The organism is Paraburkholderia caffeinilytica, from assembly GCF_051027425.1.
Classification (GTDB): Bacteria; Pseudomonadota; Gammaproteobacteria; order Burkholderiales; family Burkholderiaceae; genus Paraburkholderia; species Paraburkholderia caffeinilytica_A.
In genome coordinates, this window is record NZ_CP186552.1 from 684,830 (window position 1) to 800,172 (window position 115,343).

Annotated in this window: 99 protein-coding genes and 2 pseudogenes (2 of these 101 running past the window's edge); 61 read left to right on the plus strand and 40 right to left on the minus strand. The window is 61.4% G+C overall.

Translation table 11 applies throughout. The annotated features are described in order from the left end of the window. From aspT to ACOSV0_RS03010, 3 genes are all read left to right on the plus strand, one after another. Positions 1–1,337 carry the 3' portion of an aspartate-alanine antiporter gene (gene aspT / locus ACOSV0_RS03000; RefSeq protein WP_434108642.1) on the plus strand. It extends 346 nt beyond the left edge of the window, so the window shows 1,337 of its 1,683 coding nt (coding positions 347–1,683); its start codon lies beyond the left edge, outside the window; its stop codon occupies positions 1,335–1,337. Between the two features lie 102 nt (positions 1,338–1,439). Next, on the plus strand, positions 1,440–3,104 hold the full coding sequence (locus ACOSV0_RS03005) for a bifunctional aspartate transaminase/aspartate 4-decarboxylase (RefSeq protein WP_434108643.1): 1,665 nt from the start codon (positions 1,440–1,442) through the stop codon (positions 3,102–3,104). 316 nt (positions 3,105–3,420) lie between these two features. Continuing rightward, the gene (locus ACOSV0_RS03010) at positions 3,421–4,647 is read left to right on the plus strand and encodes a pyridoxal-phosphate-dependent aminotransferase family protein (RefSeq protein ID WP_434110149.1); all 1,227 of its coding nucleotides are present in this window, start codon (positions 3,421–3,423) and stop codon (positions 4,645–4,647) included. A 170-nt stretch (positions 4,648–4,817) separates the two neighbouring features. Here the strand turns inward: ACOSV0_RS03010 and ACOSV0_RS03015 are convergent, their stop codons facing one another. Then, positions 4,818–6,029, minus strand: a complete 1,212-nt coding sequence (locus ACOSV0_RS03015; protein WP_434108644.1) for an MFS transporter — start codon at positions 6,027–6,029, stop codon at positions 4,818–4,820. A gap of 389 nt (positions 6,030–6,418) precedes the next feature. Here ACOSV0_RS03015 and xdhA point away from each other — a divergent pair, with 389 nt between their 5' ends. The 3 genes from xdhA to xdhC all read left to right on the plus strand — a co-directional run bounded on the left by xdhA (position 6,419) and on the right by xdhC (position 11,095). Next, positions 6,419–7,948, plus strand: coding sequence for a xanthine dehydrogenase small subunit (gene xdhA / locus ACOSV0_RS03020; protein WP_434108645.1), 1,530 nt, complete (start codon positions 6,419–6,421; stop codon positions 7,946–7,948). A 29-nt stretch (positions 7,949–7,977) separates the two neighbouring features. Next, positions 7,978–10,344, plus strand: coding sequence for a xanthine dehydrogenase molybdopterin binding subunit (gene xdhB, locus ACOSV0_RS03025; RefSeq protein ID WP_434108646.1), 2,367 nt, complete (start codon positions 7,978–7,980; stop codon positions 10,342–10,344). A gap of 184 nt (positions 10,345–10,528) precedes the next feature. Next, on the plus strand, positions 10,529–11,095 hold the full coding sequence (gene xdhC, locus ACOSV0_RS03030; protein WP_434108647.1) for a xanthine dehydrogenase accessory protein XdhC: 567 nt from the start codon (positions 10,529–10,531) through the stop codon (positions 11,093–11,095). 116 nt (positions 11,096–11,211) lie between these two features. On the opposite strand, the gene ACOSV0_RS03035 is transcribed toward xdhC, so the two are convergent. The 3 genes from ACOSV0_RS03035 to ACOSV0_RS03045 all read right to left on the minus strand — a co-directional run bounded on the left by ACOSV0_RS03035 (position 11,212) and on the right by ACOSV0_RS03045 (position 14,698). Beyond that, positions 11,212–12,192, minus strand: coding sequence for a LysR substrate-binding domain-containing protein (locus ACOSV0_RS03035; RefSeq protein ID WP_434108648.1), 981 nt, complete (start codon positions 12,190–12,192; stop codon positions 11,212–11,214). A 245-nt stretch (positions 12,193–12,437) separates the two neighbouring features. After that, positions 12,438–13,082: a 2-hydroxychromene-2-carboxylate isomerase gene (locus tag ACOSV0_RS03040; RefSeq protein WP_434108649.1), complete on the minus strand. Its 645-nt coding sequence runs from the start codon at positions 13,080–13,082 to the stop codon at positions 12,438–12,440. A gap of 128 nt (positions 13,083–13,210) precedes the next feature. Next, positions 13,211–14,698: a TAXI family TRAP transporter solute-binding subunit gene (locus ACOSV0_RS03045; protein ID WP_434108650.1), complete on the minus strand. Its 1,488-nt coding sequence runs from the start codon at positions 14,696–14,698 to the stop codon at positions 13,211–13,213. A gap of 675 nt (positions 14,699–15,373) precedes the next feature. On the opposite strand from ACOSV0_RS03045, the gene ACOSV0_RS03050 reads away from it, so the two are divergent. Together ACOSV0_RS03050 and ACOSV0_RS03055 are read left to right on the plus strand one after the other, a co-directional pair. Next, the gene (locus ACOSV0_RS03050) at positions 15,374–15,727 is read left to right on the plus strand and encodes a BON domain-containing protein (protein WP_434108651.1); all 354 of its coding nucleotides are present in this window, start codon (positions 15,374–15,376) and stop codon (positions 15,725–15,727) included. 343 nt (positions 15,728–16,070) lie between these two features. After that, complete coding sequence (locus ACOSV0_RS03055) at positions 16,071–16,319, plus strand: hypothetical protein (RefSeq protein ID WP_434108652.1); 249 nt, start codon at positions 16,071–16,073, stop codon at positions 16,317–16,319. Between the two features lie 127 nt (positions 16,320–16,446). On the opposite strand, the gene ACOSV0_RS03060 is transcribed toward ACOSV0_RS03055, so the two are convergent. Both ACOSV0_RS03060 and ACOSV0_RS03065 read right to left on the minus strand, forming a co-directional pair. Beyond that, positions 16,447–17,235 (minus strand): sulfite exporter TauE/SafE family protein, encoded by a 789-nt coding sequence (locus ACOSV0_RS03060; RefSeq protein ID WP_434108653.1) that lies wholly within the window; start codon positions 17,233–17,235, stop codon positions 16,447–16,449. A gap of 168 nt (positions 17,236–17,403) precedes the next feature. Next, positions 17,404–18,051 (minus strand): LysE family translocator, encoded by a 648-nt coding sequence (locus tag ACOSV0_RS03065; RefSeq protein ID WP_434108654.1) that lies wholly within the window; start codon positions 18,049–18,051, stop codon positions 17,404–17,406. 321 nt (positions 18,052–18,372) lie between these two features. On the opposite strand from ACOSV0_RS03065, the gene ACOSV0_RS03070 reads away from it, so the two are divergent. The 4 genes from ACOSV0_RS03070 to ACOSV0_RS03085 all read left to right on the plus strand — a co-directional run bounded on the left by ACOSV0_RS03070 (position 18,373) and on the right by ACOSV0_RS03085 (position 23,456). Then, positions 18,373–19,266 carry a LysR substrate-binding domain-containing protein gene (locus tag ACOSV0_RS03070; RefSeq protein ID WP_434108655.1) on the plus strand — a complete coding sequence of 298 codons (894 nt, stop codon included), beginning with the start codon at positions 18,373–18,375 and terminating at the stop codon, positions 19,264–19,266. 286 nt (positions 19,267–19,552) lie between these two features. Further along, positions 19,553–20,530 (plus strand): hydroxymethylglutaryl-CoA lyase, encoded by a 978-nt coding sequence (locus ACOSV0_RS03075; protein ID WP_434108656.1) that lies wholly within the window; start codon positions 19,553–19,555, stop codon positions 20,528–20,530. Continuing rightward, a complete protein-coding gene (locus tag ACOSV0_RS03080; protein ID WP_434108657.1) occupies positions 20,527–21,783 on the plus strand; it encodes a CaiB/BaiF CoA transferase family protein in 1,257 nt (418 codons plus the stop codon). Before ACOSV0_RS03075 ends, ACOSV0_RS03080 begins: the two co-directional genes overlap by 4 nt. Before the next feature lie 188 nt (positions 21,784–21,971). Then, positions 21,972–23,456, plus strand: a complete 1,485-nt coding sequence (locus ACOSV0_RS03085) for an MFS transporter (protein WP_434108658.1) — start codon at positions 21,972–21,974, stop codon at positions 23,454–23,456. A 57-nt stretch (positions 23,457–23,513) separates the two neighbouring features. On the opposite strand, the gene ACOSV0_RS03090 is transcribed toward ACOSV0_RS03085, so the two are convergent. Beyond that, the gene (locus ACOSV0_RS03090; RefSeq protein ID WP_434108659.1) at positions 23,514–23,654 is read right to left on the minus strand and encodes a hypothetical protein; all 141 of its coding nucleotides are present in this window, start codon (positions 23,652–23,654) and stop codon (positions 23,514–23,516) included. A 1,023-nt stretch (positions 23,655–24,677) separates the two neighbouring features. Continuing rightward, the gene (locus tag ACOSV0_RS03095) at positions 24,678–25,661 is read right to left on the minus strand and encodes a helix-turn-helix domain-containing protein (RefSeq protein ID WP_434108660.1); all 984 of its coding nucleotides are present in this window, start codon (positions 25,659–25,661) and stop codon (positions 24,678–24,680) included. A gap of 264 nt (positions 25,662–25,925) precedes the next feature. Here ACOSV0_RS03095 and ACOSV0_RS03100 point away from each other — a divergent pair, with 264 nt between their 5' ends. Then, positions 25,926–26,702: an SDR family NAD(P)-dependent oxidoreductase gene (locus ACOSV0_RS03100; RefSeq protein WP_434108661.1), complete on the plus strand. Its 777-nt coding sequence runs from the start codon at positions 25,926–25,928 to the stop codon at positions 26,700–26,702. Positions 26,703–26,778: 76 nt separating this feature from the next. Then, a complete protein-coding gene (locus ACOSV0_RS03105) occupies positions 26,779–28,317 on the plus strand; it encodes an amino acid permease (protein WP_434108662.1) in 1,539 nt (512 codons plus the stop codon). Between the two features lie 124 nt (positions 28,318–28,441). Here ACOSV0_RS03105 and ACOSV0_RS03110 read toward each other — a convergent pair whose 3' ends face one another. Beyond that, complete coding sequence (locus tag ACOSV0_RS03110) at positions 28,442–29,983, minus strand: hypothetical protein (RefSeq protein ID WP_434108663.1); 1,542 nt, start codon at positions 29,981–29,983, stop codon at positions 28,442–28,444. Between ACOSV0_RS03110 and ACOSV0_RS03115 the strand changes: the two genes are divergently transcribed. Next, positions 29,961–30,395: a hypothetical protein gene (locus ACOSV0_RS03115; protein WP_434108664.1), complete on the plus strand. Its 435-nt coding sequence runs from the start codon at positions 29,961–29,963 to the stop codon at positions 30,393–30,395. The genes ACOSV0_RS03110 and ACOSV0_RS03115 overlap by 23 nt on opposite strands. 550 nt (positions 30,396–30,945) lie before the next feature. Here ACOSV0_RS03115 and ACOSV0_RS03120 read toward each other — a convergent pair. After that, on the minus strand, positions 30,946–31,263 hold the full coding sequence (locus ACOSV0_RS03120; protein WP_434110381.1) for a hypothetical protein: 318 nt from the start codon (positions 31,261–31,263) through the stop codon (positions 30,946–30,948). On the opposite strand from ACOSV0_RS03120, the gene ACOSV0_RS03125 reads away from it, so the two are divergent. Next, the gene (locus ACOSV0_RS03125; RefSeq protein ID WP_434108665.1) at positions 31,236–32,321 is read left to right on the plus strand and encodes a glycosyltransferase family 4 protein; all 1,086 of its coding nucleotides are present in this window, start codon (positions 31,236–31,238) and stop codon (positions 32,319–32,321) included. The two genes, ACOSV0_RS03120 and ACOSV0_RS03125, sit on opposite strands and share 28 nt — an antisense overlap. 25 nt (positions 32,322–32,346) lie before the next feature. Here the strand turns inward: ACOSV0_RS03125 and ACOSV0_RS03130 are convergent, their stop codons facing one another. The 4 genes from ACOSV0_RS03130 to ACOSV0_RS03145 all read right to left on the minus strand — a co-directional run bounded on the left by ACOSV0_RS03130 (position 32,347) and on the right by ACOSV0_RS03145 (position 37,788). Beyond that, on the minus strand, positions 32,347–34,743 hold the full coding sequence (locus ACOSV0_RS03130; protein ID WP_434108666.1) for a hypothetical protein: 2,397 nt from the start codon (positions 34,741–34,743) through the stop codon (positions 32,347–32,349). Positions 34,744–34,913: 170 nt separating this feature from the next. Beyond that, the gene (locus ACOSV0_RS03135; protein WP_434108667.1) at positions 34,914–35,366 is read right to left on the minus strand and encodes a GDP-mannose mannosyl hydrolase; all 453 of its coding nucleotides are present in this window, start codon (positions 35,364–35,366) and stop codon (positions 34,914–34,916) included. A gap of 62 nt (positions 35,367–35,428) precedes the next feature. Next, positions 35,429–35,578, minus strand: coding sequence for a hypothetical protein (locus tag ACOSV0_RS03140; RefSeq protein ID WP_434108668.1), 150 nt, complete (start codon positions 35,576–35,578; stop codon positions 35,429–35,431). Between the two features lie 176 nt (positions 35,579–35,754). Next, entirely contained in the window at positions 35,755–37,788 is a 2,034-nt protein-coding gene (locus ACOSV0_RS03145) for a hypothetical protein (RefSeq protein WP_434108669.1), read from the minus strand. Between the two features lie 802 nt (positions 37,789–38,590). Here ACOSV0_RS03145 and ACOSV0_RS03150 point away from each other — a divergent pair. The 9 genes from ACOSV0_RS03150 to ACOSV0_RS03190 all read left to right on the plus strand — a co-directional run bounded on the left by ACOSV0_RS03150 (position 38,591) and on the right by ACOSV0_RS03190 (position 51,018). Then, complete coding sequence (locus ACOSV0_RS03150; protein WP_434110150.1) at positions 38,591–39,577, plus strand: GlxA family transcriptional regulator; 987 nt, start codon at positions 38,591–38,593, stop codon at positions 39,575–39,577. Between the two features lie 103 nt (positions 39,578–39,680). Next, complete coding sequence (locus ACOSV0_RS03155) at positions 39,681–41,270, plus strand: sugar phosphate nucleotidyltransferase (RefSeq protein WP_434108670.1); 1,590 nt, start codon at positions 39,681–39,683, stop codon at positions 41,268–41,270. Positions 41,271–41,325: 55 nt separating this feature from the next. After that, positions 41,326–42,711 (plus strand): undecaprenyl-phosphate glucose phosphotransferase, encoded by a 1,386-nt coding sequence (locus tag ACOSV0_RS03160; protein ID WP_434108671.1) that lies wholly within the window; start codon positions 41,326–41,328, stop codon positions 42,709–42,711. A 75-nt stretch (positions 42,712–42,786) separates the two neighbouring features. Then, a complete protein-coding gene (locus tag ACOSV0_RS03165) occupies positions 42,787–43,926 on the plus strand; it encodes a polysaccharide biosynthesis/export family protein (protein WP_434108672.1) in 1,140 nt (379 codons plus the stop codon). Between the two features lie 49 nt (positions 43,927–43,975). Then, positions 43,976–46,210: a polysaccharide biosynthesis tyrosine autokinase gene (locus ACOSV0_RS03170; protein ID WP_434108673.1), complete on the plus strand. Its 2,235-nt coding sequence runs from the start codon at positions 43,976–43,978 to the stop codon at positions 46,208–46,210. Between the two features lie 79 nt (positions 46,211–46,289). Further along, positions 46,290–47,408, plus strand: coding sequence for a GDP-mannose 4,6-dehydratase (gmd, locus tag ACOSV0_RS03175; RefSeq protein ID WP_434108674.1), 1,119 nt, complete (start codon positions 46,290–46,292; stop codon positions 47,406–47,408). Positions 47,409–47,413: 5 nt separating this feature from the next. Next, positions 47,414–48,373: a GDP-L-fucose synthase family protein gene (locus ACOSV0_RS03180; RefSeq protein ID WP_434108675.1), complete on the plus strand. Its 960-nt coding sequence runs from the start codon at positions 47,414–47,416 to the stop codon at positions 48,371–48,373. Positions 48,374–48,485: 112 nt separating this feature from the next. Further along, on the plus strand, positions 48,486–49,628 hold the full coding sequence (locus tag ACOSV0_RS03185) for a glycosyltransferase family 4 protein (RefSeq protein WP_434108676.1): 1,143 nt from the start codon (positions 48,486–48,488) through the stop codon (positions 49,626–49,628). 55 nt (positions 49,629–49,683) lie between these two features. After that, complete coding sequence (locus tag ACOSV0_RS03190; protein WP_434108677.1) at positions 49,684–51,018, plus strand: glycosyltransferase WbuB; 1,335 nt, start codon at positions 49,684–49,686, stop codon at positions 51,016–51,018. Between the two features lie 31 nt (positions 51,019–51,049). Here the strand turns inward: ACOSV0_RS03190 and ACOSV0_RS03195 are convergent, their stop codons facing one another. Next, positions 51,050–51,559 carry a hypothetical protein gene (locus tag ACOSV0_RS03195; protein ID WP_434108678.1) on the minus strand — a complete coding sequence of 170 codons (510 nt, stop codon included), beginning with the start codon at positions 51,557–51,559 and terminating at the stop codon, positions 51,050–51,052. 176 nt (positions 51,560–51,735) lie between these two features. Between ACOSV0_RS03195 and ACOSV0_RS03200 the strand changes: the two genes are divergently transcribed. Then, on the plus strand, positions 51,736–52,356 hold the full coding sequence (locus tag ACOSV0_RS03200) for a putative colanic acid biosynthesis acetyltransferase (RefSeq protein ID WP_434108679.1): 621 nt from the start codon (positions 51,736–51,738) through the stop codon (positions 52,354–52,356). Positions 52,357–52,585: 229 nt separating this feature from the next. Further along, the gene (locus tag ACOSV0_RS03205; RefSeq protein WP_434108680.1) at positions 52,586–54,328 is read left to right on the plus strand and encodes an FAD-dependent oxidoreductase; all 1,743 of its coding nucleotides are present in this window, start codon (positions 52,586–52,588) and stop codon (positions 54,326–54,328) included. Between the two features lie 38 nt (positions 54,329–54,366). Here ACOSV0_RS03205 and ACOSV0_RS03210 read toward each other — a convergent pair whose 3' ends face one another. Both ACOSV0_RS03210 and ACOSV0_RS03215 read right to left on the minus strand, forming a co-directional pair. Beyond that, a complete protein-coding gene (locus ACOSV0_RS03210) occupies positions 54,367–55,581 on the minus strand; it encodes a glycosyltransferase (RefSeq protein WP_434108681.1) in 1,215 nt (404 codons plus the stop codon). Then, positions 55,578–57,074: a hypothetical protein gene (locus ACOSV0_RS03215; RefSeq protein WP_434108683.1), complete on the minus strand. Its 1,497-nt coding sequence runs from the start codon at positions 57,072–57,074 to the stop codon at positions 55,578–55,580. Before ACOSV0_RS03215 ends, ACOSV0_RS03210 begins: the two co-directional genes overlap by 4 nt. A gap of 282 nt (positions 57,075–57,356) precedes the next feature. Here ACOSV0_RS03215 and ACOSV0_RS03220 point away from each other — a divergent pair, with 282 nt between their 5' ends. Then, positions 57,357–58,559 (plus strand): acyltransferase family protein, encoded by a 1,203-nt coding sequence (locus ACOSV0_RS03220; RefSeq protein WP_434108684.1) that lies wholly within the window; start codon positions 57,357–57,359, stop codon positions 58,557–58,559. A gap of 20 nt (positions 58,560–58,579) precedes the next feature. Here the strand turns inward: ACOSV0_RS03220 and ACOSV0_RS03225 are convergent, their stop codons facing one another. Next, the gene (locus tag ACOSV0_RS03225) at positions 58,580–59,770 is read right to left on the minus strand and encodes a glycosyltransferase (protein WP_434108686.1); all 1,191 of its coding nucleotides are present in this window, start codon (positions 59,768–59,770) and stop codon (positions 58,580–58,582) included. A gap of 351 nt (positions 59,771–60,121) precedes the next feature. On the opposite strand from ACOSV0_RS03225, the gene ACOSV0_RS03230 reads away from it, so the two are divergent. Further along, positions 60,122–61,375: an oligosaccharide flippase family protein gene (locus ACOSV0_RS03230; protein WP_434108687.1), complete on the plus strand. Its 1,254-nt coding sequence runs from the start codon at positions 60,122–60,124 to the stop codon at positions 61,373–61,375. Continuing rightward, positions 61,372–62,457, plus strand: coding sequence for a glycosyltransferase family 4 protein (locus ACOSV0_RS03235; RefSeq protein WP_434108689.1), 1,086 nt, complete (start codon positions 61,372–61,374; stop codon positions 62,455–62,457). Before ACOSV0_RS03230 ends, ACOSV0_RS03235 begins: the two co-directional genes overlap by 4 nt. A 38-nt stretch (positions 62,458–62,495) precedes the next feature. On the opposite strand, the gene ACOSV0_RS03240 is transcribed toward ACOSV0_RS03235, so the two are convergent. Together ACOSV0_RS03240 and ACOSV0_RS03245 are read right to left on the minus strand one after the other, a co-directional pair. Further along, positions 62,496–63,500, minus strand: coding sequence for a hypothetical protein (locus ACOSV0_RS03240; protein ID WP_434108690.1), 1,005 nt, complete (start codon positions 63,498–63,500; stop codon positions 62,496–62,498). Positions 63,501–63,580: 80 nt separating this feature from the next. Then, the gene (locus ACOSV0_RS03245; RefSeq protein WP_434108692.1) at positions 63,581–64,192 is read right to left on the minus strand and encodes a hypothetical protein; all 612 of its coding nucleotides are present in this window, start codon (positions 64,190–64,192) and stop codon (positions 63,581–63,583) included. A gap of 410 nt (positions 64,193–64,602) precedes the next feature. Here ACOSV0_RS03245 and ACOSV0_RS03250 point away from each other — a divergent pair, with 410 nt between their 5' ends. The 12 genes from ACOSV0_RS03250 to ACOSV0_RS03305 all read left to right on the plus strand — a co-directional run bounded on the left by ACOSV0_RS03250 (position 64,603) and on the right by ACOSV0_RS03305 (position 76,950). Continuing rightward, positions 64,603–65,334 carry a hypothetical protein gene (locus tag ACOSV0_RS03250; RefSeq protein ID WP_434108694.1) on the plus strand — a complete coding sequence of 244 codons (732 nt, stop codon included), beginning with the start codon at positions 64,603–64,605 and terminating at the stop codon, positions 65,332–65,334. 167 nt (positions 65,335–65,501) lie between these two features. Beyond that, on the plus strand, positions 65,502–66,044 hold the full coding sequence (locus tag ACOSV0_RS03255; protein ID WP_434108695.1) for a helix-turn-helix domain-containing protein: 543 nt from the start codon (positions 65,502–65,504) through the stop codon (positions 66,042–66,044). Continuing rightward, complete coding sequence (locus ACOSV0_RS03260; RefSeq protein ID WP_434108696.1) at positions 66,041–66,457, plus strand: VOC family protein; 417 nt, start codon at positions 66,041–66,043, stop codon at positions 66,455–66,457. Before ACOSV0_RS03255 ends, ACOSV0_RS03260 begins: the two co-directional genes overlap by 4 nt. Continuing rightward, complete coding sequence (locus ACOSV0_RS03265) at positions 66,454–66,711, plus strand: hypothetical protein (protein ID WP_434108697.1); 258 nt, start codon at positions 66,454–66,456, stop codon at positions 66,709–66,711. The genes ACOSV0_RS03260 and ACOSV0_RS03265 overlap by 4 nt, the downstream gene beginning before the upstream one ends. 140 nt (positions 66,712–66,851) lie before the next feature. Next, entirely contained in the window at positions 66,852–67,580 is a 729-nt protein-coding gene (locus ACOSV0_RS03270; RefSeq protein ID WP_434108699.1) for a hypothetical protein, read from the plus strand. 481 nt (positions 67,581–68,061) lie between these two features. Beyond that, on the plus strand, positions 68,062–68,733 hold the full coding sequence (locus ACOSV0_RS03275; protein ID WP_434108700.1) for a TetR/AcrR family transcriptional regulator: 672 nt from the start codon (positions 68,062–68,064) through the stop codon (positions 68,731–68,733). Between the two features lie 92 nt (positions 68,734–68,825). Then, the gene (locus tag ACOSV0_RS03280; protein WP_434108701.1) at positions 68,826–70,055 is read left to right on the plus strand and encodes an ABC transporter ATP-binding protein; all 1,230 of its coding nucleotides are present in this window, start codon (positions 68,826–68,828) and stop codon (positions 70,053–70,055) included. Then, the gene (locus ACOSV0_RS03285) at positions 70,055–70,951 is read left to right on the plus strand and encodes an ABC transporter permease (RefSeq protein ID WP_434108702.1); all 897 of its coding nucleotides are present in this window, start codon (positions 70,055–70,057) and stop codon (positions 70,949–70,951) included. The genes ACOSV0_RS03280 and ACOSV0_RS03285 overlap by 1 nt, the downstream gene beginning before the upstream one ends. Continuing rightward, the gene (locus ACOSV0_RS03290; protein ID WP_434108703.1) at positions 70,948–71,769 is read left to right on the plus strand and encodes an ABC transporter permease; all 822 of its coding nucleotides are present in this window, start codon (positions 70,948–70,950) and stop codon (positions 71,767–71,769) included. The genes ACOSV0_RS03285 and ACOSV0_RS03290 overlap by 4 nt, the downstream gene beginning before the upstream one ends. A gap of 35 nt (positions 71,770–71,804) precedes the next feature. After that, positions 71,805–72,848, plus strand: a complete 1,044-nt coding sequence (locus ACOSV0_RS03295) for an extracellular solute-binding protein (RefSeq protein WP_434108704.1) — start codon at positions 71,805–71,807, stop codon at positions 72,846–72,848. 22 nt (positions 72,849–72,870) lie between these two features. Continuing rightward, entirely contained in the window at positions 72,871–74,922 is a 2,052-nt protein-coding gene (locus ACOSV0_RS03300; protein ID WP_434108706.1) for a hydantoinase/oxoprolinase family protein, read from the plus strand. A 9-nt stretch (positions 74,923–74,931) separates the two neighbouring features. Further along, the gene (locus ACOSV0_RS03305; RefSeq protein ID WP_434108708.1) at positions 74,932–76,950 is read left to right on the plus strand and encodes a hydantoinase B/oxoprolinase family protein; all 2,019 of its coding nucleotides are present in this window, start codon (positions 74,932–74,934) and stop codon (positions 76,948–76,950) included. Between the two features lie 60 nt (positions 76,951–77,010). Here the strand turns inward: ACOSV0_RS03305 and ACOSV0_RS03310 are convergent, their stop codons facing one another. The 14 genes and pseudogenes from ACOSV0_RS03310 to ACOSV0_RS03375 form a co-directional block, all read right to left on the minus strand. Beyond that, on the minus strand, positions 77,011–78,246 hold the full coding sequence (locus ACOSV0_RS03310) for a porin (RefSeq protein WP_434108709.1): 1,236 nt from the start codon (positions 78,244–78,246) through the stop codon (positions 77,011–77,013). Positions 78,247–78,519: 273 nt separating this feature from the next. Further along, positions 78,520–79,422, minus strand: coding sequence for a 4-hydroxy-tetrahydrodipicolinate synthase (gene dapA, locus ACOSV0_RS03315; RefSeq protein WP_434108711.1), 903 nt, complete (start codon positions 79,420–79,422; stop codon positions 78,520–78,522). A 55-nt stretch (positions 79,423–79,477) separates the two neighbouring features. Beyond that, the gene (locus tag ACOSV0_RS03320; RefSeq protein WP_434108712.1) at positions 79,478–80,890 is read right to left on the minus strand and encodes an FAD-binding oxidoreductase; all 1,413 of its coding nucleotides are present in this window, start codon (positions 80,888–80,890) and stop codon (positions 79,478–79,480) included. Further along, positions 80,887–82,104: an alpha-hydroxy acid oxidase gene (locus tag ACOSV0_RS03325; protein WP_434108713.1), complete on the minus strand. Its 1,218-nt coding sequence runs from the start codon at positions 82,102–82,104 to the stop codon at positions 80,887–80,889. The genes ACOSV0_RS03320 and ACOSV0_RS03325 overlap by 4 nt, the downstream gene beginning before the upstream one ends. 46 nt (positions 82,105–82,150) lie before the next feature. Continuing rightward, entirely contained in the window at positions 82,151–82,363 is a 213-nt protein-coding gene (locus ACOSV0_RS03330) for an ATP-binding cassette domain-containing protein (protein ID WP_434110383.1), read from the minus strand. Between the two features lie 17 nt (positions 82,364–82,380). Beyond that, entirely contained in the window at positions 82,381–83,472 is a 1,092-nt protein-coding gene (locus tag ACOSV0_RS03335) for an ABC transporter substrate-binding protein (RefSeq protein WP_434108714.1), read from the minus strand. A 256-nt stretch (positions 83,473–83,728) separates the two neighbouring features. Further along, the gene (locus ACOSV0_RS03340) at positions 83,729–84,634 is read right to left on the minus strand and encodes a LysR family transcriptional regulator (protein WP_434108716.1); all 906 of its coding nucleotides are present in this window, start codon (positions 84,632–84,634) and stop codon (positions 83,729–83,731) included. A gap of 277 nt (positions 84,635–84,911) precedes the next feature. Further along, entirely contained in the window at positions 84,912–85,208 is a 297-nt protein-coding gene (locus ACOSV0_RS03345) for a 4Fe-4S dicluster domain-containing protein (RefSeq protein WP_434108717.1), read from the minus strand. Between the two features lie 2 nt (positions 85,209–85,210). Next, positions 85,211–85,519 carry a hypothetical protein gene (locus ACOSV0_RS03350; protein WP_434108718.1) on the minus strand — a complete coding sequence of 103 codons (309 nt, stop codon included), beginning with the start codon at positions 85,517–85,519 and terminating at the stop codon, positions 85,211–85,213. 48 nt (positions 85,520–85,567) lie between these two features. After that, positions 85,568–85,642: pseudogene (locus tag ACOSV0_RS03355) on the minus strand (RNA polymerase subunit sigma-24); the annotation flags it as partial. A gap of 253 nt (positions 85,643–85,895) precedes the next feature. Continuing rightward, complete coding sequence (locus ACOSV0_RS03360; protein ID WP_434108720.1) at positions 85,896–86,300, minus strand: DUF2471 domain-containing protein; 405 nt, start codon at positions 86,298–86,300, stop codon at positions 85,896–85,898. 38 nt (positions 86,301–86,338) lie between these two features. After that, positions 86,339–86,620: a hypothetical protein gene (locus ACOSV0_RS03365; protein WP_434108722.1), complete on the minus strand. Its 282-nt coding sequence runs from the start codon at positions 86,618–86,620 to the stop codon at positions 86,339–86,341. Between the two features lie 82 nt (positions 86,621–86,702). Continuing rightward, on the minus strand, positions 86,703–88,001 hold the full coding sequence (locus tag ACOSV0_RS03370; RefSeq protein ID WP_434108723.1) for an MFS transporter: 1,299 nt from the start codon (positions 87,999–88,001) through the stop codon (positions 86,703–86,705). Positions 88,002–88,076: 75 nt separating this feature from the next. Continuing rightward, positions 88,077–89,477: a M20 family metallopeptidase gene (locus ACOSV0_RS03375; protein WP_434108725.1), complete on the minus strand. Its 1,401-nt coding sequence runs from the start codon at positions 89,475–89,477 to the stop codon at positions 88,077–88,079. 143 nt (positions 89,478–89,620) lie between these two features. On the opposite strand from ACOSV0_RS03375, the gene ACOSV0_RS03380 reads away from it, so the two are divergent. Next, entirely contained in the window at positions 89,621–90,526 is a 906-nt protein-coding gene (locus ACOSV0_RS03380) for a LysR family transcriptional regulator (protein WP_434108726.1), read from the plus strand. Between the two features lie 26 nt (positions 90,527–90,552). Here the strand turns inward: ACOSV0_RS03380 and ACOSV0_RS03385 are convergent, their stop codons facing one another. Both ACOSV0_RS03385 and ACOSV0_RS03390 read right to left on the minus strand, forming a co-directional pair. Further along, positions 90,553–91,026 (minus strand): hypothetical protein, encoded by a 474-nt coding sequence (locus ACOSV0_RS03385; RefSeq protein WP_434108728.1) that lies wholly within the window; start codon positions 91,024–91,026, stop codon positions 90,553–90,555. Between the two features lie 130 nt (positions 91,027–91,156). Continuing rightward, positions 91,157–92,173, minus strand: coding sequence for a 1-aminocyclopropane-1-carboxylate deaminase (locus tag ACOSV0_RS03390; protein WP_434108729.1), 1,017 nt, complete (start codon positions 92,171–92,173; stop codon positions 91,157–91,159). A gap of 200 nt (positions 92,174–92,373) precedes the next feature. Between ACOSV0_RS03390 and ACOSV0_RS03395 the strand changes: the two are divergent. Beyond that, positions 92,374–92,508: pseudogene (locus ACOSV0_RS03395) on the plus strand (winged helix-turn-helix transcriptional regulator); the annotation flags it as partial. Positions 92,509–92,529: 21 nt separating this feature from the next. Here ACOSV0_RS03395 and ACOSV0_RS03400 read toward each other — a convergent pair. Beyond that, positions 92,530–94,110 (minus strand): methyl-accepting chemotaxis protein, encoded by a 1,581-nt coding sequence (locus ACOSV0_RS03400; RefSeq protein WP_434108731.1) that lies wholly within the window; start codon positions 94,108–94,110, stop codon positions 92,530–92,532. Between the two features lie 830 nt (positions 94,111–94,940). On the opposite strand from ACOSV0_RS03400, the gene groES reads away from it, so the two are divergent. Further along, complete coding sequence (gene groES / locus ACOSV0_RS03405) at positions 94,941–95,231, plus strand: co-chaperone GroES (RefSeq protein WP_025496518.1); 291 nt, start codon at positions 94,941–94,943, stop codon at positions 95,229–95,231. A 52-nt stretch (positions 95,232–95,283) separates the two neighbouring features. Beyond that, positions 95,284–96,924, plus strand: a complete 1,641-nt coding sequence (gene groL / locus ACOSV0_RS03410; RefSeq protein WP_434108732.1) for a chaperonin GroEL — start codon at positions 95,284–95,286, stop codon at positions 96,922–96,924. 148 nt (positions 96,925–97,072) lie between these two features. On the opposite strand, the gene ACOSV0_RS03415 is transcribed toward groL, so the two are convergent. Both ACOSV0_RS03415 and ACOSV0_RS03420 read right to left on the minus strand, forming a co-directional pair. Continuing rightward, complete coding sequence (locus tag ACOSV0_RS03415; RefSeq protein WP_434108734.1) at positions 97,073–98,287, minus strand: chondroitin 4-O-sulfotransferase; 1,215 nt, start codon at positions 98,285–98,287, stop codon at positions 97,073–97,075. A 337-nt stretch (positions 98,288–98,624) separates the two neighbouring features. Beyond that, a complete protein-coding gene (locus tag ACOSV0_RS03420) occupies positions 98,625–99,485 on the minus strand; it encodes a hydroxymethylpyrimidine/phosphomethylpyrimidine kinase (RefSeq protein WP_434108735.1) in 861 nt (286 codons plus the stop codon). A 299-nt stretch (positions 99,486–99,784) separates the two neighbouring features. On the opposite strand from ACOSV0_RS03420, the gene ACOSV0_RS03425 reads away from it, so the two are divergent. From ACOSV0_RS03425 to ACOSV0_RS03460, 8 genes are all read left to right on the plus strand, one after another. Next, positions 99,785–99,955 carry a rubredoxin gene (locus ACOSV0_RS03425; protein ID WP_006047743.1) on the plus strand — a complete coding sequence of 57 codons (171 nt, stop codon included), beginning with the start codon at positions 99,785–99,787 and terminating at the stop codon, positions 99,953–99,955. Between the two features lie 258 nt (positions 99,956–100,213). Further along, complete coding sequence (locus ACOSV0_RS03430; RefSeq protein ID WP_434108736.1) at positions 100,214–101,629, plus strand: hypothetical protein; 1,416 nt, start codon at positions 100,214–100,216, stop codon at positions 101,627–101,629. Between the two features lie 260 nt (positions 101,630–101,889). Continuing rightward, on the plus strand, positions 101,890–102,468 hold the full coding sequence (locus ACOSV0_RS03435) for a YqgE/AlgH family protein (protein ID WP_434108738.1): 579 nt from the start codon (positions 101,890–101,892) through the stop codon (positions 102,466–102,468). Continuing rightward, positions 102,465–102,905 (plus strand): Holliday junction resolvase RuvX, encoded by a 441-nt coding sequence (gene ruvX, locus ACOSV0_RS03440; RefSeq protein ID WP_115782008.1) that lies wholly within the window; start codon positions 102,465–102,467, stop codon positions 102,903–102,905. The genes ACOSV0_RS03435 and ruvX overlap by 4 nt, the downstream gene beginning before the upstream one ends. Continuing rightward, positions 102,892–103,422, plus strand: a complete 531-nt coding sequence (gene pyrR, locus ACOSV0_RS03445; protein ID WP_434108740.1) for a bifunctional pyr operon transcriptional regulator/uracil phosphoribosyltransferase PyrR — start codon at positions 102,892–102,894, stop codon at positions 103,420–103,422. The genes ruvX and pyrR overlap by 14 nt, the downstream gene beginning before the upstream one ends. 134 nt (positions 103,423–103,556) lie before the next feature. Continuing rightward, a complete protein-coding gene (locus tag ACOSV0_RS03450) occupies positions 103,557–104,591 on the plus strand; it encodes an aspartate carbamoyltransferase catalytic subunit (RefSeq protein WP_434108741.1) in 1,035 nt (344 codons plus the stop codon). Positions 104,592–104,752: 161 nt separating this feature from the next. Continuing rightward, positions 104,753–106,033: a dihydroorotase gene (locus tag ACOSV0_RS03455; RefSeq protein ID WP_434108743.1), complete on the plus strand. Its 1,281-nt coding sequence runs from the start codon at positions 104,753–104,755 to the stop codon at positions 106,031–106,033. A 37-nt stretch (positions 106,034–106,070) separates the two neighbouring features. Continuing rightward, entirely contained in the window at positions 106,071–106,940 is an 870-nt protein-coding gene (locus tag ACOSV0_RS03460; protein WP_434108744.1) for a lysophospholipid acyltransferase family protein, read from the plus strand. Positions 106,941–106,965: 25 nt separating this feature from the next. On the opposite strand, the gene ACOSV0_RS03465 is transcribed toward ACOSV0_RS03460, so the two are convergent. After that, on the minus strand, positions 106,966–107,844 hold the full coding sequence (locus ACOSV0_RS03465; protein ID WP_434108745.1) for a symmetrical bis(5'-nucleosyl)-tetraphosphatase: 879 nt from the start codon (positions 107,842–107,844) through the stop codon (positions 106,966–106,968). Positions 107,845–108,047: 203 nt separating this feature from the next. On the opposite strand from ACOSV0_RS03465, the gene ACOSV0_RS03470 reads away from it, so the two are divergent. From ACOSV0_RS03470 to ACOSV0_RS03500, 7 genes are all read left to right on the plus strand, one after another. Continuing rightward, positions 108,048–108,959 (plus strand): GDP-mannose 4,6-dehydratase, encoded by a 912-nt coding sequence (locus ACOSV0_RS03470; RefSeq protein WP_434108747.1) that lies wholly within the window; start codon positions 108,048–108,050, stop codon positions 108,957–108,959. Positions 108,960–109,428: 469 nt separating this feature from the next. Beyond that, entirely contained in the window at positions 109,429–110,490 is a 1,062-nt protein-coding gene (rfbB, locus tag ACOSV0_RS03475) for a dTDP-glucose 4,6-dehydratase (protein ID WP_434108748.1), read from the plus strand. A gap of 9 nt (positions 110,491–110,499) precedes the next feature. Beyond that, positions 110,500–111,393: a glucose-1-phosphate thymidylyltransferase RfbA gene (gene rfbA / locus ACOSV0_RS03480; RefSeq protein ID WP_434108750.1), complete on the plus strand. Its 894-nt coding sequence runs from the start codon at positions 110,500–110,502 to the stop codon at positions 111,391–111,393. Next, positions 111,378–111,929 carry a dTDP-4-dehydrorhamnose 3,5-epimerase gene (rfbC, locus tag ACOSV0_RS03485; protein WP_434108751.1) on the plus strand — a complete coding sequence of 184 codons (552 nt, stop codon included), beginning with the start codon at positions 111,378–111,380 and terminating at the stop codon, positions 111,927–111,929. Before rfbA ends, rfbC begins: the two co-directional genes overlap by 16 nt. Before the next feature lie 11 nt (positions 111,930–111,940). Then, the gene (gene rfbD / locus ACOSV0_RS03490) at positions 111,941–112,867 is read left to right on the plus strand and encodes a dTDP-4-dehydrorhamnose reductase (protein ID WP_434108752.1); all 927 of its coding nucleotides are present in this window, start codon (positions 111,941–111,943) and stop codon (positions 112,865–112,867) included. Between the two features lie 247 nt (positions 112,868–113,114). After that, on the plus strand, positions 113,115–114,530 hold the full coding sequence (locus tag ACOSV0_RS03495) for a mannose-1-phosphate guanylyltransferase/mannose-6-phosphate isomerase (protein WP_434108754.1): 1,416 nt from the start codon (positions 113,115–113,117) through the stop codon (positions 114,528–114,530). 1 nt (position 114,531) lies between these two features. Continuing rightward, on the plus strand, positions 114,532–115,343 hold the 5' portion of the coding sequence (locus ACOSV0_RS03500; protein WP_434108755.1) for an ABC transporter permease. The gene runs 7 nt beyond the window's last position; the window shows 812 of its 819 coding nt (coding positions 1–812); its start codon is at positions 114,532–114,534; the stop codon falls past the right edge of the window.

Genomic DNA, 115,343 nt, shown 5'->3' on the forward strand with positions numbered 1-115,343 from the left:
ATAAAGGTCTCGCGGCCGGGCTCGCCGGCGGTGCGCTGACGCAGTCGGCGATTATCGGCACGGCCGGCGACGCTATCGCGCGTCTTGGTTTGCCCGCCGATCAGGTCAAGTCGCTGCAATCCGACGTGGCGATCGCGTACGCGGTGACCTACGTGTTCGGTTCGCTCGGCGCGATCATCGTCTGCGTGAACATCTTGCCGAAGTTCATGGGGCAAGGTTTGCGAGAGGCATCGATCGAAGCGGAAAAGGAACTGTCTTCAGGTTCGGCGTCACTCGGTACGGGGCAAATTCGTGCTTTGCCCGAACTGGTGGGGCGTGCGTACAAGATCGATGTCAGCGCCGGGAAAACGGTCAAGGCGGTCGAGACCCAGCATCAGGACCTGCTGACGATCGAGCGGATCAAGCGTGACGGTAAGAACCTCGAGCCGACGCCCGATCTGACGTTGCAGCTCAACGACGAAGTGCTGGTAGTGGGCCGCCGTGAAGCGGTGGTCGCATTCGGCGCGAACGGCAACGAGATCGCCAACGTCGACGACATTGGCGTCGTGATGCAGACCCGCGAAGGCGTGTTCACCCGCAAAGGCATGAACCACACGACGATCGCCGCCGCACGCGAAGTCGTGGATCGCGACATGCGCCACGGCGTTTATATCCAGAGCGCCTCGCGCGCCGGCCAGCCGCTGCCGATTCTGCCCGAAACCAAGCTCGAGCATGGCGACGTCATCACCTTCTACGGTTCGCCTGAAGACACCAAGCGCGCCGTCGATGCAGCCGGCTACGAGCTGCCGTATAGCAACAAGACCGACTTCATCTATATGGGTGTCGGCCTCGTGCTCGGTCTGCTGATCGGGTTGATCGTCATCAACGTGGCCGGCATTCCGCTCACGCTCGGTTCAGGTGGTGGCTGTCTGCTGGCCGGTTTGCTGTTCGGCTGGATGCGCGGCAAGCATCCGATGTACGGCGTGATGCCGACGGCGGCTTCGCAGTTGCTGAAGGACTTCGGTCTCGCGGCGTTCGTGGCGGTGGTCGGTTTGAATTCCGGTTTGCAGGCGGTCGTGACGGTCAAGGCGAGCGGTATGACGATCTTCCTGCTCGGCGTGTTCGTCACGTTGTTCCCGCTGCTGCTGACCATGCTGTTCGGTCGTTACGTGCTGGGCTACAAGAATGCGGCCATTCTGGCCGGCGCGCTGTCCGGATCGCGCAGTGCCAACCCGGCGTTCGGCGGCGTGCTCGACAAGGCGGAAAGCGCCGTGCCGACCGTACCGTTCGCCATCACCTATGCCATTGCAAACGTCGCGTTGACGTTGCTTGGGCCGCTTGTGGTCGGACTGGTTTAGCCTGGTTTAGCGCACGTCTTTATCGATCTCTCTCGCGCCGGCGGCAACTGAACGATCACTCACGACGCCGGCGTCATTCACTTGCACATTGGAGAACGCATCATGGCAAAAGAGAAAAGCGGCAAGAAACAAGGTGATATGGCTCAAGCCGGCCTGGCGGCGCTCAGCCCGTTCGAGCTCAAGGACGAACTGATCAAGGCCGCCGGCGGCGGTGCGGTGGAGCGCCCCGCGAATGCGTCGATGCTCAACGCCGGCCGCGGCAACCCGAACTTCCTCGCGACGATTCCGCGTCACGGCTTCTGGCAACTCGGCCTGTTCGCGATGCGCGAGTCGGAGCGTTCGTTTGCCTTCATGCCCGAGGGTGTCGGCGGTTTCCCGCGCCGCGAAGGGCTCACGGAACGCTTCGATCTGTTCCTGCGTGAAAACAGGGGCGTGCCCGGCATCGACTTCTTGCGCGGTGCTGTGTCGTATGTGCGCGATCAGCTTGGATTGTCGGCGGGCGACTTCCTCTATGAAATGTGCGAAGGCATTCTCGCGTCGAACTATCCGGTGCCGGACCGCATGCTTAAGTTATCCGAACTGATCGTCGGCCAGTATCTCCGCAAGGAGATGATCGGCAACCATCCGTTCGTCGGCGAGTTCGACATTTTCGCGGTGGAGGGCGGCACGGCGGCGATGACGTACATCTTCAACACGATGCGGGAGAATCACCTGATCAAGGCGGGCGACACGATCGCGCTCGGCATGCCGATCTTCACGCCGTACATCGAAATTCCGCGCCTCAACGACTATCAGTTGAACGTCGTGAATCTCGAAGCCACGGTGGAAAGCGGCTGGCAGTATTCGAAGAAGGAACTCGACAAGCTGCGCGATCCGAAGGTGAAGGCGTTCTTCCTGGTGAATCCGAGCAATCCGCCTTCGGTGAAGATCAGCGACGAAAGCCTTCAGTACATCGCCGACATCGTCAAGGAACGCCCCGAGCTGATTCTGTTGACCGACGACGTGTACGGCACCTTCGCCGACGACTTCGTCTCGCTGTTCGCACTCGCGCCGAAGAACACGATCCTCGTGTACTCGTACTCGAAGTATTTCGGCGCGACCGGTTGGCGTCTCGGCACGATCGCAACGCATCGCGACAACGTGCTCGACAAGCTGATCGCCGAGCTGCCGAAAGACACGAAAAAGCAACTTCACGAGCGCTATGAGTCGATCACGACCGAGCCTGAAAATCTCAAGTTCATCGATCGCCTCGTGGCGGATAGCCGCACGGTCGCGCTGAATCACACGGCGGGTTTGTCGACGCCGCAGCAGGTGCAGATGGTGCTGTTCTCGCTGTTTTCGCTGATGGACACGCCCGACGCGTACAAGAACGCGTTGAAGCGTTTGATCCGCAAGCGCAAGCAGGCGCTGTACGAAGAGGTCGGCATTTCGTTCGATGACGACGATCCGAATCAGGTCGACTACTACACGATTCTCGACATCGAGTTTCTTGGCGAGCGGATGTTCGGGCGTGAGTTCGTCGAGTGGCTGCTGAAAAACATCGAGCCGTCCGAATTGCTGTTCCGCCTCGCGCGTGAAGCGCGGGTGGTGCTGCTGCCGGGACGCGGCTTCGGTACGCAGCATCCGTCGGGACGGGTGTCGCTAGCCAATCTGAACGAGTCGGACTACCGGCAGATTGGACGTGCGATGCGCAAGTTGATCGAAGAGTATGTCGAACGTTTCAACGCGGCGACTGGCAAGAAGCTCGATAAATCCAAGGTGAAGTAAAAGGCGACACGTGACGGGTGAGCTGCGAAGCTCACCCCGCTCTTTTCGTTGGCTTTGGCAGTTCGCTGTGCATGGCACTACTACCTGTGAGCATTGAGACGCTGCCGGTGACAACGCGATCTCATATCGGATGAAGCGTTATCTCGCTGTCATTTCTGTGGATAAATACGCGGCATGAATACGTTGCACGAAACGACTCGCGTCTGTGCTGCTAAAAAACTTGCGTAATTCTCCTGATCGGTGAATGATCGAAAACCCGGCCTTGCCAGCGTCATTGTTGGCGAGGCCGTTGCAACTTGAATTCCTTCTATCGATCATGGCGACCATTACTTCTCTCGCAGTGCCCTGTCCGGTTGTCGAATCACTCGACGCCATCCTTCCCGAAGAACCGTTGCTGATGATGGGCGCCGGCCCCGTGCCGATTCCCGCCGCCGTCGCGAAGGCCAACACCGTGGTGATCAATCACCTGGGCGCCACGATGGTGAAGGTCATCGGCCAGGTGAAGACCATGGCGCGCTACGTATTCCAGACTAATTCGAAGTGGGTGCTCGGCGTAGCGGGACCGGGTTCTGCCGCGATGGAAATGGCGATCTCCAACCTCGCATGGGAAGGCACGAGAGTGCTGAGTATCAGGAACGGCTTTTTCAGCGAGCGGATGGCGGAGATGGGACGGCGTGTCGGCGCGCACGTGAGTATGCTCGACGTCGACGACCGGTCGGTCGCCAGCCTCGAGCAGATCGCCGAGGCGATCCGCCGCGAGCGTCCCGAGATCGTGACGGTCGTGCAGGGCGAGACGTCGAACACGGTATGGAATTACCACCTGAAGGAGATTGCCTCGCTGGCAAAAGCCGCGGGCGCGCTGGTGATCGTCGACGCAGTGTGTACGTTGAGCACGATGCCGCTGGAGATGGACGCGTGGGGTATCGATGCTGTGATTACCGGCGGGCAGAAGGGCTTGTCGTCGATTCCAGGCGTGTCGCTGATCGCGTTTTCGGATGCCGCGTGGGAAAGAGTGAAGGGACGTACGGCGCCGAACGCGCATTGGTGTCTGGATGCGTCCCTCGCGGAGAATTTCTGGCACAACGCGGGATATCACTACACCGCGCCTGTATCCGGCGTGCTGGCGTTGCATGAAGCATTACGGCTGGTCTGCGCCGAGACGCTGGAGAAACGCTTTGCGCGGCATTTGAAGTGTTCAGTCGCGTTGCAGGCAGGGGTGACGGCTTTGGGTTTGCAACTGTACACGCCGCAGGCATGTCGCCTGAATTCAGTGGTCGGCATCGAGGTGCCGGACGGTCTGAGCCCGGGCGATATTTGCGGGCATATTTCGCGGCAGCATCAGGTGGAGATTTCGGGGTCGTTCGGTTTGCCGATCGTGCGGATCGGGCAGATGGGTGAGCAGTGCCGCGAGCACAATCTGTTTCGCACGTTGCACGCGTTAGGTCGCACGATGCTGGATTTAGGTACGTCGGTCGATTTGCCGGCTGGCGTTGCGGCGCTGGAGAAATCGCTATCGAACGGCGCGAGCGGCGCGGCGCGCTAGCATCCCGTTTCCGTGTTTCCTGCCGGGCGGGCGGCGAGTCGGATTGACTACGGCATGCCGCCCGGCGCCCTCATTACTTCAGATAAAGCACTGGCACCCACGAGCCTTCGCGTGAAGAAAATTGCACGGTGCGGCCGGTCGTATTGCGAATGCAGATGCCGATCTGCGGTTCAGGTCGCAGCAGGCGCCGTGGGCGCTCGCGAATTGCGCAGATACATCATCGTCGACAGCACGACTGCCAGTGCGGAAGCCACCGCTGCAAACAGAAACACCTGTGCATAGCCGAACTCCCCAGCGATATACCCGGCCAGCGGCCCGGTAATCCCCAGCGAGAGATCGAGAAACACGGAATAGGCCGACAAGGCTGCGCCACGGCTGGCGGGCGGCACGAGCCCCACGGCTTCAACGCCCAAGGCGGGGAACACCAGCGCAAACCCAAACCCGGTCAATGCGGCGCCGGCAAGGGCGATATGCGGTTCGGGCGCCAGCCACAACATCAACAGCCCGGCGCATTCAAACGAAAACGAAGCAATGGCGACCCGGAATCCGCCGTAAGCCTTGATCGTGTTGGCGAACAACAGGCGCGCGCCGATGAACAGCGTGCCGAAAACAGTCAACGACAAAGCCGCGTTGGGCCAATGCCGTGCGGCATAAAACAGCGTGATGAAGGTTGCAATCGACCCAAAGCCCGCGGAACCTAACGCCAACCCGATGCCATGCGGCAGCACCCGCGTGAAGACGCTTCGGTACGACATCCGCTCGCCATGCACGATCGGCACCGGGGCGATTGGCCGCGCCAGATAAAAACCGAGTGCCGCCAGCAGAATCACCAGAATGCCCAACGCGGCGAACCCGATCGAGTGCGCAATCGCTACACCGAGCGGCGCGCCAACCGCGAGCGCGCCGTAAGTCGCAATGCCGTTCCACGAAATCACCCGGGCGTTGTTGCTCGTGCCCACCCGGCCGATGCCCCACAAAATCGCGCCGGTGCCGCACAGGCTTTCACCGAAGCCGAGCACGAGACGGCTGCACACCAGCAATCCCAGGCTCAACACCGGCCAGCGCCCGCATAACACGGCCAGCAGCAACAGAATCCCGCTCGCGCCGCAACCCAGCAAGCCGATCGACACCGTCCGCTTCGGTCCCAACGTGTCGGCCGAGCGGCCGGCCAGCGGGCGCGAAGCCAGCGTCGCCAGGTACTGCACGCTGATCGCCGCGCCGGCCAGTACCGCGCTGTAACCCAGGTCGTCGTGGACATAGCCAGGCAGCACGGCGAGCGGAATTCCGATCGTCAGGTAGCAAAGAAACGTGAAAAAGACGACCGGAATGATCTGCATGGTCGTCGAAAATTCGCTGCGAGGTGACGCTGAGTCGGTGGACATGGGGAAAACGAGACTTGAAAACGGCGGAAAGGCGTGATTTTCCCATGGAACCGATTCTCTTGCAGGAGTTGCTTAATAACTCGGGTGCCTGAATAACGGTGTCGGATCCATATAGTGGTCAGTTTTTACCCTTCACGACAGGCACTCTTACATGCACTGGATGGAATGGACCTGATCGATGGTGGCAATAAATCTTCTATTTGTATAAAAATATGGCAAAACGGGCATATCAACATAAGCCAACCGCCCCTCAAAACTATCTCTATATCGTTTCGCGGATATGTCCCGCATGCGATCCCTGCTATGGGTTGTATTTATTGACGATGATAGTTTTCGAACCGTCATCGCAGCACGTCCCCACGGACACAGAACATTGAGAGTAACGAGACATGACTGAGCCGATTCGCTTCTACCATCGCAACGCAATCCGTGAGATCAAGGATGCGCCCGTCACCCGCACCGTCCTGCAGTATCTGCGCGAGGACGCGCACTGCACCGGCACCAAGGAAGGCTGTGCCGAAGGCGACTGCGGCGCGTGCACGGTCGTGATCGGCGAGCGCAACGCGGCGGGCGGCGTCGACTTCAAGGCGGTCAACGCCTGCATTCAGTTCGTGCCGACGCTGGACGGCAAAGCGCTCTACACCGTCGAAGACCTGCGTCAGCCGGATGGTTCGCTGCATCCGGTGCAGGAAGCGATGGTGGAGTGCCACGGCTCGCAGTGCGGCTTCTGCACGCCGGGTTTCGTGATGTCGATGTGGTCGCTGTACGAAAAGCATGGCCACGAACATAGCTGCGCAAACAAAACCGTGCCGTCGCGCGACACGATCAGCAACGCGCTGACCGGCAATCTGTGCCGTTGCACCGGCTATCGTCCGATTGTCGACGCAGCCGTGCGCATGTTCGAAGCTCCCGCGCCGAAAGCGCCGGTCAACGTCGAAGCACTGTCGAACACGCTCGCCACGCTCGAACGCAAAGACACGTTCCATTACCAGCACGCCGGCCAGCAGTTCGCCGCGCCGCGCACCGTCGAGGCGCTCGCGAAGATCAAGGAAGCCGCACCGGCCACCCGTATTCTCGCCGGCAGCACGGATATTGGCCTGTGGGTCACCAAGCTGATGCGCGAGTTGGGCAACATCGTCTATGTCGGCCAGATCGCCGAGCTGCAAAAGCTCGAAATCAATGGCGACTGGATCGAGATCGGCGCGGGCGTCAGCGTGGAAAAGGCGTACGCGGAAATCGCGAAGCAATATCCGGAACTCAACGAAATGTGGCAACGCTTTGCGTCGCTGCCGATCCGCAATGCCGGCACGCTCGGCGGCAACATTGCGAACGGCTCGCCGATCGGCGATTCGATGCCCGGTCTGATCGCGCTTGGCGCGCATGTGATCGTGCGCGGCGGCGAGATCGAACGCGAAATGCCGCTCGAGGATCTGTACCTCGCGTATCAGAAGAAGGACATGGCGGAGCATGAGTTCGTCGTCGGACTCAAAGTGCCGACCCGCACCGGCACGCGTAAGAACCTGCAGTTCCGCACCTACAAGCTGTCGAAGCGCTTCGACTCGGACATCTCGGCCGTATGCGCGGCGTTCTCCTTTATCGCCGACGGCAACGTGATCCGCGAGCCGCGCATCGCGTTCGGCGGCATGGCCGCCACGTCGAAGCGCGCGACGCACGCTGAAGCCGTGCTGCGCGACGCCGAATGGCACGAAGCCACCGCGCAGGCCGCGATGCTCGCGCTCGGCAACGACTACGCACCGCTCAGCGACATGCGCGCGACCAGCAACTACCGCCTCGAAGCGGCGAAGAACACCTTGTACCGCTTCTGGCTCGAAACGCGTCCGAACAATCCGCTGCCCAAGAGCGCACTGGATGTTCGTGCAGTTGCTGCTGCCTGCGCCCCGGTTGGCGCGAGCGCCTGAGACGCCACAAGGACACGGAGAACACCAGAATGAATCAGCATGCCGAACCGTTCCTGAAAGACCTTCAGGATCTCGACGACTTCACCCAGGTCCACGTCTCGCGTCCGCACGAGTCGGCGCATTTGCACGTGAGCGGCCGCGCCACTTACACCGACGACATCCCGGCGCTCGCCGGCACGTTGCACGCCGCGCTCGGCCTGTCGCCGAAAGCGCACGCGAAGATCGTGTCGATGTCGCTCGCCAAAGTGCGCGCCACGCCGGGCGTGGTCGCGATCTTCACCGCCGAGGATTTCCCCGGCGTCAACGACGTCGGCCCGATCATCCACGGCGACGATCCGATTCTCGCGGACGGCCTCGTGCAATACGTCGGCCAGCCGATGTTCATCGTGGTCGCGACCTCGCATGAAATCGCGCGTCTCGCTGCGCGCCGCGCCGAAGTCGTCTACGAGGAATTGCCCGCAATTCTCACCGCGCAACAGGCCCGCGCCGCGAATCAGCACGTCTTGCCGCCGATGAAACTCGCGCGCGGCGAAGCCGGTACGAAGATCGCCCGGGCGGCGCATCGCGAAGCCGGCGAGATGCTGCTCGGCGGCCAGGAGCAGTTCTATCTGGAAGGCCAGATCTCGTACGCGGTGCCGAAGGACGACGACGGCATGCACGTCTACTGTTCGACGCAGCATCCGACCGAAATGCAGCACATGGTCGCGCACGCGCTGGGCGTCGCATCGCACAACGTGCTGATCGAATGCCGCCGGATGGGCGGCGGCTTCGGCGGCAAGGAATCGCAATCGGGTCTGTTCGCGTGCTGCGCGGCGCTCGCTGCGTGGAAGCTGCTGTGCCCGGTGAAACTGCGTCCGGACCGCGACGACGACATGATGGTCACCGGCAAGCGTCACGACTTCCACTACACGTATGAAGTGGGTTACGACGACAAGGGTGTGATCGACGGCGTGACGGTCGACATGACCTCGCGTTGCGGTTTTTCCGCCGACCTGTCCGGTCCGGTGATGACGCGCGCGCTGTGCCACTTCGATAACGCGTACTGGTTGTCCGACGTGACGATCGACGGCTTTTGCGGCAAGACCAACACGCAGTCGAATACCGCGTTCCGCGGATTTGGCGGTCCGCAAGGCGCGTTCGCGATCGAGTACATCATGGACAACGTCGCGCGTTCGGTCGGTGAGGATTCGCTCGACGTGCGCCGCCGCAATCTGTACGGCAAGACTGAGCGCAACCAGACGCCGTATGGTCAGGTGGTCGAAGACAACGTGATTCACGAACTGATCGACGAACTCGAGGCGACCAGCGAATACCGCGCGCGCCGTGCGGCGATCAACGAATTCAACGCGAACAACGAGGTGCTGAAGAAGGGCCTGGCGCTGACGCCGGTCAAGTTCGGCATCGCGTTCAACGTGACCCACTTCAACCAGGCCGGCGCGCTGGTGCACATCTACACCGACGGTTCGGTGCTGGTGAACCACGGCGGCACCGAAATGGGCCAGGGTTTGAACACGAAGGTGGCGCAGGTCGTCGCGCATGAGCTGGGTATCGGCTTCAACCGCATCCGCGTCACGGCAACGGACACGAGCAAGATTGCCAATACGTCGGCGACGGCTGCATCGACCGGTTCGGACCTGAACGGCAAGGCCGCGCAAGACGCCGCGCGTCAGTTGCGCGAACGTCTGTCGGCTTTCGCCGCCGAGCGTTTCGGCGCGGGGCAGGTGGCTGCCTCGGAGGTGCGTTTCGTGCACGACCGCGTGGTGGTCGGCGAGGTGATCGTGCCGTTCGAAGAAGTGATCGCGAAGGCCTACGTCGCGCGTATCCAGCTCTGGTCGGACGGCTTCTACGCGACGCCGAAGCTCTACTGGGATCAATCGAAGCTGCAAGGCCGGCCGTTCTACTACTACTCGTACGGCGCGGCCGTGTCGGAAGTGGTGATCGATACGCTGACCGGCGAGATGCGCGTGTTGCGCGCGGACGCGTTGCATGACGTGGGCGCGTCGTTGAATCCGGCGCTCGACGTCGGCCAGGTGGAAGGCGCGTTCATTCAGGGCATGGGTTGGCTCACGACCGAAGAACTGTGGTGGAACACCGGCGGCAAGCTGATGACGCACGCGCCGTCCACCTACAAGATTCCGACCGTCAACGATACGCCGCCCGATTTCCGTGTGCGCCTGTTCAAGAACCGCAATGCGGAGGACAGCATCCATCGTTCGAAGGCGACCGGCGAGCCGCCGCTGCTGCTGCCGTTCTCGGTGTTCTTTGCCGTGCGCGATGCGGTGTCGGCCGTGGGTAACCACAAGGTCAATCCGCCGCTGAATGCGCCCGCCACCAGCGAGGAAATTCTCAAGGCGGTCGGCGCCGTGCGGGCAGCCACTGCGGCGGCGCGGCAGTAAGCATTGCGATGAGCGCGTGACGCTTGCGTGACCGCCCGTTCCGCGCCATGCCGGAAATTGCGAGGAACGGGCGGTCGCTGCGAGAACCTTCGGTGCAGCCGGCGGCGCAACTGCCGCGAGCCGTTGTTAGCAACCTTCGGGCAGAGTAATCGTGCCATTATCGAAACCAACTGGATTGATCGCCATGAACGACTTTTCTTCCGTTCAGATCGGCCGGCGCAGCGCCGTGCAAACGCCGCGCCCGGCGCCGATGCACATCGTGTTGTTCGGCGCAGGACATGTCGGCCACGCGCTCGTCACGCTGCTTGGCCGCTTGCCGTGCGTGGTGCAGTGGGTCGATGAGCGCGACGAACTGTTCCCCGACGAAACGCCTGCCAACGTGCAGATCGAAGCGACCGATACACCTGATGCAATCGTCGACACGGCGCCGCCCGGCGCCTATTTTCTCGTGATGACGCATAACCACGCGCTCGATTTTTCGCTCGCCGCGCGCATCATGCGGCGGCGCGACTTCACCTACTTCGGCATGATCGGCTCGAAGACCAAGCGTGTGAAATTCGAGCGTCGTTTGCTGGATCGAGGCGTGGAGCTGGATCGGCTGGTGGAGATGACCTGCCCGATCGGCGTGACCGGTATTGTCGATAAAGCGCCCGCGGCGATCGCGGTTGCGGTGTGCGCCGAGTTGCTGCAGATCCGTTCACGCGAGGCCGCGGCGCAAGCGATGACGCAGAAGCTTTACGCGAGCGTGTGAGTAGAGAGTGCGAGGCGCCTGGCGTAAGGGGTTCAACGTCAGGCTCGTAGCTTGAATTGCTCAGAATAAAGGCGCGCTGCATCAAGCGCTCACCCGCCAGGCTTCAATCCAGCACGTCAGCCCTCCGCGGCTGACGTTTCCTTTTTCGCCGGCCGCTTCGTGCGCCGCACCTTCTGCGCGACCAGGCCGTCCGACACTTGCGACATCAACGTGCGCAGCCAGCCGACATCGCTCGGCCGGTCCGGCTGCGGATGCCATAGCTGATAGCACTTGATGCGTGGAAACGGAATCGGCACGTCGACCACCGCGAGCGGCAGGATGCTCGCATAGTGCATCGCGAAACGGCGTGTGGTCGTGAAGATCAGATCCGACTGCAACAGCGTTTGCGGTACGAGGCCGAAGTAGGGCAGCGTCGCGACGATGCGCCGCTCGGCGCGGGCGCGCGCGAAGCCGGTGTCGACGGCACCGCCGCTCGCGCCGCTATAAGGTGTCGGCGCGAGATGCGGCGCGGCGAGATACGCTTCACGCGTCATCGGCGTGCGTGCGAGCGGATGGTCGGCGCGCATCAGGCACACCACCGTGTCGGAGAACAGGTCGCTGCGCTCGAAACGCGGGTCCGGCTTCGGCCAGTTGCCGATCACCAGATCGAGTTCGCCCGCATCGAGCGCGGCCGAATGGTCGAGCATTGGGCTCAGCGAATCGATCTCCAGACGCGCATGCGGCGCCGCTTCGCGGAACTGCGCGATCACGGTGGGCATGAAGAAGTCGTTCAGATAATCCGGCGCGGCCACGCGGAAGGTGCGGCGCGAGCGGCCGGGATCGAAGTCGCCGTGCGGCGTTGCAACGAAATCGACTTCGCGCAGTACACGTTGCGCCGAAGCCAGCAACGATTCGCCGTATTCGGTCGGCACCATGCCCGATTTGCCGCGCACGAGAATAGGGTCGTTCAGCGTCTCGCGCAGTTTGCGCAGCGCGGTGCTGATGGCCGGCTGGGTCTGATTCAGACGCAGTGCGGTTTGCGTGACGCTGCGCTCGACGATCAGCGTGCGCAGCACGCGCACGAGCCAGATATCGAGGGAAGCGGCGGAATCGTCCATGGTTTAGGCGAAGCGATGCAAGCAGGTCGGGTCCGGATGAAGCGTCGGTCGGAGCCGCCCGCGAGTCAGATCGCGAGAGCGGAGCGCAAAGGTTATAACCTTAGGCCCGTTTGCAGTGTGGCGGCATAGCGGGCACGGTATGGCCGGCATCAGGACGCCCTTTTTGACGCAATCACGTCTGAAAAGACATATACAGACGCAAGCGCGGCGTGCCTGTTTGCACGAATCTTACGTTTTGCCTTCGCTCAGTTGTCCGCAAGACCCGACGGCAGCGAACTGATCCGCTTCACTTCCTTCGAATCGAGCCAGTTCGGCGTGCGTGCGCAATACAGCACCATCGGCAACGCGTCTTCGCCCCAGAACAACTGGTCGTTCAGGTAGAAGGTCGGCACGCCGTAGACGCCCAGAGCGATGGCATTCGCGGTGTTGTGCTGCAACTGCGCTTTCACTTCTTCGTTCTTGATGAGCTCCGGGCCGTCCGGCATACCGACGCGCTCGCATAGTTCGGCGAACGCTGCATCGCTCGACGGATCGCGGCCTTCGCGCCAGATGAAACGAAAAATCTCGCGCACGAAGCTGATGTCGCCGTTTGCCGCGGTGGCGAGCAGGAGCGGCTTCATCGATTCGAACGGATGGGCCGGTGGCATCTTGAACGGAATGCCGAGTTGCTCCGCGCGAAACAGCGCGTGGCGATACAGAAAGGTGCGTTTGGCGGGCACGCTGTAAGCGGGCCGCTGGCCCCAGTGGCTATAGAGCTCGTTCAGCACGACCGGCGTGAACGCGAAGTCGAAGCCGGGCCATTTGTCGTGTTGCTCGAGCAACAGGTAGGTGAACGGCGAGACAAAGTCGTAAAACCACAGCGGTTGCCTGGCGTCGATGCCAATGGTCATAAATGTCTCCCGAATTGCCTGTTCCGCACGGTGTCGTCTGCTGGACCGTCGGAATTGTAATGATCTTACGCGGTGCGGCCGCCACTTGCACCGGTCAATATGCTTTTGCACCGGCGATACGAGTGTCGCTAGGCGGTGCGGCCGGCCGGAGGCTCGTCTGCCTCGGCGGCTCCCCGTGCCTCAGGTGATTCGGCGGCGTCGTTGTCTTCTGCTGCGCGTCCTGCCTCGGGCGGCTGCGGCCCGTCGCCGGGTTCGGTCTCCGCGTCACGCTGCGACTCGCGGTTATGCGTGAGCCGCTCGCGCACGAAACCGATATGTTCGCGCAGCACGTAAAACTGATCCGCATAAGCGAGCGGCATTTTCAGACCGTTCACCGACTCTTCAATCGCATCGAGCCGCTCGATCAACGAAGCGCGTTCGGCGGCCGAGTACTCGCTGAGCGCGCTTCGTTCGATCGCGATCAGCGCGCCGTACCAGCGGTAGATGCGCGATTTCACCCGCCATGCATAGAGCGCCGGCACGAGACGCAGCGCCGGAATCAGCAGCACGATCAACGGCACCACGACCACCAGCAGCCGGTCCGCGAGACTCGCCAGCCAGAACGGCAGGATCCGGTAGAGGAAGCTCTTGCCTGACTTGTAGTAGCGGGCAGCGTCGTCGCTGATCGGGAAATCGTGCGCGAGCGGCGCGGGGAATTCGCCGGCGCGCTGCATGACGTTCGCCTTGCCGTGGACCTCGCGGGCCGCCTCGATCAGCAGATCGGAAAGCGCGGGATGCAGCGAGTCACGCGCCACCAGTTCGGCGGTCGGCGCCACCATATGAATCGGCGTGGACGGCAGATTCTTGCCGAGGTCGAACGCGCCCATCGGCATCTCGAGCTGCGTCAGATACGGAAACCGGCGGGTGTAGGCATCGGCCTGGGTGAAGTCGTAGAACTGTACATTCGGCGTGCGATAGAGCTTGCCCATGACCGCCGGCTGCGCCGAGTCGCCGGCCAGAAAGGCCGCGTCGATTTTGCCGGCGACGAGTGCCTGGGCGGCGTCGTCGCCCGAAAGCGGCAGCAGTTTGGTCGGGCCGCCCGGCACGATGCCGTTTGCCTTGAGCAGCGCGAGCGCCAGCTCACGCGTGCCGCTGCCCTCGGCGCCGACGGCGAGCCGCTGGCCCTTGAACTCGGAAAGCCGCGCGATCGTCGGCCCGTGATAGAAGATCGCCAACGGTACATAGGCCACGCTGCCGAGCGACATCAGATCCGGGCTCACCGGGCCGGGTGAGACGCCGTCCTGCACGAAGCCGACGTCGACGTTCGAGTTCGGGTCCGAGAGCCGTTTGAGATTCTGCAGCGAGCCTTCCGAGGACAACACGTTCAGCGTGATACGGTTGCGCGCCAGAATCTCCTTGTACTTCTGCGCCGCGTTCCAGAAGGTACTGCCTTCGGGGCCGGCGCTGATCGTCAGCGTACTGGGCGGAGCGGGCTGGATCAGGCGCACGGCGACCCAGATCGCCACGAGGGCGATCAGCAGGATCGGTCCGAACGAGACTGCCAGATCGCGCCAGGAGATCGCCACGAAACGGGCGACGAGACGGGGAGGGCGTTTGCGGCCGGTGGCTGGCTTCATCTGGTGACGTGACGGCTACGGTCGAAAGTGAACAAGGTGGCGGCGCTCTGCGGCGCGAACCGGGCGAAGCGTTTGCGCCGTGCCACGCTGGCTACCGCTAGATACGCATAAGACGCACAAGCCGCGTGGCAGGGCATGTCGCGCCGATGGTACCTGAGAATCGCGCGCCGGCGCAGCGTCCGGCCGGGGCAGGCTTCGTCAAACCCGTAACAATTCGTGAACGAAACGTGAACGACGCGTGAACGGCTTATGAACGGTGGATGAATCACGCCCCGGGTCAAAATATGAACGGCGCATGAAAAAACCGCGATTCAAGCTCCCACGGCAACTGGCAGCCGCCTCGCGGCATGACTAAACCCTTTGCGCTTCTGGCGCGGCTAGATTAAATTGTGGATCGCCGTCGCGATCAGACGTTTGCGCGGCGCGACCCGGCAAGACAGACAAGAACCGGGCGCGCCGGTGGACTTCGCGGCTTGCCGGCTTCCGTACCGCATTGCATGCGTGGCATCGTGCGATTAACGGTAGCCGGCCTCTCTCGCCTCTCGCACACCGTGTTGCAGCCATAGTCGGCCGTTGCTGGGCCGCGCCTTGTCGCGCCTGAAGCATGGCCGCCGGTAGTCGTAACGAAGCCGCTTGTACATGCGGTCCAATGTGAAGCTAAGGAGAATAGAAACTATGAAATCGGTCGGTTTTCTGAAAACGCTGGGCTCGGTCGTGGCGATGGTGGTGGCGTGCAATGTGTACGCTCAGGCAAGCGATGCAACGGCGACGGGTACGACCGCAGCGCCGGCTGCAAGCGCCAAGGCCGTCAAGAAGGCCAATGGCCAACTGGGCCGCAAGGTGCGCAGCGCGCTTGCCAAGGCGCAAGGCATCGACGTCTCGAATATCGCGGTGCGTGCTCGTGGCGGTGCGGTGACGCTGACTGGCTCGGTGCCTGATCAAGGCCAGATCGATGCTGCCGGTCAAGCAGCCAAGGGCGTCGCCGGCGTGACGTCGGTAACGAACAAGCTGACCGTTGTTCAGCAGTAACACGGCAGCATTGAGCAGGCCGCGATCAGCGGCCTGCCGTCAGGCGGCTTGCAAACAAGGCGTGTGAGACGCCGGCAGGCGCTTAGGGCTGCGTCGAAAGGTGCGTGCGATCCGGTATCGCCATGCGCCATTGTGATGCATGCCAGCGCGAGGGTTCCGGCGAATAGCCGGAGCCCTTTTTTTTCGCTTTATTTTTCCTGGCGATGATTTTTGAAGCGATGATGATGGTTCAGATCCGTTCCGGGCTGAATCCGAGCACCGCAACGGTTCGTCCGTACGCTGTGACACACAATTGACGCATCGCGAAGCGTACTGTGATGCAAGTGGAATCGGAGTCAACGCCATGGAAACCACGCTTTTGCGCTATACCGATCTGCCGATTGGCGATCGGGCGGCTTTCGAACTGGTGTGCGCGCGGCACGGTTTTGCGCCGGCGCATTTCGACATCAGCGCCTGCCCGGACCCGGGCGACGCCGCGTGTGAACGCCTCGTCACGATCCGGCGCGGCGGCTGGGCGCAGTGCTACCACGACCATCACGGGCAGTGGGTCAGGCAGTTCGAGACCGATCTGACCTGCAGATTTTTCAAATAGAGAAGCTTTGAGGGCGCTGGCATTTTTGCTGGCGCTTAAAGCACGTGCCCGAGGCTAGTGCCAGAGGCCTGCGTCCAAAGCGGACACGTCAAGCCGCCTATCAAGGCCGCCTGTCAGGACTCCCGTTTCATGCCAGCACGAGGCGCACACCGACCAGCGTGAGCGTAGCGGCGAGCACGTTGCGCAGCAGGGCGTCCGGCGCGCGCGACGACAGATAACTGCCGATCGCGATGCCCGGCAGCGACCCCACCAGCAGCGACAGCAGCATCGACCAGTCGACCGAACCCAGCAGCCAGTGACCCGCGCCCGCCAGCAGCGTGAGCGGTACCGCATGCGCGATATCGGAGCCGACGATGCGCGTGGTCGGCAGCAGCGGATACAGCAGCAACAACACCGTCACGCCGATGGCGCCCGCGCCCACCGACGTCAGCGATACCAGCACGCCCAGCACCGCGCCGGTCAGCATGGTGAGCGCAAGCGTGCGCCCTTGCCGGGGAGCGCGCTGACGGCGCGCGCCGAGCGCCGCGAGTTGCGGGCGGAATATGAGCGCCACGGCCGTCACCAGCAGGGCGGCGCCGAGCACGATCTGGATCAGCCGGCTTGTGCCCGGGGTGTCCATCCCGTAACGATGCAGCAGGATCAAGGTGATGGTCGCCGCCGGTACGCTGCCGGCCGCGAGGCGCAGTGTGATCTGCCAGTCGACGGAGCCCTTCAGGCCATGCACCAGCGTGCCGGTCGCCTTGGTGGCGGCCGCATACAGCAGATCGGTGCCGACCGCGGTGGCCGGGTGCACGTTGAACAGCAGGACGAGGATCGGCGTCATCAGCGAGCCGCCGCCGACGCCCGTCAGTCCGACCAGAAAGCCGACGAACAGGCCGGAGACGGAGTACAGCAGATCGATGTGGGGAAGAGCCATTGAGCAGACCGCTGACGGTCGGGTGGGTTGGACAGGTTAGGCGACAAAGCCGGCGCGCGCCGGCCTCCGGGCGTCGGCGAATGTCGACGACAGGCCCCTGGCGGCACGGCGAAAGCCGCTATTGTCGCAAAACTGCCGCGCTTGCGTGTGCAAGCGCCTGAATCCCACTCAAAGCGCGCGGCGAATCTCGACGATGCCGAAGGCCGCGAGCGTGATCCCGACGATCCGGTCGATCGCCACGCGCAGCTTGCTGCCGATCGCATGACGTGCGAGCGACACCACGGTCACGAGAAAACACCACCACGCGATCGAACCGCAAAACACGCCGCCTACCGTGGTCAACGCGATACTCGATGAAAACGCGCCACGCGGCGCGAGCGTCGTGAACAACGCGGCAAACATGATGACGGTCTGCGGGTTGGTCAACGTGAGCAGCAACGAACTCGCATACGCGCGCAGCGCGCCGGCGCGGCCCACCTGAGCGAGCTTGCCGTTGCTATCGCCGTTGCCGTTTACTGCGTCGACGGGCGGTTTTTGCAACAGCGTACGCACGCCGAGATATAGCAGGAACAGACCGGCGATCAGATGCAAGGGCCGGTCGTAGGCGAGCATGAACTGCGAAATGCCGACCAGGCCGAGTGCCGCGATCAGACCGTAGAACGCATCGCCGCTTGCGATGCCGAACCCGATTGCCAGCCCCGCGCGCGGACCGCCCGTTAGCGTGCGGCGGATGCACAGCATGCCCATCGGCCCGACCGGCGCGGCAATCGCGAGGCCGACACCCGCTGAAGTGACGAAGAGACTGGTGGTGGACATGGGGAAGCCTTTATCGGTTGTTCTGCTTTGTGTGTACAGTCGCGCGCCGAACTTTCGCATGCTTGCCGGCGGGCGTCAGGCCGACGCGCCTTCAAGCATAGCGAGACTGAAAATCCCGGGCAAGGCTGCGTGAATGGATTGGGCGGCGTAACTTGGCGTAGCAGCAAACGACGTAGTTCGGCACCTGATCGACCTTCGCAACTCGGCGCGCGATCGAAGGCGCAAACCGGCGTCCCGGCCGTGGATACCCTGGGACGGGCTCGGCCACCACCTTCCTCGGGCATAATTTTCCCACTTCAAACACACAGGGCATGCCCGTTCATGTGGCAAATCGATCAGGTGACGTTGCGCCTGTTTATCGCGGTCTGCGAAGAAGGCACGATCGCGCGTGCGGCCGAACGCGAGTTCATCGCACCGTCCGCGGTCAGCAAGCGGCTCGCGGATCTCGAAGCGCTGGTTGACGTCGCGCTGCTTTCGCGCAGCCAGCGCGGCGTGCGCGCGACCGCGGCCGGCGAGGCGCTGCTCAGGCACGCGCGACTCATCATGCGCGGCCACGAACGCTTGCAGGCGGAACTCAGCGAATATGCGGCCGGCGCACGCGGACATGTACGGGTGCTGGCGAATGTCTCGTCGATGGTCGAGTTTTTGCCCGAGGCACTATCGGTATTTCTGAAGGCCAATCCGCAGATTCGTGTCGATGTCGAGGAGCGCGTCAGTGCCGAGATCGTACGCGGTCTGGAAGAGGGCGTGGCCGATCTCGGTATCTGCCGCGATGTGGTGCCGATGGGCAGTCTCGATGTGTTGCAGTATCGCTCCGATCATCTCGCGCTGATTGTGCCGCGCGATCACCCATTGGCCGGTGAGGCCGCTATCGGTTTTGAGCAAACCCTGGCATTCGATCATCTCGGGCTCGCATCGAACGCGTCGGTGAACGCGCTCATGCAGCGCATTGCGACGGAAAAAGGCAGCGAGCTCAACTATCGGACCTACGTATCGACCTTCGATGCCGCCTATCGATTTATCCAGGCAGGCCTTGCCGTCGCGATCCTGCCAAGCGAGGCGCTGCCCAGGCATGCTGCGGACGAATACGGCATCGTCGCTGTGCCCTTGCAGGAGGCATGGGCAGAGCGGCGCTTCGTGATCTGCATGCGCGACCGCAATGCGCTGACGCTGACGGCTGCGCATTTACTCGACCATTTGCTGCGCTCGGTCTGAACGCCTGCTCAGCGTTCTTCCTGCGGTACTCTCAAGGTCACTCCGACGTTTTCCGCCGTTCTCCGCCCGCTCTCACAACGTCCTCTCGCCACCCTCTGAAAAGCCCTTAAGGGTTTCCCCCTTGCGACGGCGCACGTCCGTCCCACATGCCTTTGCCGCCATCGCGAGCGGCGATGGAGTGCATCGTCAACGCAGACTTTGCTGCGCGGCCGAGCGCGGGCACGCTGTCACTCGACTGCTTCATTCTCTACATTTCACGCAAGATTCGAGACCGGGATTCAAGACCATGAGTGACACCCAGGAGCGCGTCGTCGTGACCGAAGTCGGCATGCGCGACGGCCTGCAAAGCATTGCTCGCACGATGCCCACAGAGTTCAAACGGCGCTGGATCGACGCCGCCTATGCCGCCGGCGTGCGGCATATGGAAGTCGCGTCGTTCGTACCGGCGAAGCTATTGCCGCAAATGGCCGATGCCGACGAAGTGATCGCCCACGCGCTCACCTACGACGATCTCGTTGTGACCGCCCTGGTGCCGAACCTGAAGGGCGCGCAACGTGCGCTCGACTCTGGCGTGCATCGGATCGTCGCGCCGATTTCGGTGAGCACGGCGCACAGCCTTGCCAATGTTCGCAAGACACCCGCCGAGATGATCGAGGCATTTGCCGCGATGCGCGGGCTGATCGATAGCGCTGCCAGCGCGAGCTCGCGGCGCGTCGAATTGATCGCTGGTCTGTCGACGGTATTCGGCTGCACGCTGCAAGGCGTCGTGCCCTATGCCGACATCGCAGCGATTGCGCGTGCCGCGTTGCAGGCGGGCGCCGATGTCATCGCACTCGGCGATACCACTGGCGAAGCGACGCCGCAGCAGGTCGGCGAAATCATCGAACTGGTACGAGAGGTCGCGGGCAGCAAGCTGCGCTCGCTGCATTTCCACGACACGCGCGGCCTCGGTCTCGCCAACACGTTGATCGCGCTGCAGCACGGCATTCGCGAATTCGATGCTTCGCTGGCCGGCCTCGGCGGCTGTCCGCATGCGCCGGGCGCAACCGGTAACGTGAACACCGAAGACCTCGTGTTCATGCTCGACAGCATGGGTTACGACACCGGCATCGATCTCACCAGACTCATCGCGTCGCGCGACGTTCTCGCCGACGGGTTGCCCGGCGAACCGCTATACGGTTATCTGGCGCGTGCCGGTTTGCCGAAGCAGTTCAATGCCGCTGCTCGACGTTTTGAATCTTCCGAATCACAGGTGCTGCAATGAATCCGGTTTCTTCTACGTCTGCCTCTTCTGCTTCGTTTGCGCCTGCGCCCGCAGTGGAGCAGCAGAATGCGTTGCCGCTTGCGGGCATTCGCGTGATCGAGTTGTCGCATATGGTCATGGGGCCGACCTGCGGGATGATTCTCGGCGACCTCGGCGCCGAAGTCATCAAGGTCGAGCCGCCGCGTGGCGACGGTACGCGGCGTTTGCTCGGTACCGGCGCGGGTTTTTTTCGTACCTTCAATCGCAACAAGAAGAGTGTCGCGCTCGACCTCGATAGCGAAGCGGGACTGGCCGCGCTGCACAAGCTGGTCGATACCGCGGATGTCTTCGTCGAGAACTTCAAGCCAGGCCGCATGGCGAGCCTGGGCCTCGATTATGCGTCACTGCGCGAACGCAATCCCAAGCTGATTTATGTTTCGCATAAAGGCTTTCTGAACGGTCCTTACGAACACCGTCTGGCGCTCGACGAAGTCGTGCAGATGATGGCCGGCCTTGCCTACATGACTGGACCTGTGGGCCGCCCGTTGCGTGCGGGCAGTTCGGTTAACGACATTATGGGTGGCATGTTCGGTGCGATCGGCGTGCTTGCCGCGTTGCATGAAAGGCATACGAGCGGACGTGGCAAGGAAGTACAAAGTGCGCTGTTTGAAAACTGCGTGTTGCTCTCCGCGCAACACATGCAGCAGTTCGCCGCGACCGGTGTGCCCGCTGCGCCGATGCCCGAACGCATCAGCGCATGGGCTGTCTACGACGTGTTCACGCTTGCCGACGGCGAACAGATGTTTATCGCCGCGACCGGCGACGGCCAGTGGCGCGCGCTGTGCGCGATTCTTGACCGTATCGATCTGTTGGCCGACCCGCGCCTCGCGACCAACAACGACCGCGTGCTGGCGCGCGAGTGGTTGCTGAAGACGCTTGGTGAAACCTTGAGCAGCTTCGAAGGCGCGGCGCTCGTGCCGCTGTTCGAACGCGACCACATTCCGTTCGCGTCGATCACGAAACCCGAAGACCTGTTCGACGATCCACATCTGAACGAGAGCGGGGGCCTTGCACGATTGACGCTGGATGACGGAAGCGAAACCGCGATGCCCTTGTTGCCGATTTCGATGGACGGTGTTCGCCTGCAACCGCGCCAGCCGATCGCAAAGATCGGCGAGCACACTGCTGATGTGTTGCGTGGTCTTGGTTACGACGAGGCGCAGATCGTGGCGTTGGGTGGTGGCGTGGCGCAGTCGCCACGGGAAGCTGCTTGAGTGTGGGCGGCTTACGAGGTGTTTCGCAACCGTGTTTGAGCATGGCGGCTCTGCTTGCACGCGCTCGATGCGTCGTTGGACGTAGTCAATCAATCTCATCCGGCGTCAGACCGGAATTCGGCAACTGGTTTGCATGGGACCGGAGTAAGTGCTGAAGCGCTAACTCCGATCGACAAAGGAGACAGGCGATGAAATCGTCGAATCATGTGGTGTATGCGACGGCAGTCGGTAATGCCGGCGCACTGGGTGGTTTGCCCTCAGGCGCGGGCGCATCGTCAACTGGCCGCGCAGAAGAGATCGCGCTGGAAGGCGCACGTATTTCCGCGCGGCTCGACCGCTTGCCCGCTACGCGCTCGATCTGGCAACTGGTGATGCTGCTGAGTCTCGGCCTGTTCTTCGAACTGTACGACCTGATGTTCTCCGGCTACATCGCGCCGGGTCTCGTACGTAGCGGGATTCTCACCGCGACGACGCATGGCCTGTTCGGCACCAGCGGTGTGGCGAGTTTCATCGCGGCATTGTTCGCGGGCCTGTTTATCGGCACGGCGGCATGTGGTTTTCTGGCCGACCGCTTCGGGCGGCGTGCGATCTTCACATGGTCGCTGCTGTGGTACACCGCGGCCAACATCATCATGGCGTTCCAGGACACGGCGCTTGGGCTTAACCTCTGGCGCTTCATCGCGGGGATCGGTATCGGCGTGGAGATCGTGACGATCGGCACGTATATCTCCGAGCTCGTGCCGAAGCATGTGCGCGGTCGCGCATCGGCCTTTTCGCAGGCGGTCGGTTTCTGCGCGGTGCCGATTGTCGCGTTTCTTTCGTATTTGCTGGTGCCGCACCGCTACTTCGGTCTCGATGGCTGGCGTCTGGTCGTGCTGACCGGCGTAACGGGCGCGATCGTGGTGTGGTGGATCCGTCTGCGTTTGCCGGAGAGTCCACGCTGGCTTGCACAGAAAGGCCGGATCGAAGAAGCCGACGCGGTGATGAAGCGACTTGAAGCGCGCGTCGAACGAGAATATGGACGCCCCTTGCCGGATCCGGCGTTGCCCGAACCGATGCGTGCGCGAGCGGCGTTTCGTGATCTGCTGGTGCCGCCGTATCGCAAACGCACGCTGATGCTGATCATTTTTCACGTGTTCCAGACGATGGGCTATTACGGCTTCGCGAACTGGATTCCGACGTTGCTGATCAAGCAGGGCATTACGGTCACGACGAGTTTGATGTACGCGAGCATCATTGCGATTGCCGCACCGCTTGGACCGTTGCTGGGGATGTTGATTGCGGACCGCTTCGAACGTAAGACGGTGATCATCTGCATGGCGGCAATCAACGTGGTGTGCGGGTTGCTGTTTAGCCAGGCGCGTGAGACGGTGCTGCTGGTGAGTCTGGGAGTGTGTCTCGTCCTGGCGGGCAATATTATTTCGTATAGCTATCACGCATACCAGGCCGAACTATTTCCGACGAGCATTCGAGCGAGGGCAGTGGGATTTGTTTATTCGTGGAGCCGGATTTCAGCGATGTTTTCCGCATTTGTGATTGCGGGGTGTTTGAGCCGCTTTGGCGTGAATGGGGTGTTTGTGTTTATTTCAGGCGCGATGGTGGTGGTGATGCTAGCTATCGGGACGCTGGGACCGAAGACGCGGGATGTCGCGTTGGAGGATATTTCGAGGTAGTGCTTTATGGATGGTCGAGGCCCACCTGGCGGGGCGGGCTCGACCGGTTGTGCGTGCCTAGTGTTTCTTCTGTGTCGCCGATGCAGGTTGTGCGACGCGGATCGGCGGCGCGCCCGACGGTGAAGTGGCCGGTTTCAGTTTTTTCTCCTGCTTCGGTTTCTTCACTTCGCGGTTACTGCGCATTTGACCTTTTGCCATGATGGGCTCCCCAATAGGCGTTTGTCGCTCCGTGAGGGAGCAGTAGGGTCGTAGTGTGCGCTGGTTTTGGGGTTTATGGGTGGGTTTTTGTTGTTGGTTTTTCCCAGGTCTGGTTTCTTTGGTTTTTTGTCTTTGGGCTTTCCTTGATCTGGGCTGTTTGGTTTCTGGTTTTTGGCCTTTCCTTGAATTCTTATTGGTCTATTAGTGTCGCCCCTGTGCGGGGCAGGCACTTACTTTCTTTGCCGCCGCAAAGAAAGATAAGCAAAGAAAGCGGCTCACACAGCCAGCTCATAAGCGGGTTCCCCGCACAGTTGTGGTAGTGGTGCATCTGGAATCCGTGTTCTCGCACATTCGGCACGAGTGACAAAGGGTTCATCCGCTCCCACTCCGCACTGCGTGCGTCGCGGACGGGTATGCCTGGGAAACCAGGGGGCTTCGTTTGGGTGCGGTGGGGTCATTGCGTCGGCGAAGCGTTTCCGCACGCATTGGCGATTCTCCGTTTTGGGCGAAATACTGATATATGACAACTACAGTGGCCGTCGCTATTTCAATTGCAGTGCTGTTGAAGTGAAAGTGGCCGTCGCAAATGGCCGTGGCGATTCAATGCAGAGCGACGGCATCAGACGAAACGCGAGAGTCAAAAACAGAGCGGCCGGTTTTTGAAGTACGCGTCGGCGCGCGCAGCGCCGCCGGAAGAATGATGGCTTTGTCACTGAGGCCGAATGTGCGAGAACACAGATTCCAGATGCACCACTACCGTAACTGCGCGGGGAACCCGCTTAAGAATTAGCGGTGTGAGCCGCTTTCTCTTGCTTACTTCTCTTTGCGGCGGCAAAGAGAAGTAAGTGCCTGCCCCGCACAGGGGCGAACGCTAATAGACCAATAAGAAAACAAGAAAAGGCCAACGCCGTAGGCAAACAGACAAGGAGAAGCCAACACCGTAAACACACAACAATAAGCGCCAAGCAGGCAAGCAAATCAGAAAAAGTCCACCGCCGTAGGCACACCCACCAACCCCCAAAATCACCGCGCAAGCGGCCTACCCCTCCTCCAGGTCTCCGACGGCAACTCCCCAAACTGCCCACGATACTCATTGGAGAAATTCCCAAAATGCCAGAACCCCCACCGCGTAGCGACTTCAGTAACAGACCCCGCACCTCTCAACTCACGCCGCACATGATCAAGCCGAACAGCACGTATATACGCTGAAGGATTCACCCCAAGCGTATCCTCAAACGCATACTGCAAAGTTCGCCGACTCGCGCGAAACCGCGCACACAGCTCAGCCACTGAAAGTGGACAATCAGGCGACTCCTCCACCAGCTCGCGAACCCCCCGCACAAGTTGCCAGTTCCGCGCGGTACGCGCTTCGACACTTCCGTGCGAGTCCGCATCGTGCATGTCCGGTAAAACCTCGGCGAGCCCAAAGATCACGGATTTCTCAAACGACGCCGCCACCCCCGCATCATCGAGCAAAGCCGGCGTGGCAGCCACCGCATCGAGCAAATGCTTCAGTACCTCGCGAAATCCCTGCAATCTCGCAGGATCGACATTCAATACACCGGGCTTCGCACCCAGCAGCGACCTGATTCCATCAAGCTGCGAGCGCACCAGTCCATCGGCGATCGCATCCGGCTCGATCTCCAGATTCACTACGACATGTTTGTCGGGCGATAAAAACTCGAATCCGCCATCGCCGGAAAACACATGGAGACCGTCACGATGACTCGTCTGTCCGCACAGCAGGGCATGCCCTTCGAGTTGAAATGGAATGCCCACCGCCAGCTTGGATAGCGCCACCTGGCCGCGTTGATAGACCGTGCGGTTCAGGCGTTCCACCAACACCCGCACGCCGCCCGCAAAAAACGAACTCACCGAGCCGTCGAAGGCGCCGCGCGAAATCTGGCAATAGCTCTGGTTCCACGCGTCGAGCAACATCGCCTGTTCGTCGATGTTCCGGCAACAGTGAATCTCGACGGCGCTGCTTGTCTGATTGGCCGGCTGCATAGCTTCTCCCAATTCGGTTAGCGCTCTCCGAAAGCCTCGTGCCGACCAGTGTATGCGAAAAAAAGTCCACGCTGCACCTCCGGCGCAGGCCGTCTGCGCGTACCCGGGCGCGCTCGAATCACTGTATGTAATGCATTTGTCAGCAAGCTGGACTTTTACGGGATTTTTACGTTTTTGCCAATTTTGGATAGTCGCCGCTTTTTGCCGCCCCTACTTTGTGCCCAACGCAATGCGATGCATTGGGCACTAGAACAGGAGTCACGCATGAGCAGATCGGCAGGCAGGCTGGAAGGCAAGATCGCAATCGTGTCGGGTGGCGCAACCGGCGCGGGCGGCGCGGCGTCGCTGCTGTTCGCGCAGGAAGGCGCGCAGGTCGCCGTGGTCGATATCAATACCGACGCGGGCGAGGAAGTCGTGACGCGAATTCGCGCGGCAGGCGGCACGGCTGAACTGTTTGCCGCCGATGTGTCGAAGCGCGAAGCCGTGGATGCCGCCGTCGCGAACATCATCGCGCGCTTCGGACGCATCGACGTGCTGTTCAACCACGCCGGCAGCATCGTCGTGAAGCCGTTCATCGATACCACCGACGAAGACTACGACTGGCTCATGAACGTCAACGTGAAAAGCATGTTCATGATGACGCGCGCGGTGCTGCCGCACATGCTCGCGGCGGGCGGCGGTTCGATCGTGTGCACGGCGTCGATTTCGTCGGTGGCGGCCACGCCGCTCGAAGTGCTGTACTGCACGACCAAGGGCGCGTGCGCCATGTTCGCGCGCTCGATTGCCGTCGAGTATCGCGACCGTGGCATTCGTTGCAATGCCGTGTGCCCCGGTTTCATCGATACGCCGCATGGGCGCCGCGAAATCAGTGCACTCGCGAAGTATGGCTTCGACGCAAGCGAGGCGGCGCTGTCGGTGCAGCAGGGCCGTCTGTGCGCGCCGGAAGAAGTCGCGCGCGCCGCGCTCTTTCTTGCCAGCGACGACGCCAGTTTCGTCAACGGCGCGCACCTGTACGTCGACAACTGCTTTACGGCTGTGTGAGCCGGTCCTTCGTCGCGCGGTCACGCCTCTGCATCGCTTAGCCGCTTCGTCATAACCCTGTTCAAAGGATCGTGTCATGGACATCAACACGGCCGTGCCGTCGGCGGACTCCGCCGACAACGACGTCAAGCTGTTGCACAAGATGGGCTATGCGCAAGAACTGTCCCGGCGCATGGGGGCGTTCTCGAACTTCGCGGTGTCGTTCTCGTTGATCTGCATTCTGTCGGGCGGCATCACGTCGTTCCAGATGGGTTTGTCGGCGGCGGGCGGAGCCTCGATCGGACTCGGCTGGCCACTCGGCTCGCTGTTCGCTCTGGTTGTTGCGGCGGCGATGGCGCAGATCGCTTCGTCGTATCCGACGGCTGGCGGCCTCTATCATTGGAGTTCGATTCTCGGCGGGAAAATGTGGGGCTGGCTGACCGCCTGGCTGAATCTGCTCGGGCTCGTGTTCGTGGTCGCCGCGATCAACTACGGCACCTACGATCCGTTCTTTCGCACACTAATCGCGCCGATGTTCGGTGTGAGTCCCGATTCGCTCGGCTGGTGGCAGCAGACGCTCTTTCTGACGGTGATTACCGCTTCGCAGGCGTTTCTGAATCATCGCGGTATTCGCATCACGAGCAAGATCACGGATCTGTCGGGCTATCTGATCTTTGTGGTGACGATCATGCTGGTGGTTTCGCTGCTGGTGTATTCGCCGGTCAAGATCGATCTGTCGCGGCTCTATACCTTCACTAACTTCACGGGTGTCGATGGCGGCGCGTGGCCGAAGCAAACCATCGCGATGGCATTTCTGTCCGGCTTGTTGCTGACCGCTTACACGATCACGGGCTTCGACGCATCCGCGCATACCTCGGAGGAGACGCATCAGGCGGCGCGCAATGTGCCGCGCGGCATTGTCGGCTCCGTGTTCTGGTCGACCACGTTCGGCTACGTGATGGTGTGCGCATTCGTGCTGGTGATGCCGGATATCGCTGCGGGGGTGAAGCAGGGTACCGGGTTCTTCGAAGCGATTCTTGCGCCGATTCCGGGACCGCTGCGCATCCTGATCGAATTGCTGATGTTCTTCATCAACTACGTATGCGGTCTCGCAGCCGTTACATCGACCTCGCGCATGATGTTCGCCTTTGCCCGCGACGGCGGCCTGCCTGGCTCCAAGTGGCTGCGCAAAGTAAATGCGGCACACCGCACGCCGGCCGCTGCGATCTGGACCTCGGCGGTGCTGGCCATCGTGGTGACCTTGTACGGCGATGCGTTCACGGTGCTGAGCGCGGGTAGTGCAGTGTTCCTGTTCATCTCATACGCCATGCCGATTGCCGCCGGAATTTTTGCCGAAGGCCGTACGTGGAAAGAAAAGGGCCCGTTCCAGTTAGGCATGCTGTCAAAGCCGTTCGCGGTGGCAGCGGTGTTCGGCGCACTGGTGCTCGCCTATGTCGGTATGCAACCGCCGAACCAGAAGGTGGTGTACGTGATTGTCGGTTTGCTCGCGGTGTTGCTGGCGATCTGGTATGGCGCGGGCGTGCGCAAGAGCTTCGCGGGTCCGCCGATCGGCAAGGTGTCGAAGGAGCGCGAGCAGGAACTGAGCGGCATGGAGGGGCAACTGGGGGAAAGCTGAATCTCTGCGAGTGCGCGGTCAGTTTCCGTCACTCGTGCCTGAAAAAATAACGTCAGCCGGCCTTGAAGCCGGCTGACGTTATTACATCTGCCGCATGACGTGGCGTTCGTCAGTTAGGTCTCGCTTAGATACCGGTATATCCCACCGGAACGGTCGCGTTACCCTTGGCGACCGACGCGTTGTTCGACACCACATACACCGGCGACTCGGTCAGGTTAAGCACCAGCGTACCGTTGGTGTAGTTCGCGCTCGACACATTGCCCATCATGTCGATAACCTTCACAGTGCCGCTCGTGCCCGGTGCATCCACGGCCAGGCTATATGGCACGCTATAGGTCGAACTGAAGCCGACGCTCGCGTCCCACACGCTGTTGTTGTGTGCCCACAGCGCGGTGATCACGGCGCCGTTGCCTACCTGCTGGAATGCGTAGGCATAGATGCCGGTTGGCGTGCCGTTCACCGGTCCGAGCGTATGGGTGCCGTCGAGCGTGTGCGTCATCGCGCTGATCGCCATGGCGACCGGCTTCGGGCTGATATTCGTCGCGCCGAATGCACCTTGCGCGTCGTTCAGATCGAAGAAGGTGCCGTAGCCGACTTCGCCCGGATAGTCCGCACCGTAGAACACGTAGGTCTGATCCGCGCCTTCGCCGAGTGTGATGATGTGCATGCGCGCCGCAACCGCGGCTTGCGCATACAGCACGTTCGCGGTCGGATAGTTCGGACCGTACGAGGTGCCGAGGTCGTAGCTGATGCCGGCTTCCGTCGAGAACAGCTTCATGCCCGTACGGTAATCGGTGGCCATTTCCGCGCGCAGATCGCGCATCTGGCCGCGCAACGAACCGCTTGCAGTTGACGGGTCGCTGTCGTAGCGCTCCGGCGGATGCGACGGCGAGGTGCCCGCATCGTAGTAACCATGCGTGGAGACGGCGTCGATATATTGGCCGAAGCCGAGCGGCGCGAGGCGCTTCAGACGCGTCGTGGTCAGGCTCGGGAACGCATCGGTCGGGCCCATCACCACCGCGTTCGGATCAGTCGAGTGGATGCCTTGATAGACGGACTGATACAGCGCGATGAAGTTGGCGTCGGTGTCGGTCCAGAACTCGTTAGGCTCCCACGTCACCTGATAGTAATTCGCCGACTGGGTCGGGAAGTACGCGGTGCGAATCGCATTCGATTCCGTGCCGACGCGGCTCATGTAGTTCTGGTAGTACGTAAGGTTGGTCGGCACGCTCGTGTCGTCCTGGAGCGCACCGGTGCTGCTCGCCCAGGCCGGAATGCCGTCGAGACGGATCAGGCGCATCACGTTGCCGCTCTTGTAGAACGGATCGAGATTGTTGGCGGAGGGGTTGAACGTGTTCGCTGCGTTCGGTTCCATCGTCGAAAGCTGGCGGTCGTCGATCGTCGACGAGATGCCCAGATCCGCAAGCAGCGGACCGTTGTCGTTCGCGCCCTGCATGCCGAAGCGGTGCTGCTCCTGATGCGCGTAGGTGACCGTGGGAATGACCGCCGACAGGTTCGGCGTGACGCCGAAGGTCGCGATGCCGACCGGGCGCGTGCCGGCTTGCGGCAACTGGCCACCGTTCTGCGCGAGCGTGCCCGTTGCGGCGAAATAGCCGGCGAGCGTCGAGGTGCAGTTGAGCGTGATGGTCTTCGAACCACTCGGCACGGCCGTGCTGCCGCTCGCCGCCACTCTGCCGAAGGTATCCGTGACGGCCCAGTTCAGCGTGTCGGCGTTCGGCACGTTGGTGCTAAAGGCGAGCTGGAAAGCGCTGCCGGCGGCGAAGATACGTGTGCCGTCCGAGCTGGGTGTGTCGGCGGAAATGGTGGCGCTGCCGGAGCCCGCCGAGACGGCCGGCGAAGCACAGTTGAGTGTGGCGACCGTGTTGCCCGCGCCGTTCACCGTGGCGGTGCCGCCGGTGCTGCTGTTTCCCGCCGCGGTCGAGCTGGGCGAACTGGCGGTTCCGTTGGCCTGGGTTGCTGCGCTGCTGCCGCCGCTACCACCACCACCGCCGCCGCAAGCTGCTAGTGCCAGAGAAAGTGTCGAGAGTACGAGTAGTTGCGATTTCATCAATCTGTAACCAATGCGTTAGCTGAACGTTCGTCCACCTCTTCGCGCAAAGCGCGTCCGGAGGCGGAACGAACATCCGGGTTCAATTGCAAGCCGGCCGATAGTTGAAACGTCGGCGCCGGCCGTCCTGTGTGCACAACGGGTTCGTTGCGCGAGGGTGATGCCTTCCCGGGTTGTCGGCCCCAAACGCATTTCTCTGCAGAGAAATTCATGTCATGCGAATTCGTGCCGCTCGTACTGGTGGGTTGGCGGAATCGAACGACTGGGGAACGTACGACGAAAACAACAAAAGGGTTCGGGGAACAACGCGGTTCACATCGCAGTACGTGAATTCATGGCGCAAGCCAATGAACTATTTGCTGTTCTGTAAGTAAAGCAGGCTCAAATGGGAAGAATCGACAGTCACCATACGCATTAGTATGTTTAAAAGAAGTAACGAGTCGTTACGTATGAACAATAACGCAGTACTAATTGCATTGATCACACAAAACCATACGTATGGCCAGACCAGTTTTTATCCGCCAGGCAGAAGTGGGGTCGAAAAGATTTGAAATGGATGCCTAACTATATAAATCGATGTAAACCGCAGCGTAATGGGCGATAGCGCTCATTGCATAGCCGAAGGAAACTTGGAGATGGCGGAAAAGTGCTGGGCCTTCGGTGTAAGGTTTCCACGCGATGGCGACTTCGCGGCGGACCTGTCGCTGATTTATGGAGACGAGGCCGTGCCCGGCGAAAAGGGCGCGACAGATAGACGATGACGAGGCGCCGAGGTTTTTTGGCGCCGGTACTTGCTGGTCGGAAGGTTGATCCGCTGCGCAAAAAAGGCGGTTGTCCAGAGAGATAAATCGTGAGAATTCTTCAGTTGGTTCACGCACCGCGACTATCCGGGGCTGAGGTACTTGTAAAGGGGCTCGCGATTCATCACCAGCGCGGGGGCCATGAGGTTTGCATTACGTCGCTGCTTCCACAGCAGGACGATTTCGTCGACATTCGTGCCGAGCTTCAGGCCGCAGGCGTCACCTGTCGGTTCCCGAGCGTCCATTACGGCAGGGTGGGCAAACTGCTGCATCTGTATCGCGTGATCCGTCAGTTCCGTCCCGATTTCATCGTGGCTCATGCCACACTCGCGGCACTCTATGTGCGTCTTCTACCTGTGCATACGCCGATCGCCTGGGTGATGCACTCCGGTGTCAACGACTTCGAGAACGGTGCGCTCAAGCAGGCGGAGCGTCTGCTGTCCAGGCGGGCGAGAGCGATCATCGGCGTATCGCAGCAGAATATCGACGACTACCTGCGAGAGATCGGCAAACACCCGGCTATGGTGGTGATCCCGAATGGCGTGGACGCGTCGCTGTTCTCGGAAGACGACGGCACGTCGGCAGCGGATGTCGGCGTGCCTGCCAAACAGATTGTTCAGTTGGGCCGCTATATAGAAGGGAAAAGCCAGCTGGACACGGTTCGTGCGTTCGAGCGTGTCGTGCAAAGCGAGCCCGAGGCGCGCCTGCTGCTGTGTGGCGTTGTGGAAGACGTTGCCTATCATCAGGCGGTGCTGTCGCTCGTTCATCAGCTTGGGTTGGACAGCCGCGTGACGGTATGCGGGCCACGCTCGGATGTCGCTGCGATCCTTCGCGCCTCGCGCGTCTTTGCGATGCCTTCGCGATTCGAAGCGCAGAGCATTGGTTTTCTGGAGGCGCTCGCCTCAGGTATTCCGGTCGTGGCGAGCCGGATTCCGTCGTTCGGCTTTGCCAGCGGCTTTGCCGGCGTCAATCTCGTCGATACGGCTGATCCTGAGGCCTATGGCCGTGCGTTGCTCGGTGCGCTCGACATGCCGCGTGCGAACCGGCAGCTCGCGGGATACACGCTGCATGACACGGCGGATCGCTATATGACGATTGCACGGCAGTTCGTCCGGCCAATGCAAGTCTCAGTATGAATTTCGTCGGATCGACCGGCTCGCGCTACTGCGCCAATCGGTCGATTCGCACTGTCTCCGAGAACAGTCCGGGCAACTCGCCGAGGTCCTGAGCGGGACCCAAGGCGAAATTGTCGCCTACCGGATAGCGTGTCAGCGCCGGTGCGCCGCCGGTGAAATAGAAATCGCCGAGCGTCGCATCGGTTCTTCGATAAAGCACGAGCCCGGCATTGCGCTTGTCACGCACGTCACGCACGAACGCAGGGAAAACATCCGACCACGACATGCCATGCAATGTCGCCGCGTGGACAGGTACGCTCGCCGTGCCTGTTGCGTCGAGCGTGGCAATGTCGATGGCCGCGTCCTCGTTCGTTCCGTCGAGGTGCGGTGTCAAAAGAATCAGCGTATTGTTCGCCTGGCCGCGCACGGCTCCTATCGTTACCTTGACGAAATCGGCCAGGAAACTCGCCGGCAATAACTTGCGTTCGCCAATGCTCATGCGTGTGCCGTCGTTGGCGATTTGCGTGAGCGCGAGCCGACCGTCGGCGCCATTCACCGCGATCAGTGACGCGCGTGATCCTGGCGCCTGGACCGGCAGCAGATTTGCGTTATGCGGTAGGGTTTTTGCCTGCGCCATGAGCGTGAGCGTCGGCGCCGAGCCAGATGAGCCTGCGGAAGACGCTATCCAGAGGTCGAGGCCGCTATCGGTTCGCTTCTGCGCGATCAGCACGCCGGCACGTCCCGTTCCGCTAAAGTCCGCTGCCACATATTGTTGCGTCAACTCCGGCTTGAGCGCACTGCCGGTCTGGAGCCAGAGACGCGGCGGTTCGAAGTGATCGCCTGTACTGCGAAGCAACCAGAACGCCGTGCCGCCGCGACGTGCGGTGATTGCCATCAGGTCCGCTTTGCCGTCGCCGTCGAAATCGCCGAGCAGGAAGCGTGCGCTATCGAAGCACAGTTTGTCATTTGCGCAACTCGGCGCCGTAGCGCGGGGATCGAATGGGACGACGCTGGCGTACCAAAGCGCGGGGCGCGACGCTTTCACGAGTGATGCCGCATACACGTTGAATCCGGGTCCATCGTGTTGTCGCTGCACGTCGACCGCAGTTGGCTCACCCGTGCCGTCGATGTCGCCGACCATGGCAGTAGCGAGCCGAAGATCGGTTGCCTGAGTGTGTTGCGTAGTCGACCAACGGTAGCGTGTGGTGAGCTGCGTGCAGCCGCGCATGGTGAGCTTGCCGTCGTTTTCGCCGAGGCAGTGCCGCTGCGGCGTATACACGATGCCGAAGTCCCACGGCGTCCAGCGCTGCGCCATGTCCCATTGATCGCAGGTCTCGGCGCTCAGATAGCCGTCGCGTTCGGCGATGCATTGCGAAGTCGCGACGCTGACAAGCGCGGCGTTGCGCGTGTTGCCCGGATAGACGGTCAGCGGGTCCCAGCGCCATTGCTGCGCGGAGGAGCCTGTGCACGCGGCGAGTGTCGGCGTCTGGCCGCTGCCCGCGGCAGTCAGACAACTGCTCGTCGCCGCATTGAATAGCTGAATGGGATGCGCCATGAAATCCGCGATCCGGTGATCGCTGCGATCGGCAAATGCATAACGGCGCGCGACCCAATTTCCGTCCCACTGAAACTCACCGAATACATGCGAAGACTCGTTGCCGTCGACGGAAAAATAGCTGGCGACGATATCGCGCTTGCGCTGGACTTCTGCCGCCGGAACGTTGGCGGGCCAGTCGCCGGTCGGATAGGTGATGTGGTATTCGATCGGCACGCTTTTGCTCAGCGTTTGGGCGACGTGGCGCGTGATGCGCGCGGCGTAGATGTGATCGGGATGCTCGAGAAACGGCACGGTGTCCGGATTGAGCGTGTAGATCTCCGAGGCGTCGGTAAGTATCGCTTTGAGCGTAGCCGACAAGGAGGCCCGATCGTATTGCACGCGCACCGAGCCGTCGGCGTTCATCGGATAGGTGGAGAGCGTGGCGTGCTGTTCCCACAGGAGGCCGAGCGGTACGCGGCCGCCGCGCACGGCGCCGCCAGGCAGCCTGAGTTCGAGCAGACGGACTTGCGGCTTTGCCTTCAGCACCATCTGATGCACGAGCTTGCCGGCGATCGGGAGATTCGTTTCGATCCATTCGTCAGGCGCCCCTGCCATGCGCGCATAAGCGAGCCGCGAGGCCCGCTCGCGAGTCTGCACATAAGCGAAATCCGCCCCGTTGGCGCCGCCGATCAGGTGCACGGTGGTGATGCACCAGCCGGCGTCGAGCCGTTCGTTGATGGCAGGATCTACGAAGAGCAGATCGTCATCGAGGTGGGCGACAACCGTGACCAGCGTGCCGGCGCCGCAATTCGCCGCTCGCGCCGAACCGGGAAGGAAAGCGAAGAAAAGCAGCGCCAGAAAGGCAATGGATGAATCGCGAACGAGCCTGGCTGCCGATGATCGCATGTTGATTCGAACCCTGACGGTGAGCTCGATCATACTGTACCGGCGTGGGTCGCCGCGTTGGCGAACTCACAGTAGGCGTTACTTTTGCGCGTCGGCAATGGGCTATGCAGGCGCTGGTGTTGTTGACGCTAGCGGTAGCCTTGCCGCCAACGCCAACGCCAACGCCAACGCTAGCGGAAGTAAGCCTTGGTGTTCTCGTGAACATCGGCGCGCGCGAGCAGCGCCGACGGCGTAAGCCAGAGATATTCGCTGTGCTGGTCGAACCGCCCGACTGAGATAGTGCTGGTGAACTGCAGCGCATAGGCGAGCACGATGTAGTGCGTCGACACGTCAGGCTCGGCGGCGAAGTTGTCTTTGTAGTGATGCTCGAATACGCCTTCGAAGCGTGCGGCAGAACGCGCCAGCTTCGCGATACCCAATTCGGCGTCGGCAATGCGTGTGAACGCGGCGTCGAGCGATTCGTCTTTATGAATGCGCCCGCCGGGAACGAACCACGTGCCGCGAGCAGGGCGATTGCGACGATGGCCGATCAACACGCGGCCCTCGGCGTCGCTGACGATCAGATCGATCGCAACCAGCGGCGTCAGACGCACCACGTCCAGGAAATCGATCTCGGTCAGCATGTCATCTCCTGCAGGGCGTGCGCCGGTGGGGCGCGGGTGATCGTGAGGCGTTCCAGAAGGCGCTAATAGTCGTGATGGTGCTCATCGTCCCGGGTGAGGCGCTCGGAGACGGAAGCCAGCAACAGTGCGACCAGAATCGCGCCGAGCGTGGCGAAGAGAAACGCGCCGACCATCGCGGCTAGCACCAGCATCGTCCATGCGAGGCCGTTCATTTCTCGGCTCCAGCGCGTTGATATGCACGCGAACCAGCACCCGCCTGGATTCTACGTGTGCAAACAACGTGCGGCCCTGTCACATCACGCCGAAGTATCGGCACATCACGACAGCGAGCGGTGTCTGTCGAAGGGAGCATCCGCGGCGCTCGCTACGTGCGCCGTGCACGGCGAATCTAGCGGGGAACGTAACCCTCCGGGGTCGTGACCGTATCCTTGAACACGTCCGCGTTGGAGGACACGACATAGACCGGCGTCGGAGACAGCTTGAGATTCGCCACGCCGTCGCGATACGGCAGGGCGGATGCATTGCCCATCATGTCGAACATCGTAATTTCGCCCGACGTGCCGGGCGCATCGACCCGCAGACGATAGTCCGTACTTTGGCTCGCACTGAAGCCGGTTTTAGCGCTCCATGTGTCGTTGTCATGCGTCCACAGCGCGGTCACGATCTTGCCGCCGCCGAGCCGCCGGAACGCGTACGCGTAGACGCCCTTGGGCAATCCCTTGAGTGGCCCGAGCGTATCCGTTCCGTCGATGATTCGCGTCATCGCCGCCACCGCGAGCGCGGCAGGTTTGGGGCTGATGCGAGTAGGGCCGTAGGCGCCGTTCGGGTGATCGAGTTCGAAGAAGATCCCGTAGCCGGGCGCGGCGTCCGGCATGTCCGCGAGGTAAAACACGTAGGTCATGTCCGCGCCTTCGCCGAGCAGGATGAGATGCGTGCGCGCGACGACCGCGGCTTGCGCATACAGCACGTTCGCGTCCGGATAGTTCTTGCCGTAGGCCTGACCGATGTCGTAGCTGATACCGGTTTCGGTGACGAACAGCGGCGCGCCGGGTTTCAGGTACTGACGCATCTCATGGCGCAGCGCCCGCATCGCGGCAGGTAGTGCGCCTGGCACGGTGCCCGTGTTCCCTGAATCGGCGACGCGCTCGGGGGGATGCGACGGCGTCGTGCCGATGTCGTAATAGCCGTGAATGGTCATACCGTCCATATAGCGGCCGATGCCGAGCGGACCGAGGCGGCGCATCCACGTGACGTTGGCTTGCACTGATGCATAAGTCACGCCCATCACCACGGCATGCGGGTCCGTCTGATGAATGCCCTCCCACACGGCCTTGTACATCGCGATGAAATTCGCGTCGGAGTCGCGCCACGGCAGACCGCCATCCGCGTCGGGTTCCCATGTCACCTGATAGTAGTTGTCGCGCTGTTTGGGGAAGTAGGTCGTCCGCGTACGGTTGGACTCGGCGCCGACTTTGGCCATGTAGTCCTTCATTTGCGCGAGTGAAGTGGGTGCATAGCTGTGTGTCTCTTTGCCGGTCGGGCTGGCCCACTGAGGAATGCCGTCGAGCTGGATCAAACGCATGATGTCGCCGCGCCGGAAGTAGGGGAGCAACTGCTTGCTCGCGGGATCGAACGTGCCCGCGGTTTTCGGCTCTTCCATGTACCAGTTGCGGTTGTCGTTGGCCCACGAAAGGCCTAGCGCCGTATAGACCGGCCGATAGCCGTCGCCATCGCAGCAATGCTGCCCGGGCGCAAGATAGGCGGTGCCCTGTCCGCCGAATCGATGCAGGTCTTCATAAGGAAAGCGCACGGCCGGTAAAGCAGCGGACGTGTCCGGCAATACGCCAAAGGTGGCGATGCCCGCAGGACGTGTACCGCGCGATTCGAGTTGCCCGTGCGCGCGTTCCAGCGAAGCGGAGAGAGCGAAGTAGCCGGCAACGCTCGACGCGCAACTGAGCGTCGATAGCGTGGTGCCCGCCGTAACGGGGAAGCGGCCGCTGGCGCGCACGGCATTCCAGCTGTCGCGGATCTGCCAGTTAAGTGTGTCGTTTTGCGTCGGACGTGTTGTGAAAACTAGCGCGAAGGGTTTGTCTGCTGCAAACAGGCGCGTACCGTCGCCCGGCGTGTCCGCTTCCAGCAGATCGCCATTAGCGGCCGCGCGCGTCTGTGAGGCGGGCGCGGCGCAGCGCAGGCCTTGGTCGGGCGGCGCTTTCAATGCAGTGGGCACGGTGGTTGCCGGTTCCGACGCGGTGTCTTCGCCGGCCGGGGCCGCCTTCGCCGCCGTGCTCGCGTCAGTTGCGGCGATCGTGGCGACCAGAAGGATTGACGCCGCTGTCGAGGCCGCGGTGCGCAGCCCTGATCCATGAACCGCCAAGGCGCCGGCGAGTGTTCGCAGCGCTTGATATTCGCGTACATTGGGCATGTGTTTTCCGTGTGTTTCGACCTACCTGTTCCGGCGGCAACGCGTCGCTGAATTGCTAGTTGACCAGGCCAGACCCGCCTCACGCTACCTCGTATCGCAATCTGTTGCGGAAACCGCATAGGCCATTTCCGCAATTCGATGGCGGAATCGCACCGCCTCTCATCCGACAGAATTCTCCATTGGCCCGTCTATTGCCGGGCCGGATAAAAGTGTCTTATTGCCGTGTTTCACGTTTGAAACATTAATCGTCCCGTTTATATCCTCGCTATCCAATAACAACGAATTAAATAATTTTGCTACGCGCGAAATTGATTATATTGGAGACTGCTTTACATATCCCGGTTCGCCGGATATATCGTCAGAAGAAAGTCCCGCTGGAATCCGGTAGAACAATGACCGATGCGGGTAAGGCGGCTGCACTCATTCTGGCAACGTGACAGCAAGAAGTCACTTCAAATCCGCGGAACGACAGGCGGATCAAATTGCAACTCAAGCATTTCGAGTGGCGATTGTATGTGCGTCAACGCACAAAAAAATCGTATTAATCTGTATTGAAATTCGCGAAATGTAAATTCATTCATATGTTGAATCGGTATTTAATTCGCTGAAAAAATAGTAGTGCGACGATTGTTCCGGGAATAACTGGCCGGCCACCATATCGAAACGCCAACATGTCTGCACTTTCGGTCATGGCGGCTAAATGCTTGATTGCTGATGGCTATGATGCACTGCACAGAGTATTCCTCTGTGTAGACGTTCAAGGTTTAAAAGTAGATCCGTTTTCTTGTGAGAGAGGATGACTATGACCTGCGCGAGTCTCGAGTCCGCAATGTTGCGCTGGGTGCACGCACCGAACAAGGGGATGCGGCGCATCGCAATACTGATGTTCAACGACTGCTCGCTGCAGGGCGCGGGCGTGGTTGCCGAAGTATTCCAGGCTGCGAACGAACTGGCATCGTCCGGTTCGGGCGGCTGGTTATATGACGTTTCCTTCCTGTCCGCCGACGGCGGCATGGTGACCTCGTCGTCGGCGCTGCGGGTCTGGACAGACGGACTCGACGCGCGGCATTACGGCGGCTTCGACGCGTTGTATGTGGCCGGCGGCAAAGGCGCATTCGCCGCCTCCGGCGACGAGCGTCTGATCGCCTGGCTGCGGCGCGTTCGCCGCAATACCGGCATGATCCGGCCGATCGCGGAAGGCCGCGCGCTACTCGATGCGGCCTATGTGCCGGACGGCAAGGAAGGCGGCGATTTCCGCCAGCAGCAGCCGATGCCGTCGCGCCAGACCGAGCAGAACGGCGATGCGGGCGACCGGCTCGAATCGATGAGAAGCGCGCTCGCCATGATCAAGCGCGATCTCGGCGGTGCGGCCGCTCGCACAGTGGCCGAACGCCTGCTCGCCGATTCATGCTCGAACCTCGCACCGCTGCTTGGCGAAGACGGCGGTTTGAGCCCTGGCGACAAAGTGCGCGCTGCCGCACGCTGGCTGCAAGAGAATTGCCAGCAGTCGATTTCGATCGCCGACGCCGCCCAGTTCGCCGCGATGAGCGAGCGCAACTTCCTGCGCCGCTTCAAGATGGAAATGGGTATCACGCCCTCGAGTTTCCTGTTGCATGAACGCCTCGCGGTGACCTGCAGCCTGCTGACCGAGTCGGAGTTGCCGGTGGACAAGATTGCCCGCCGCACCGGCATGGGCAACGGCGATCGTCTCGCGAAGGTCTTCCGCAAGCGGATGAGAATTTCCCCCACCGAGTTCCGGATTCAAAGCCGCCGCATGGTCGGGGGATAGCGCGCGCGACGCGAGCCGGCTGAGCGCGCTCGCCACGCAGTATTTTGGTGCAGTACTTCGGTAAGTATTTCGTCGACTTCAGAGAACTGTAAGGAATGCGAATATGTTGACCAGGGGAGCTGTGAACGCCGCATCGGTGAATCCGGACAGCGCGAGCGCCGGTGCCGCCGGTGCGCATTGCGCGCGCATCGTCCCGGTCATTCTTGCCGGAGGCTCGGGCACGCGGCTGTGGCCGGTGTCGCGGGAAAACTATCCCAAGCAACTGATCGACGTCGTCGGTTCCGACTCGTTGCTGCAGGCCACCGCGCGGCGTATGGACGGCTTTCCCGCGGGCTGGAATGTGGACGTGTCGCCGATCATCGTGTGCGGCGAAGAACACCGGTTTGTGATTGCCGAGCAGCTTCTTGAAAACGGCGTGGCCGCGCGTCTGATCGTCGAGCCAGCACGGCGCGATACGGCGCCGGCGTTGACGCTCGCGGCGTCGCTCGCATGCGCGAACGGCGACGACCCGATTCTCATCGTCATGCCGGCCGACCATTCGATTGCGGATGTGCCCGCGCTGCAAGGCGCGCTGGCACGTGCCGCGAGATACGCGGAACGGGGCTCAATCGCCACGCTGGGCGTGCCGCCCACGCGTCCCGATACGGGCTTCGGTTATATCCGCATCGGCGGCCAATTGTCTGATGGCGGATATGCGATCGATGGCTTCGTCGAGAAGCCGGCTGAGGAAATCGCCGCGCAGTACGTCGCGGCGGGCACGTACTGGTGGAACGCCGGGATCTTTGTCGTGCGGGCGCGTGTGTGGCTCGATACGCTGAAACGCCTGCAGCCAGAGATGCACGCGGCCTGCGAACGCGCATTCGTGAACGGCAATACCGAAGGCGCGTATTTCCGTCCGCTGGTGGACGCCTTCCTGAGTTCGCCCGCCGATTCGATCGACTATGCGGTGATGGAGCGTCTTGCCGACGCAAGTGACGCAAGTGACGTGAACGCCACCGGCGAGACGGCCGCAACGCACGGCACGGACCCGCAAGTGGCCGGCGCGAATCCGTCCGGTGTCGTGGTACGGCTCGATGCCGGCTGGTCGGATCTCGGCTCCTGGGACGCCGTCTGGGCCGCAATGGAGAAGGACGCCAACGGTAACGCCGGACGCGGGCGCGTGACGTTCGAAGGCGCGGTGTCGAGCTACGCGCATTCCGAAGGCCGGCTCGTCGCGTGTGTCGGCACGACCAATGTGGTGGTGGTCGAAACCGCGGATGCCGTGCTGGTGGTCGACCGTTCACATGTGCAGGACGTCAAGGGTCTGGTGTCGCGCATCAAGGCGCAGCACGCTCCCGAGGCCGATGCGCATCGCAAGGTGCGTCGCCCGTGGGGTTTCTACGATTCCATCGACCGTGGCGAGCGCTTCCAGGTGAAGCGCATCGTCGTCACGCCGGGCGCGAAGCTTTCGCTGCAACTGCATCACCACCGTGCCGAACACTGGGTCGTCGTGCGCGGCACGGCACTCGTCACGCGCGGCGAAGAGCAGTTCCTGCTGAGCGAAAACGAATCGACTTACATCCCGCTCGGCACACGTCACCGGCTCGAGAACCCCGGGAAAGTACCGCTCGAAATCATTGAAATCCAGTCAGGCACCTATCTCGGTGAAGACGACATTGTGAGGTTCAACGACAACTACGGCCGCTGCTCCTAACAGCGCCCGGAATCATCTGCGGAAAAGAACGAACGGCAAGAACGAGGTAAGCAAAATGCGCAAGTTTCAGGATTTACTCGCGCGAGTTTTCGATGTCGCGTTGGTGCTCGCGGGGGCGGCGGTGGCGTCGCAGATCCGCTTCGATTACCTCGCCCAATCCGGATTCTATTGGGCGCTTGTGATGTTTTCCGCCGCCTTTGCGCTGGCTACCTTTCCAGCGTTCGGCGTGTACGAATCATGGCGCGGCCGCTCCAAGCTCTCGCTGGCCGGGCAGGTGTCGCTCGCGTGGCTGATGGTGCAGGGCAGCGCGCTCGTGCTGATGTATTCGCTGCATCGCATCGACTTCGTGTCGCGGCTGTGGTTCTCGTACTGGACCGCGGTGACGGGCGGCCTCCTGATCGCCTACCGGCTGATCACGCATGCGGTGCTCGCGCGTGCGCGCAGCGCCGGCCTGAATTTGCATCAGGTCGCGATCGTCGGCAGCGGCTCGCAATGCGACGCGATCATCCGCCGGATCGATTCGGCGCCCGGCACGGGGTTTCGCGCCACGGCCGTCTACAACACGCATCCCGATGTCTCCACCGTGACCAGCGCGCGGGTGCCGGTCTGCGATACGGTGGATGCGCTTGCTGACTACATTCGAAGCAACGACGTGCACGAGCTCTGGCTGATGTTGTCGCTCGCCGAAGAGCCCCTGATCTGCAAGCTGATCAGCGAGTTTCGCGACGATCTGGTGAACATCCGCTTCATGCCGGACGTGCGCAGCATTGCATTGTTCGATGGCAGCGGCGTGATCGATCTGCTCGGCGTGCCGGCGATCAACCTCGTCGCCTCGCCGCTGTCGGCCAGTTCGATGCTGAAGAAGGAAATCTTCGACCGCCTGTTCGCCGCGACAGCGTTGATCGGTCTCGCGCCGATCCTGCTCGGTATTGCGATCGCGGTGAAGCTTTCGTCACGCGGCCCGGTTCTCTTCAAGCAGAAGCGTAAAGGCGCGGACGGCCGTGTCTTCACGATCTACAAATTCCGCTCGATGCGACTGCATACCGAGCAAAAAGGCATGCTCAGGCAAGCGACGCGCAACGATGCGCGCGTGACGAAAGTCGGCGCATTTCTACGCCGCACGAGCCTCGACGAATTGCCTCAGTTCTTCAACGTGTTGCGTGGCGACATGTCGGTCGTCGGACCGCGTCCCCATGCACTCGAGCACGACGACCTCTATCAGAAAGTGGTCGCCGGCTACATCAATCGCTATCGGATCAAGCCGGGCATTACGGGCTGGGCGCAGATCAACGGCTTTCGTGGCGAAACCGACCGCATCGAGAAGATGGAGCGTCGCGTCGAACATGACCTGTACTACCTGGGGCATTGGTCGTTCGCACTCGATATGCGGATTATCGGCGCGACGATTGTTGCCGGACTGGTGCATCGAAACGCTTACTAAGTAGTGAACAAGCTAACAAGCACGCTGGGCGCTCCCTCCCCCGAGGACAGTTTCCTGGCACAAGGAGGAAACACCATGAGCTCGCTTGGTATACGCACGGGAAGTCTCGTGATTTTCACAGTTACAACACTGCTATCCGGCTGCGGGGTCGTACCGGGCCAGCGGATGATTACGCCAGCCGCGATTCAGGACACGGGTGGGGACTACAGCACGGAAGCATCGCAGCAACAGCAGATCCCGATCACCGATATCAATCTCGCGCTGCTGCGCAAGATGAACGCGGCGCAGACGTCCGCGGCGCTCACGCCGGAGACCCTGGCCTTGTTCGGCAAGCCCACGGCGTACAAGGTTGGCCCGGGTGATGTGCTGCAGATCGTCGTGTGGGATCACCCTGAACTTGCCGCCGCGCTTGGGCAGCCCGCACAGAACGCGAAGACATCGGACGCCGCGCCCGGTTTTCTGATCGACGAAAACGGCGACGTGCAGTTCCCGTATGCGGGCACGGTGCATGTGGCCGGCAAAGATGTTGCGTCGATCCAGAAGGAACTGCACCGGCGTCTGAGCAACGTGTACCAGAAGCCTGAAGTGACGGTGCGGGTGGCTTCGTTCCGGGCGGCACAAATCTATGTCGACGGCGAGGTACGCACGCCGGGTTCTCAGTCGCTCAACGATATTCCGATGACGCTGACGAGCGCGATCAACCAGGGCGGCGGCTTCAGCGCGAACGCGGATCGCAGCCGGGTGGACCTGATTCGCAACGGCGTGACGTATCCGCTCAACGTGGACGATCTGATCAAACGCGGCCGCAATCCGTCGGATATTTACCTGCAACCGGGCGACATGGTGCGTGTGGCGTCGCGTGAAGACAGCGGCGTGTATGTGATGGGCGAGGTCAACAAGCCCGCGACGATCATGCCGATGCGTAACGGCTCGCTGACGCTTTCGCAGGCGATTTCCGACAGCGGCAGTTTCGACTCGAACACGGCGGCGGCCAGACAGTTGTTCGTGATCCGAAATTCGACAAGCGATTCGCCGCAGGTCTATCACCTCGATGCGACCTCGCCGGTGTCCATGGTCCTCGCCAATCAGTTCGAGCTTCAGCCGAAGGATGTCGTGTATGTCGGGCAAGGTGGGCTGGTCCGCTTCAACCGTGTGTTGAACCTGCTGCTGCCGGCGATCAATGCGGCTGTGACGGGTGCCGTTCTTGCGAAATGACAACCGTGCAACGTGACCTTGAACCGCCGGGCTTTGTTGGGTGAACAAAATGGCAATCAACTTCGAAAACCGCTATACCGACGTGTCCGGATCGGACGAGCTGCATCTGTCGGACTATCTGCGCACGATCGTGAGGGGCTGGCGCACGATCGTGACGGTGACGCTGATCGCACTCGCGCTGGGGTGCGCGTATGCCTTCCTCGCACCGCCGACGTATCGCGCGGACGTGTTGTTCCACGTCGAGGACAAGACGGCGAACGCCAACGCGAACGGCAAGGATTCCTTGCCGCCGCTTACCGGCATGTTCGACACCAAGCCCTCGACGGCGGCGGAGATCGAGTTGCTGAAGTCGCGTCTCGTCACCGAGGAAACGGTCAAGAAGCTGCATCTCGACATTTCGGCGTCGCCGCGTACCTTGCCGTTCATCGGCGGGATGATCGCGGGTCTGGTGAATGGGCAGTGGGGCTTCAAGCTGCCTTCGTTCATCAACCTGTCGGGCTATGCATGGGGTAACGAGAGCATTGCCGTGTCGCGCTTCGACACGTCGAAGGATTTCTACGACACGACCTTCACGCTGATTGCGGGCGATGCCGGTTCGTATGTACTGCGCGACAAGAACGGTATCGCGATTCTCTCCGGCCATGTCGGCGAGACGGTGGAAACCGATACCGCCGACGGCCCGATCGCGTTGCACGTCGATAAGCTGGTGGGCGCGCCCGGCTCGCGTTTCGAACTGCAGCGTGCTTCGACGCTCGGCACCGTGGACCGCTTGCAAAAGGCGCTCGTGGTGGCGGAAACCACGTTGCAATCCGGTGTGATTCGCACGAGTCTCGAAGGCGGCGACCCCGCGCTGACCGCGGCGATCGTCAACAGCATGGCGCGCGAGTTCGTACGTCAGGATGTGGAAAGCCGCTCGACCGAAGCGGAGCATATGCTGGCCTTCCTCGACCAGCAACTGCCCGGCTTGCGCAAGGAACTCGACGACGCCGAGCAACGCTATAACAAATTCCGCAATGCACACGGTACGGTCGATCTCGGTGAAGAGAGCCGCCTGCTGCTCCAGCAGGTTGTCGACAACAAGACCAAGCTGCTCGATCTGCAGCAGCAACGCGCGGAGATGTCGCAACGCTTCACGGCGAATCACCCGGCGGTCGCTGCGCTCGATGCACAGATCGCTGCGTTGCAAGGCGCGGCGGCCAGCATGAACCGCAGCGTCGCCGTGATGCCGGATACCGAGCAGACCGCGTTGCGTCTTCTGCGCGACGTGCATGTCGATACGGAGCTCTATACCAATCTGCTGAATAGCGCACAGCAACTCCGGGTGGCGAAAGCCGGCCAGGTAGGGAACGTGCGCGTGGTGGATTTCGCCGAAACGCCTGACGAACCGGTGCGTCCGAAGCGCGTGCTAGCGATCCTGATCGCGCTCGGCGGCGGCTTGCTGATCGGCATCATGCTGACCTTCTTCAAGCGCGCGATGTACGGCGGCGTGGAACGTCCGGACGAACTCGAAGCGGTGCTCGGCGTACCGGTATTCGCGATCGTGCCGCGCAGCCAGACGCAATTGCGGCTGCAGGAAAACGTCATGCTGCGCCGCCGCGGGCTTCATGTGCTCGCGCAGCAGGCGCCGGAAGACATCGCCGTGGAAGGCGTGCGCAATCTGCGGACCTCGCTGCAACTTTCGCTCGATCACGCCGAGAACAACGTCGTGATGATCACGGGTTCGCGGCCCGACACCGGCAAGTCGTTCCTTTCGGTGAATCTGGCGGCGCTGGTGGCGTCGGCGAACAAGCGGGTACTGATTATCGACGGCGACATGCGGCGTGGCGACGTGCATTCGCATTTCGGTATCGGCCATCAGCCGGGGCTCTCCGACGTGCTGAGCGGCGGCGATCTCTCGGCGATGATCCAGCGCGACGTGCTGCCCGGACTCGATGTGCTCGCCAAGGGCACGCTGCCTTCGCATCCGTCCGAGCTGCTGATGAGCAAGCGCTTCGAAACCATGCTCGACGAGCTGAAATCGCATTACGACATCGTGATCGTCGATACGCCGCCAGTGCTCGCCGTCACCGATTCGACGGTGATCGGCAAGTACGCCGCGACGACGCTGCTGGTGGTGCGCCATGGCCGCCATCCGCTGAACGAGATCGCCGAGACCGCCAAGCGGCTGCTCAACGGCGGGGTGTCGCTCAGAGGCGTGTTGCTGACCGATGTGCCGCAGGAAGGCGCCTTCCTCGGTTCGGGCTATCAAGGCGGTTATTACGGATACGACAGCATTGCCGGTTGAGGTGGCGGCTCATGACGGAGCCGGTCATCCGACCGTGCTGTTGCGCGGGTATTGAAAATTAACGAAGGGGGATAGTTCCATGAAACGCAAGGTCGCGCTGATCACCGGCATTACTGGACAGGACGGGTCGTACCTCGCCGAGCTGCTGCTCGCCAAGGATTACGACGTACATGGCATCAAACGCAGGTCATCGCTGTTCAATACGGACCGGATCGATCATCTCTATCGCGACCCACACGACCCCGATCAGCGGCTCTTTCTCCATCACGCCGATCTGACCGACTCGACCAGCATTCTGCGCGTGATCCAGCGTGTGGAGCCCGACGAGATCTACAACCTCGCGGCGCAGAGTCACGTGGCGGTTTCGTTCGAGGAACCGGAATACACGGCCAACGCGGACGGGCTCGGCGCACTGCGCATTCTCGAGGCGATCCGGATTCTGGGCCTTCAGCACAAGACGCGTTTTTATCAGGCCTCGACCTCGGAACTGTACGGCCTTGTGCAGCAGATCCCGCAGTCGGAGACCACGCCGTTCTATCCGCGCAGCCCGTACGCGGTCGCCAAACTGTTCGCGTACTGGACCACGGTCAATTATCGCGAGGCCTACGGGCTCTACGCCTGCAACGGGATTCTGTTCAATCACGAATCGCCGGTGCGCGGCGAGACGTTCGTGACGCGCAAGATCACGCGCGCCGTGGCGCGCATTGCGGTGGGCATGCAGAAAACACTGTACCTCGGCAATCTGTCGGCGCTGCGCGACTGGGGCCATGCGCGCGACTACGTCGAGATGCAATGGCGCATGCTGCAACAGGAGCAGCCGGAGGATTACGTCATCGCCACCGGCGTGCAGTACAGCGTGCGCGAATTCGTCCGGCATGCCGCGGCTGAATTGGGTGTCACCGTGCGTTTCGAAGGCAGCGGTGCGGATGAAATCGGCATCGTCGAAAAGGTGGAAGGGCGCGAGGTCAAGATGTCGCCCGGCGATGTGATCGTGCGTGTCGATCCGCGCTATTTCCGGCCCGCCGAAGTCGAGACGCTGCTGGGCGATCCGTCGAAGGCTCATGCCAGGTTGGGATGGCAGCCCACTACGCCGTTCAGCGCGCTCGTCAAGGAAATGGTGCGGGCGGACTATCAGATTGCACGACGTGACGCGCTTGTCACGCTGGCCGGTTTCACGGCGTTGGAACATCACGAGTAACGGCGATGAATAAACAAGCACGCATCTTCGTCGCGGGCCACCGCGGCATGGTCGGCTCCGCGCTGGTTCGGCGGCTGAAAGCCGAGGGTTACCACAACGTCGTCACGCGTTCGAGGACGGAGCTCGACCTGATGGATCAGGCCGCCGTGAACGGTTTCTTCGAGCGGGAAAGAATCGACGTGGTGTTGCTCGCGGCCGCGCGCGTGGGCGGCATTCTCGCCAATGCGTCGCAGCCGGGTGAGTTCATCTATGAAAACCTGATGATCGAAACCAATGTGATTCATGCGGCGTATCGCGCGCAGGTCGAGCGGTTGGTGTTCTTCGGTTCGTCATGCATTTATCCGAAGCAGTGTCCGCAGCCGATCCGCGAAGAGTATCTGCTGACTTCACCGCTCGAATCGACCAACGACGCGTATGCGATTGCCAAGATCGCCGGTCTCAAGCTGTGTGAGGCGTACAACCGCGAGTACAACACGCAGTACGTCTCCTTGATGCCGACCAATCTGTATGGCCCGAACGACAACTACGACCTGAACAGCAGCCATGTTTTGCCGGCGCTGCTGAGGAAGGCGCACGAAGCGAAGGTGAACGGCGCCGCCACCTTGACCGTTTGGGGATCGGGCACGCCGCGCCGCGAATTTCTGCATGTCGACGATCTCGCCGCGGCAACGCTGTTCGTGCTCGAGCACAACGTGACAGAAGGCCTGTTCAACGTCGGGATTGGTGAGGACCTGTCGATTCGCGAGCTGGCCGAATGCATCTGCAAGGTGGTCGGTTTCGAGGGTGAGCTCGTGTTCGACGCGTCCAAACCCGACGGCACGCCGCGCAAGTTGCTCGACGTATCGCGGCTCGCGCACATGGGCTGGCACGCGACCACGGGCCTCGAAGAGGGTATCGCGTCCACGTATCGGGAATTCGTTGAATTACACGCCGGCTCGACCTCCGTCGCCGCCCTGCATGCATAGGCGCGCACTGAAGGGCCGTTGAGCGCGATTCCGGAATAGAGGGAACGCGTGGGGCGTTTCGCGCGAGCAGCGCGCAACGCACAGGGACGATATTTCGAGGAGTGGCATAAAAATGACCGCGTCAGTCACGATCTTCCACAACGTCGTATGGTCGCGTCACAAGGGTGTCGTGTTCTCCGCCTTGCATAACATCTCGGCATCCGGCGCGATCCGCTACTCAATGGTGCAGATTGCGGATACCGAGCACGACCGTGTCGGCTTTTCGGACGTCGACTATTCGTACCATCGCTATCCGATGCAGAAGCTGTTCGACGGTTGCTACGAAGATGTGCCGACGATAAAGATGATCGCGCGGCTCACATGGGAAGTGTTGCGAACCAAATCTGACCTGATCGTTCTGCCGGGCTACCACCGTCCGGAATACTGGGCGATGCTGGCGGCGTGCATCGTGACCGGCAAGCGGCGCGCGGTGTTCTGCGATTCGACCGCACGCGACCGGCCCAAAAAACTGCTGACGTCGATTCCGAAGCGCGTGTTCTTCTCGCTCTGCGACGGCTATTTCGGTTTCGGCGAGCGCAGCCGCGAGTATCTGCTTTCACTTGGCGCGAAGCGCGACAAGATTTTCGTGCCGTGCCAGGCCGCCGCATTGCCTGGATCGTTCTCGCCGGAGCGCGCGCTGGTCGAGCGGACCGCGGCGCGCGCGGGCAATCCGCCGGTGTTTCTCTACGTGGGCCGTCTCTCGGAAGAGAAAGGCATTGGCACATTGATCGAGGCGTTCGCCGGTTTGCGGCGGCGTATTCCAGCGGCGAAGTTGCGCATTGTCGGCACAGGGCCGATGGCGGAAACGCTGCACGCAAAGGTGGCCGAACTCGAACTGAGCGACGCCGTGACTTTCGCCGGCAGTTTGCAGGACGAGCCGCTTACCCAGGAATACTACCGCGCGACCTGCATGGTGTTGCCGAGCTATAGCGAGCCGTGGGGACTTGTCGTCAACGAGGCGCTTGCGCACGGCTGCCCCGCGGTGGTCAGCGAAAGTTGCGGCTGTGTGCCGGAGCTGGTGATCGACGGCGTGAGCGGCTATGCCTTCACAGCGGGCGATGTCGCCGGATTGCAGCGCACGATGCTCAAGGCGATGGAGGCTTTCGCCGACGCCGGCGGCACGGCGCACCGTTGCATGGATGTGATCCGTCGTTTCGACCCGCCTTCCGCCGCCGCCAATATCGCGCGCGGCTGCGCGCTGATGCTGAGCGACTGACGCGCCTCACGGCACCGTCGCGCCTGCGAAGCTCTAACACGTTCTGGCAGTCATAATGAAGATCCTGATCTACGGCCTCAACTACGCACCTGAGCTGACGGGGGTGGGTAAGTACACGGCGGAAATGGCAGCGCTTCTGGCCCGTCGCGGCCACGAGGTTCGCGTGGTGTGCGCGCCGCCCTATTACCCCGAGTGGCGTGTCGCTACGGGCTATGTGTCCTGGCGGTATCAGCACGAAACACGCGACGGTGTGAGCGTCTGGCGTGCGCCGTTGTGGGTGCCGGCGCGTCCCGGCGGACTGAAGCGAATGCTGCATCTCGCGAGTTTCGCGGTGAGTTCGTTGCCGCTGCTCGCCAGACAGTTGCTATGGCGTCCCGATGCCGCCATGCTGATCGCCCCGACCATGATGTGCGCGCCTGCCGCGCTGGCATTCGCGCGTGTCGTGCATGCGCGAGCGTGGTTGCATATTCAGGATTTCGAAGTCGATGCGGCGTTCGATCTGGGTCTTCTGAAAAGCTCGCGCGCAGCCCGCGTGGCACGCTGGATCGAAAGCACGCTGCTGCGGCGCTTCGATACCGTATCGTCGATTACGCAACAGATGAGCGCACGCCTCGCGGCCAAGGGCGTCGAGCCTGCCCGGGTCGTGTGTCTGCCTAACTGGGTCGATGTGTCGACCATCTTCCCGCTGACGCGCGCGAGCGATTACCGGCGTTTGCTGGGTATCCCTGCCGACCAGAAAGTGGTGCTGTACTCGGGCAACATGGGCGCGAAGCAGGGCATCGAAACGCTTGCGAATGCGGCGGCGGCGCTCGCCACACGTGCCGATGTCACTTTCGTTTTCTGCGGCAGCGGCGCCGCGAAAGAAAGTTTGCTGGAGCGCTGCGCGGGATTGACGAACTGCATTTTCATTCCGCTGCAACCGGCGGATCGTCTGAACGAACTGCTCAATCTCGCCGACATTCACGTCTTGCCGCAACGTGGCGATGCCGCGGATCTGGTGATGCCTTCGAAGCTTACCGGCATGTTCGCAAGCGGGCGCGCAGTGGTTGCCATGGCGCGGCGCGGTACAGGTCTTTACGAGGCCGTGTCGCCACGTGGCGTAGTGGTGCCGCCGGACAACGTCAAGGCGTTGGCGGCAGCGATCACGGTGCTGGCGAGCGATCGCGAACGTCGCGCGGCGCTCGGCAAGGCGGCGCGCAATTATGCGGAGCGCACCTTGTCGCCGGAGTCGACGATCGCCACCTTCGAAGCGCGGCTTGCGGCGCTGGTTCGTGAGTCACGCGGCAAGCGCGCGGAGGTGGCTGTGCCGTATTTCAGCGGTCCGCGGCCCTCGGCTGCGGCGGCCCGGCGGCGCAAGCCGGCTACACGGGAGGAAGCTGCGCCGGATTGATCCGGTACGCGGCCATCTCATGAATGCACTATCACCACGGGGATCGGTAGACGGCGTGTTTGCCCGGATCGTACGGATCGGCGTAAGTGGCTCTTGCTGCGCCTTCGGGCATCAAGCCGTCGGCCGCATTCGGACCGCCTGGCTGACCGGCCACGCGGACCTTGCCGTTGGCGGCGGCCTGAGGAGCCTTGTTGCGCTGGCCTTTGCCCACAGTCGGTTGCTCGCCTCGCCCGCCACCCAGCACCGTCATGCGTTGTTCGTCGAGCAGCGCGGCCTGCTGGGCGTCGGCGGTATTGCCTTGCTGCGCGTCTGGCGAACCGTATTCGCGCGGGGCGCCGAGCAACTGTGCTTCGCTGGTGCGATGCGCCGCGCCCGGGTTGGCGCGTGCTGCCGGGGTGGGCGTGCCATAGGCGGTCGCAGCCGTAGCGGCAAGGGTCGGTGCAACGGGAGCGGGTGCTGCGTTCTGCGCGAGCGCAGGTCCGGCACATGTGGTGATGGCGAGAAGCAGCGAGGTGGTCGTATGCCGAAACGAGAGGGTCATCGTATGCCCCGGAGAGGTGCGGTCTCAACAGAGCTATCGTGCGCCAACCAGCACGTGGGTAACCGCCAAAACGCTTGCCCGTACAGCCATGAAGCCGGTTTACGTAAGGAGTCGAAACATAATGTAAGCAGGGTGCGTGGGTATGCTGACTCACGTTCGTGGTCTGGAGAAAGCTGATGGGTAACGTCGCCGACGATCCGCAGATCGCGCGCACGCCGAAAGTCGAAGGCGTTCGCGAGGACGGTCGCGTCATCGACCTCAGCCGCGCTGGAAAGGGAAACTATCGCGCGAAGCGCGGCGCCCTGATCGAACTCATCTGGTTTGTGGTTGAAGCCTGCGTGATCAACAACAAGCTGCTGCCGCTCTCGTCCGTGCGGGTTGCGCTATTGCGTCTGTTCGGCGCGAAGATCGGCGCGGGTTGCCGCTTCGTGCATCCATTGCGTGTGAAGTCGCCGTGGAATCTGGAAGTGGGCGACAACTGCTGGTTCGGCGTCGACGTCTGGATCTACAACCAGGCGCTGATCCGTATCGGCTCGAATGTCTGTATTTCCCAGGGGACGTTCCTGAGCGCCGGCTCTCACGATATGAGCACCACGATGGATCTGCGCGTTGCGCCGATCATCATCGAGGACGGCGTCTGGATTACCTCGAAATGTGTTGTGCAGATGGGCGTGACGATCGGCCGGTCAGCCGTGGTGACGCCCTTGTCCGTGGTGCATCGTTCGCTCGATCCAGAGGGCGTGTACGGCGGCAATCCATGCCGTTTTATCCGGAACCGTTTCGATTCAGTGACCTGAAGCACAGAGAGAAGACCGCAGCGTTTATACGCTGAGGAGGCCAAGTCGTTGACAAGCCGGAATGTCGGCGGCCGCAATGGGATTGTCGATCGATTCCCTTGGTCGGCATTCGCGGTGATGCCTGTGAGGTGTCCGGTAACGGCGCGTGCGTGGTTTGCTTGCCAGCCCCGGTTGGATGAGTAGCCGGATTGACGCACTCAGAGATGCATGAAGAAGATGGGGAGTCGGGATGTTCATCGATACTCGCAATGTTGAACACAACACGGTCATTGAAACGACGGTCTGCATCATCGGCGGCGGGGTCGCCGGGATTACGCTTGCGCTGGAGATGTCGAGGGCGGGCGTCGACACCTGCATGCTCGAAAGCGGGGGCTTTGGGCCCGATGACGAAACCCGCGATCTCTATCGCGGCGAGAACGTCGGGCTTCCCTATTCGTTCGCGGACGGCTCGCGCAGCCGCTACTTTGGCGGCAGCAGCAACTGCTGGGGCGGCTGGTGCCGGCCGCTCGATCCGTGGGACTTCGAGAAGCGTGACTGGATCCCGCACAGCGGCTGGCCGTTCGGCCTCGAAGAACTGGCGCCGTACTACGCGCGTACGCATGAACTGCTGAAACTCGGTCCGCAGAATTTCGATCCTGCCTACTGGGAACGCGAGATCGGCCGCCATGACGTACGACGCATCCCGCTTGCGACCGGCGATATGCGCGATACGGTCGCGCAGTTCAGCCCGCCTGTGCGCTTCGGCAAGGCGTATCGCGACGAGCTGTCGCGCTCGGCGCGGGTGCGCGTGTTTCTGTATGCGAATGTCCAGAATATCGACGCCGATGCGCAAGGCACGTCCATTTCACGGCTTCAGGTGGCGACCATCAGCGGACGCAAGATGACGGTGACGGCCAGGATTTTCGTGCTGGCCACGGGCGGCATCGAGAATGCGCGCCTCCTGCTTGCTTCGAACAATGTGCACGCAGCGGGCCTTGGTAATGCCAACGATCTGGTGGGCCGTTACTTCATGGATCATCCGCGGATGATGTCCGGCAAAGTGCGTTTTCGTCCGGGCAACGCGCGCAATAAACTGTATGACATCAAGTATCACTATCAGAATGCCGCGGTGTCGGCGCACGGCACGAAGATATCCTCACAGTTCGCACCGAAGCAGGAGTTGATGGAGCGCGAGAAGCTGCTGAATTCGCGTGTGTGGCTCTATTCGCGCTGGTACGGTGAAGGCACCGCGGGGTCCGAGGCGCTGATTCACTGCAAGGAAGCGCTGCTGCAGAAAGACCAGCCGGGCCGCAGCCTGAAAACCGATCTCGCGACGATGATCGCGCATCCACTGCATACCGTGGGTTACGGTTTGACGCGGCTCCTGCAATGGCCCGCGCTGATTACCGACGTGACCTTGCAGGCGATCGTCGAAGCGGTGCCCGATCCCGATAGCCGGGTGACGTTGTCGGCGGATAAACGCGACCGGTTCGGCATGCCGCGCGTGAAGGTGGAGTGGCGTCTGGGCGAACAGGTGCAGCGCACCTTCGACAAAACCTTCGCGTTGCTCGCGCAGGAGTTGCAGATGGCCGGTATCGCTGACGTCGAACTCGATGCGCCGCTCGAAGGCCGGCGCTGGCCGGCGAAACTGGAGGGCACGTGGCACCACATGGGCACCACGCGCATGCACGATTCGCCACGTGAAGGTGTGGTGGATCGCGATTGCAAGGTGCATGGCATCAGCAATCTTTATGTGGCGGGCAGTTCGGTGTTTCCGACTGTCGGCGCCAATTTCCCGACCATCACGATCGCCGCGCTTGCGCTACGCCTTGCCGGTCATCTGGTGCGGCAACTCGACGTTCCGGATATCGTCGGCAAGCTGCGAGGCGAGGCCGCCAATAGTTCGCTGATATCGATGCAGCCGCAGCAGCCTCAGGTCGAAACCCTGCCGATCGCAGCCGCGACCTTGACGTCGTTGATGAAGGAGCAGTGAAGAACGGCCGGTGACAACGCGCGCGAGGCGGCGCGCGGTCACCGGCTCGATTGAGTGGCTTCGCGCAGCGTGGCGGGCGTGTTTTCACGCGTCTCGCCGGTGTTGCCCTTCGTTTCCAGCAGCGCGGTCAACGCGCTGACCATGGTTTCAATCCGGAAGCGTGCTTCAAACGTACGGACTGCCTGGGCGCGCATGGCCGCGCGAGCGGTATCGTCGAGTTCCAGCCAGCGCACCAGATTCTTTTCCGTACCGTCGACCGTATCGGCGGCAACCATCCCCGCTCCGTCGGCTTCGATCTCGCGCCATACGTTGACCTTGTCGGAGATCAGCGCGGGGAGTCCGCAGCCGAGCGCCTCGGCAACCGCCACGCCGAAATTTTCCTGATGCGAGGGCAGGACGAACACGTCGCTGGCATGAAACGCGCCCCACTTGAGATCGCCCTGCAGCATGCCCGGCAGGCTGAGACGATGCGCGATGCCGGCCGCCTGGGCCTGGGTGCGCAGACTGGCCACCCAGCCGGTCTCGTCGGGACCGGCGATCATGAGATGCAGCGACGGATCGCGGCTCGCGACGCGCGCGAACGCATCGATCAGCAGATCGCAGCCTTTCTTCGCATGCACGCGGCCGAGAAACAGCACGATACGTTTGCCGCGCAAACCAGGCACGGCTTGCAGGAACGCTTCGCGCAGAGGCTCGGCTTCGAGCGGCGGCACGGTCGTACCGTACGGGACGATCCGCTCATGCGCCCGGTATAGCCAGAACGATTGACGGGCGCGCGTGCGCTCTTCTTCGGTCGTAAAGATGACGGCGCGGGCGTCGCGCAACACCCGGTATTCGGCCCACGGCCAGTACAGCCACTTCTTCAGATGCTTGAGCGGGTACGCCTGTTTGAACCACGGGTCGAGCATGCCGTGCGCGTACACGTAGTAGGGCACGTTGCTCTGGCGCAGCGCTTTCCATGCCGCGAAGCCGTGGTATTGCCACAAGCCGTGCACGATGACGGCGTCGAACCGGTTCGCGTTGGCGGCGAGCCACGGCGCGAGTTGCGCGCTGTAGCTGTAGCGGCTGCTAACGGGGCCGAACGGATGAACCGGAAACGGGAAGGCGGCGAGGTAGGCGTCGCCGGGGGCATCGCAGGTAGCCACTTCGATTCCATGCCCGGCGTCCTGCATTGCGATGCCGCTGCGGCGAACGCCTTCGACCGGGCCGCCGGCGCGCGGATCGATGCTGGCAAGCAGATGGAGAATTTTCATCGGACGATATTCGATCGATTGGCGCGTCGCGTCGACGAGGTGCGCGACACGAGTGCGCCGAAATGGCTGGAGCCGTGCGTCGCAGTTGCCGTACGTGATATGCCGAGGGTCGTCGCGAGATCGGCGCGGCCCATTCCGGGCCGGATTCTGCGTGGCAATTCAGGCATGGCCGCCGGGCGCAAATGCGGTGGTGGAGTGGGCGCGCGTTTCACCCGCGCCGGCAGTGCACGCTGTAATCGCGCGTGCGTGGCGATCATCAAGCCGAGAGCGATGCCGAATATCAACCCTGAGAAACGCGGCCCGAGCGGATTGCCGCCGATCGATGTGGCCGGCAATGCGGCAAACAGCATGATGGCGCGGCCTAGCACCGGCAGCATGGGCGCGTCGGGCACCACCGAGCGCCAATAGCGATACGAGAAGAAGCAGATCGCTAGCGCAGTCAGAGTAGCAAAAGGCATGGCGATGCCGAACAACAGCCCGCCCGCGAAGAGCTGATAGACCCAGAAGTTGTGACCCGCGGCCCATTCATTGATTGCGTAGAAGTCTTTCTCGCTGATCTGGCCGGCGAGGTCCGGCAGGTAGACCGGAGAATAGCGATAGTAGTGCCCGTAGCCTGCGCCGAACAGCAGCGTTTCCGGCGACGCCGTCACCTGGTCATACTGATCGCGCATCTCGGCGAGACGGGTGATAGTGGTCGGGTCCTTGCCGGTGACGGTTTCCTCCGACGCGAAAATGCGCTGCGTCCAGTGCTCCGCAACGGTCGGAAAGCTCAGCGCCGCGATGCCGGCCACGCCGGCCAGCACCGCGCCCACGATCAGCGTGCGCGCGCCCGCGCGCCAGATCTGCTGGATCGACGGTGCGGACAGCGCCATGGCAATCAGGAAGAGCAAGACGGTGCCGACCAGCAAACTACGTGTGACGCTCAGCAACTCGACGATCACGCTGCCGGCGAACACAGCGACGGTGAAAAAAGAAAAGCGTTTGGCAACGATGAATTCATGCAGCAGCACGCCTTGCAGCCCGAGCAACGTCACGGAGATGATGCGGTAGCGGACGTCTTCGAGATCGCCCCCCGTCGCCATGCCGTAGAGGAAGGTAAACACGAGACTGACTACGTTGGCGAAAAACAGTGCTTTCTCGAACTGCGAAATTCTGTATTCGCTCCACGGGCGGCAGGCTACGAGGTAGCCCAGTGCAAACAGCACGAAGGGGAGTAGAACGCGCAGATAATTGCCGGTGTCGTTGTCCTGAACGAACTGGGCGACGATGCTGCCGAGCACGCACAGCAGCACGCTGAAGGTGACGGTCGCGCGCAACCGGGAGTGGTCGCGAAAGCGCGGTGCAATCAGCACGAGGGCGAGTCCGGCGGCGATGACCGGGATCACCAGTCCGGACTGCGCGAAGTGGCCTACGTTGGCGTTGGTCGCTTTATAGTCCAGCGCAAGCGGTAACAGAAAAAACCATATCCAGAGCGTCGCGTACTGATGGCGCATTGCTGATTCCTCCCCGTGCTGTCGATCCGCCGTCGGTCTGTAGCGGACGGTCTCGCATCGGGTCATTGTGCGGGAATATCCTCGCCTGGCCCTCGCGCGTGGCTGGTTTCGTCGCCCATTGCCTGGGTTCTGGCGACCGTGGCTAGGGCGCCCCCTGCAAGACGCGCGCACACTGGCTCATGTTGTCGGCCAATGTCTTGATGTTGGCGCGCACGCACGCGTGTCGCCACCGAAGATGCAAAAAGGGACGTGCGCCCGTGAATGGCGCCAGGGGAGAACAATATGAAATTATTCGGCGGGGCGAGATCCGTAACAGCCGGCCGGGCCATCGAACTGGATTTCGTGCGCGGCATCGCCATTATCATGGTGATGGGCTTTCACTTTCATGCCGTTCATACCGACAACTTTCTGATCCACATCATCGAGTATCCGCTGAAGAGTTTCGGGCGCGAAGGCGTCAATCTGTTCTTTACGCTCAGCGGTTTTCTGGTTGGCGGCCTGTTGCTTCGACAGTACGCCGAAACGGGTAACGTCGATGCAAAACGTTTTATCGTCCGGCGGATTTTCCGCATCTGGCCCGCGTATTACGTGCTGATCGCATTCCATGTGCTGGCCGGACGGCATCCGTGGAATACGTTTCTGATCCAGAACCTGACCCACCTGCAGAACTATCTGGGTACCTCGATTACCCAGACCTGGAGCCTCGCGGTCGAAGAACACTTTTATCTCGTCCTGCCGGCGCTGTTGTTGCTATTCGCGCGCTGGCGCCTCAGTGCCTGGACGATCGTCAGCGTGCTGACCGCTGTCTGTGCGGTGGTGCTCACCGCGCGCTGTTTCGCGGTGGCGGGCGGCGACCTGGAAGGCGCTTTCGCATACACGCAATATCGCATCGACAGCTTGCTGGTTGGTGTGATTCTGTCCGCGATCTACTGGATGAAACCGGGCGTCTATCAACAGCTTGCGAAGCGTAAATGGCTGCTGATCGCCAGCATCGTGGTGTTGTGCGCATGGCTCGCTTTTGCGACGAAAAACTTCGCGCTCGACGAAAGCATTGGTTATACGATTCAGGCGCTCGGTTTTGCCGCGCTGATTGTGTTCGTGCTGGAGTATTCGGGATCGCTGCGTTCGTCGTGGGTGTATCGCGGCATTGCCTGGATCGGTCTCTATTCGTACGGCATTTACCTGTGGCACTCGCTTGCGCTTGCCCCTGGCGACATGCTGATCCGTAAAGCAACTGCGATGGGTCTTGCGCCGAGCGTAATCTGGGTGGTGGCGCTCACCGCGCAGTTCGCTTTCGCGATTGCGATCGGCTATGCGACCACGCGCGCGATCGAGTATCCGTTCCTGCTGATGCGCAACGCGCTGTTCCCGGCCAGGCGCAACAGTGCGGTGCGCGAGGAAGTGCCGGAAGTACCCGAGGCATCTGAAGTACCTGAGGTACCCGAAGTACCGAAGGTGCCTGTTGCAGGTGGCCAGTTATCCTGATCTTCCGGCGACGTGCCGGATCAGGCCATCTGCTGCAGCAAGGTCTGCTTGAATTGCCCGAGCGTATGCCGTGAGAGCAGATCTTCGCGTGTCGACGGGGTGGCTTGCGGCGCATGCGGCCAGGAGGTCATTGTTTCGTTGATCGCTTTGCCGATCGAGGCGGAGCTGAGGTCGCTCAGGATCGGCCCCAGTTCGCAGCGCCGGCTGAACCAGCCGATCAATCCGTCTTCCGTTGCAATCACGGGTTTGCCGAAACGGTAGGCCTGCACGAGCACGCCGCTCATTCCGTAATGTCCTTTGTAGCCTAGCCAGACTGCGTCGCAGGCCGAGAACAGATCGCGCTCGACGTCGTTTGCAATGAACGAATCGAGTACCAGCGGCGCGGGCGTCAGGCTGCGCACATGATTGCGCATGAAATGGCGCGTGCCCGCGTCCTGCTCGCCCGCGACGATGAGCGTGGGTGCATGCTCCAGGCGGGTCAATGCGTGGACCAGTTCGTAGATTCCCTTGCGTTCCGTGATCGCGCCGTACACCAGCAGATAACGCTGGGTGGGATCCAGTCCGAGCCGTTCGCGGGCCTGTACCGGGTTTTCCGCGCGCTCGTCGGGAAACGGGTCCGCCACATAGGCGATCGCCGCGCTGGTCTTCGTGGCGCTGCGTGCCGCCCACTCCGGCAAGGTGGGGTCGATCGTCAGGAGTGTGCGCAGTCCGGCGGTCCGGATCGCGCGCTTGAAAAGCAGTGCCTTGACCGCATTCACGATCGGTCGATCGGGCGACTTGATGCCGACCTTGTGGTGATGGAAAGTCGAGCGCATCGTGATGCCGATCCACGGTGTTTTGCCGAACGGCGAGCCGAGAAACGGCAAGGCGTACAGGAAGTAATCGACGTAGGGCACGACCACCAGTCTGATCGGCTGCGCGCGGCCCACGATCCGGCACACGCGTTTGAAATAGCGATGAAAGCGCGAGTACTGATTCGATTGACGCAGCAAGCCGCCTGGCCGCTCCTCGGGATCGACGAATGCGATCTGCAGGTCCGCGCGGTTCGCGGCGACGATCTGTCTGGCGAGCCGATGGTCTTCGTTGGCGGATTCCGTCGCGAGGATGCACGGATAACCTGCTTCCGTGCAGGCCTGCATGGTCCATTCCACATAGCGCCAGCGATGGCCGGTGAGGTTGGGTTCCACGATCAGAACGTAGTCTTGTTCCATCGATTTTCAGTGGTCCTCGGTGGTCGAATGCGTTGTGGAAAAGCAACCTCGCGCCGGCTGTCTGGAGCGCTAACTGAACAACGTTAGCATCGGCGAAGTGAGGGGACCCTTCTATTTGACCCGTTCTGTGGGTAAACGTACTAGCGTGTAATGGCTTCGGCTGAACTGACCTAGCTGATGGCGGTTGTTGCCGATCCTGTCGCGGTAAGGTCGTATATAGCGTTCGATTAAAAAGCTCGCCAGTTCGCTGGTGCGACCTCACCATTTATGCGCCGGCGGCGTTTCGCAGCGATGCACTGAATCGCTGTGTGCGGCCGATTCAACGGCGTTCCGATTCGACGGAGATACAGCTTGCGGGCGATCAGGCTTCCGGCGCTCTCAATGGCGACCAGTTTCGGCGCGAGCGCGGCAACGTGGGTGCTGTTGCAGCAGTTCGCCGTGCGCGGACTCGTAGCAATCAAGTTTCTGGCGATTGGCCGGATGCTCGGGCCGGCCGCGATCGGCAGCGTGAGCGTGGCCTTGCTCGCGGTGGCGATTGCCGAGGCGCTATCGGACACGGGTCTCGCACAAGCGGTGATTCAGGGCGAACATCCGCCGACACGTTCGCAACTCGGCGCGGTGTGGACAACGCTGACTGCGCGCGGCGTGCTCATCTCACTGCTGCTGGTCGCGCTTGCGCCATTGCTGAGCAGCCAGTTTCATCTGAACGGGTCACTGGTGCTGATTCAGCTTGCCGCGCTGCTGCCGCTCCTGCGTGGGCTGGCATCGCCAACGTACTACCTCGTGCAGCGCGAGCGGCGCTTCCAGCATATTGCCGGCGTTGAGATCGCGGCGGCGTTTGTCGATTGTTCGGTCGGGCTGGGGCTGGCCTATTTCGGCGCCGGTGCGGCCTCGGTGCTGATCGGTCTCGTGGCGGGTGAAAGCCTGAAAAGCACCCTGACCTGGGCGACGATGAACCCACGCCCGCCGATCCGCGCGGTGTGGTCGGGCATCGGTCACTACGTCGGCTTCAGCCGCTGGATCTGGGCGAGCAGCGTGATCAATCTGCTGCTCAACCAGTTCGACAAGGTCGTGGTCGGCAAGCTGCTCGGCCCGGCGCAACTGGGCGGGTATCAGATGTCGTCGCGGCTCGCGCAGATGCTGCTCGCCGATGCCGCGATCGCCATGTCGCAATATCTCTTTCCCACCTTCGCGGCGCGCCATCGGCGCAGTCCACAGGCGGCCTCACGACTCATCAAGATCTATCTTCTCGTGATCGCGATCGGGCTGGCGGCGTTCGTCGAGATGCTGAGACTGATCGCCGAGCCGCTCTTCTCGCTGATTCTCGGCGCGGCCTGGTTGCCTGCGGTACCGCTCTTCAGAATTCTGGTGATCAACATGGCGATCGGTGCGTTGATTGCCGTGCTGGTTGCTTATCTGCGCGCGGTGGGCGATGCGAAGGCGACCGTGCATGCGTCGCTGATTCAGGTCGTCGTGCTGCTGGTCAGCGCGCCTCCTGCTGTTCACTGGTGGGGCGTGACGGGTATTGCCTGGTCCATGACCCTTGGCCTTGGTTGTGCCGCTGCGTGGATGCTGTTCAGGACGCTGACCGTAAGGACATCATGATTCGCGTTTTACATCTGGTTCTGGCGCCGCGTTTGTCGGGCGCCGAAATCCTCGCCAGGGATCTCGCTATCGATCAAAGCGCCGAGGGCATGGCGGTTTGTGTGGCCTCGCTGTTGCCCGTGCATGCCGAGTTCATGCCCCTGCACGACGATTTGCAGAAACACGGCGTGCAGTGCCGGTTTCCGTCGCGGCGCCACCGCCTTGCCGGCAAATTATGGAACCTGTTCCTTGTAGTACAGCGTTTTCGTCCGGATGTGATTTTCGCGCACGCCACGATTCCTTCGTTTTATGCACGCGCGTTGCCGCTGCGTGTGCCGGTCGTCTACATCATGCATTCGGCGACTAACGATTTCGAGCGGCCGTTGTTCCGGCGCGTCGAGCGCATCCTGTCGGCACGCGCCCGGATGGTGATCGGCGTGTCGCAGCAAGGCGTGACCGACTACGTGCAGGCCGTCGGGCCGCATCCTGCGATGACCGTGGTGCCGAACGGTGTCGACCTAGGACGTTTCGCGTTTACCGACGGTGCGGCGGATAGCGGCCATGCGCCACAGGTCGTGCAGATCGGACGGTATACGTCGGTAAAGAATCAGCTTCTGACTGTGCGCGCTTTCGGCGAAGTGCTCGAGCGGGTGGCGGACGCGCGCCTCGTGCTCTACGGCGTGATCGAGGATCCCGATTACCAACGCGCGGTCATTGAGCTGGTGAGGGAATTGGGGCTTGCGGACCACGTGGTGGTGGCCGGTCCGCGCACCGATGTGGCGAGCGTGTTGTCGGAGTCGAACGTGTTCGTCATGCCTTCGCGCTTCGAGGCGCATAGCGTGGCGTTTCTCGAAGCGTTGGCCTCCGGCATCCCGATCGTCGCGAGCAAGATTCCGCCGTTTGCATTCGCTAGCGGATTTCCCGGCGTGCAGCTGGTCGATACAGACAATGTACCGTGCTATGCGGATGCCGTTGTTACTGCCTTAGGGCAGGCGCGGGCACAACGCTCGCTCGCCGGCCTGACGCTCAGGGATACCGCGGCCCGCTATCGGGCAATCGCCCATCAGGTCATTGGCAGGCGTCTGGCTGTTTCGATCGGCTAGCTCACCCTCGCAGCATCTCTTGCACTGGTGCGTCGAGTTCAATGGTGGCTGATGGCGAGACCAAGTTCGTCGGACGTCGTCTCGGGCGCGGGTGCCGGTGGCCACGCGCTCGCCAACTCGGATTCGCGCGTCGCGATCGACAGCAGGTGTTGAGCTTCCTTGCTGCTCGAGTCGACCAGCAGCGCATCGTTGGCCTTGTGCCAGACGCATGCCCATCGTGCCATATAGCCGCAACCTCGTGCCACGCTCAGTAGAGCGTCCCGCTGCTGTTCACGTGTGGCCACGGTTGCGCGCATGCGCAGTGCGTCGGGGTTATCCGGCTGTGCCGCGATGGCCGCCGCCAACCGTACTTTCGTCGCCGACAGATTGTTCTGCTGCAGATTGGCCCGGGCGGCTCTGATCTGTTTCGAGGCATTCATGCGAGATCTGTCGGGCGGATTGTCGGTCTGGCCACCTGAGTTGCGCTTCGCATCGTTCGCTGCCATCGCCATCCGTCGTGGCGCCGGTAGCGTAGCAACCGGTGGCGCGACAGGGGGAGATCGTACGGGCGCGAGCTTCGCCGGCCTTTGAGCCTCGGGCACGGGCGTGGACCGTTGAGCGACGGCAAGCGGCGGCCCGACGTTCTGGGTTTTCACTTTGCCGGATACCGCGATAGGAGCGCCGTCGACCGAGTTGTTGCTGTGTATGAAGCCCAGGTACACAGCGGATGCCACGACCAGCACCGACACGCCGAGCGCTATCGGTTGACGCAGTCTCTGCGAGACGGGAGCGGCGGCCTGCGACTCAAGAATGACGGAGTACGGAACGGTTAGATCTCGCGAGGACGGGCGCCAGATTCGCGGCGTTGTCAGCCGGGTTGCCAGCATCGGCGGGGCATCGCCGAGCGGCATGTTCAACGAGGAGGGCAACGTGGCGCGCGCGCCGAACGAATCGACCGGACGCGCCTTGCACTCGATGCACGGCGTAAAGCGACCGGCTAGCGGCGCACCGCAGTGCTCGCATTGGGGGGAATCATGCTGATCGGAATTAGCGTCGCTAAGCATTGCCATGTCGCAAATGGGCGTCGAATGCCGGCGCCACAATCAGGAAGAACAAGGCACCGCAACGAGGCTTGCAAGCAGGATTACTGTGTGACGACGTAACCCCGCGCCTGCATGCACGCGCCATATGCGGCCCAATACTGTGTCATAGGCGGCTCGGGTGCCGGCAGCGGCGGCAGCTTCACGCCGGATGCCGCGCCTGCTGCCGATGCTGTCTCCGAGGCGCCGTTATCCGCGAGTGTTGCCGATGCCGGCGTGGCGGGTGCAGTCGTCGCGCTTGCCGCCATTGCCGTTGTTGTCGTGGTCGAGCTGGCTGTCTTCGTGCCCGCAGTGGTCGTTGCGTGAGCTGTTGCCGTGCTCACGCCAGGCGTACTTGCAGCAGGCACGGCTGCGGCCGCGGTTGTGGGCATGCTTGCGCCCGCGGGTGCCGCTGAGAAACTGCTAGGGGGCAAGGGTGGCCGCGATGGCACACCGGTCGACGAAGTTTTGCTCGCTGCGGGTTTGCGCGGCGGAAGCTGCGATTCGTGCGCGATGTTGATCTTGGTCTGCTTGTTGGCCGTGGCGTAGCACATCGCGGTGTCGATGCTGCGCTGATAGGGGCTTTGACTCCGGATTGGATAGATGAGCGGCTGCCATGCGAAAGCAGCACTGCTAAACACCCATAACAGCAAGACTGTATATATTCTGATTCGCATCGCAGTCGCTCCCGCAGCGATGTTTCGCCGGTCGCCGGCAATCGCGCTTCGCGGTACGTTCTCGTGGTTGCTGATTTTGCCGCTGGACGGCGGCTCACTGCCGCGAAGGCTGCTTTCTTCAGCGTAACACCAGGCACTCTCGACGGAAGGCGCCGCATAGCGCGCGAAAACGCCATCCTGCAGTCGAATCAGGACACCCCGGTGCGAAAGGGCGGGAAAGGGCGCCAAAATCCAGGGGATTTCCCTGAGTGCGCCTCGCCAGATTGTGGATTGCAAGTCCATTTTTTGAGCGGAAACTTTCCGTGCCTTACCGGTGGCCGAGATGGGCGGGAAAGTCACTCCTTACCAGGCATTTGGAAATGTTGTCATCGCTTACGCTGAGTGCTCAACCCGTAAGGAGATCAAGCATCATGAGCATACAAAGTGTAAGCGGTTCGCAGACCGGCACTGACCTGCTGTCGGTCGGCGCCACCCGCCGCTCGGGTGGCAGTGGCGGTGGTTGCGAGGCGGCGTCGTCCTCGTCATCTTCATCGACCAGTTCGACGGACTCGAATCCGCTGTTGTCGGCACTCGAGGCGGCGTTGGCGGCGCTTGGGATCGGCAGTACGTCGTCGACCACGGGCACGTCGGGCACGGCGGCTTCGTCGAGCTCGTCCAGCACCGCAGCTTCCTCTACCTCCTCGACGAGCGACGCGTCGTCGACCAGTTCGGTTTCCGGCGCGCTGCAGGCCTTTCTTGGGGCGTTGTTCCAGACTCTGGGCTCGCTTCAGCAATCGGGCAGTAGCGACGGCTCCACGTCTACGTCGAGTAGCACGAGCGGTTCGACGAATTCGATCGCGACTTCTTCTTATGGGGATATTGGCGGGGCGCTGAATGCGCTCGCACAGGAACTCGGCTCCGGCAGTACGACGAGTTCGAGTGCTGCTTCTACTACTTCGGCGACGAGTAGCGATGCTTCTTCGTCTTCTTCGTCTTCTTCGCAGACGTCGACATTGCAGACGGATTTTCAGGCGCTGTTGAGCTCACTCGGCGATAGTGGTTCGGGCACGACGTTGCAGTCGTTTGTGCAAACGCTAGCGAATAATCTCAAGGGACACTCGCATATGCAAACGGTTGGGAGCCTGGTGTCGACGACGGCTTGAGGTAGCGGAGAGACGGGCAGTTTTTCGTCCTTCCTGAGGACTTCATCAGGGAGGACGAACGCCGAACTTGCCTGTCGGCGAGCGAGTCCTGGCGCCTCGGCGCGCGGCTATGCGGGTAACAGGGTTGAGCCTAAACTACCCGCATATTGCCAGCCTCCCGGGAATTTATGCCCCCTCGCGAAGACCGTAAAGGCCAACCGCTTGCCTCGTCCCCAGCGTCGGTCAGCCACGATGCCTTGCAGGATCCGGCCTTGCTGCGCCGCCTGCTGCGCGCCAGGGACCGCATGGACGCCGCCTCGCACGAGGCCTGGCCGGTCAAGCGCCTGGCCGAAGTCAGTGGCGTCTCCGAAGCCCATTTCGCGCGCTCCTTCAAGCGGGCCTTCGGCCTTCCACCGCACCGCTACCTGCTGACGCGGCGCATCGAGCAAGCCACCACCCTGCTGCGCGATACCGAACTCAGCATCACGGACATTGCCTTTGCTACCGGCTGGGAGAGCCTGGGCACCTTCGGCCGCATCTTTCGCGACATCACCGGCCGGAGCCCCGGCGCGATGCGCCGTGAAGCCCAGTCCAACATGCCTGAACTCGACCGCGTGCCCGCCTGTGTCCTGAAGGCCGCACAGCGTCCGGATCTCAACATCGCAGTTTTGGAGAAGCGCCGCCGCGTGGCCAAGGATAAATTCCGGCCATTAACCAAGGAGGTGTCATGAACGAAGGTATCAATGTGGTGGGCCTGTACGTCGATAACCAGGACGAAGCGCTGACGTTCTATGTCGACAAGCTCGGATTCCGCGTCCACACGGATGTGCGCAACGGTTCCTACCGCTGGCTCACAGTCCAGCATCCGGATCAGCCCTCGTTCCAGCTCGGCCTGTTCACGCCCGGCCCGCCCATCCACGACGAGGCCACCGCGCAAACCCTGCGCGCCATGGTCGCCAAGGGGGCGATGCCGCCCCTGGTCCTTTCCGTGAGCGACTGTCGCGCCAGTTACGCCCAGATGAAAGATCGCGGCGTGGAATTCACCCAGGAACCTATCGACCGCTTCGGCAGTGTCGATGCCGGTTTTCGCGACCCCGCCGGTAACGGCTGGAAAATGATCCAGGCCGCGAAGAGCGCGACATGAATACCAGCGCCTGGATCCGTCGGTTTCATCGGTGGGTATCCATCGCCTTCACGTTGACGGTTATCGCCAACTTCGTCGCGATGGCCCAGGGAAGCGGCCATCCGCCGCCCTGGATTACCTATGCGCCGCTGTTGCCTCTCGCGCTTTTGCTGCTCACGGGGCTCTGCCTGTTTGTGCTGCCCTATATCGGCCACTACCGCGGTGATCAGAGCCCGGAGCGTTCTATCGGCGACCAGGAGGCGCCGCTCGCGTGAGGAACGTCCTCGCCATGCGTGCTCGCGAAACAGAAAATTATCGCCTAGACTGCACTTCTCCTTTTGCGAGTTTCTGTTGAGCATTTATGGCGATAGGATCTTACTCAGTAGATACGGCAGCGAATGGACCTTCGGGCGCGATGAATCCTTCGGACTACATCGCGCAGCATTTGCAAAATTTTGCCCCGTCCTCACCGGCGCCTGCCTCGGTCTCGATCGCGGCCGGGCATCATCCGGCAATTTTCTTGTGGAATCCCTACGCGTTCGTTCTTCCCGTTGCGCTGCTGCTGGCGCTGATATGCATTGCTGCGCTTCGCGACCGCTGGGCTGTCTTCAGGTTCGCGGTACGAATGCCCTTCCGGCTGCGTCTGTATGTATGGTGGTCCTGCGCCTGGCGGCAGTGGCTTGTGAACATTCTGCTCACCGTCATTGGTGTGGTGGCTTTCCTGTTTCTGTATCGGAAGGCCGCGGCGCCTGTCATGAAGCTTTCAGCGGGGCTGATCAAACCCGGCGCGGGATGGGTTTCGGTCATGCTGGCTCTGGCAGTCGGAGCGATGCCAATGATCCTGGCCGCTCTGATCTACACACTGCTGAGCCTGCCGCTCGTGGGGTATGCGGTACGAAGCGGACTTGCCTCGCACGCACTGCCTGGACCCAGACGGTTTAATGTCGGCCGCGCGACGTTGCTCGGCTTGACCACGTTGATGTGGTCTTTGCCCGGCAGCCTGATGATTGCCAGCGTAGTCGTTCCGTTCTCCGATCGTGTCGCCGATGTGCTTCGCGTGCTGCTTTTCGTTGTGTGGGGCATGTACATCGTATTGCCGCGTCAGGTGCGCAGGGTTGCGCGCCTGGCAGAGGCTGGGCGTTAGGCTTTTGCGATATCGGGTGCGAAGCCGATTTCCGAGTGACGTATGTGAGCGTTGTTGCACGTCATTGTCATTCCTTCCTTTGCCAGCCTGTTCATTACATAGTGCTGCCGCGACGAGCGTGATGTCGTAGCCATGCTGGTTGTCATATTGGCGACAGCGATCGCGGCGAGCAATTTGTCCCAGGGCGTAAGCGTCGCGCCAATTGCGAAGAGCAGGGGGAATATCGCCCGACCTTCGCGAAAACCCATCAGCGTTGCCTGGCGGCGCGCCCGAAACTTGATGAGCTATCCGCATCACATCCCCTTATTTTTTCAGATGCTTAATCTAATTCTCCTGGCGCAGAATTGCGGGTGACGAGATCGGTGATCTGCTTGCCCAAGGTGTTCGGCAAACGGGCCGATTCGTGTTTCCAGCTATTGACAAGGAAAATCGGCTGCATTTACATACCAATCAGTCGGTATCTTGTTTTGGGAGAAGACGAGTGGTCAATGAAGTCAAACGGCGCAGTCAAGCTGACCGTACAGCGCTGGCGCGCGCAGCGTTGGTCGAGTCCGCGATCACCCTGCTGAGCGAGCACGGGTTCGCACGCGCGACGACTTCCGCGATTGCTCAACATGCCGGCGTCACGACTGGTGCGTTGCATCACCACTTTCCAACGAAAGAGAGCCTTTTGATCGCGGTGCTCGATGAGTTGACCGAGCAGGCGCTCGCGCTCTTCCGGGGTTTGAACGATCGGGACCGGAAGGGCGACGGCCCGGCGCGCTCGATAGTCACTTCCTTGTGGTCGCTCTATGGAAGCCGCCGGTATTGGGCCGTTTGGGAAATCAACCTTGGCTTGCGGCCTGAAGAGGCATCGCATCGGGCGCTGATCGAACATCGGAAGTGCACGCGTGAGCGCATGAACAACGTGCTTGCTGCCAATACTGCGCTCAAGCCGCAAACCAAGCAGGCGTTGCACGTCCTGCTGCCGTTTCTCCTGTCCGCGATGAGGGGGATTTTTCTCGACACCTTCTTTGCGGGTCACGACGCCGAGATCCTCGATCAACAACTCGAGCGCCTGACGCATGCGCTCGATCAGGAAATCAGATCGCTGTCTACGCGCACACAGCGGGTAACGCCCACTCAGGCTGTGTCATCAAGGTCCGGTTCATAGCGCAAGGCGCGGAATCGACGCGCGTTCGCCAGCAGTGAATTGAAGCAATTCGACGCGAAAAGTGAGGCCGAATCGGCCTTTGGAGCCTCCCAATGAATCCCACCAGTTACGCAACCGCGCAGGCGCCAGATGCGAAGGCGCCTCCCAAAAGCCTGGTGCTCGACGCCGTGAGCAAGCGCTACGGTGGCGTCGCGGCGCTGGACGCGCTGTCGCTCAATGTGGAACCGGGAGAACTCGTCTCGTTGCTTGGACCGTCGGGTTGCGGCAAAACAACCACGTTGAGGTTGATCGCCGGCTTCGAGTTTCCCGATACGGGTACGGTGTCGATCGGCGGTCAGGACGTGTCGTCGTTGCCGCCGAACAAGCGTGGGCTCGGCATGGTGTTCCAGAACTACAGCCTGTTTCCACACATGACGGTAGGAGACAACATCGGTTTTGGCCTGCGCATGGCGGGGATGAAAAAGGCGGATATTCAGGCCGCGATTCGCCGCATGCTCGATCTGATCCGTTTGCCGGCTTTTGCCGACCGGCATGTCTCGCAGCTTTCAGGCGGGCAGCAGCAGCGCGTGGCACTCGCGCGTGCCATCGTCAACGACCCGTCTGTGTTGCTGCTAGACGAACCGTTAGGCGCGCTCGACAAGAATCTGCGCGAAGGCATGCAGTTCGAGATCCGGCGTCTTCAGCAAAGTCTCGGCATTACCAGCGTGATGGTTACGCACGATCAGGAAGAAGCGATGACGATGAGCGACCGCGTGGTCGTGATGAGTCACGGCAAGATCCTGCAAAGCGGCGCGCCGCGCGAAGTCTACGATCGTCCGCGCAACCGTTTCGTCGCCGAGTTTCTCGGTACTGCGAATGTGCTGGCATGCCGCGTCGTGTCGCGCGGTTATCAGTCAATGACGCTGACGACGTGTCCGGCCGTTGACGCGACTGCTGCGACGCTAACGCTCCCGCTGCCGAAACATTGCACCGGCGAATTGCCTAATACGATCGAGGTCGCCGTGCGTCCCGAGAAAATTGCAATCGACGCGCCACAACCCGGGCACCTGCAATTTCGCGGTCTGATTCTGCAGCACGTGTTCCGCGGCTCACTGCATTCATACGAGATCGACGTGCCCGATCTCGGTCAACGCATCTATGCGTATCAACAGGCGTTCTCGACGTCGCACGTCGGGCATGCTCGCGGGCAGGCAGTGACCGTCTCGTTCGCAGCGGATGATGCCGTCGCACTCGAACCCGACGACGCACCCTGCGCCCAACCTAAGCACGGCGATGCGCTCGCGGGCGGTCCGGAGACGCTTGCCGGCCAGGGAGTTCAGTGATGTCTACGCCACACGCCGCCACGGGCCTGCCGCTCCTTCGCCCCCGGCAGCGTCCGGTTGTCGCGCGCGTTGCGCTGTTATGCGCGCCCGCGGTCCTGCTGCTGTTGATCTTCTTTGCGTTGCCGCTGATCGGCAACGCAATACGCAGTCTCGGACCCGCCGCGCATCTCGATGCATCCGCCGGTGGGGCGTTCGCGAACTACGAGAAGCTCTTTGCCGACCCGTACTATCGCGGCGTGATCGTCGAGACATTGAAGGTCAGTCTTTATGCGACGCTGCTTTGCCTCGTCATTGGCTATCCGGTTGCGCATTTCATGGTGCGGCGTGCGGGGCGACTCGCCATGCCGATGCTGTTCATGCTCATCACGCCGTTGCTTACTTCGATCATCATGCGCACCTTTGGATGGCGCGTGCTGTTTGCGCGCCACGGGCCGTTTAACGAAGCGCTGATGTGGCTGCATTTGACCGATCATCCGCTGAGAGTGCTTGGAGGTCCGCTCGGCGTGTATATCGGACTCGTGCACGTGATGGTGCCGTTCATGGTGCTGTCGATCATTCCTGTGCTGCGGGGTGTCGACCGGCGGCTCGAGGAATCCGCGCGGATTCTCGGCGCAGGCGCGATCCGTACATTCATTCTCGTCACTTTACCGCTCGCCGCCGAAGGTATCGCAACCGGTTGCGTGCTCGTTTTCATGCTGACCAACGGCAGCTTCGTCACACAACTCCTGCTCGGCGATGGGAGCGTTGTCACGTTGCCGCTTCTCATCTTCCAGCAGTTCTCGTTGACGCAGGATCTGAGCTTTGCGAGTGCAATGGGAAATCTGCTGCTGATCGTCGTGCTCGTGTGTCTGTACGTGCAGCTTCGCATCTCGGGACGTAAAGGAGAGCCGCAATGAACGGTGCCGGGTTGCAAAACAGGCTAGTGGCACGCGCCGGGTCCGGCGTGCTGTCGCTGTTTACGCTGTTGTTCTTCGTTGCATTGATCGCGCCGATCGTCGTGGTGGTAATCGTATCGTTTTCACCCGATGAGACGCTCTCGGTGCCGGTCAGCGGCATTTCGTTTCGCTGGTATCTCCGCTTATGGGAATACCGGCCGTTCGTGGACTCGCTGCTCACAAGCCTGTATCTCGCGTTGTCCGCGTCGTTGATTGCGATCCTGATTGCGGTACCTGCTGCAATTGGTGTGGGGCGCAGTCGAGGGCGGCTCGCGACTGCACTGACTACTTTCCTGCTTGCCCCGATTGCGATTCCAGCGCTGGTGATTGGCCTCTCGCTACTGTATTTCCTGTCAAGCATCGGGATCGGCGTGTCGTTTGCCGCGTTGCTGATTGCGCATACGGTTGTGTCGGTGCCGTATGTGATGCGAACCACGCTCGCGGCCTATAAGAATACGCAAGCGTCATATCGTGAGGCAGCGTCGGTGCTTGGAGCGAACAACTGGCAGACGTTTCGTCACGTGACGCTACCATTGATCGCGCCGGGCATCTTCGCCGGCGCGTTGTTCTCGGTGCTCGTGTCGCTCGACAATCTCGGCGTGTCGTATTTCTTTGGTACGGCGAACGTCTCGACGCTGCCTGTCGTGATGTTGTCGTATTTGCAAAATCAGTTCGATCCGGCAATTGCCGCGGTCAGCACGGTTCAGATGGCGATCACCATCGTGCTGCTCGTGATCGTCGAAAAAACCTACGGGCTGCGTGCATTAACGACGCAGTAGCGCCAAAGCCTTTTCTCTATCTCCACGGAGTTCGAATGAAATTACTTCATCCTTTGCGCACTGCCGCATTGGCGATTTCGCTCTCGTTGACCGCGCTCGGCGCCGCATCGCCGGTGTGGGCCGCCGATCTGACCGTGACTGCCTACGGCGGCGCCTGGGAGCAGGCATATAGAAAATGTTTCGTTGAGCCATTCGAGAAACAGACTGGAAAGACGGTGGACGTGATTCTCGGCAGCCCGATGCAGTGGATCAACCAGATCGGCGCCAATCCCACGCACCCGCCAATCGACGTGATGATCGGACTCGTGGATAGCGGTGAAATTGCACGCGAGCGCGGTCTTGTCGAGCCGATCAGCGATGCGCAGATCCCAAATCTGAAGCAGCTCAAGCCAAACATGCTCGCGTATGGCAAAGGCTATGGCTTTCCGATCGCGTTCGGCGATTTCGGCCTGATGTACAGCAAAAAGGCCGTACCGAATCCGCCTAAAACATGGAAAGAGTTCGTGGACGGCACCGTTGCGGGCAAATGGCATGCGGGTGTGCCGGGGATCGCGTATGTCGCGACCGCGCAAGGTTTGATCGCGCTGTTCGGCACTGTGTACGGCGGTGGCCTCGACAACGTACAACCTGGGCTCGACCAGATCCAGCGCATGAAGGCGAGCGGCAATGTCAGCTTCTTCAGTGAGCCGAACTCGCCGCTGATCGCATTGAAGTCTGGCGATATCGATATCGCAATGTACTTCGACGGCCGCGCGTGGGCCGAGCACGATGCGGGCAATCCGGACATCGGCTATCTGAATCCGAAGCCCGGCGCGGTTGCGTTTCCGACGATGGTGCAGAAGGTCAAGAATGGCTCGCCACTCGGCTTCCAGTTCATGAATACGCTGGCCTCCGCCGACGGACAGAGCTGCTTTGCCAACCTGCTTCAGTATTCCGCGTCGAACCAGAACGTCAAGTACTCGGACAAGGTGAAGCCCCGCATTGCGCAAGACAGCGATTCGCTATGGCTGCCGTTCGACGTTGTGTCGAAGAAAACGCCGCAATGGGTCGAAATGTGGAACAAGCAGATCGGTCGTTGATCGAATTAAAGGAACTACAGTTATGAGTCTGAGAATTGGAGTCGACATCGGCGGATCGTTCACCGATTTTGCCGTGCTGGACGACGACACGCGCAAGATCCGCACGCTGAAAGTATTTTCGCGTCCGGATAGCCCCGGCAGCGAAGTACTGGCCGGCATGGCGGGATTGATCGAGCGTTACGGTATCGAAGCGAAAGACGTTGTGTACTTCACCCACGGCACCACCGTCGGGGTGAATGCCGTCGTCCAGCGCAAGGGATTGCGCCTCGCGTTGATTACGACAGAAAAATTCGAGGACGTGCTGGAAATCGCGCGCCTCAAGATTCCTGATATGTATCACCTGATGTCGAGGCGGCCGGAGCCACTGATTCCACGTGACCGCGTGTTCGGAGTGAAGGGCCGCCTCACGGCCGACGGCGGCGAAGAAGTCGCAATCGACGAAGCGAGCGTGCTCGCCGCGCTGGCCGGCATCCAGACGACGGACTGCGAGGGCGTGGTGATTTCGTTGCTGCACGCCTACCGCAATCCGCAGCACGAAAAGCAGGTGAAGGCGCTGATCGAGAAGCATTGCCCGGAGATCTTTGTGTCGTGCTCACACGAGGTGTGGCCGATCATCCGCGAATACGAACGGACGTCGACGGCGATCATCAGTGGCTACGTTCAGCCGAAGGTCGCCAATTATCTGACGCATCTGCAATTGGCGCTGGCGGAAGTCGGCGTGCCGGCGGAACTGAAAGTCACCAAGTCGAATGGTGGCGTGATGAGTGCGGAAAACGGTAAGTCCAATTGCGTGCAGATGATCCTGTCGGGCACCGCATCGGGTGTGATCGGAGCGGCGTATATCGCAGAACAGTGCGGCATCCGCAACTGCATGAGCCTCGATATCGGTGGTACGACCGCAGACGTCGCGCTGATCGTCGACGGCAAGCCGCAGTATGCGACGGGCGAATACATCGGGGATTTCCAGATTCACATTCCGTCCGTGTCGGTATCGTCGATTGGCGACGGAGGCGGCTCTATTGCTTGGGTCGATGATTTTGGTGTACTAAAAGTGGGGCCGCTCAGCGCAGGCTCGAATCCGGGACCGGTTTGCTATGGACGCGGTGGCGATAAGCCAACCATCACTGACGCATTCGCGGTGATGGGCATTCTCGGCCAGTCGGATATCGGCTACAACTCGGTTACATTGGACCGCGACGCCGCGCGTAACGCAATCGCAACACTCGCCGAACGTCTGGGCAAGAGCATTGAGCAGACGGCCGAGGCAATCATTCGCGTGTCCACATCGAGCATGTATGCGGGGACGAGTCGGCTCGTGTCGCGTTTCGGCATCGATCCGCGCACGTTCACGCTGTTGCCGTTCGGCGGCGCAGGTCCGATGCTCGCGTGTTATCTGGCGCGCGCACTCAACATGCCCAACGTCACGGTACCTGTTACGCCGGGCGTACTGAGCGCACTCGGCGGGCTGATCGCGGACATCAAGAACGACTTCGTCAAGACCACGTATTACGACCTGAACGACACCACACTCAAGCTGCTAACGCATGACGGGCAGCAACTGGAAGAGCAGGCGCGTGCGTGGATGGTGGACCAGATTGGTCGCAGCGATACGGCGACGATCGCGCTGACAGCCGACATGCGTTATCGCGGTCAATCGTTCGAAATCGAAACGCCACTTTCCGTTGAGGCATTGGCAAGCGGTAACGTCGACTCGATCCGCGACGCGTTCCATAACGAGCACTGTCGTCTTTACGGACACAGCGATGACGATGCGCCGATCCAGATCGTCGCGTTGCGACTCGTGATTGCCTCGATCACGCCGAAGCCTGCGCTCGAACGGGTAGCCGAAAGCAACAGGGCGCCGGCTCCCGTTCGTGAGATCGAGGTCTGGCTGGACGCCGCCGCACGCCGCGTTCCGCTTTACCGGCGAGCCGATCTGTGTGCGGGGCAGGCATTCGAAGGCCCTGCCGTGGTTGCCCAGGACGACGCGACCACCTGTGTTCTGCCTGGTTTCTCCGCGACGGTCGATCCCTACGGCAACCTGGTTCTGACGAACCGTGCACTTCAACACTGACATCCAATCATGAAATTCGACAAGTCGGAACTGCAGATCTTTGCGAATTACTGCGTGGCGGCGGCCGAGAGCATGGCCTACACGCTCGTGCGCACCGCGCATTCGACCTTCGTGAAGGAAACGGAAGACTTCTCCTGCGCGCTTGCGAGCGTTGACGGGCTTACGTTTGCATCGCCGCGAACCTTCGGTGCGACGTGGTACGTCGGCCTCGACTATGGCCCCGTGATCCGTTCGCTCACGGACTATCAGCCGGGCGACGTCTGCATGACGAACGACCCGTATAGCGGTTTTGTCGCAACTCACACGCCGGACGTCGTGATGTGGAAGCCGGTCTTCTACGAGGGCGAAATCATCTGTTTCGTGGCCGGGCATATTCACAACACGGACATGGGCGGCGCGGTGCCCGCGTCGTTGTCGCGTACGCTAACCGAGATCCACCAGGAAGGCATCCGTTTCCCGCCGACCAGGATTGTGGATAAGGGCGAACTCAATGAAACCTTGCTGTCGTGGATGATGTGCAATGTACGTGCGCCGGAGCAGAACATCGGCGACATGAAAGCGCAGATTGCGTGTCTGACGACTGGCGAGCGCCGCGTGCTCGAGATTGTCGAACGCTTCGGCGTCGACGCATTCAAGGCGGGCATCGGTCAATTGCTCGATTACTCCGAAAGCCAGTCGCGCGCGGTCGCGAAGACGATTCCCGACGGCCGGTATTTTTTTGCGGAGTACGTGGATGAAGATGCCGTCGGCGGCAAGCCGATGCGTATTGCGCTGACGCTGACCGTCGATGACGGCTTGCTGCAATTCGACTTCTCCGGCAGCGATCCGCAACTGACATCGTCGCTCAATGTGCCGACGGGCGGTCATCCGCGTCACGCGCTGCTACTGGTCGGCCTCAACTACGTGCTCTATTCGCTCAATCCCGAGATTTTCCTCAATGCCGGGATGCTGCGCATCGCCACGTGTGAGATGCCGGTCGGCAGCGTGTTGAATCCGGTCGAGCCCGCAGCGGTGGGTATGCGTAGTCTGACGTGCGTGGTTGTGCAGGCTGCCGTGTTCGGCGCGTTTGCGCAGGCGTTGCCGGATCGGATGCCCGCATGTCCTGCGTCGAGCGTCTGTCTGCTGAACGTGAAGACGACCGACACATCCGGCCGCACGATTATGGCGTCGATCGGCCCGGTGGGCGGCGGCGCGGGTGGCTCGTCCGCGGGCGACGGCTCGGACGCGTCCGGCGCGAACATGGCGTTCCTGCGCAACACGCCGGTCGAGATCAATGAAGCTGAAGTACCGATCCGCATTCAGGAATATGGACTCGTCGCCGATAGCGGCGGCGCGGGCCAATATCGTGGCGGTCTCGCGATCGTGATGGAATTCAAGGTATTCGCCCCGAACACGCTTGTCACCGCGCGCAATCGTGACCGCACACTGTTCGGTTCGTGGGGCATCAAAGGGGGGCGCGCGGGACGTACGTCGCTGTTCGTGCGCAATCCGCGTACGGCGGATCAGGATATCCTCGGCAATACGGACCTTGTCGCTTGTCAGCCGGGCGATGTAATCCGTCTCGAAGGCAACGGCGGTGGCGGTTATGGTGCGCCGTTCCGGCGCACGGTCGAAGCCGTCGAACGCGATGTGCGACGCGGCTATGTGTCTCGGCAGGAAGCGCGCGAACGCTATGGGGTCGTGTATGAAGACGGTCGCGTGAATGCAGCAGCGACCGCCGCGTTGCGCGCCGACATGGCGGAAGGACCGGTTGAAGCGAATGCATTCTTCGATTACGGCCCGAACCGCTCCGCGCACGAAGCCGTGTGGACGAGGGAGCGTTATGTGGCGCTTTGCCAGTGTCTCGAAACGGTGTCGGTAGGTTGGCGCTTTTTCCTCAAGCATCAGATGTTCGATCGCCTCGCAGAGCGGATTGCAGAAGGTGAACCGATCGACGGTGTGCAGATCGTGTTCGATCTGTTTGCCGAACTGAAAGCGCAATTTCCGGCGCTGGCCGCTCAACAGGCGCGAATCAAACAGGTGGCATGATCCCGCCAGTCAGGAATGGCGGCACGGTCGGAAGACCATGTCGCCAGTTTGTCTGGATGTTTAGAACCTGTGACGCAGGCCGAGTCGCACAGCGATCTGATGATTGTTCGACGAAGGTGTCTGTCCGGCGATCGCGGCAACTGCCGGCTGATTCAGCGAATCCGTACCGGACGCACGCTGATACACGACGATGCCGTACACGTCGGTGCGCTTGGTCAAAAAGTAATCGAGACCCGCCGATGCCTGGTGATATAGCGCGCCTGAGCGGCCGTCCGAACCCGATACGTGCGTGTAGTCGTAAGCGACACCGCCGAGCAGCGACGGCGTAAAGCGATACGACACATTGGCTTCGGCGCTATTGAACGTGGCAGTGCCGGTGTAGCCGTACGGATCGGGGCCGGAATTCGCGGTATCGCCGAGATGCTTGAACTGGGTGTTCGAGTAGTTCACGCCGAAGGTCGCGGCGCCAACCGTGTACGAGCCTCCTGCTGCGATGATCTGCAGCGTGCGCGCGGATGCATATCCTGCATAGGCCGGATAGGACTGCGCCGAAGTCGCCGAGCCGGCCGAGCCGAGATTGTTGCTAGTGAGCGCCGTGCCCGCTGACGGGTTGGTGCCGTAGAACGAGTAGTTCGGATTGCGCGCATTGAGGTACGCCGCGCCGAGCGAAACCGGTCCACGCGCAAACGAACCACCAATCGAGTACACGGCGCGCTCGCTTACGCTGCCGGTGACGCCGCCGAGACTATATGTGCCGCCAAGCGTGAAACCCGCGATAGTCGGACTCGTGTAGCGCACCGTGTTGTTGATGCGACGCGTGTTGCCGAGATTGTCGACGTCACCGGGATGGAAGCCCATGTAGCCGGCCCACACGGCGCCCGACGCGTACGGCTGCACGAAGTTGACGAGCGAGTCGTACTGGCGGCCGAGGGTCAACATGCCGTACTGGGTGCTTTTCAGACCCAGCCATGCCTGACGTCCGAATTCGGCGCCGCCCTGGCCGAGCGTGCCGTTATTGATCGAAAAGCCGTTCTCGAGTTGGAAAACTGCCGAGAGGCCGCCGCCCAGATCTTCGACGCCGCGCAGACCCCAGCGTGAGCCGCTGATACCGCCGGCGCCGCCGTCCTGCATCGTGTACTGGGAATGACCTGCAAGCGCGCCGTTGCTGCGGCCGGTTTGAGCGTTGTTGACGTAGTTGATGCCAACATCGATGACGCCGAAAAGCGTCACGCTGCTTTGCGCATGGGCCGCATAGCTGAAGCAGGCAAGTGTCGCGGCGAGGAGAGGAGTGGTCATCTGTATTTTCATTGCGTTTCCATTTGTTGAAGTGGTTCGGAGGGACGGCTGGGGACGGCGCTGTGTGGTTTCTCTCGCCGTTTTTTACGAGCGGTAAAAATCACACATAAAAAGTACAACTAAATAAATATGACAAAAGACCAACTGATCTTCACGATGGAAGACCAGTCAGAGGGAGCGCGATGAAAGTCTGTCGCCTGACGCGTTGTTTGACGTCAGAACGAAGCGCCGAATCTGTATTTACGTGTGTTTATCGAAGCACCAGGGAAGTACTCAAAGAAAGCGCGCTGGCAGCGCGGCAATTTCGTCGCGCAGACGTTCGACCGTGGCGGGCGACGGTGGCACGAGCGGCAGCTTCACTGGACCGACTGGATGTCCCATCAGTTCGAAGGCCTTTTTTACCGGACCCGGATTCGCTTCGCAGAACAGTGCGTCGAGCAACGACGCCAGTTGCCGATGCTCGGCCATTGCGGTCGCAATGTCGCCGTTGACCGTGCACGCGTGAATGCGTGCCCAGGCTTTCGGCAGCAGGCTCGCGGAAGTCAGGATGCCGCCGGTGCCGCCAAGCAGTAGATGATGAACGTACAACAGATCGTCGCCACTCATCACGGCGATGTTCTGACCCGCCGCGGCAACCGTGTGAGCGAACACGTTGAGGTCCGTATTGCACGCTTTCATGCCGATGATGCTGCCGTCTTCCTTGCCCATTGCTGCGATCGTCTCGACCGGTGTCGCATAGCGTGTACGTGCCGGAATGTCGTAAAGCAACAGCGGTACGCCAACTGCGTCGCGATAGCGCGAGAAGTACGCGCGCAAGCCCGCGTCGGTGGGCGTCGCATAGAACGGCGTGATCAGCAGAATGCCGTCCACCCCTGCATCGACGAATGCCTGTCCCGCGCTCAGTGCTTCATCGTAGCCGGGTGATATGACGCCCGCCACGACCGGCACACGTCCACGCGTGGCGTCGACGGTTGTTTTAACAACCTGCGTGCGAGCCGCCGGCGACAACGCTGTGTATTCCCCGGTACCGCCGGCCGGCACAATTCCCGAGGCGCCGCCCGCGATGATTGTTTCCACCATCTCGTGCACGCGTTCGGTGTCGATATCGCCGCTCGCCGTGAAGGGGGTCGGAAACGCAGGGAAGAGTCCCGTCAGTGCGGATCGCTCAAGTGTCATGGCTGAAATCCTGTGATGAAGTCTGTCGCGTGCCGGTGTATGGTGCGCGCTGGAATCAAAGGAGCTTGCCGGGGTTCATCCGGCCTTGCGGATCGAGTGCGTGTTTAACGGCCTTCATCAGATCCAGTTCAACGTCGCTCTTGTAGTGCGTGAGTTCGATGCGATGTGCGCGTCCAATGCCATGCTCGGCGCTGATGCTGCCGCCGAACGCGACCGCCGTGTCGTTTACGATCTTGCCGATGTCGTCGATTCGGGCGTCGGCGTCGGGCACGTCGGTCCACACCTGATGTGGAAACAGCACGATCGAATGGATGTTGCCGTCGCCGACGTGCCCGACATATAGAAAGCGCGCACCGTCAACGAGGCCTGCTTCGAGTAGGCGCGTTTCGGTTTCGGCGAGACACTGGGGAATCTGCGAGATCGGCAGCGAGATATCGTGCGTGACACTGGTGCCGAAGCGTACGTTCGCCTCCGACACGACATGGCGGATGTGCCACAGTGCGGCAGCTTGCGCTTCGCTCGAGGGCAGCGCCGCATCGAGTGCAAGACCGTCTTCGAGCGCGCCGCCGATCACCGATTCCAGCATCGCTTGCAGCGGCGCATCGCTGCCGGAGTCGGCAAGCTCAATCAGAAGCACCCACGGCGACTTGCCGTCGAGTGGATCACGCGTGTCCGGTACCTCTGCATAGACCACATCGAGCTGGCTGCGCGACATCAGTTCGAATGACGTTAGAGCATCGCCGCATGCGCTGCGGCAGCGTTCGAGCAGGGCGACCGCGGCGTTGGCCGAGTCGATCGCGACCCAGGCGCATGCCCGCGATCGCAAGGGGGGGGACAGTTTTAGCACGGCCGCCGTGACGACACCGAGCGTGCCTTCCGCGCCGATGAACATCTGTTTCATGTCGTAGCCGGTGTTGTCCTTACGCAAGCCGCGCAGCCCATTCCAGATACGGCCGTCGGGCAGCACGACTTCGAGCCCGAGCACGAGCGAGCGCATGCTGCCGTAACGCAGCACGGCGGTGCCACCCGCGTTCGTTGCGATGTTGCCGCCGATCTGGCACGAACCTTCGCTCGCGAGCGACAGCGGGAACAGGCGATCCACCGACGCCGCTACGTCCTGAATCTGCGTGAGCGTGCAGCCGGCCTCGACGGTCATGGTGTAGTTGCCGGTGTCGATCTCGCGGATCTTCGCCATACGGGTCAGATTCAGCACGACCGCATCTCCGGCTTCGGACGGCGTTGCACCGCCGACCAAACCGGTATTGCCGCCCTGCGGCACGACCGACACGCTGTGTTCGGCGCATAGTTTCAGCACGGCGGCGACTTCGCCGGTGCTGGCCGGTCTGACGATTGCGCGTGTCTTGCCGTGAAAACGGCCGCGCCAGTCGGTGAGGTACGGCTCACTGTCTTCGGGAGGGACGACGCCAGCCGGGCCGACGATGTCGCGCAGCAAATCGATGAAGTTCATAGGGATGCGAGCTTGCGGGTAGCGGTAATGGGCGCGGAGCTGACCGGCGAAACCTCGGCGATCCGTTCTCCGACGGTATCGAGGCCGGTGCAGCCGAGCAGGGTCAAGGTGGTGATCATTTCATCGTGGAGCAATGACAGCACGTGGGACGCGCCGGCGCTGCCGCGCGCCGCGAGTCCGTACAGCGGCGCACGGCCGAGCAGCACCGCGCGGGCGCCGAGTGCGACCGCCTTCAACACGTCCGCGCCGCGCCGTACGCCGCCGTCTACGTACACGTCGAGCGATCTGCCGATCGCCTCGACGACCGGCGCCAGCATCTCCAGCGGTGCGAGCGCGCTTTCGAGTTGACGTCCACCGTGATTCGACAGCACGATGCCATCCGCGCCGTGCTGATGGGCGAGGCGCGCGTCGGCGACGGTCTGGATGCCTTTGACGAGCAGCGGGCCTTGCCAGTGCCTGCGAAGCCACGCGAGGTCGCGCCACGTCAGCGTGAGGTCCATCTGTCGCGCGAGGGCGGTTGCCTGGCGCTCGAGATTCGGCGATTCGCCGAGACTGCGTGCAAGATTCGTCAGTTGCGGCGACCCGTGCAGTGCAATCTGCATCGCCCAATGCGGATGCCGCAACAGATCGAGCAGGAGCTTCGCCGTGATCGGCAGGGGCAGGCGGTAGCCGTTATGAATGTCATGATCGCGTTTGCCGTGCACCGGCGTGTCGACCGTGACGAGCAACGTCGTGTAACCCGCTTCCGACGCACGCCGCATCATGCTCTCCGCGATGCGCCGGTCCTTCTGGATATAGAGCTGCATCCACAGTTCGCCTTTTGGCGCGGCTGCGCGCACATCTTCGAGCAACGACGTCGAAGCGCTCGACAGCGCGAACGGGACACCCGCTCGCGCGGCAGCGGCGGCGAGCAGTTCGTCGCCCTTGGGCCAGAACAGACCGTTGAGCCCGGTCGGACCGACGACCATCGGTGCGGCCGACGTGAACGCGCCCAGTTGCGTTGCTGCCGACACCGACGAGACGTCGCACATTACGCGCGGTGCGAAAAACACCCTGGTGTAGGCGGTGGTGTTGCGCGCGAGCGTGCGTCCGTCTTCCGCGCCACCGTCGAGATAGTCGAAGGCGATTCTGGGCAAACGCCGTCGTGCGGCGTCGCGGTAATCCTCGACACTGGCAAGGCCACGCGTCGAAAGGAATCGTTCGGCGATGCTCATGCCGCTTCCCATTTGATGCGGTTCACGGTGCCTATGATAACGACGCTCAGCACAGACAGGCACGCCGATACCGCCGCGATGTGAGGCCCGAGATCAGGCCGGGCAAGGTCGTCTTGCCCGAGCCCGACGGTCCCGGCAACGTCAGGAACTCACCGGTCCTGACCGGCAGGCTGGTGGGATGCAGAGCGACGAAATCGCCGGAGCGCTTCTCGATTTGCCGGACTTCGAGCCAGATCGGCGCGTTCGTGGATGGGTCCATATCGCCTCGCGTACGGGTCAACTGAGAATCCAGTCGTTGAATCGCTCGATGGCGGCGTCCTGATGTGCCGGCCAGTATGACGGTTCGATGCGTACGCCGCGGCGCAGGTTGTCGGGAAACGTGGGCAGATTCTTCGCGCGGGCCGCGTCGATGAACTTGAATGCGTCCGGATGCGTCGGTCCGACAGCGAGCGTGCTTGCCACTTCGGCCTGACGTTTCGGGTCCGCGCAGAACGCGACAAAGCGACGGCACGCATCGACGTTATCGCCTCCCTTCAGGATACCGAAAGCCTGCGGGCCGTAAACGTGTCCGTTCCACGAAACCGCGAGCGGTGCGCCCGACTCGATGGCTGGCAGTACGCGTGCAAGCCACGTGGACGCGAGCGCGACTTCGCCCGATTGCAGCAGTTGCTCGCATTGCGCGCCGCTGGTCCACCAGATATCGACGTTCGGCTTGATCTTGTCGAGGCTCCTGAAGGCTTTGTCGAGATCGCACGGATAGACACCGCCCGGTGTTACGCCGGACGCCATCAGCGCTTCCTCGATGGTGTCGAACGGAAACTTGCGCAGCGCGCGGCGGCCGGGGAAACCCTTCACGTCCCAGAAGTCCTGCCACGAGGACGGCGACGCGTTGCCTTTGCGCACGTCGGTGCGATAGGTCATCAGTGTCGTGTAGACGTTATGGCCTACCGCGTACGGATCGATGAACTGCGCCGGAATCTTGCTGACGGCAGCGTCCTTCGACAATTGATGGGGTTCGAGATACGGCTTCTGTCCGCGCGACAGGAAATAGATCGCGGGAAAGCTCAGTTCCGCCATGTCCCATGTTTTCGATCCGGTTTCGACGATGCTCCGCACCTGCGCGGTCGGCTCGGCATTCGACGCAACCCCCACGACTTCGATACCGGTTGCCGCCTGGAACGGTTTGTACAGCGCGCGCGTATAGACGTCGGTATAGACCCCGCCGGAGTCGCGCACGACGACGCGTTTCGAGGCCGCTTTTGACGACGTCCAGATCGCGGGCATCACAAGCCCGGTGACGGAGACCACGCTCGCGCGGATGAAATCGCGGCGCGGCGGATGAGGGATTTTCTTCGGATCGTGTGCCATGTAGACCCCGGTGACTACAGGTAGAACGATGCGGCATCACCCGGATCAGGGACATGCAGCGGCTGGATTTCGTTTCTTGCGTCGCGCTGGAGCGCGCATGACCGGCTACGGGAAATAGTCGATCTACAGGGTATGAAGCGCAAAGCGAAATAAAAACACTACATGATGCGATTTCGTCATGATTCGGTGCAGCATGGCAAGGGCAACCCGGTACCGGGTTGCCCTTGCCATGCCCACAACACATTCACCCCCGCCGTCAGGCTGTTTCCGCGCTATACGCGCTTGCCTGTTCGAGCAGCCACGTCCGGAAAAGCGCCAGCGGTTTGCCATGGCTCAGTTCGGTGGGATAGACCAGGTAATACGCGGAATCGACCGTGGTGGCGGTATCGAAGGGGATCACAAGGCCGAACTGCTTCAACTGATTGGCGACAAAGAATTTCGGCACCAGTGCGATGCCGAGCCCTGCCGCCGCAGCGCTGATCAACATGCTGTGCAGTTCGTAGCGCACGCCCTGCATGGTGCTGCTGTCCTCGACGCCGAGACTCGAAAACCAGTGTGCCCAACCGTCTGGACGCGTGGTGGAGTGCAGCAATGGATAGGCGAGCAGTTCGTGCGCTTTCGCGATGGGCTTGTCGAGCAGCGACGGCGCGCAGACCGGCACCACTTCTTCGCCGAACAGATAGTCCCACGACGTGCCCGGCCAGGTGGGCTTGCCGTAATGGATCGCGGCTTCGAAGTGAGATTCCTCGAACGAAAAGGTGTCGGTTCGCACGCCCATGTTCACGCGCACATCCGGCGTGCGGTCGTAGAAGTTTTTCAGGCGTGGGATGAGCCATTGCGACGCGAACGTGGGCAATACAGCCAGTTCCAGATAGCCGCCCCCGCCGCCGTGCGCGATGATCGACAGCGTGTCGCGATCCAGATGTTCAAGCGAGCGGCGTACCTGCGTTCCGTAGATGCGGCCGGCTCGCGTGAGCACGACGCGCTGCTTCGCGCGTACGAATAGATGCACGCCGAGATTGGCTTCGAGCGTTGCGATCTGGCGCGACACCGCGCTCTCAGTCAGGAAGAGTTCTTTTGCCGCGTGCGTGAAACTTTCGTGGCGGGCGGCGGCTTCGAACGCGAGCAACGCGCCCATATTAGGTATCTTGAACTTGCGCATCTTGATTCCAGGCACTCATCAAGTAGCAATTTAATCGCGCATGGCGTGTGAGGCAATGATTAAAATAATGCATGTGTGCCGGAGGCGATTCAGCTTTGCCCGTGATGGGCGAGCGTAACGTGGCGCGGTGGCGCGGCGTTCTTGACTTGAGTGTCCAGCGAATATCGTTTGCGTCCCGCGAGCAGGCTATTGTCGGGACCGGCATGGGATATGGCGTTATCCGATCGATAACGCCGACGACTGCGCGGTCCCTCCGCCCCTTGCAGACCCTCGCACGCTAGATTGATCTGGTCAGCTTGATCGCGTGTTCAGGGCAGGCTTCCACGCATAGACCGCAAGACCGGCAGGCTTCCGCGTTAGGCGTATAGGCGACTTTCAATCCATGCACGCGTAGCTTGAAGCGATGCAACGCGCCGAGGTTGCGATAATCGGCCTCGTCAATGCGTCGGATTTCGAACACGTTCTCGGGGCAAACCTCCAGACAATCCCCCTTACCTTCACACCGGCGCAGGTCGACGATAGGTACGATCACGCCCGGCTCCTGCTTGCAAACAACGGTCGACTTCTCGCGCATGTTCAGTCTCCCGCACGCTGGGTGGAGCGCGCGAGGCATGCCGTCTGGAAACTCTCCCGCTCCTCGGGCGTCATGGCTTCCCACTTGCGCCAGTGGCGCCGTTTGTGCCAGCCGCCGTGTCTGCGAAATCCGCCGAACAGCATGCGACTCAAAACGAGTAAGCCAAGCGCGTGCAGAAAGTCGATCGAACGGGCGCCGGCGAATGCCGCAGGAATGACCCAGTTCCACACCGTCATGACGGCCCATCCGAACACGGCTATCGCGATCACGATAAACACTGCTTTGCCAATACGTCTGCTTCGGTAATTCATTCACCGACTCCGTTAACGATGCGGTTGCGAGCGATACGAAACAGCCACGCGTTCACGCGCAACCGTCACGGCGATGTCGCTGTCGCGTTCGGTCATCGTGTCCGGTGTGGGTGGCGGTTCCATGTGCCTGAAGACGGTTCAGGAACGCAAATATTGTGGCCAGCTCGAAATTTCGTGTCGAAATCGCTGACGAGTCGCCGCGCGTACAGCGGTTGCGGCGATTCGCAGGAGGCAGTGAAGTCAGATTGCCGTTTCTCAACGGTGTTGCCTGAAAATCCAGGCGGGGAGGGCGCTGTTGATGTTCACGCAGAAACGACTGGCCGCTGGCTTATATGCGCGTTCAAAAATATAACGGTCAACGGTCGATATCGGCGCATTAGTCCTGAGTGGCCACGTCGGTCGCGTCGGCCTGTACCAGTGCGCGCACGAGCAGATACACGGCGGGCAAGTTGTCGTCGTCACGACGCCAGTCGACGGGTTCGTCGAGATCCATCCCGGACAAACGACTGTCGCCAAATCGGACAAACGTCGAGCGAATTGTCTCGCTGTGCTTCGCGCAGAAGCCCCGATTCTCAAAGACCTGTTCGTCGATTGTCAGCAGCGTGCGCCAGGTCGGCAACTGCGCGCTACTTGAGTAGCGGCGACGGCCATTGGCGAGATAACGACCTGCGACCGTGGCAATGATCTGCTGGAGATCGAGCGACGCACTGCGGAGTGCGCGTTCGAGGGCGACAGGGTTGATGTCGTGGACATCCCTATCAGGAGCGGCGTTTTTATCCATATTGTTATCTTCCTGAAGACTCGCGGTCACTCGCAGCATCAAAGTTGCTGCTTCAACAACGCCTGGTTTCGCTGCGCCAGCAACTGGCGGATCTGGGCGAGATAGTTATCGCCGACCGTGCAGTCTTCAACAGGCCGGCTTTGCTGGCGAGGCGTTGGCGGACGTACGCCGAGATACCGGCATACCGCAGACACGTACGGTTTGCCGTTGCCTCCCAGATGCCGCGCGGCAGCAGCCACGCGCACGTCGCCGACATGCTTGCGCAACCACGCAAGCGTTTCGCGATCACCGTCGTTCAAGATGCGGATGAGCTGGTTCATGACCGATCCTGTATATAAGAACAGTACTGTAAATTTATACAGTATTTTGCCAGGATGCAAGTCAATTCTCAGGATGTTGGCTTTAGCGCAACCGCAACGCGGTTTTGCATTTCCACAAGGCCGCCAGACTCAGTACACCGAGAAATGCCAGATAAAAGGCAGGTGAAAGCTTGTTGCCGGTGAGTTGGATCAGGGAATCGACTATCAACGGCGCGAACCCGCCGAAGATTGTCACACCGATGTTGTAGCTGACCGCCATGCCGGTAGCGCGTGTTTCTTTCGGAAAGGCGTCCGCCATCAACGCGGGCAACGCGCCAAAATAGACGGCTTTCAGCAGACCGACCCACGCCATCATTGCCATTAACGCGCCCAGGCTCGGATGACGGATCAATGCGTCGAACACCGGGTAGATCGACAGCGTGAAGATCACGCCAGAGACCGCCATCAAGCGAATTCGGCCTATCCGATCGGAGAGGAGACCGACGAACGGCGGTACGAGCATCAGAATTGCGCCCGTCAACACCGTCGCGGTGAATCCGAAGGTCGCGGGCATATGGAGTTGCTTGACCGCGTAGGTGGGAATATAAAGAATCACGTAGCTCGTGCCAGTCGACACGGCCAGCACGCCGATCGAGAGCAGCATGCGCAGTTTCTGCTGCGCCAGAACAGTTCTGACAGGCGTACGCGCGATAGGCGATTTGTCCGGCCTATGAAGGTTATGCTCTTCCTTCATCTGTTTGCGAAGGTACAGTCCGATTGGCCCGATCAGGATTCCAAAGAAAAACGGAACGCGCCAGCCCCATGATTCCATGGATGGCGTGTCCAGGGTGCTGGTCAGCACCGCGCCGAACGCTGCGGCCAGCAGATAGCTGAGTCCCTGGCTCGCGAACTGGAAGCTCGCCATAAAACCGCTTCTGTGCGGCGCCTGCTCAACCAGAAAGGCGGTCGTACTTCCAAACTCGCCTCCAGCGGAAAAACCCTGCAGCAACCGGGCAACAAGCACGGCGATAGGTGCAATCACGCCGATTGACGCGTATCCCGGCATGACGGCGATCGTGAGTGTGCCGATCATCATCATCATGATCGATACCAGCATCGACGCTTTCCGGCCGTGCCGGTCGGCATATGAGCCAAGTGCCAGAGCACCAATTGGCCGCACAAGATAGGAAATGCCGAACGTGCCGAGCGTGACCAGCAGCGATAGTGCGGGACTGGATGCCGGAAAGAACGTCTTCGCAATGGTCGTCGCAAAGAATCCATAGATCAGGATATCGAACCATTCCAGAGCGTTTCCGATGGTCGCGGCAAAGATGGTTAGATAGAACCGGGTCTTCGTCGGTTGAGAAAGAAGGCTGGGGCTCACGCTTGCGGGTGTATCCATGACATGCTCCATAAAGAGAAATCGATTTGCCCGTTTAACGGCACAAATTCAGACCAGTCCGTCAATCCCTTACTGTCATGGCCTCCGGGCGAGAATGTCGGCGCCGTCCTCGCCGAGATCCCAAAACAGGCCAGCCATAATTTGCAGAGCCTCGCGGGCAACGCTGCCGAGCAGATGTTCGTTGGGGGCATGTTGGCAGCAAGCGCCGTACGAATGGGGAATCCAAAGCGTTGGTAAGCCGAGGACATCGGCAAACGCGCTGTTGGGTATCGTGCCGCCGAGGTTCGGCAGCAGGTCCACCTTCTTGCCGGTTGTCGCCTGAATTGAATCGAGCGCCCAGTTGACCCACGCGTCATCGGGAGATAGACGTGTCGCGGCCATGCGGTCGCCGACTTCGACGGACACGCAGTTGAAGCCGCGTTCATCCAGATGGCGGCGCAGGATCGCCTCGATGTCGTCGCACTGCGTGCCGACCACATAGCGAAGCTGGCAATGGGCACGCGCTGCGGATGGAATGGCGCCTACCGGATGGGCTGGATCGCCAGTCGTGAACGCCAGCACTTCGAGCGCGTTCCAGCCATAAACCCGTTCAGACGGAGTCAGTGCGATTTCTCCCCAGTCCGCATCCACAACGGGGTCGCCCGGACCGCCGCCCACGGCAATGTCGCGCAACGAGTTGCGCACCGCCTCCGGTATGGACTGCGGGCGCAATGCGTCGACCAGGATCGTGCCGCGGGCATCGACCAACGTCGACAGCGCATTGGCGAGCACGGTGCCGGGATTGCGCAGCAGGCCACCCCAATTGCCCGAGTGATGCGCACCCTCGCGCAGTTGCAGCGAGAGTGTGAAGTTGACGAGACCCCGCGAGCCAAGAAAAACGCACGGCCGGTCCGCTCGTGCCCTTGGACCATCCGACGCGATGAGCAGATCAGAGGCCAGCGCGTCACGGTAGCGCTCGCAGAACTGGTCCAGTCCTGGGGAGCCGGTTTCCTCACCGGATTCCATGAGCAACTTGACGTTAAACCCGAGCTTGCCGGCACGTGCGTGCAGAACCTCTTTCAGCGCGGCGAGGTTGATCGAATGCTGTCCTTTGTTGTCCGCAGTGCCGCGCCCGTACAAACGGTCGCCTTTCACCGTCACGCACCACGGCGAAATCCCGGGCTCCCAGTGATCATCCTGGCCTCTGACTACATCCGCGTGCCCATAGAGCAGGACGGTAGGCAGCGAGGGATCTTCAATACGGGTGGCAAGCAGCAGTGGACCGCCGCCGTCGACGGGATTGGCGAGCACCGTGCCGCTGAAGCCGAGCGGTTCGATACGCGGCAGTATCTCAGCCTGCAAATATTCATGGAGAACCGGCATGCCTGAGGGCCGCTGACTTTCGGTGCGCATGCGAACCCGGCGATCCAGGTCTGCGAGAAATCTTCCCGAATCGAAACAGGAGGCGGCGTTGCCGATGCATTTACTGCGTGTCATGATGGATCTCCGGTTTTCGGCTCTAGGCTTCCGCTTGACGAAGAGCAGCGTATGAAGCCAAAACTCGCATCACAATTGACTTATTCGCAGGGTCCCGTTTCTTAATTTTCAAGTGCGCCACAACCATCATGATCAGCACACCTTTGCGCTACTTTCTGTCCGTCGCCAACACGCGTTCGCTTGCGGAGGCGTCCGAACAAATGCATGTCACCATTTCCGCACTTAGCCGTCAGATCGCAAGGCTCGAGGAGGAAGTCGGGAGCAAGCTGTTCGACCGGCAGCCGCGCGGAATGGTGCTCAATCCGGCGGGGCGGTTGCTTGCGAACTACGTGCGCAGAACTTTGCTGGAAGAGGAGCAAGTGCTGGACGAAATCCATGCGCTCTACACATTCGATCGAAGCGTGATCAAGATTGCCGCGTCGGAAGCATTCGCACGCGACGTGGTGCCGCGAACTATCACGTCGTTTTCCAGGCAGTCTCCCGGAACGCGTTTCGAAGTCTCGGTCGTCGCACCAAAAGAAGTGACGTTGCTCGTCGGCAGCGGGAAAGTGGACCTTGGTCTCACCTTCAGCGTTACTCAGGACGAGGACATCGTCGTCCTGCATTCCAGGCATGCGCCTATCCATGCGCTCATGCCGCGTTCTCATGCCCTTGCTGACAAGGCACGCGTATCCCTTGCCGACCTTCATCCACTTCCGATTGCACTGCCGGACCAGGACACTACGATCCGGCAGATTTTTGAAATGACATCGATTCTGGAAGGCCTGAGATTCGATCCGATATTGACCTGCAATAACACCGGCATGCTGTACGTATTTACCCAATTGGCCGGCGCCGTTTCGCTGACGAGCCTCCTGACCGTGAAGGCTCGCCTGGAAATGGACGGACTGGTTGCAATTCCAGTCGATCATCCGGCCATGCAACTGCGCAGTGTCCAGTTGCAATCGCTGCGCGGCAGATTCCTGTCAGGCGCGCTCGAAACATTCAGCACGATGCTTGTCGAGGAGCTTGAGAACGCCTCGGGTGGAGAAGTCAGCGCTTCGCAGTGAACCTGCTGGTCACACGCACGATGTAGTCAATAACCGGTCGCCACGTTGCACTGAACGACTGCGCGGAGAACAGCCAGGACTCGCTCGATCCCGAACCGGACTGCCGACGCCTCGTCCGAATCGATTCGATAATGCGTGTGCAGGACAGGCTGCCCGTGAACACCGCCGAGCCAATCCAGCTCTTCCGGCGCACTGGACCACAGCAACAGTTGTACGGCACGGGATAACTGTCGCATCGATTTTGCGGCATCCCCCGTTACCTTGGCCCCGGAGAATGTTTCGCGTTCGCTGGATTCGATCCATTCTCGATGCAGAGATACGGGCTCCGGAATTCGCAGCATCGAGACCTGAGATACGGCGGCGAAACGCTGCGCCAGCGCATGAGCAACCGGAACCGGAATGCTCCGGTCGACGACGATGCACAGTTGCGTGAATTCCGAAGCCCGCAGTATCCAATCCCAATTCGCGCTCGACATATCATGCGAATCCAGGCTACCCATTGCACCCTCCGGAAAGGTCAACGTCTCTTCAAATTCAAAACACCTGACAGGCTAGAGGCGATCAACAATAGGCCGATCAGCAGACTCACGTTCATCGCTTCGTGAAGCCGACTGAAGCCGGCCGGATGGATCAACCGTTGCGGAACAGGAAGCTGTATCCGTTCAACGCCGGCACGCCGCCGAGATGCGCATACAGCACTTTCGAACCCTCGGGAAATTCGCCGTTGCGCACCATCTGGATCATGCCGTCCATCGACTTGCCCTCGTAGACCGGATCGGTCAGCATCCCCTCAAGCTTCGCGCAAAGACGAATCGCTTCCAGCGTGCTCTCGCTCGGCAGTCCATACTCAGGGCCGCCAAAACGTGTGTCGAGAATCACATCGTCTTGTGTGATGTCCTGTCCCAAGTCGACCAGTTCCGCTGTTTTCTTCGCGATGCGGGTAATCTGTTCGTGCGTCTGCGCCGGTTTCGCCGATGCGTCGATGCCGATCACCCGGCGTGCGCGTCCGTCGGCCGCGAAGCCGACCACCATGCCCGCCTGAGTGCTGCCCGTCACCGCACACACAACGATGTAGTCGAATTTGAAACCGAGTTCGGCTTCCTGCTGCCGAACTTCTTCGGCAAATCCAACGAATCCGAGTCCGCCCAGCGGATGCTCGGAACAACCGGCCGGAATCGGAAACGGTTTGCCGCCCGCTTGACGTACGCTTTCCATCGCGTCTTCCCAGCTCTTGCGAATACCGATGTCGAAACCGTCTGCCACGAGGCGAACGTCGGCGCCCATGATGCGCGACATCTGGATGTTGCCGACGCGGTCATACACGGCGTCCGAGTAATTGACCCAGTTCTCCTGCACCAGCACACACTTCATGCCGAGATGCGCCGCTACGGCGGCGACCTGGCGGGTCTGATTCGACTGGATCCCGCCGATTGATACCAAGGTGTCGCAACCCTGCGCGAGCGCCTCAGGAATCAGATATTCAAGCTTGCGAGTCTTATTGCCGCCGAAAGCAAGCCCGCTATTGCAGTCCTCGCGCTTTGCATACAGCTCGACTTTGCCACCAAGATGCGCACTTAGCCGCTTCAGGGGATGAATGGGCGTGGGACCAAAGGTAAGTGAGTAGCGAGGGAAGCGTTTCAGATTCATGGTTCAAATCCTCAGTAGTTCGTTGACTTCTGCTCGGCGTTTCAACAAGGGCAAGTGGGTGCTGTACGCCGAAGTGCTGAGTCAAATTGTAGAGAATTTGATGCGAAATCCGATTGCGAAGAAAATATCCAATACTTACTTTAAGGCATATTGTTTGGGCGTTGATGTCTGAAAATTTTGTGTGAATACAAAATTACGCAATAAAAGAATCCACGAACCCGTACCACTCACGCACCCTGACCAACCGTGTCGATCGCACGATGCTCCGGCAGCTCCAGAAGGAGGCGTCGATCGCGAATGTGTCGCTCGCCGCGAAGGTCAATCTCAGCGCGCCGGAGACGGCCGGCGCATTTCCCTCAACCCAGCGACGTGGCAAGACCTGCGCCGCTGCCGAGCTTGAAGATCGAGACGACTTGCACCAGTTCGTGGGACTGGTTGCGCAGGCTGTTGGCTGCGGCGGTCATTTGTTCCACCAGCGCGGCGTTTTGCTGGGTGGCCTCGTCCATCTGGGTCACCGCCTCGCCGACCTGGGCCACGCCGAGGGATTGTTCGTTGCTGGCGGCACTGATCTCACCCATGGTGTCGGTGACGCGGCGGATGGAGCGGACGACTTCGGTCATCGTGAGGCCGGCTTGCTCGACCTGGGCCGAACCCTGAGCTACGCGTTCCACGCTGGCGCTGATGAGCTTTTTGATTTCCTTGGCTGCGTCGGCGGAACGTGCGGCCAGACTGCGCACTTCATTGGCCACCACCGCGAAGCCGCGGCCCTGTTCACCGGCACGGGCTGATTCCACCGCGGCGTTCAGGGCGAGGATGTTGGTCTGGAAAGCGATGCCGTCGATGACGCCAATGATGTCGGAGATTTTCCTGGAGCTGTCGTTGATACCTTTCATGGTTTCCACGACCTGATTGACGACTTCGCCACATTGAATGGCGACGTCAGATGTGTTCATGGCCAACTGGTTTGCCTGACGGGCATTGTCGGCGTTCTGGCGCACGGTGGAACTGAGCTCTTCCATGGAGGCGGCGGTTTCTTCCAGCGCGCTGGCCTGGCTTTCAGTGCGGGCGCTGAGGTCGTCGTTGCCCTGGGCGATTTCGGCACTGGCGGTCGCCACGTTTTCGGAACCGGAACGGACGTTGGAGACAACGCGCACGAGACTGGCTTGCATGTCTTTCAGGCTGTTGAGCAACTGGCCGACTTCGTCGGTGCTGCGGTTATCGATGCGTGCGGTCAAATCGCCTTCAGCGACCTGGCGGGCTACCCCGGTGGCTTTTACCAGTGGCTTGGTGATGCTGCCGGAGATCAGCCACGCACATACCACGCTCAGCAGCAGGCTGACCACACCAAGAGCGATCATCAGCGTGCGGCTGAATTCATAGTTGGCCTCAATCTGCGTGGCCACCTTGTCAATTTCCTCGCGCTGGTGCTTCACTAACGCGTCGACCTTCGCCACAAAGAGCCTGGAAGCGGGGATGAACTGTTGCTCCAGCAACTGGTTCGCCTCGTCGGCTTTGCCCGCTTTTTTAAGTGCGTAGATCTGGTCGCGGGTAGAGATAAAAATTTTGCGCTGCTCACCAATTGCGGCAAACAAGCTTTTTTCCTCGTCGGAGGTCATCAAAGCTTCTATCGACTTTTGCAACGCTCCCGACACCTTGGACGAAGCCATGGCTTCTTCCACGAAGTAACTGGCAAGGCCAGGGTCGGCGCTCTTGGCAATCGCGGTCGTGCGGGTGACGGCGGTATTGATATTGCGCGACCAGTCGTTGACAAGCCGCTCGGTCTGAATTGGATTGGCAACCAGATCGCGGGTTGCACGCGCCACAGAGGACAGGCGCGCAAGCCCTATGACGATGCTGATCATCGACATGATCAATACCAGAACAAAGCCCGCTGCCAGTCGCCTGGCGATGGGAAGGTTGGAAATAAACGTTGGCATAGTCAGTTTCTTCAGTAACTAAAGGGAAAAATACCCGTCGACAATACGGACTATCGGAGTTCGCTCACTACAGGTATACGGCTGCAAACGCCGACCGCTGAAGACACTATTTGATAAGCCATTCCTGAAGTTGAGGTGAGGATATCCTCACAAGACAGCCGCCGCGGGCGGAGTCAATCTTTGGTAATGGATGCATTGCCGGCCGAGCGTTTCCGTGGCGATGAACAAATACTTTTTCTGGGCGCAGGTGGTCGTCAGTGCGTGTGATTCCTGATCCGGCAACAGCCTGGCACACCTTGGTAATCGGAAACGGGTTGGTTGGTGTGGCCGCCGCGCACTGTCTCAACCAGACACGCAAGTCGAAACCGCAACCAGGCCGGCAAGAATCGATCCGATATGCGCTTCGTTGTGAGCAAGGTGGAGCGGACCGGCGAGTGGTATTTACGTGGCGAATCCGTTTGCCAGGGATTTCCCTGGCGCAACGATTGTCTGGATCGCCCTGCGCGCCTAGGCGGTGAGATGTGGGTTGCGAGTGAGGGGGCGCAACTCGATGTCGGCCCGTGCATATAGGTAGGCTGATGTTTTAAAAGGAAATTATTCCGATTCGCCGGCGTTCTGCTGCGGCGCGAGGCTCAGGCTTAAGCGAACCCGCTTCAAAGTTAAGCGGATCTCGACAATCTCGGCACCAAAGCAAGATCCCTTCTTGAATTTGTCACCACCCGTCCATATAATTAGCACTCGCTGCACGAGAGTGCTAACAACATCGCCGGCTGGCTCAGCCAGCCGGGTTTTCTCAGCGTTCTTCAGTCTCAATCAAGAGAGGAGTATGTATGAACCTTCGTCCTTTGCATGATCGCGTGATCGTCAAACGTCTGGATCAAGAAACCAAGACCGCGTCGGGCATCGTGATCCCCGAAGCCGCAGCAGAAAAGCCGGATCAAGGCGAAATTCTGGCAGTCGGCCCGGGCAAGCGCGACGACAAGGGTGCACAAATCGCACTCGACGTGAAAGTGGGTGACCGCGTCCTGTTCGGCAAGTACGCAGGCCAGACCGTCAAGGTCGACGGCAGCGAACTGCTCGTAATGCGTGAAGAAGACATCATGGCCGTGGTGCAGAAGTAAGCGCCGGTCGCTACTTCCCCGGTTATATCCCAAGAATTCAAGGAGTTAGAAGATGGCAGCTAAAGACGTCGTATTCGGTGATTCCGCCCGTGCCAAGATGGTTGAAGGCGTGAACATCCTCGCGAACGCTGTGAAGGTCACGCTGGGCCCGAAGGGTCGCAACGTTGTCCTGGAACGCAGCTTCGGCGGCCCGACGGTCACCAAGGATGGTGTTTCGGTCGCAAAAGAGATCGAACTGAAAGACAAGCTCCAGAACATGGGCGCGCAAATGGTCAAGGAAGTGGCTTCCAAGACCAGCGACAACGCAGGTGACGGCACCACGACCGCAACGGTTCTGGCTCAGTCGATCGTCCGCGAAGGCATGAAGTACGTTGCATCGGGCATGAACCCGATGGACCTGAAGCGCGGTATCGACAAGGCTGTGACGGCCGCTATCGAAGAACTGCGCAAGATCAGCAAGCCGTGCACGACGAACAAGGAAATCGCTCAGGTTGGCGCGATTTCGGCAAACAGCGATTCGTCGATCGGTGACCGCATCGCTGAAGCGATGGACAAGGTCGGCAAGGAAGGCGTCATCACCGTTGAAGACGGCAAGTCGCTGCAAGACGAACTGGACGTTGTCGAAGGTATGCAATTCGACCGCGGCTACCTGTCGCCGTACTTCATCAACAACCCGGACAAGCAAGTTGCCGTGCTCGACAACCCGTTCGTGCTGCTGCACGACAAGAAGGTGTCGAACATCCGTGATCTGCTGCCGGTACTGGAACAAGTCGCCAAGGCTGGCCGTCCGCTGCTGATCATCGCAGAAGACGTCGAAGGCGAAGCACTGGCTACGCTGGTTGTGAACAACATCCGCGGCATCCTGAAGACCGTTGCTGTCAAGGCTCCGGGCTTCGGCGATCGTCGTAAGGCCATGCTGGAAGACATCGCTGTCCTGACGGGCGGTCAAGTCATCGCCGAAGAAACCGGCCTGACGCTCGAAAAGGCAACGCTGGCTGAACTGGGCCAGGCGAAGCGTATCGAAGTGGGCAAGGAAAACACGACGATCATCGACGGCGCTGGCGAAGCTGCAACGATCGAAGCGCGCGTCAAGCAAGTGCGCACGCAAATCGAAGAAGCAACGTCGGACTACGACCGTGAAAAGCTGCAAGAGCGCGTGGCCAAGCTGGCCGGCGGCGTTGCAGTGATCAAGGTCGGCGCTGCGACCGAAGTCGAAATGAAGGAAAAGAAGGCACGTGTCGAAGACGCACTGCACGCAACGCGCGCAGCTGTGGAAGAAGGCATCGTTGCTGGCGGCGGCGTCGCACTGATCCGTGCACGTACGGCAATCGCCGGCCTGAAGGGCGCTAACGCCGATCAGGACGCAGGTATCAAGATCGTTCTGCGCGCAATGGAAGAGCCGCTGCGTCAGATCGTCACGAACGGTGGCGAAGAAGCCAGCGTCGTGGTGGCAGCTGTTGCAGCCGGCACGGGCAACTACGGCTACAACGCGGCAACCGGCGAGTACGTCGACCTGGTTGACGCAGGTGTTGTGGACCCGACGAAGGTGACGCGCACGGCGCTGCAAAACGCAGCTTCGGTCGCTGGCCTGCTGTTGACCACCGACGCAGCTGTTTGCGAACTGCCGAAGGAAGATGCTCCGATGCCCGGCGGTATGCCCGGCGGCATGGGCGGCATGGGCATGGACATGTAATTTCCGATTGAGCCTCACTTGGGCCTCGTTTGAGGCTCAGTTGGAAACACATGGGGAAGTGCGCCGCGAGGTGCGCTTCCCAAAAGAAAAAACCCGCAGAAATGCGGGTTTTTTTATGAACGCTGTTTGGGGAGCACCCTGTTAGGGATCAGGCGGGGTGCCAGCCTTGCCGCCATGTTCCGCCGTTGTGCAGCGGCTCGTGAGAATGGGCGATGGTCACGTGAAAGCCATCCAGAGCCTCGTTCGGCAAAGGAATGGAGAAACCTGCATAGGCGGTGCCGTAGCCGGCTTCGCGCACGTCAGGCCGATGTGCTCCGCTCCACCCTGTGGCCACGACCTCGTCCCCCACGCGGACCTCGATGAGCACTTTTTCCTCGGGGTGATGCAGATTGACCGCCCAACCCGATACGACACCGTCGCGAACGGCATCGACAAACCCGTCATGCATGTCGAACGGATCCGCCTGGCGGCCCTGCTCGAACGCTATGTATTCTTCGATTGGCCGCAGATCAAATTCGGCAATGACGTTTCGTACCTTGGCCAGGTATTCCGCCTCAAAGCCGAATATGGTCGACGCGTGAAGATACGGATTCTCGAGCTTGTTGATCTCGGCCTGTACGCTACGCACCAATTCTATGGCTTTGAGGAAAGAGCCCTCGGCAGCCTGGGCCTCGCATTCGAGGTTCTTCTTGACTTCATTGAATAAAGCGTAATCGAGCTGATTTTCTTCTATAAATTTTTGTCGCGCCCACTCACTCAGTTTGGGCCTCTCTCGCGATGAATTGTCGGTCTTATTCGTCTCAATATAAAAAGGCAGCTTTAAGTCTGTCTTTCCACATAAGCGCAGCAAGAAACCGCTCATGTCGTCGCATGTGCCTGCCACCTTGATGTGCCGGCGAAGGTTGAATTGGGCGGTCTCAAGGCTGCTTGCGTCTACGGTGGGGTGGCCGCTGAGCATATGAACGAAGAGATTCCGGCCGCCATAGGATTCGCTGACCCACTCATCCAGTGAAATTTCACCGCAGCCCGCGAGTGCCTCGACCGCGGAAAGACTGGCGCCGCGGCCGACTTCCCCATTTTTGCCATTGACCGCATACCAATAGTGCGACATTTGCCGGGCAAGCGGATCGCGCAAGATCGTGCAGTAGGTCAGCGGCGCCTTCAGGCCGCGATGGATGCCGTAAATTTGATGCCCACCACCAACCCCCGATTCCCAAAGTTTGGCCCGGCTGCTATCCCAATTATTATCCTTTTCCCATACGAAATTGACGAATTGGTCCTTTCCTTTATTTAAATCAAAAAAAGAGATGACCGTGGATCCTCCACTTTTCGGTGGATGGATAAAGAAGATCGGCGGACGCATGGATTTAATATACCTAATGATGGAATGACCATCCTACTTCCATGGCGGCGATGCTTCAGTAACATTTAATTACGACCGTAATATGTCGGCGTGCGATTCGCAGGGGGTAATGATGTATTCCGCATTGGAACATCGATGTCCCTTGCGTCGGTCGGCTCGTGCGAAGACGGCATCGGCCAGTTGCGCGAAGGCGCGCAGCAGTTGAGATAGCCGGGTTGAACGGCAGACAGGAAGGTTGGAGCGCGCGGCCTTGCCTGCAGGCAAGGCCGGTCAACGCGATTGGGCGAGCAGTTTCTGGGCGGAGCGTGAAGAGGTAGCGCCGCAGCCGGTCAAACCGTCAATGCCGTGCTTCGCCCGGCGCCGCATCCTTGCCGGCCGTGGGTGGCGTTTCGTCGTCGCTGCTGCGGGCCCAGAAGAAGCGGTCCGGCAGATACGCACCCATGCCTGGCCGGAATGCGTTGCGCATTGCCTGATACAGATACTCCTGCGCCTCGCGCACGGCTTCCGCCGGCTCCTGGCCGTTGGCCAGCAACGCGGCGATCGCGGCGCCGAGGGTATCCGTGATGCCCATGACCCGGTGACTGCCACGGTCCCACATATCCTGGCGCAGCTGGCCGTCTTCGCTGAACAACGTGTTGACGAGCCGGTGCGTGCCGGTTTCCGTCGACAGGATGTACTCGCAGCCTTGCGACAGCAGATGCGAGATCGCTGCATCGAGGCTCGGCGCTTCGGCGTCGCCGTCCGGCTGGGCGAGGGCGAGCAGGGTGGCCGAATCGGCGACCAGCAAGGTGGTTTGCGGCGCCAGCAGGTCGGCGATCGCTTCGCGCAGTTCGTCGGCGGCGAGCACGTGTTCGTCGTCGAGCGTGAAGTCGGGGGCGAGGATCAGCGGGATGTCGTCGTAATCGGCGACGACCTCCGCAATGGCGCTCACGACTTCCGCGCGCGTGCAGGCGCCGACCTTGAACGCGGCGATCGGCATGTCTTCGAGCAGCATCCGGGCCTGGGTTGCAACCACGTCAGGGTCGAGCCCGGTGACTTCGTCGCAGCTTGCCGAGTCGCGCACGGTATAGCCCGTGAGCACGGAAACACCATGGCAGCCCATGCTGGCAAGGGTCATCAGGTCGGCTTGCAGTCCGGAGCCACCGGTGGGATCGGAAAGGCCGAAGGTGAGGACGATCGGAGGTGTGTCGCTGGGCATGAAAATTTACAAAAGGAGCTGTATTTAGGCGCAGAGAGTGCGCAATCGACTCAATTATGCGGCCTAAACCGTTGTGAAGGCGGTTTTTCGCATTCTTTGGCATCTTGTCGCAAGCAGGAGCCAGGTAAGCGGCTGCCGGGCTGCCGCACGATGCCGCCGGCACGGAGCAAACCGACGCAAACCTCTAGCCCAGGGCCGCCGCACACTGCGATTGGGCGTTTCTGATTGCTAGGCATTGGGGCGGCAACACGGTACCATCATGGCTCCCGTTTCCACGGACTCTACGACGCGACACAAGAATGGAATATCAAAGCTGGATGTGCCTGATTTGCGGCTGGATTTACGACGAAGAAGCCGGTTTGCCGGACGAAGGCATTGCGCCGGGCACCCGCTGGGAGGACGTTCCCATTAACTGGACCTGCCCGGAATGCGGGGCGCGCAAGGAAGACTTCGAGATGGTCCAGATCTGAGGTCCGGGGCAAGCGGCGGTGTTCAGCTGAGTGCCATGCCGCGTGACTGCGGCGCGGCGTCTGGCAAACAGCGCCGGCCGGAACGAACGCGATTCACGCGCTCGGAACGCAGCCCCAACGCGTCGACGCGGAGCGTCCCCGGTTGCGCCGTGTCGCAGCGGTAGTCTGTCATTGTCCTGTCGCCAGTTCGCGCGTTAGCCGATCAGTCTCTCGTGCGACGCGTTGCGCGGCGGCCCGTCAGCCTTCTGTCGCCTGCCCATGACTCTTCGATCCGCTGCACCCGATTCCTTCGATGCCTTGCCTAATCCGCGCGGCGGCGCGGTCCGTCCCGCGGAGCTGGCGCTGGCCGAGGCGCTGCTAGCGTTCGAACAACACAGTGAAAGCGCCTCGGCGCTGCTGCGTGCGTCGCACGCGTTGCGCGAAGCCGGCTGGCTGAGCGCGCAGCGCTTCGCGGACGCGCTGGTGCGGCTTTCGCCTTTGGCCGAGAGCGAGGGCGATCCGGCTGATACGGCTAGCGCGCGGGCCGTATTCGGCGCCGCGTTGCGCGATTTCCGCGCAGCGCTCGAGCGTCACAATCTGCATGAGTTGTCCTGCTCGCCCACGCTGTTCAATCACTACCGCGCGCTCTGTACCCATTTGTCTGAGCACACGCCCGGTTCGACGGTCGCTTTCGAAGATCTCGCGTTGAGCGCGCGCCCCGTGCCGCCGGTGTCGCTGCACGCGCAGTCCGCGGATCGACTGGCTCATTTGCGGGCGCGCTATGAAAGCGCGTTGCTACCTGTGCTGCGCTCGCAGCCCGATAACAGCGGCGCCGCGCTGGCCTTCACGAACGCCGCACTCGACGAGCTGGACGCGGTTCTTACCGAGCTCACCGGTCCCGACCCCTACGATTTCTGGCGTCTCGCCAAAGCCTGTGCCAAGGCGCTGCGCGTCAGCGGCCGCGCTACCGGAGAAGCCGACGCACGGCGTTTTTATGCGCGCTGCAACCTTGCGCTGGGCGATCACGCGCGCGGTATCGAGCGCGCGCCGCGTTCGCTGGTGCGCGCGACGCTGGCACTGCTATGGCGCGACTACGCGTTGTTCGGCGCTGCGGCGGAAGACGCCGATCATGTCGAAGTGCTGCACGACTATGGCTTGACGGTCGATTGGCACGTCGCGGGCACCCAGGCATCCGAAATGCTCTGGGAAGCCGGCGCCGTGCAGGCGCAGACAATCAGCGCAACCCGCAACGCGCTAACCCGTGAGCTGGGCGTGTTGACCGTCAACGCGCACGCCTATGAAGATTTCCTGCAGACGGCGGATGCCGCGATTTCGGCGCTGACCGAGCATGCCCGTGCGGCGGATCAGCCCGAGAAAGCCGATCCGAGCGAGGCGCTGCAGGCGGGCGACGCCGCCTACCGGCTCGGCGCCGCCGCATGCGCGTTGGGCCTCGGCCATATCGCGCTGGTCGCCGATGCGCTCGGGCTTGCATGGCGCCGCCGTGCGCATGCCGGTGTGACGACGCCGGCGGTGCGTTCCCACGTCGTCGTCAGCGCGCCGGCGGCGAGCACGCTCGAGCAGGCTGCCGAAGCGTTGCGCGCGATGCTGCACAAAGTGGCCGCGGGCGTTGCACCAACAGGCAGCAGCGCCGCGCTGGCCGCATTGACACGTTCGATCGAACAGGGCGGCGCCTGATCTGCTGCGGTATCGGCAGCACGTTCTGTACGCCGGCACGCATCCTCATACCGGCCGCCACGAGGTGCAACGATGGAATCCGGAGGCACGCGATATGCGTGTCATAAAACACCGCTAAACGGCACCGTGGACAAGGCCTGCGTGCGTGATAGAGTGGAACTTGATTCGCCGTCGATGGCTCGCGGCGCACGTCATCGCCCACATCGCGGTCCCGCGCCCAAAGCCCGCCATCCTGCATCGTCTTTGCTAAAATCCGAACTATGTCCAAGAGTACCGATCGCATCAATCTGACCAACCAGTTCCTGATCGCCATGCCGAGCATGGCCGATCCCACGTTTTCAGGAACGGTGGTCTACCTTTGCGATCACAGTGAGCGCGGTGCGCTCGGCCTCGTGATCAACCGGCCGACCGATATCGACCTGGAAGCGCTCTTCAGTCGCATCGATCTCAAGCTCGAGATCGAACCCCTTCTCCATGTGCCCGTGTATTTCGGCGGCCCGGTGCAAACCGAGCGCGGCTTCGTGCTGCACGATCCGAAAGACGGCAATGCCTATACGTCGTCAATGTCGGTGCCCGGCGGGCTCGAGATGACCACGTCGAAAGACGTGCTCGAGGCCGTGGCGAGCGGCGCCGGTCCGGAGCGCTTTCTGCTCACGCTCGGCCATGCCGGCTGGGGCGCGGGGCAGCTCGAAGATGAGATTTCGAAGAATGGCTGGCTCACCGTTGAAGCCGATCCGAAAATCGTTTTCGACGTGCCTGCCGAAGAGCGCCTGGAAGCGGCGCTCGCGCTGCTCGGCATTTCACTGTCGATGCTGTCGGGCGAAGCAGGTCACGCATGAGCCTGGCAGCCGGACGTGAGGCGACGCTGCTTGCGTTCGACTATGGTGAAAAGCGGATCGGCGTGGCGGTGGGCAATTCGCTCACACGCAGCGCACGGGCGCTAGTGATCGTGCAGAATCGCAGCCGCGAATACCGTTTCGAGGCGATCGGCAAGCTGATCGCCGAATGGAAGCCGGACGCGCTGGTGGTCGGTTTGCCCATGCACCCGGACGGCACGCCGCACGAAATGACCCAGCTCGCGAAGCGCTTCGGCAATCAGCTGAATGGCCGCTTCAATCTGCCCGTTACATGGATCGACGAGCGCTATTCGTCGGTCGAGGCGAAGGCGGAAATCCGCGCCGGCAACGGCCGCGCCGACATGCTCGACGCCGAAGCCGCCAGCATCATCCTCCAGCAATATCTAGACGGACTTTCCGACGATCATGAGTTTCATTGACGCCGAAGCGCTCTACAGCGCTTTGCTCGAACAGATTCGTGCGGCGTATGGCGACGCCTTCAGCGCTGCCGACGGCCCCGTACTGGCCGGCATCCACAGCGGCGGCGCGTGGCTCGCCGAACGCCTCGCGAGCGACCTGCAGGTGCCGAGTTTCGGCGTGGTGAATGTCGCACTGCATCGCGACGACTACGCGAAAAAAGGTCTGCACTCGCAGGCGAGCCCGACCTCGCTGCCGTTCTCGGTGGACAAGCGCCGCATCGTGCTGGTGGACGACGTGCTGTACACCGGCCGCACGATTCGCGCGGCGCTGAACGAGCTGTACGACTACGGCCGTCCGGCATCGGTCGAACTGGCGGTGCTGGCCGATCGCGGCGGACGCGAGCTGCCGGTGGCGGCACGGTTCGTCGGCGGCGTGGTGGAGGTGCCGGCCGATGCGACGCTGGTTCTCGCACGCGGACAAGGCGGGGCCGTCGGCAGCCCGCATTTCACGTTTCACACTGAAGCACGCGTCGATTGAACGCGACTCCGCATATCGAGCAAAACGGTTCACGCGCGGCGGCACTGAACGCGCCGATTGAACCGCCAAACGCACACGACGCAGTCAGCATCGACACCGTACACGTTGAAGCCCGTATTTGAAGCAGGGACACCATGAACACCGCCACCCAGGCTACCCAGGCCTCCCAGGATTCAGCCGACAGCGCTACTGAGCGCTTCCGTTATGGCTTCCTGAAGGGCAATCCGCAGCTCACGAAAAACGGCGAGCTCAAACATCTGTTGTCGATCGAGGGTTTGCCGAAGGCGATCGTCAATCACATTCTCGATACCGCCGACCAGTTCGTCAGCGTGACCGATCGCGAAGTGAAGAAGGTGCCGCTGTTGCGCGGCAAGTCGGTGTTCAACCTGTTCTTCGAGAACTCGACGCGCACTCGCACCACCTTCGAAATCGCCGCGACGCGTTTGTCGGCCGACGTGCTGAATCTGAACATCAATGCTTCGTCGACGAGCAAGGGTGAGTCGCTACTCGACACGATCAACAATCTCTCGGCGATGCATGCCGATATGTTCGTCGTACGTCATGCATCGAGCGGCGCACCGTACCTGATCGCCCAGCACTGCGCGCCGCACGTGCACGTGATCAATGCCGGCGACGGCCGTCACGCACACCCGACCCAGGGTCTGCTCGACATGTACACGATCCGCCACTACAAGAAGGATTTCACGAATCTGCGCGTGGCGATCGTTGGCGACATTCTGCATTCGCGGGTCGCGCGTTCGGACATTCATGCGCTGACCACGCTCGGCGTGCCGGAAGTGCGCGCGATCGGTCCACGCACGCTGCTGCCGGGCGGTCTCGAGCAGATGGGCGCGCGCGTATTCCACAACCTCGACGAAGGCCTGAAAGACGTTGACGTGATCATCATGCTGCGTCTGCAAAACGAGCGGATGAGCGGCGCGCTGCTGCCGTCGGCGCAGGAGTACTTCAAGAGCTGGGGTTTGACGCCGGAGCGCCTCGCGCTCGCCAAGCCCGATGCAATCGTGATGCACCCGGGTCCGATGAATCGTGGCGTCGAAATCGATTCGCAGGTGGCTGACGGTCCGCAATCGGTGATTCTGAACCAGGTCACGTTCGGTATCGCGGTGCGTATGGCGGTGATGGGAATCGTCGCGGGCAATCACGATTGATCTTGCAGTTGACCGGCGCCATGACGCAACGAGTCTAATCCGCTCAAAGCGCGGCCACGGCGCCACGACACACAACGAACACGCGACAAGTCACACAGAACTTAGCTGAACGCCAGGTCGAACCGCTTGGCTAAACCGCTTGGCTAAACATAAGGCAGCGCATGAAGATTCATATTCAAGGCGGCACGCTGATCGATCCGGCAGCGGGCACCGAACAGCAGCAGGACATTTTTATCGCGGCGGGCAAGATCGTCGCCATCGGCAACGCGCCCGTTGACTTCAACGCAGCGAAGACCATCGACGCTAAAGGCCTGCATATCGTGCCGGGCCTCGTCGACCTGTCCGCGCGCTTGCGCGAGCCGGGTTACGAACACAAGGCGACGCTCGAATCGGAAATGGCCGCGGCACTCGCGGGCGGCGTGACGAGTTTGGTCTGTCCGCCGGACACCGATCCGACGCTCGATGAACCGGGCCTCGTCGAGATGCTCAAGTTCCGCGCGCGCAATCTGAACCAGGCGCATGTGTATCCTCTCGGCGCATTGACCGTCGGCCTGAAAGGCCAGGTCATCACCGAGATGGTCGAGCTGACCGAAGCGGGCTGTATCGGTTTTTCGCAGGCCGACGTGCCGGTGGTCGACACGCAGGTGTTGATGCGTGCGTTGCAGTATGCGAAGACTTACGGCTACACGGTGTGGCTGCGTCCGGTCGACGCGTATCTCGGCCGTGGCGGCGTAGCCGCGAGCGGCGCGCTGGCATCGCGGCTTGGGCTGTCGGGCGTGCCGGTGTCGGCTGAAACCATCGCGTTGCATACGATCTTCGAACTGGTCCGCGTGACGGGCGCGCGGGTGCATCTGTCGCACGTGTCGTCGGCGGCGGGCATCGAGTTGATGCGCGCGGCCAAGGCCGAGGGCCTGCCGGTATCGTGCGACGTCACCGTCAACCATGTGCATCTGATCGACCTCGATATCGGCTACTTCGACGCGCAATTCCGGCTCGATCCGCCGTTGCGCCAGCAGCGCGATCGCGAAGCGATACGCGCGGGTCTTCTCGACGGTACGGTCGATGCGATCTGCTCCGACCACACGCCCGTCGACGACGACGAAAAGCTCCTGCCGTTCGCCGAAGCCACGCCAGGCGCGACGGGCCTCGAGCTGTTCCTGTCGCTGACAGTCAAATGGGCCGACGAAGCGGGCGTGTCATTGGCCAAGGCGCTGAACCGCATCACCGCCGCGCCGGCTGAAGTGCTGAAGCTCGAGGCGGCCGGACGCATCGCCGTGGGCGCCGTCGCCGATCTCTGCGTGTTCGACCGCAACGCGTATTGGCGCGTCGAGCCGCGTGCATTGAAGAGCCAGGGGCATAACACGCCCTTCCTCGGCTACGAACTGCCGGCGCGCGTGCGAGCGACCATCGTGTCCGGTCACGTTGCGTTCGAACAGCGCTAATATTCGCGGCATTGCCCAGTTACGGAAAGCTCCGACAATGAAGCTCGCGTTACGCAAGGCCCGCCTCGTCATCCATCTGCTGCACGGCATGTGGGTCGTGGCGACACGCTTTCCCAAAGCCGGCGCAGAAGGGCGGCAGACGCTCAACCGCGAATGGTCGCTGAAAATGCTGCGTTTGTGCGGCATGCAGCTCGTCGTGCATAACGACAGCGCGCGGCTCGACCGCGGCGCACTGGTGGTCGCCAATCACATCTCGTGGATCGATATCTACGTGATCAATGCGTGGCGGCCCACGCCGTTTGTTTCGAAGGCCGAGATCCGGCAGTGGCCGGTAGTCGGCTGGCTGGCGCAGCAACTGGGCACGGTGTTCATCCAGCGCGAGAAGCGCAGCGATGCGAAGCGGATCATGCACGAACTGTCCGACCGCCTGAGCACCGGCGAACTGATGTGCGTGTTTCCTGAGGGGACGACGTCAAACGGTCTGGCGCTGCTGCCGTTTCACGCGAATATGTTCCAGGCCGCCGTGTCGGCTTCGGCGCCGGTACAGCCGCTGTGCATCATGTATGAAGATGCGCAAGGCCGGCAATCCACCGCGCCTGCGTATATCGACGATCTGACGCTGGGTGATTCGCTGAATATGTTGCTGCGCGGCGGTCCGTTGACCGCGCACGTGTATGTCGGCGCGCCGCTTGCGCCGGGTGCGGACCGGCGCACGCTGGCGGCAGAGGCGGAAGGGGTGATTGCAGCGGCGTTGCGGGAGATGCAGGGCGGTATGACGAGGTCCGGTGCGGCGATCGCGGCGTCGATTTCGTCGCCGAACGCGGCTGATGCCACCGACGCCTCCAGTGCCCCCAGCGCCTCGCCGGTGCTGATCGAACCGGTCGATCAGTCCGGCCGGTCGGCTTAACGAGGCGGCTTATTAACGAGGCAGCTTAGTTACCGCTGCCCGGCACGCGGCAACTCTCGCAGTCGACTTGCGTCAGCGTGCGTTCCGCGGGATCTTGCGCAAGACGCACGGCGGAGAGTTTCTCGCCCCATACGCAGCCGGAATCCAGGCCGATCAGGTTGTCGCGCAAGGTCAAGCCGAGCGCGGCCCAATGGCCGAACACCACGGTGATGTCCGCGGTTTTGCGCGACGGCACGTCGAACCACGGCATGCTGCCCGTCGGCGCGGAATTCAGGCCGCCGCCGCTGCTGAAATCCATCGCGCCTTCGGCGTTGCAGAAGCGGATGCGCGTCAAGGCGCTGCACGTCAGACGCAGCCGATCGATGCCCTTGATATCGGGCGTCCAGCGGTTCGGCTCGTTGCCGTAGAGCCCCGCGAGCGTTTCTTTCCAGTTCGGTGCGCGCAAAGCCCGCTGCAGCTCCTCGGCGAGCTCCATTGTCAAGGCGGCGTCCCATTGCGGCAAAACGCCCGCATGCACCATCAGCATGCCGTTGTCGAAATGCGCGAGCGGACGGTGGCGGACCCATTCGAGCAGGTCGTCCGCGTCCGGGGCGGCAAGAATGTCGTCGATCGTGTCGCCTTTCTTTGACTTACGGATGCCCGCCGACACTGACAATAAATGCAAATCATGGTTACCCAGCACCGGCACCGCGCGGTCCCCCAGCGCGATGATGTCGCGCAGCGTGGCGAGCGATTCGGACCCGCGGTTGATCAGGTCGCCCGCGAACCACAGCGGTGTGCCTTCGGGCGGCGCGGCCTTGGCCAGCAGCTGCTGGAACGGTTTGCGGCAGCCTTGCAGGTCGCCGAAGGCGAGTGGTAGCGGGTGTGGCTGGGTCGAAGAAGTGAAGGCGGTAGGTGCTGTCATCGGGGGAGTCGGTGCAAATCGATACACGCGGGTACGCACGAGACGTGCCGCGGTGGGCGGTGCAACATGGTAGCGTGACATAATATCCGCTTTGAAGCACTGATATCTGGCATTGCGCCGTCAGAGGCCGCAGGCCAGCACGACCGCCAGGGTCGCGTGCATTATTGCAATACAACAGGAAGATCCTCGTGAACGGAGAAAGCATGTCGTCTGCTCATGCGAAGCAACCTATTCGCACCCTCATTACGGGGGCGAGTGGCTTTACCGGCCGCTATCTGGTGGAGAACCTGCTCGGCCGCGGCCATACCGTGATCGAAACGATGGGCGGGCACGACGAGCCGGAAACGCCGACGCGGCTGCGGCTCGACATCACCTCGCCCGACGCTTGCCGCCGCGTGATCGAAAAGGCGCGGCCCGACTACATTGTGCATCTGGCGGCGATCAGCTTCGTGGGTCATAACGACCCGCTCGACTTCTACCGCGTCAACGTGATCGGCACGCTGAATCTGCTCGAGGCCTGCGCGGCTGTCGGCCATACGCCGCGCAAGCTGCTGATTGCGAGCAGCGCGAACGTTTACGGCAATGTCACCAGCGACGCCATCGACGAAACCTTCCCGGTCACGCCGGTGAACCACTATGCCGCCAGCAAGGCGGCCATGGAAACCATGGTGCGGACGTGGTTCGACCGCCTGCCGATTCTGATCGTGCGGCCGTTCAACTACACGGGCCGCGGCCAGGCGTCGAATTTCCTCGTACCCAAGATTGTCGAGCATTTCGCCCGGCGCGAGCCGACTATCGAGTTGGGCAATATCGACGTGGCGCGCGATTTCTCGGACGTGCGCTACGTGGCGAGCGCCTACGAGGCTTTGCTCGATTCGACGGCCGCGGCCGAAACGGTCAACGTCTGTACCGGCACGCCCTATACGCTGCGGGAGATTCTGTCGGCGGCAAGCGATCTGACCGGGCATGAACTCGAGATTCAGATCAATCCCGCTTTCGTACGACAGACCGACGTGAAGATGCTGGCTGGGTCGCCGGCCAAGCTGCGCTCGCTGGTGCCGAAGGTCGAATCGATTCCGTTCATGGATACGTTGCGCTGGATGTTGGCGGCTTAGCAGACGCATCTGACGGTATCTGCGGGCATCTGCTGTTATCTTGTGCTGCGGGTTTGCGTGGCGGCGCGCTTGGGCCCGAAGCGGCCAGGGCGTCGCGCGTCGTCGTGCCTCATGCGCGCGCTCGGGTGTCGCAAACCGGCTATTTGCCCGCGCGGCGGGCCGGGTCGGCGCCCTTGCGCCTACGCCCTCTCATCGCGGCATTCGCCGTCGAATCATGCCCTCGGAAATGTCGAATCACGCCCTCGGAAATGATTGGAAACCAAACCTGTCAAGCTGTTTCAAGTTGTTAGGGTTCTAGTTTTTGCCCCGGGCGGCTTTATAATCGGGGCTTCATAAGATTGGCGTTTGAGCGCCTGCCCGCTGTGCGAAGGGCGGCGCCGGGCGTTGACAAGAAACGAACACCACAACGCGAGGCGCGTGGATCGGTGAACCGATTTCGATCTGCCACCAACATCTAGAAGGGAATTTCATGATCCTGGTAACGGGCGGTGCCGGCTTTATCGGCGCCAATTTCGTGCTCGACTGGCTCAATGCGTCGGACGAAGCGGTGCTGAATGTAGACAAGCTGACCTACGCCGGCAATCTGGGTACGCTCAAGTCGCAACAGGCGAATCCCCGGCATGTGTTCGTGCGGGCCGATATCTGCGATCGCGCCGCGCTCGACGCGCTTTTCGCCGAGCACAAGCCGCGTGCCGTGCTGCACTTTGCCGCTGAAAGCCATGTGGACCGTTCGATCCATGGCCCCGCAGATTTTGTGCAGACCAACGTGGTCGGCACCTTCACGTTGCTCGAAGCCACCCGTCAGTACTGGAATGCGCTGGGCGAGGCCGAGAAGGCCGCGTTCCGTTTCCTGCACGTCTCGACCGACGAAGTGTTCGGCTCGCTGTCCGCTACCGATCCGCAATTCTCCGAAACCACGCCGTACGCGCCGAATAGCCCCTATTCGGCCACCAAGGCGGGTTCCGACCATCTGGTGCGCGCCTACCATCACACGTATGGCCTGCCGGTGCTCACCACCAACTGCTCGAACAACTACGGCCCGTATCAGTTCCCCGAGAAGCTGATTCCGCTGATGATCGCCAACGCGCTCGGCGGCAAGGCATTGCCGGTGTACGGCGACGGTCAGAACGTGCGCGACTGGTTGTATGTCGGTGACCATTGCAGCGCAATTCGCGAAGTGCTCGCGCGCGGCACGCCGGGCGAGACGTACAACATCGGCGGCTGGAACGAAAAGAAGAACCTCGACGTCGTGCATACGCTGTGCGACCTGCTCGACCAGTTGCGTCCGAAGGCGGGCGCTTCGTACCGCGATCAGATCACTTACGTGAAGGACCGTCCGGGTCACGACCGCCGTTATGCGATCGACGCCCGCAAGCTCGAGCGCGAGCTCGGCTGGAAGCCGGCCGAGACGTTCGAGACGGGTCTCGCCAAGACGGTCCAGTGGTATCTGGACAATCAGGCGTGGTCTGACGAAGTCGCTTCGGGCGAGTATCGGAAGTGGGTTGAGACTAACTACGCGCAGCGCGCGTAAGGGCACGGCATGGCGCGCAAAGGCATTATTCTCGCGGGCGGATCGGGCACACGCCTGTATCCGATTACGCACGTCGTATCGAAGCAGTTGCTGCCGGTCTACGACAAACCGATGATCTATTACCCGCTGTCCACGCTGATGGTGGCGGGTATTCGCGACGTATTGATCATCTCCACGCCGCAAGATACGCCGCGTTTCGAAGCCATGCTCGGCGACGGCAGCCAGTGGGGCATGAATATTCAGTACGCGGTTCAGCCTTCGCCGGACGGACTGGCGCAGGCGTTCATCATTGGCCGCGACTTTGTGGGCAACGATCCGTCGGCGCTGATTCTCGGCGACAACATCTTCTACGGCCACGATCTCGCGAAGCAACTGGAACGCGCCAACGAGAAAGACGTGGGTGCTACGGTATTCGCGTACCACGTGCACGATCCGGAGCGTTACGGCGTCGTCGAATTCGACAAGCAGTTCCGTGCGCTGTCGATCGAAGAAAAGCCGGCCAAGCCGCGCTCGAACTACGCCGTTACCGGCTTGTACTTCTACGACAAGCAGGTCTGCGATATCGCGGCGGACATCAAGCCGTCGCCGCGTGGCGAGCTTGAAATCACCGACGTCAATTCGCGTTATCTGGCCAACGCGGCGCTCAATGTCGAGATCATGGGCCGTGGCTATGCGTGGCTCGACACCGGCACGCACGATTCGCTGATCGAAGCGGCGACCTTCATCGCGACGCTGCAAAAGCGCCAGGGTCTGGTGGTGGCGTGTCCGGAAGAGATCGCGTACCGGCAGGAATGGATCGACGGCGAGCAACTGCTTGCGCTGGCCAAGCCGCTTGCGAAGAACGCGTACGGCAAGTATCTGCAAAACCTTCTTACGGACCACGTTGCATGGCCATCCAAGTAACCGCTACCGCGCTGCCTGAAGTCAAGATCATCGAGCCGAAAGTGTTCGGCGATGCACGGGGCTTTTTCTTCGAAAGCTTCAATGCGCTCGAGTTTACCGAGAAGGTCGAACCGGGCATCGAGTTCGTGCAGGACAACCATTCGCGCTCCGCGAAAGGCGTACTGCGCGGCCTGCATTATCAGATTCAGCATGCGCAGGGCAAGCTCGTGCGTGTGGTTGAAGGAGAAGTGTTCGACGTTGCAGTCGACATCCGCAAAAGCTCGCCGAATTTCGGCAAGTGGGTCGGTGTGACGCTGTCGGTCGAGAACCATCGGCAGTTGTGGGTGCCGCCGGGTTTTGCGCATGGTTTCGTGGTGTTGTCGGAATCGGCGCAGTTTCTCTACAAGACCACGGATTACTGGTTTCCTGAGCACGAGCGCAGCATCGTCTGGAACGATCCGGAGATCGGCATTGATTGGCCGATCGACGTCGAGCCGGTGCTGGCTGCGAAAGACGCGGCGGGTAAGCGTCTTGCCGATGCTGAACACTTTGCGTGAGGGGTTCCGGCATGAGCGCACATGATGCCAGGCGGACGATTCTCGTCACCGGTGTAAACGGCCAGGTTGGCTTCGAGCTTGCGCGTACTTTGCAAGGGCTCGGCAACGTGGTCGCGGTTGACCGCGCCACGCTGGATCTGTCCAATCTGGACCAGGTCCGCGCTGTCGTTCGAGAGGTGCGGCCTGCGCTGATCGTCAACCCGGCGGCCTATACCGCGGTCGACAAGGCAGAAGAGGAATTCGATCTCGCCATGCGCATCAACGGCGAGGCGCCGGGCGTGCTGGCAGAAGAAGCGAGAAAGCTTGGCGCAGCGTTGATTCACTATTCGACCGATTACGTGTTCAACGGCGAGAAAGAAGGTGCCTACGTCGAAGATGATCCCACGGATCCTCAAAACGCGTACGGCCGCACCAAGCTCGCGGGCGAACAGGCGATCGCCGCGACTGGCGTGAATCATCTGGTGCTCCGCACGAGTTGGGTGTACGGCACCCGTGGCAAGAATTTTCTGCTCACCATGCTGCGTCTTGGCGCCGACCGGCCCGAGTTGAAGGTGGTTGCCGATCAGTTCGGCGCGCCGACCTGGAGCAATACGATCGCAACGCTGACCGCGCATCTGGGCGCACAGGCTTTTGCCGCGGAAGACAGCGCGACGTGGTGGAGCGAGCGCTCAGGCATCTATCACCTGTGCGCCGGCGACGCGACTTCGTGGCACGGCTTCGCCTCGGCCATTTTCGAACTCGCGGATTTGCCGAACCAGCCGAAGGCGCTGCCGATTCCGGCTTCCGACTATCCGACGCCGGCCAGGCGCCCATCCAATTCGCGGATGTCGAACGAGAAACTGGCGCAGGTGTTCGGGCTTGCCGCGCCGCATTGGCGCGATGCCTTGAAGCTGTGTCTTACCGACGCTTTCCCGCGGTCGCCCGCAGCCCGTTCTTAAGGTATGGAACACGCGTTGCCCGAAGCTACGCCACGTAGCGCCGTGCATTGGCTGCCTGACGATAGTGAAAGGGTGCAGGGGTAGAATATCGTTCGGTCTGGAAGACTCGCGCCGGTCCGTTATCCGGGCCAAACGCGTTGATGTTCAGGGCGCGCGGATGGGCCGCACGACCGATTGATTTTGTGGGTTGTGCTGATTATTCGCGGTCATGGCATGTCCGCAATAAATACGGTACTGAGGGGACGCTGTGAGTTTGTTACCGATCATTCTGTGTGGCGGGGCGGGTTCGAGACTGTGGCCGGTCTCGCGCGAATCGCATCCGAAACCGTTCATCCGCCTCGCGGATGGCGAGAGCCTGCTGCAAAAGGCGTTCTTGCGCGCGGTTGTGCTGCCGGGCGTGAAGGAAGTGCTCACGGTAACGAACCGCGATCTGTTCTTCAAGACCGAAGACGATTTCCGCGAGGTGAACACAAAAGGCTGTGCGACCTCGTTCATTCTCGAACCGTTCGGCCGCAACACGGCTGCGGCGATTGCCACGGCGGCATTGCATACGGCGAAAGTGCACGGGGACAAGACGGTCATGCTGGTGCTGGCAGCCGATCACCTGATTGGCGACCAGCAGGCGTTCGCCGCGGCTGTGGCGGCTGCGCAGAAGCTTGCGCTGGCGGGCAGGGTAGTGACGTTCGGTGTCCATCCGGAAACGCCCGAAACCGGCTATGGCTACATCGAGGCCGATGGCGACAAGGTGGTGCGCTTTGTCGAGAAGCCGTCGCTCGAAAAGGCGCGTGAATACGTCGCCTCGGGCAAATTCGTGTGGAACTCGGGCATGTTCTGCTTTACCGCGGGCACGATTCTGAAGGAAATGCAGCAGCATTGTCCCGAGATTCTTAGCGCGGCTACCGAGTGCATGGAGAAGTCGCCTTCCGCCGCGGGTAAGGACGGCGCGCAGATTCGTCTCGAGCCGGGCTCTTTTGGCGCGGTGCCGGAGATGTCGTTCGACTATGCGGTGATGGAGAAGTGTGAGCATGCCGCGGTGGTCCGTTGCGACATCGGCTGGACGGACGTCGGTTCGTGGACCGCACTCAGCGATCTCTCGCCGGCGGACGGCAGCGGCAATCGTGTCGAAGGCGAAGCGCTGCTGCTCGATGTCAAGAACTGCTATTTACGTGGCGGCGACCGGCTGATCGGTGCGGTCGGTGTCGAGAACCTGATCGTGATCGATACGCCGGACGCACTGCTTATCGCGGATAAGGACCGGGCTCAGGACGTGAAGCAGATTTTTGCCGAACTCAAGTCGCGCGGTCACGAAACGTACAAGGTGCATCGCACGGTGCACCGGCCGTGGGGGACTTATTCGGTGCTCGAAGAAGGCCCACGCTTCAAGATCAAGCGCATCGAGGTCAAGCCGGGCGCGAGTCTCAGCTTGCAGATGCATCATCATCGCAACGAACATTGGGTAGTGGTCAGTGGCATGGCCAAGGTCGTGAACGGAGAGCAGGAGTTCTTCGTATCGACCAATGAGTCGACCTACATCCCCGCGGGTCATAAACATCGCCTCGAGAATCCGGGCGTAGTCGAGCTCGTGATGATCGAAGTGCAGAGCGGCGAATATCTGGGCGAAGATGACATCGTTCGCTTTGAAGACATTTACGGACGTACTTGAGATGGATATCAGTTTTAGCAACGATTCGGAAGACCTGACTCGTCACACCGAAAACGACGATCTGATGGTCGGCATGAAGGCGGTGCGGGTGTGGGGCACGCTCGGGTGGCACGACATCCGGCAACGGTATCGCCGTTCGGTGCTCGGGCCGTTCTGGTTCACGTTGAGCACGATCATCATGGTGGTGGTGCTGGGTGCGCTGTATTCCACCCTGCTGCATCAGGAAATCTCCAACTATCTTCCGTACCTCGCGGTCGGCCTGGTCGTATGGGCGTATCTGGCCGCGGTAGCCAACGAGGGCTGTATTGCCTTTATCGGCGCCGGCTACCTGATCAAGCAGATCCGCTTGCCACTTACCGTGCACGTATGCCGCATCGCGTGGCGCAATTTTGTGATTCTGCTGCACAGCTTGCCGGTGGTCGTGGTGTTGCTGCTCATCTTCGGGCGCTGGCCGGGCTGGGAATTCCTGCTGGTGCCGTTCGCGCTCGTCATTCTGCTGCTGCATGGCGTCTGGCTCGGTGTGACGCTCGGTGTGTTGTGCGCGCGCTTCCGCGACATTCCGCCGATTGTTGCCAACCTGATCCAGGTCGTATTCTTCTTTACGCCCGTGATGTGGTCCCCTGAAATTCTGAAGGACCGCGCGTGGGTTGCCGAATACAACCCGCTCTATCACCTGATCGAGACCGTGCGTGCGCCGCTGACCGGCCGTCCGACGCATTGGCAGTCGTGGGCGTGGTCGATCGGCCTGTTGATTGTCGGTTTTGCCTTCGCGCAATTCCTGATGAAACGTTTCCGTAATCGCGTTCCTTACTG

Coding starts and splice junctions, on each gene's coding strand:
- ACOSV0_RS03190 (WP_434108677.1), top strand. CDS start 49,684: ATGAAGATCCTGATCTACGGCCTCAACTACGCACCTGAGCTGACGGGG.
- ACOSV0_RS03200 (WP_434108679.1), top strand. CDS start 51,736: ATGGGTAACGTCGCCGACGATCCGCAGATCGCGCGCACGCCGAAAGTC.
- ACOSV0_RS03085 (WP_434108658.1), top strand. CDS start 21,972: ATGAAATCGTCGAATCATGTGGTGTATGCGACGGCAGTCGGTAATGCC.
- rfbB (WP_434108748.1), top strand. CDS start 109,429: ATGATCCTGGTAACGGGCGGTGCCGGCTTTATCGGCGCCAATTTCGTG.
- ACOSV0_RS03375 (WP_434108725.1), bottom strand. CDS start 89,477: ATGACACGCAGTAAATGCATCGGCAACGCCGCCTCCTGTTTCGATTCG.
- ACOSV0_RS03050 (WP_434108651.1), top strand. CDS start 15,374: ATGAAATCGGTCGGTTTTCTGAAAACGCTGGGCTCGGTCGTGGCGATG.
- rfbD (WP_434108752.1), top strand. CDS start 111,941: ATGAGCGCACATGATGCCAGGCGGACGATTCTCGTCACCGGTGTAAAC.
- ACOSV0_RS03340 (WP_434108716.1), bottom strand. CDS start 84,634: ATGCGCAAGTTCAAGATACCTAATATGGGCGCGTTGCTCGCGTTCGAA.
- ACOSV0_RS03270 (WP_434108699.1), top strand. CDS start 66,852: ATGAATCCTTCGGACTACATCGCGCAGCATTTGCAAAATTTTGCCCCG.
- ACOSV0_RS03260 (WP_434108696.1), top strand. CDS start 66,041: ATGAACGAAGGTATCAATGTGGTGGGCCTGTACGTCGATAACCAGGAC.
- ACOSV0_RS03360 (WP_434108720.1), bottom strand. CDS start 86,300: ATGGATAAAAACGCCGCTCCTGATAGGGATGTCCACGACATCAACCCT.
- ACOSV0_RS03075 (WP_434108656.1), top strand. CDS start 19,553: ATGAGTGACACCCAGGAGCGCGTCGTCGTGACCGAAGTCGGCATGCGC.
- ACOSV0_RS03225 (WP_434108686.1), bottom strand. CDS start 59,770: ATGGAACAAGACTACGTTCTGATCGTGGAACCCAACCTCACCGGCCAT.
- ACOSV0_RS03070 (WP_434108655.1), top strand. CDS start 18,373: ATGTGGCAAATCGATCAGGTGACGTTGCGCCTGTTTATCGCGGTCTGC.
- ACOSV0_RS03245 (WP_434108692.1), bottom strand. CDS start 64,192: ATGCGAATCAGAATATATACAGTCTTGCTGTTATGGGTGTTTAGCAGT.
- ACOSV0_RS03250 (WP_434108694.1), top strand. CDS start 64,603: ATGAGCATACAAAGTGTAAGCGGTTCGCAGACCGGCACTGACCTGCTG.
- ACOSV0_RS03335 (WP_434108714.1), bottom strand. CDS start 83,472: ATGGCACACGATCCGAAGAAAATCCCTCATCCGCCGCGCCGCGATTTC.
- ACOSV0_RS03220 (WP_434108684.1), top strand. CDS start 57,357: ATGAAATTATTCGGCGGGGCGAGATCCGTAACAGCCGGCCGGGCCATC.
- ACOSV0_RS03165 (WP_434108672.1), top strand. CDS start 42,787: ATGAGCTCGCTTGGTATACGCACGGGAAGTCTCGTGATTTTCACAGTT.
- ACOSV0_RS03425 (WP_006047743.1), top strand. CDS start 99,785: ATGGAATATCAAAGCTGGATGTGCCTGATTTGCGGCTGGATTTACGAC.
- ACOSV0_RS03035 (WP_434108648.1), bottom strand. CDS start 12,192: ATGGACGATTCCGCCGCTTCCCTCGATATCTGGCTCGTGCGCGTGCTG.
- ACOSV0_RS03080 (WP_434108657.1), top strand. CDS start 20,527: ATGAATCCGGTTTCTTCTACGTCTGCCTCTTCTGCTTCGTTTGCGCCT.
- ACOSV0_RS03400 (WP_434108731.1), bottom strand. CDS start 94,110: ATGCCAACGTTTATTTCCAACCTTCCCATCGCCAGGCGACTGGCAGCG.
- groES (WP_025496518.1), top strand. CDS start 94,941: ATGAACCTTCGTCCTTTGCATGATCGCGTGATCGTCAAACGTCTGGAT.
- ACOSV0_RS03060 (WP_434108653.1), bottom strand. CDS start 17,235: ATGGCTCTTCCCCACATCGATCTGCTGTACTCCGTCTCCGGCCTGTTC.
- ACOSV0_RS03235 (WP_434108689.1), top strand. CDS start 61,372: ATGATTCGCGTTTTACATCTGGTTCTGGCGCCGCGTTTGTCGGGCGCC.
- ACOSV0_RS03290 (WP_434108703.1), top strand. CDS start 70,948: ATGAACGGTGCCGGGTTGCAAAACAGGCTAGTGGCACGCGCCGGGTCC.
- ACOSV0_RS03415 (WP_434108734.1), bottom strand. CDS start 98,287: ATGCGTCCGCCGATCTTCTTTATCCATCCACCGAAAAGTGGAGGATCC.
- ACOSV0_RS03215 (WP_434108683.1), bottom strand. CDS start 57,074: ATGCGCCATCAGTACGCGACGCTCTGGATATGGTTTTTTCTGTTACCG.
- groL (WP_434108732.1), top strand. CDS start 95,284: ATGGCAGCTAAAGACGTCGTATTCGGTGATTCCGCCCGTGCCAAGATG.
- rfbA (WP_434108750.1), top strand. CDS start 110,500: ATGGCGCGCAAAGGCATTATTCTCGCGGGCGGATCGGGCACACGCCTG.
- xdhA (WP_434108645.1), top strand. CDS start 6,419: ATGACTGAGCCGATTCGCTTCTACCATCGCAACGCAATCCGTGAGATC.
- ACOSV0_RS03370 (WP_434108723.1), bottom strand. CDS start 88,001: ATGGATACACCCGCAAGCGTGAGCCCCAGCCTTCTTTCTCAACCGACG.
- xdhC (WP_434108647.1), top strand. CDS start 10,529: ATGAACGACTTTTCTTCCGTTCAGATCGGCCGGCGCAGCGCCGTGCAA.
- dapA (WP_434108711.1), bottom strand. CDS start 79,422: ATGACACTTGAGCGATCCGCACTGACGGGACTCTTCCCTGCGTTTCCG.
- ACOSV0_RS03140 (WP_434108668.1), bottom strand. CDS start 35,578: ATGAACGGCCTCGCATGGACGATGCTGGTGCTAGCCGCGATGGTCGGC.
- ACOSV0_RS03160 (WP_434108671.1), top strand. CDS start 41,326: ATGCGCAAGTTTCAGGATTTACTCGCGCGAGTTTTCGATGTCGCGTTG.
- ACOSV0_RS03255 (WP_434108695.1), top strand. CDS start 65,502: ATGCCCCCTCGCGAAGACCGTAAAGGCCAACCGCTTGCCTCGTCCCCA.
- ACOSV0_RS03145 (WP_434108669.1), bottom strand. CDS start 37,788: ATGCCCAATGTACGCGAATATCAAGCGCTGCGAACACTCGCCGGCGCC.
- ACOSV0_RS03045 (WP_434108650.1), bottom strand. CDS start 14,698: ATGAAGCCAGCCACCGGCCGCAAACGCCCTCCCCGTCTCGTCGCCCGT.
- ACOSV0_RS03455 (WP_434108743.1), top strand. CDS start 104,753: ATGAAGATTCATATTCAAGGCGGCACGCTGATCGATCCGGCAGCGGGC.
- ACOSV0_RS03390 (WP_434108729.1), bottom strand. CDS start 92,173: ATGAATCTGAAACGCTTCCCTCGCTACTCACTTACCTTTGGTCCCACG.
- ACOSV0_RS03350 (WP_434108718.1), bottom strand. CDS start 85,519: ATGAATTACCGAAGCAGACGTATTGGCAAAGCAGTGTTTATCGTGATC.
- ACOSV0_RS03155 (WP_434108670.1), top strand. CDS start 39,681: ATGTTGACCAGGGGAGCTGTGAACGCCGCATCGGTGAATCCGGACAGC.
- rfbC (WP_434108751.1), top strand. CDS start 111,378: ATGGCCATCCAAGTAACCGCTACCGCGCTGCCTGAAGTCAAGATCATC.
- ACOSV0_RS03065 (WP_434108654.1), bottom strand. CDS start 18,051: ATGTCCACCACCAGTCTCTTCGTCACTTCAGCGGGTGTCGGCCTCGCG.
- ACOSV0_RS03460 (WP_434108744.1), top strand. CDS start 106,071: ATGAAGCTCGCGTTACGCAAGGCCCGCCTCGTCATCCATCTGCTGCAC.
- ACOSV0_RS03095 (WP_434108660.1), bottom strand. CDS start 25,661: ATGCAGCCGGCCAATCAGACAAGCAGCGCCGTCGAGATTCACTGTTGC.
- ACOSV0_RS03435 (WP_434108738.1), top strand. CDS start 101,890: ATGTCCAAGAGTACCGATCGCATCAATCTGACCAACCAGTTCCTGATC.
- ACOSV0_RS03205 (WP_434108680.1), top strand. CDS start 52,586: ATGTTCATCGATACTCGCAATGTTGAACACAACACGGTCATTGAAACG.
- ACOSV0_RS03005 (WP_434108643.1), top strand. CDS start 1,440: ATGGCAAAAGAGAAAAGCGGCAAGAAACAAGGTGATATGGCTCAAGCC.
- ACOSV0_RS03470 (WP_434108747.1), top strand. CDS start 108,048: ATGTCGTCTGCTCATGCGAAGCAACCTATTCGCACCCTCATTACGGGG.
- ACOSV0_RS03385 (WP_434108728.1), bottom strand. CDS start 91,026: ATGGGTAGCCTGGATTCGCATGATATGTCGAGCGCGAATTGGGATTGG.
- ACOSV0_RS03130 (WP_434108666.1), bottom strand. CDS start 34,743: ATGCGATCATCGGCAGCCAGGCTCGTTCGCGATTCATCCATTGCCTTT.
- ACOSV0_RS03430 (WP_434108736.1), top strand. CDS start 100,214: ATGACTCTTCGATCCGCTGCACCCGATTCCTTCGATGCCTTGCCTAAT.
- ACOSV0_RS03300 (WP_434108706.1), top strand. CDS start 72,871: ATGAGTCTGAGAATTGGAGTCGACATCGGCGGATCGTTCACCGATTTT.
- ACOSV0_RS03055 (WP_434108652.1), top strand. CDS start 16,071: ATGGAAACCACGCTTTTGCGCTATACCGATCTGCCGATTGGCGATCGG.
- ACOSV0_RS03170 (WP_434108673.1), top strand. CDS start 43,976: ATGGCAATCAACTTCGAAAACCGCTATACCGACGTGTCCGGATCGGAC.
- ACOSV0_RS03285 (WP_434108702.1), top strand. CDS start 70,055: ATGTCTACGCCACACGCCGCCACGGGCCTGCCGCTCCTTCGCCCCCGG.
- ACOSV0_RS03345 (WP_434108717.1), bottom strand. CDS start 85,208: ATGCGCGAGAAGTCGACCGTTGTTTGCAAGCAGGAGCCGGGCGTGATC.
- ACOSV0_RS03040 (WP_434108649.1), bottom strand. CDS start 13,082: ATGACCATTGGCATCGACGCCAGGCAACCGCTGTGGTTTTACGACTTT.
- gmd (WP_434108674.1), top strand. CDS start 46,290: ATGAAACGCAAGGTCGCGCTGATCACCGGCATTACTGGACAGGACGGG.
- ACOSV0_RS03210 (WP_434108681.1), bottom strand. CDS start 55,581: ATGAAAATTCTCCATCTGCTTGCCAGCATCGATCCGCGCGCCGGCGGC.
- ACOSV0_RS03105 (WP_434108662.1), top strand. CDS start 26,779: ATGGACATCAACACGGCCGTGCCGTCGGCGGACTCCGCCGACAACGAC.
- ACOSV0_RS03265 (WP_434108697.1), top strand. CDS start 66,454: ATGAATACCAGCGCCTGGATCCGTCGGTTTCATCGGTGGGTATCCATC.
- ACOSV0_RS03195 (WP_434108678.1), bottom strand. CDS start 51,559: ATGACCCTCTCGTTTCGGCATACGACCACCTCGCTGCTTCTCGCCATC.
- ACOSV0_RS03015 (WP_434108644.1), bottom strand. CDS start 6,029: ATGTCCACCGACTCAGCGTCACCTCGCAGCGAATTTTCGACGACCATG.
- ACOSV0_RS03090 (WP_434108659.1), bottom strand. CDS start 23,654: ATGGCAAAAGGTCAAATGCGCAGTAACCGCGAAGTGAAGAAACCGAAG.
- ACOSV0_RS03135 (WP_434108667.1), bottom strand. CDS start 35,366: ATGCTGACCGAGATCGATTTCCTGGACGTGGTGCGTCTGACGCCGCTG.
- ACOSV0_RS03280 (WP_434108701.1), top strand. CDS start 68,826: ATGAATCCCACCAGTTACGCAACCGCGCAGGCGCCAGATGCGAAGGCG.
- ACOSV0_RS03115 (WP_434108664.1), top strand. CDS start 29,961: ATGGTCTTCGAACCACTCGGCACGGCCGTGCTGCCGCTCGCCGCCACT.
- ACOSV0_RS03100 (WP_434108661.1), top strand. CDS start 25,926: ATGAGCAGATCGGCAGGCAGGCTGGAAGGCAAGATCGCAATCGTGTCG.
- ACOSV0_RS03010 (WP_434110149.1), top strand. CDS start 3,421: ATGGCGACCATTACTTCTCTCGCAGTGCCCTGTCCGGTTGTCGAATCA.
- ACOSV0_RS03330 (WP_434110383.1), bottom strand. CDS start 82,363: ATGGACCCATCCACGAACGCGCCGATCTGGCTCGAAGTCCGGCAAATC.
- ACOSV0_RS03150 (WP_434110150.1), top strand. CDS start 38,591: ATGACCTGCGCGAGTCTCGAGTCCGCAATGTTGCGCTGGGTGCACGCA.
- ACOSV0_RS03305 (WP_434108708.1), top strand. CDS start 74,932: ATGAAATTCGACAAGTCGGAACTGCAGATCTTTGCGAATTACTGCGTG.
- ACOSV0_RS03180 (WP_434108675.1), top strand. CDS start 47,414: ATGAATAAACAAGCACGCATCTTCGTCGCGGGCCACCGCGGCATGGTC.
- ACOSV0_RS03310 (WP_434108709.1), bottom strand. CDS start 78,246: ATGACCACTCCTCTCCTCGCCGCGACACTTGCCTGCTTCAGCTATGCG.
- ACOSV0_RS03465 (WP_434108745.1), bottom strand. CDS start 107,844: ATGACAGCACCTACCGCCTTCACTTCTTCGACCCAGCCACACCCGCTA.
- xdhB (WP_434108646.1), top strand. CDS start 7,978: ATGAATCAGCATGCCGAACCGTTCCTGAAAGACCTTCAGGATCTCGAC.
- ACOSV0_RS03240 (WP_434108690.1), bottom strand. CDS start 63,500: ATGCTTAGCGACGCTAATTCCGATCAGCATGATTCCCCCCAATGCGAG.
- ACOSV0_RS03325 (WP_434108713.1), bottom strand. CDS start 82,104: ATGAGCATCGCCGAACGATTCCTTTCGACGCGTGGCCTTGCCAGTGTC.
- ACOSV0_RS03420 (WP_434108735.1), bottom strand. CDS start 99,485: ATGCCCAGCGACACACCTCCGATCGTCCTCACCTTCGGCCTTTCCGAT.
- ACOSV0_RS03450 (WP_434108741.1), top strand. CDS start 103,557: ATGAACACCGCCACCCAGGCTACCCAGGCCTCCCAGGATTCAGCCGAC.
- ACOSV0_RS03365 (WP_434108722.1), bottom strand. CDS start 86,620: ATGAACCAGCTCATCCGCATCTTGAACGACGGTGATCGCGAAACGCTT.
- ACOSV0_RS03320 (WP_434108712.1), bottom strand. CDS start 80,890: ATGAACTTCATCGATTTGCTGCGCGACATCGTCGGCCCGGCTGGCGTC.
- ruvX (WP_115782008.1), top strand. CDS start 102,465: ATGAGCCTGGCAGCCGGACGTGAGGCGACGCTGCTTGCGTTCGACTAT.
- ACOSV0_RS03295 (WP_434108704.1), top strand. CDS start 71,805: ATGAAATTACTTCATCCTTTGCGCACTGCCGCATTGGCGATTTCGCTC.
- ACOSV0_RS03185 (WP_434108676.1), top strand. CDS start 48,486: ATGACCGCGTCAGTCACGATCTTCCACAACGTCGTATGGTCGCGTCAC.
- pyrR (WP_434108740.1), top strand. CDS start 102,892: ATGAGTTTCATTGACGCCGAAGCGCTCTACAGCGCTTTGCTCGAACAG.